Source organism: Shewanella sp. SP1S2-4 (genome assembly GCF_031932075.1).
GTDB lineage: Bacteria > Pseudomonadota > Gammaproteobacteria > Enterobacterales > Shewanellaceae > Shewanella > Shewanella baltica.
In genome coordinates this window covers 1-86,158 of record NZ_JAUOET010000018.1, presented here as the reverse complement: position 1 = coordinate 86,158, position 86,158 = coordinate 1, and the positions used below count along the sequence as shown (strand labels likewise).

The following is an 86,158-nucleotide window of genomic DNA, read 5'->3' as shown; positions in this document are numbered from 1 at the left end:
CCCTTGCTTCGCGGGGCAGACCCTGCCAACTCACCTCTAGCCTACGCCTCATATGATGTCCTTGTTCATCAGCTCGCAAATTTGCTAGCGGCTTCCTTCAGACCAATCCTCGCGGATAAGCCCTTGCCATTCGCTAGTAGTTAACGTTTAATAACAGCATGTTATTGAACGGTGACCTTCCTACAGAGGACTTTCACCTCATTAGTTCATGCCCATGCTGGGCGTACACAAGGCCAGTCACGGCGACGCCTTTTCCGCTGCGGCTTCGCCTTCACTACAAAGCCGCGCATGCTGGCGGCGTTATGCAAAAGCGAGAATGAAGTGAATCAGAAAATAGAAACATTGAATGAAAGTGATCTTGAGTTACTTTCAAAAAGCAGAGAGTGGCTCGCTGGACACTTTGATGATGTGCATGAGTATCAAAACTTATCTGCTAAGCTAAAGCTGGTTCAAACCATCCTTGACAACGAGTGGGTTTCAAATGAAGAAACCTTCAAATTACAAGCTTTGGGTATTTGCTTGGGTGACGCTCTTACCCAAGAAATTGAAGAACTAAGTTGGGTTGCAGTAGAAGACCAATACGGGCGTGATCCCGCATTGCGCTGGCTTAATACATCGGTTTTAGTTTTTCCTCGCACATCAGTATCAAAAAGAGTTGAGGCCGGAGTTAAAGTTGACATATATGAAATGTTTGGTGGTTTTCAAAAAGCAATTCATAGCGCATTAAAAAATCAAGCATAACAAGCCAATGCACGCGGAGCCTGCTACGTTGCGCAATTTGTTGTGGTGTCGCTGCGCTCCTTTATACCACAAAAATTGCTCCACTCCGCTGGCCCGGTGATTGGAGCGTTATACGAACCTAAGAATGAGTGTTATCGATGAGTAATAAAATAAAAATCTATCCGGTATCAATACTATTTATTATTTTTTTGTCTTTTTATACTGGAAATGGTTATGCTGCTTGGAGTGGGTTTGAGCGAATTACACCTGATAATGTAGATGCGCAAAGGTTTAAATTTAAATTCTCACAAATTGAATCCACCGAGAGTTTTCTATTAGAATTGGATGATAGCTACGTCAATAATGGCCAGCAAGATGACTTGCTCATTGATAAATCAGCATGGTTGGTTATTACAAAATTATCTTTAAATAAAAACGAACAAGAATTAAGCCATGTGTTAAATGATAAACTCTCAGATGATGGCGCAAAAGTTTTAGTTCTATCTAAGCTTGGCTACTCATTAGGAAGTTCAAATTTAAATATATTAGAGGTTCAATTGCATAAGTCACAACTGGAAAATGCCTATATATACGTGGGTTACTCTCCAGAAGTTAATGATGGTGGTTTAAGGTATACCATAGATGTAAATTCATTCTATCAGAACTTTTTAATTAACAATCAAGATGACTAAGTGTATATTCTGTATAACAAGGCCAGCCAGCAACGCTCCCGCTGGTCGCTGGACCTCGTTTCACTCGGCCGCTGCTGGCGGCGTTATGTGGCTAAGGAAGCCTAGTGCCTAAACTTAAATACATTAAGTCGTTTGTTCACAACCTTGCTGATTCATATATGAGTACGTTAGGTTGGGTGGAAGGTGACTATAAAAGCACTTGGGTATATCGCTCGGCGTTGGAATCGGGTGTTAATGAAATATATTTTGATATTCGAAATTATGAAATCAGCCCTAGCACTCTTATACACAGAACCGTACTTCAAAAGTCATTAGAAGGGCTTAACGAGCACTTTGACAAAATGCTTAAGACTCAAAATATTGAGCCAAGCTTTGTTCCAAGTATCACTTTTAAGTTTGAGATACCGAAGCTGAGCGAAAGTATGCTTCATATAGTCTGTATAGCAACAGCTGTTGATACAACTGGCAAAGAACATATTGCAGCGCCAATTAAAAATCATTATGAGTATGAAGTGTTGCCACATAACAAAACAATCAAGGCGGAAAAAACTAGCTGGCTGCGCCAAATCGCTAGATTTTTCCGCTTATCGTAAGCGTTATGCATCCACAAGGAAGAAGCATTGAAGTTAGCCATAGCCTTTATAACTATTTTTCTTTGTAGCTCTTTGTGGGCCAGCGAACTCACAACAGTAGAAGGCATTCAAAGCAGCATCGAGGATAATCTTTCCGTTGGTGCCAGCAAAGAAGATATTGAAGCGTATCTAACATCTGCTAACTTGTCGCATAGCTATGATCAGTATTCGTTTCGCTATCAGGCTATCGTAAGAGAAAATGAAGCACAGTGTAAATTTGAAGGGGTTTTTCTTTGGTTGTTTTATGACTGTGCCATTCAGATATTTATTAATCTAAATGAAAATGGCACCTATAAAAGTCATGAAGTTTCACATAGTTATACGGGGTTGTAGTCCAATGCTTAACAAGTTTGTCAACGAACGCCCTTCGGGCTGGACAGCTTTAAGCGCTGCTTCGCAGCAAAGCTGCCCGTTACAAAGGAGTTAGGTAACTATGGATAGTACTGCTTTGGAATTCAGAAATTCGTGCCTAGACATTTTGAGCTTTTTATCGTCTCCGCCAAGACAGAGAGAATTTTCATCGAAAGTTGAGTATATCGACTATAAAAGTGAATTTGTTTGTTGGTGGTTTGATGATTTAGTTATGGACTCCTTACCTCAAGGGCCTGGTTTAATATCAGAAAGTTTCACCGCTGATGAAAAGTTAATCCTCTGGGAGTTTACAAAGCTTTTTGAGCAAAATATTGATAATGAAAATCAATCTATTGATGAGCTATTAAAAGATCCTAAATGGAAAGTTGTTATGGTAGCTGCTCAAGAAGCACTAGCAAAAATTGGGTAAAAGCACCTAACAAGGCCATTAAAGCGCGGACACAAAACAGCTGGCTTGTGCTCCTTCGTCGCCAAGTATAGCCAGCTATTTTGTGCCGTTTATGGCGGCGTTATGCGTAATTCAAGGATTAGAAATGAAATCTAGTTTTGTCTTAATATCATTAATGTTTCTTTCAGGGTGTGCATCTGTCCCTAAGTCAGTAGATGAACTTAGAACCGCTGGTAAAGCTAAAAGCAGTTTTTGTTCAAATAAGTCATTTAATGAAACTGTTGAGTTAATGGAGAGACAATTAAAAAAATGCTTCGCGCATGGTAAGCAAGATATTTATGGTGGCACAAGCGATACGTTTATCGAAAAAAGTGGAGCTGATAGTAATTCAGTTACATTAGCTTCAGTTGCCCATGTAAATTGGAATAGATTTTACCAAATTATAGTTGATGTTAGTCCTCAGAATAAATGTCCAGTTTTTGTTGAAGCTTATGGTATGTCCAGTAACTGGTCTAAAACAACTGGTTTGGTTCAGGATTGGGTAAGTGGTAACAACCTTGATAAGTGTGATTAAGTTACGCATACAAGCGCCTCAAACATCGCGGCCTGCGGCCGCTGGACTCGCAACAAGTTGCTCGCCGTTTAGGCGAGCGTTATATTTTTTTGCAAGGGAGTGTTTATTTCAATGGTAAAAAAGTTACTGTTTAGCTCGATATTTTTTGTTAGCTGTGTTGATGCACAAGAACATGATTTTTCAGCAATGTTATCTTGCCATGCATCATTGGATAAGCCGGGACTTGCAGTAAGTATCGAACAAGCTGGAAAGCATGTTTTCAAAGGCGTGCTTGGTGTTGCAGACATAAGCACTCGCGAACCACTAAAAGTTGATGACACTTTTCAAATCGGATCAATTACAAAGCAGTTTACTGCTGCAGCCATCCTTCAACTTGCTGAAAATAAAAAGTTATCCTTAAAAAGTACCTTGGGTGATTTTATTAAAGATATTCCCGTCGAGTACACAAGGCTGACGATTGAAAGTGTGCTAAGCCATACTTCTGGGCTGCCAAATTACAACTTGGATGCAGGGATCAGGCAGCGGTGGGACAAATACGCCACCATTGATGAAGTGATCAATCAGGTGAGTAAAATGCCTGTGCTTAGAAAGCCTGGTGTTGATTATGCGTATTCAAATACCGGATATATTTTGTTGGGAAAGGTGATTGAAGTCGCTTCTGGTCTGACATATAGCGAGTATTTACAGCGAAATATCTTTTCTCCTTTAGGTATGCAGAATTCGTTTGTTGTGACTAATGGGGAAAGCTCAAAGCAAATCGTTAAAGGTTATACCACAAATAGAGACGCGCCTAATCTGTATTTGGCTCCCGAAACCGTTGACCGCAGTTGGATTTATGCGGCAGGTGCAATTGCATCTACTCTTGATGACATGAGCCTGTGGCATAGTGGTTTAAGTTCTGGGAAGGTAATTTCGGCTGAAAATTATCAGTTGATGGTAAGTAGAGCGAAATTAAACAACGGTGAATCAGTAAATTATGGTTTTGGTACCGATGTATATCCTATAAGTGGCCTACCGTCGTACAGTCATCAAGGGCAGGTGCCAGGTTTTATGGCATGGTCAATCTATTTTCCTTCATATGATTTACTTGGCACAGTATTCGGCAACAATGACTCTGTTCACCCTGGTCCAGCTTTGTTAAATATGATTGCAAGGCAACTTAACCTTTCACCAACGCCAATTGTTGATAAAAACATCACAGAGCAAGCTAAGATTCTGATTGGTCAATACAAAGGTGCAGACGATACGGTTATGACGGTTACATTCGATGATGGGCAACTCAGTGCAACAACCGGCAATGGCGTTATCCGAAAATTAGTGCTTCGGGAAAATAACACATTTTCGTATGAATGCACCGAAGATTATTATCAACTTCGAGAGCAGGATGATAAGCGTTTACTTGTTCCTGTCAGTATTTACATGGGTGAGCTAGCGCCTTTAGTCCGATCGGAAATATAACAATCGCCATCAAAAACGACTCGCAACAAGTTGCTCGCGTTTGTTGCGGGTTTTAGAGCTAAGGAAAGTCATGAGCATCACATTGGAAGAAATTACAAGTTCAAATTATGAAGCAGTATGTGACTTAGATGTCACTGATGAGCAACAGGAATATGTTGCGAGCAATATGTGGTCTTTGGTTGAGTCACATTACTGCCAAGGGCATACCTGTAAGGCAATCTATCAAAACGATATACCTGTTGGCTTTTTCATGTGGGTATCTGAAACACCTGAAAAAGTTTCTATCTGGCGCTTTATGGTGGATCAACGCTATCAACAATCTGGTATTGGCAGAGTTGCACTAAATTTGGCGCTCAATGAAATCAAATCCAGTGACAAAGTAAAAGAAATAGAAATTTGCTATGCCCCTCAAAACCCGGTGGCCAAAGATTTTTATTCACGTTTTGGCTTTCAGGAAGTGGGTTTGGATGAAGATGGTGAAGATATGTTGGCAGTCATCAAGCTGTGATCTCTAACATTAAACATCGCGGCCTGCGGCCGCTGGACTTGCAACAAGTTGCTCGCCGTTTAGGCGAGCGTTATGCGAAGTGAGCTTATGAGTACTCCTCCACACAGTAAAATTATCAACAGAGTAGCAAGGCAGGCTTTGAAGCCTGTTGGTGTTAATCGAAAAGGCCAATCGAGGGTTTGGCTTGATGACAATGGATGGTGGATTACAGTAATCGAATTTCAACCTTCTTCATGGTCAAAAGGAACTTACCTAAATGTGGGTATTAATTTTCAGTGGTACCCCAAAGAGCACCTATCTTTCGATATTGGTTATAGAGAAGCAGGTTTTGTCGAATATAAATCAGATGAGCAGTTTGAGCTTAAAGCTCAAGAGTTCGCCGAAATTGCCAAATCCAAAGTGTTAGAAATCAGAAAGCTGTTATCTAGCCCGAAATCAGTAAAACAGTACGTGATTTCTTCGTTGCAAAACCATCGGCCAACGTTATGGGCTGAGTTTCATCAAGGTATGTCATGTGTTCTGACCAAAGACAGAAACGAAGCCATCTCATATTTCAATCAGGTGCTAAGCAACCCTCACGATACAGAGTGGGCAATAGAGCTTAAAGAATTCACGTCCCGTATGGTTAAATTACTCGAATCAGGTGAGGATGCGCTCCGATTCATAGATGAAATAGTAAATAAATCTCGTGAACTGAAGAAGTTGGAGCCAACGGATGTTCAGCTTGCAGAAATCGCATAACAAGCAGCAACGGACTGTCAAACCTGTCACTCAAATTGCTGCTCAATTACGTGCCAGCCGTTGTGTTGGGCGTTATGTGGAATCGTTGAGTAACGGGCATGGATGAGAATTCCAAAATCGAAAAGTACATTGTGGCGAGTGATGTTGGCCTTGGTCGAGATGGGATCGGTATTGAGGTATATTCCGGCAACGACATGCTCATGGAAGTTTTTCGGGATGACACCAAAAAAACCAGAGAAGTGACCCTTTACAAAAAGGAACTCGATCTTGAGCTTGTAGAGCAAACAATTGCACTATTCAAGAAGGAAATCCCGTGGGAATTTCAAGAATAACATCGGCTTGCAAGTCGCCACATAACAAGGCGCTGTTGTCGCTACTATCGTGGCTGGGACGGCTTACGCTGCGCTCCAGTCGCCCCAAATATGCCGCTGCGCGGAGCTTAACTGCGATTTAGTGGAATGATTAAGCCAGCTTGAATCAGCTAGACTTAAAGAAGATGCGATGGAACACAACCATGACAAAGGATTTTCAATGAAATACGCAGAAACCACGCAATATTATTTGCTCAAAACAGCTCTGCAGCTCAGACCTTGCCTCAAAAAAAGCAAATTCCTATAGCATGAAGCATACCAAGTAATCTGGATGAGGCAGCGGCCAAGTCCAACAAGCGATTTATGCCCTGCAAACAGCGCAGCGCATAAATACTAAGACGTTAGGCATTTAAAAGGACTTTACGTGAACTGGGCACGAATTGCTAAATACACAGTGGTTTACTTTATCTGTTCGACTGCTTCGGGTGTGCCATTGGGGTATGTTATTGGGCGCTATGATTCAGCTGGTGAAATGATTCCGAGCTGGATTTACTGGAGCTTTATTTTCCTTTCTATGGTTGTTGAAGCAACGATCATTTATTTTCTAGTGAAAAATCAGGCAAAGTTTGCATTTATACATGCACTTATAGTTGTTTTGCTGAGTTCTTTAATTGCATCATGTATTCTGTTTTTGATGGCTGGCGAGGTTCTTTTGGGCGACTGGCAAATTGATTATGCCAGTATGTCTATTGCGCTTTTGTTTGGTGTTGCCTTGGGCAAGCAAGCAGCAAAAAGTTCAGGTGTTGTAAATGCCTAACAAGCGCCATCAAAAACGCGCCCGTTGGGCGCTCGACTCGCAACACGTTGCTCGCGTTTGTGGCGGGCGTTAGCTGGGATTGCCTTGCTCGCAAAGTGATACTATAGTGTCACTTTAAATTTAGAACAGGGTGAACCTATGAAAGTTGAGCTAGTTACGAATCTAAAGCGTCAAGCGACAAAGATTCTGGCAGATCTGCACTTGTCGAAAGAGCCCGTATTGATTACAGAGCATGGTCAGCCATCTGCATACCTTGTAGATGTTCAAGATTATGAATTCATGCAGCGTCGGCTTGCGCTGCTTGAGGGGCTCGCTCGTGGAGAGCGTGCTGTACTTGAGGGAAGAACGTATAGCCAAAGTGAAGCCAGAGATAAGATGACTAAATGGCTGAAGTGATCTGGACAGAGCCAGCCCTTCAAGAACTTGATGCCATTGCTGAGTATATTGCTTTGGACAACCCTGCTGCTGCGAGCTATCTCGTGAAGGCAGTTTTCGACAAGACAGAACGTTTGGAGAATTTCTCCAAATCCGGGCGGATTCCTCCTGAGCTCCCGGATTCGGTATACAGAGAGGTAGTGATTCCACCCTGTCGCATTTTTTATCGTGAGGATGAGCAGCGAGTTTTCGTCCTCTTTGTCATGCGAGAGGAGCGACAGCTTCGTGCGTTCATGCTTGGAAACTGATAACAATCCGCGTCATTCGGGGTATTCACCTCCTGTGACGTTCCTAAGTTCGCGCGCATGCGCGGGATGTTAGCATTCAATATGAAATATCGAGTAATCGTAAAAAGTATCACACCATGCAGTTGCGAAAATGAAGGTGAAGCTGAGGTTTACTTCCCTGATTTTGATCTAACTATTGTCTGCTATTTCATTGGTAGTATTGATTGGTTTAAAAGTTGTTTTCCTCTAAATAAATTGAAAGATGCCGACCTAAGATATTGGCACGCTAACTGGCAGTTAACGGATAAACAAACTAAATCTATAGCAACGAGTGTTGTTGGCACATACGGCGGCTTCAAACTAGACGAAGATAACGAAAAATTATTTATGGTTAATTCGTTGCTTCCTGTCATATCTGACAATGAATTAGGTAACTATCAATTAGATGTTCCAGAAGGAAGTTGGGTCGAATCAACAGGGCAATTTGTTATCGAGGAAGTTGAATTTTAAGCTGGTCCTGTCGCTTCGCTCCTTATTTTAGCCGGCTTAAAAGTTGCCCTGCTTGGGGCGTTAGTTAACACGGAGGTTCTGTCGCAGTATGAATGTATTCTTAATTATTGCAGGTGCATTAAGTGCCGTTGTAGCCATTCTTCATATAGGTTGTATTTATTTTGGCGCTCCTTGGTATCGTTTTTTTGGTGCAGGTGAACAAATGGCTTTGCTTGCTGAGCGCGGTAGTATTCAACCTACATTAATTACCAGTGGTATTGTTCTTGTTCTCTCTATTTGGTCGATTTACGCATTTTCTGCGGCAGGTGTAATTGTTCGTTTACCTTTACTTCGTTTAGCTCTTATTCTCATCACTTTTATTTATTTACTTCGCGGTGTTGCCGGTTTCTTTTTAGTCAGCTCTCCTATGGGGCGTTCTCCTGAGTTTTGGATGTGGAGTTCATTGATTTGTTTAAGTTTTGGTATTATTCACTTCATTGGTTTAAAACAGCAATGGTCAAATTTATGAGAAAAATGCAACCTAACTAGTCGTTAAAGCAGGACAACAACAGTTGGTTTTTGTCCTGTGTCGCTTATTTAAATCAACTATTTTTGCCTTTTATTGAGGCGCTATAGCGTAATTGAAATACAGCAAGATTCGGGTCGGCATTAGTCGTTCGGCCTCCTAAGATAGCTTCTGTTCGGGCAGATGCCCTTTTATAGCAAGCAGATCCTAGAGGAATTACGATGAACATACTTGCCCACAAAGTTGCTATTGTTACCGGTGCCAGTACCGGCATTGGCTACGCAGCCGCGAAGCTTTTTGCCAGAGAAGGTGCTGCCGTAGTGGTGGCTGCAAGGCGACAGAAGGAGCTTGATGAACTGGTGGACTTAATCAATACGGAAGGCGGGCAGGCACTGGCACTCGCCGGTGATGTTGGTGAAGAAGCGTTTGCCAAAGCTTTGGTAGATAAAGCAGTAAGCCACTTTGGTGGCTTGGATATCGCTTTTAACAATGCTGCCATTCTGGGTGCTATGGGCCCTGTCCCGGAGATGTCGCTCACGGACTGGAATCAAGTTATTGCGACCAACTTAACCAGCGCATTTTTGGGCGCAAAGTACCAGCTGCCTGCCATGGCTGCCCGAAAAGGAGGTTCGTTAATTTTCACCTCTACCTTCGTTGGTTACACCGCAGGTATGCCAGGCATGGCAGCCTACGCAGCCAGTAAAGCGGGATTGATTGGACTGACTCAAGTGCTGGCATCCGAGCACGGGCCTCAGAATATCCGGGTCAATGCCCTTTTGCCCGGTGGTACTGATACGCCAGCAGGACGTGAGTTTGCCAATACGCCAGAAGCATTGGCATTTGTGCATAATTTGCATGCTCTTAAGCGTATGGCGACACCAGATGAAATTGCCCAATCCGCATTGTACCTTGCCTCCGACGCCTCCAGCTTCACCACTGGATCTGCAATGCTGGTCGATGGCGGTGTATCTATAAATCGTGTTTGAGAGGCCGGGCCATGTCAGACTATGACCGAATCGCAAGCGCCATGGCCTATTTGGTTGAGCGGGCAATTGATCAGCCCAGCCTTGAAGAGATAGCCGCCCATGTGCATCTGAGTCCGTATCACTTTCAAAGGCTGTTTTGTCGTTGGGCAGGTACTACGCCGAAGCGCTTTTTACAGGTCCTGACATTGGAGCGGGGCAAAGGATTGCTTAATAATTCTCGCTCCTTGCTTGATGTCTCACATGAGCTTGGATTAAGCGGCAGTTCAAGGTTGCATGATCACTTTGTGCAGCTGGAAGCCGTCACACCTGGCGAGTATAAAAATCGAGGTAAGGACGTACAGATCGAGTATGGAGTCCATCCGACCCCATTGGGGCCCATGTTTGTGGCCGTAACCCTGCGTGGTGTTTGCCGGGCAGCATTCATGGACTTCAATAGCATGGAGGAGTTGCTGGATGACTTACATAACGATTGGCCTCTCAGTTCGATCAGAGAAAGCTTGGCATCTACGCGACACGCTATTGATGCATTTTTTAACAGTGACACAGCTTCCGGGCAAGGCCCGCTGTCGCTCCATGTGACAGGGACTAATTTTCAGATCGCCGTGTGGCGTGCTTTGTTGAAAATACCACCGGCCGCTGTGGTCAGCTATGCCGAAGTAGCCAGATCACTCGGTGCACCCAAGTCGGCAAGGGCTGTTGGTAACGCTATTGGAGCAAATCCAGTGGCTTTGCTGATCCCCTGTCACAGGGTTATACAGCAAAGTGGTGCGCTTGGGGGGTATCGCTGGGGACCAACTAAGAAGCTTATGGTACAAACATGGGAAAAAATGCGTGATGAACCGGTTGCGCTATAACAATGCCATGCAACCGACGCTTGTACCTCGCTCGGGTGATGGCGGGCGTTATAAGAGCACAGCGTTGCTTGTAATCTGACTAAGGAAAGTTGATAACTATGCATCTAATTCAATGTAAGTGCGGTGCTGTTAAAGGACAACTCAACAAAATTGGAACTACCAATCGTCTCATCTGCTATTGCACGGATTGCAGAGCGTTCGCACATTTTCTTGGTAAAGCCCCTTTTGTACTAGATGAACAAGGCGGAACTGAGATCGTTCAAGTGTCTCAACAACACCTGTTCTTCTACCAAGGGGAACATTTTATATCGGCAGTACGACTCAGTGAAAACGGTATGATCCGCTGGTATGCTGCATGTTGCGGAACGCCTATTGGTAACACTATGGCAAGCCGGAAAGCATCATTCATCGGCCTTATTCACAGCTGCCTAGACCGGCAGCAAATGGATAAAGACTTTGGAGCAGACGTTGCAATTTTAAACACTGATACTGCCTTAGGCCAAGCGAAGCCAAAGCAACGTGGACTTATGGGGGTTTTAGTCCGCTTTATATGGATCGTGGTCACGAACCGCATCAATGGAAGATATAAAAACTCTCCTCTTTTTAATTCTTCCGGTTTACCTCGTGTAACCCCAAAAATACTGAACACTGACGAATTGGATAAATTGAAGAGTGACGTGTAACAAGTAGCTTCATTTTCCAATCACAAACAGTGGAGCTGGACCTCGCTACAGCTCGGCCTGTTCTTGGACTACGACTTCACCTGCAGACGTGTTACCCAATCACAATGGCATCGTGGCCAGTTGCAGGCTTAGTGCGGCATGTTCTTGAACTGTACTCTTTTCGCCTGCAGGCGTGTTATCCAATCCCAAAGCGCATCATGAGTGCTGAACAGCAATACGTTAATGCCGGTGGTCGATGATGGCCGGTACCTAAGCTTGTTGTTCTGCTTGGTCCTATGATCCTGCCGTGTGTTTACCTGCAGGTGTGTCCGCTAATCTCACGCTGGCTTGGGATAAGGGGATGGATAGGGCATAGGTATTGATGCCTGGCATCAAGGTGCATGTTTGCGTTTTTGTCAGCGGCTTTACCTGCAGATGTATTAGTCGTTCAGGCATTCGCTAATGTCTGTGGGTGCAGCAGGCATAAATAGGGCAGATATAGACGTGCTGTGCGACGATGACAAGTGAGAATTCTACACGTTTTCTTAGTTGCAGTTGTTACTGATATGTTATGTGGCGATAGGGGGTGTTACACCATTAGGGTTCAACAGTTCTTCGGTGCGGCCTAGATAATCCCTAGATAGCCTCAAAAAGTTGGGAGCACTCAAACCCATGCAGCAGTAAGGCTACAGGCGAGTCGTTGCATCAACCCTAGAGGAGGATGCAACGACTCGCTTTTGTTGCTTTTGTGTTAACGCTTGCGGGGCGTAAAGGGTAGGGCAAAAGGTGAGTTTTTTGGTAGTTCTGGGTGAATTGATGGCGCCCAAATGGATCCTTCTATTCGGCTCACTGTTTCGGTAGCGGCCTCATCCTGCGAAGGCGTTATCCGCTCCCCGTTTTTAGTCATCGAAAGCAGGCGAACTGGGATGATCTGCACACTGTTTCTGGGTGATTGAACGCGTTTTTAGGCTCATGCGGCCTTAATCTTAATTGTTATTGATATGTTTCTATTCAATGGGTGTTGTTCAGTGTGTTGCACCAATATGGTTCAACCGTTTTTCTATGCGGCCTAGATAATCCCTAGATAGCCTCAAAAAGTTGGGAGCACTCTAGCCCATGCAGCAGTAGGGCCACAGACGAGTCATTGCATCAACCCTAAGGAAGGATGCAATAGCGTGTATTTGTTGCTTTGGTGTTAAATGTTGGCAATGGGGTGAAGAGGGTAAAAGCCAAGGTTTTAAACGGTTTTAGACGGTTTTAGGTGAATTGCTTCTGTCTAGGACTAGGCTCATTTTAACCGAGTGCCAGAGTCGTTATCTTTACCTATATTAGTCATCCTGCATGGATAGGAATAGAGCGATGATCATGTGCAATTATGAGGAATTTTGATTTTCAGATGGGCGGATTTTGTGTCTCGCCGATGCTCACGGTTTGATTGAAACCGAACGCGACACTTTATGATGATGAGAATCGCTCTCAACTTGCTGCAGATGCGAACCATTATCATCGCGGGTCCTTCCGGCGCGGTTGATTGCGGGGGCAGCGACACGCAGTGCTTCACTACATATGAGGATTTTAGAGGGCTTGGTTGTTGTTTTATTAGCGGGCTTTTAGGGGGCGTTCATAATTTTGAACGCTATATATAGTGTTGATTGTAATAGATTATTTTGCATGCTTTCTCAGAATCTCAAAAAATTGGTGTGCTCGGATATACCAACTTCACTAGATCGATTTTGTGATCCTTTGATCTTTGTTGAATGGGCCGATATTTTGCCTCTATGGGTAAGCGAGTCACTATAAAGCGGAGAACTGTGAGGGGAGAAACCTACCTTTAGTTTGAATACATCTGAGTGCCACCACCTAGGCATATCATCTCGTTCTAGCTTTATCCTAAAATCACTTAACTGATAACTAAATCATTCAGAATTTGCTAACCGGTTAGTGTTGTATGTCATGACTGAATGCTTGCCAGAGTAAAAAGCTCGCGCTAAACAAGTTGGTTAAGGAAGACTGTTCGTGGTCATGCCTGCAATGCCAGTTGGACAATCTGCAGTATTTTGGTCTGAAAGACCGCAGGGATTAGTGATGATTAACTACCTGGTTCAGCCAGTGCATGCAGCAAATTTTTTTGGACGATGGCTACAATGGCCTAAATCGATACCTAATTTGCATTATGTTTGCGGTGCTATTCAAAATTTCAGACGTCATTATCAGTGATTTTTTTACACAAAATGGAAAAGTCATCCTTAGGATTGAGTAGAAAATCTTTACCTACAATTGAAGTCATCTCAGCTTCGGAGATAAGAGGATTGTCAATTTTAAATATTAACCTTTGATTCATTTTGCTTTTTATCAAAAAATCACAATGACGTTTGTAAAATAATTTTTCAAACTCACCATTGTTGATTATTCTTCGAAGACCGACTTCTATTCTCTGGGCTAAGTGAGGCTTATTAGGTGAAACATAAAAATAGGTCGCAAGAGGGATATGCAGCAAAATGTTTTCATCAATCACTAGATTTGGATACTGTAGATTGAACTGCTTAAGTTCTTGATAAGCTTCATTCACTCCACGGCCAAATGTAACAAATCTTCCCTTTGATAGCATGTTAAATAAACTATCATATTGAACGCTTTCAATGACCTCAAATCCAGCCTGTTGCATGGCAACTTTAGTTGACCATTGACTACCTGAGCCTGTTTTAAGAGAAGTTAACTGCATAATAGAGGTGATTTGAGCCAACGATTTCACATTTTCCTTCTGAATAATGAAAACTCTAAATCCTTGAACTCCCTTACGTATGGGGATTTTTATTGGTATAAGCTTTGTATTCCACTCTAAGCTTGAGGCTTCAGCTATGACATTAATATTTTGACCATCTTGCAATTCTCTTAATATGCGATTTCTGCTCATAATGACATCGGAAACCTCCAATGATGCTTGGCCAAAATCGGCTTTGGTTGCATCAATAACAAGTTGTAAAAGGTCATACGTATATTTGTATCGATCATCATGATTAGATTCTGAACGATTGATTATGAACTGATCGTTAGCATAAGTGATGGGGATACTTGTTAAGCCCATCAAGAGAATAACACTCAAAAAAATTCTAAATATTTGTAAGTTATACATAAGAAACTCATGTCCATGTTCAGAAACCTATTTACTACATCCTCAAATAGACTATAGCTTAATTGGTCTGAACGGCGAAAAAACTAATGACTTGTATAAATTATACTCATTAAATATTTACGATATGTGAGCACTCCACCAACTAGGATAAGCAAATATTCTAGCTGCTATTTTGAGGCAACTGGGGGTATGGATTTAAAGAGACCGATCTAGCTGAGCTGCTATTTGTTAACTCGTAAATTTATAGATTTTTGAAATGGCATGCAGTTGACAAATCAAAAGGCAAAAGAGTAACACTTGCCGGATGACTCGACACTAAACTTGCTGAGTTCCAAATGCAGGACAGTGGAGTGGGGTATCGTATGACATTACAGACTCATGATCCATCACGTTGATTTTCGAGTAGTTATATTGTGCCGCCTCTGCAGAAGTTATGTCAGATTTGATAACAAAAGCTAAGGGCCACTAGTATGATATTGAGCGGGTAATATACGCTGCACTATATTTCTATGTATTGGAACTCTGGGTAGAATGCGGTCTGTTTATTCTCAGGTTTATATTGTCAATTACCCATTGTGCTCGGTTTGTGTTCTTGGTTAATAAAACATCGAAATAGCTGCATCTGAAATGACACATATCGACTGCAAATGAGAATCAAAAATGTTGGGAGAAAACAGATTTAACATGAAAGAATATTGAGGCTATACGTAATCTTGTTGTTTCAGAACAGTTAATTTGGAAGTTTATTAAACTAATTGTGTACATATGAGTGTACAGAACTGGAGTGTGTACATTGTTTTTTGTATTATTAATCAATGGTTAAGTGGTTTTAGTTTCGTAGTCGTGCCAAAATATGCTTGGCTGGGAATGGTTAGACATAATTAAATTCAAATGACAGTTTGTCGAATAATAACATCTTAACACCGAAACTCCCCGAATGAACATTTACACCATTAAGGTAATTAAGTCATTATCTTGAGAATATAAAGACTTCATTGGTGATCTTCATTCAGATTCAAAGGTACAATCGCGGCTGAACAGGGGAATAATGTCTTATGTATCATCAATTTTTAAATGAGCCTATGGTGCTTGATGCCGAAAAAGCGTCGATACTCACGTTGCGGTTACCCGACGATATCAGTGATTTTATTGTGTTACAGGCGTTCAGTGCGCCTTTACTAGAGGTTATCGTTATTGCTGAAGCTGGAACCCCACAAAATATTGCGATTCGTTTTCAACCGTTTATGGGTCTTAAAGTTGAATCGTTACCGCAAAGTGCACAGGCCTTTAATACACCGATCACTCGAAGTCTTGGGCAAGGTTTTCGGCTCTATACGCGAATGGGCACTGCTGCAAAATTTTGCGCGGCAGAATTGAGACGGGGCGTATCTTTTACCTTAGACATGACTAATGGTTTAGATGAAGGTAATTCAGTCATAGATAATTGCTTAACGTTTGCTTTACAAGCGGATTCAAAGTTTGAGTTAGTGCCTTTAGAAGCCGATTTACGCGTTTTGCATGAACCTAAAGCGCTAATGGTCGCTAAAGCTCTGTTAGCAAGGCAATACGATTATGCCGCATCATCTGAATCCCTCGCCATTTACATGACCGAAATTGAGCAAGTTAGGTTAGAATTACAAGCTTTTTTACGTGGGGAGCTTGGTCAATGTCAGGCTAGTCTTGCCGACGAGGTATTAAGGCTCGATCCCTTGTTACTTCAGAAACAACAGTGGTTATTTAGAACCTATACCCATATGTTTGAGCGTCCCAATTATAGTCGCGCCGCTAATGATGCTGATAACACAGACAAGTTATTAAGAAAATTAGAGTGTTATGAGTTACTTGCACCACCAGAACTGCTCCAGATGGTTGACCGATTAATGGAAGACGAAACGTAAACCTTTCTTGCCCAAAGTTAGTTAAAGATAAGAGTCCACTATGCACTATTTATGTCCCCTGTGTTCCGCGCCGCTGACGTTAACGGACCGCACTTGGGGTTGTCCACAGCAACATAAGTTTGACATGGCTAAAGAGGGTTATGTCAACTTATTGCCCGTACAGAAGAAAAACTCAAAAGATCCTGGTGATAACAAGCAGATGATGTTTGCTCGGCGTGAATTTTTAAACGAAGGGTATTATCAAGGCTTGAGTGATAAAGTGAATGAACTCGCGATCGAGTTTGGTGCTGATGCAAAACAGATCCTTGATATAGGCTGTGGGGAAGGGTACTACAGCCAGCGTTTATTCAATGTGTTGAGTCAGCACCATGATTGTGATTTACAAGGCATAGATATTTCTAAGTCAGCAATTAAATATGCGGCTAAACGCTACCCCAATTTAGCATTTTGTGTGGCAAGTGCCTATGAGATGCCCATCGCCTCTCAAAGTGTCGATCTTGTCATTCGCATTTATGCCCCTTCCAAAGTTGAAGAGTTACAACGCATTATGGCCGATGGTGGCGTTTTGATCACAGTCTCTCCCGGACCTTCGCATCACTTCGCTTTGAAGCAACAAATATATGCAGAACCTAGATTGCATCCTGTATCTGCTGCGTATATTGCTGGTTTTGTGTGCCTGCATCAGGAACGCTTAATTTCTCAGCTTGAACTGACAAAAAGTGATCATATTGCTCATTTTTTAGAAATGACGCCTTACGCTTGGAAGTTTACCGATGCGCAAAAGCAAGCATTTGCTCTGCAAGGACTAAGCTGTGAATTGGATTTCCAAATTGAAGTGCATCGCATTTCAAGATAAGTGAATAGATTAAGCTATTGAAATAAATTATTTAAAATGTTTAACTGTAAATGCTAAGCAGCATGAACTGAATGTTCTGCTAGCCGGTTGCAAAACCGCAAAGTAGATTTAGGCAAAATAAATAATCCAAAGTGTCGCAGTGTGTTGACTTATCTTTAGAATGGTTTATAGTCTTATCAGCTTGAAGGTTGGGCTTATATTTATGTGTTCAATACGACCAGTTCGTCCTGTAAACATAAGTAATACCGGCATTTTCCAGCTCCACCGCCGTTAAGGCTTTAATTTTTTATTTACAGGATTTATATCATGTCTCAAGTTACTGGTGTTGTTAAGTGGTTCAACTCTGACAAAGGTTTCGGATTCATTGAGCAAGAATCTGGTCCAGACGTATTCGTACATTTCCGTGCGATCAACTCTGACGGTTTCAAAACTCTTGATGAAGGCCAAAAAGTGTCTTTCACTGTGACTCAAGGTCAAAAAGGTCCACAAGCTGAAAACGTAACTATCATTGGTTAATTTTCAGTGCTGTTAGCCTAGAGCTGATAGCAATGGATTAAAGGGCTATGGTTTATTCCATGGCTCTTTTTATTTGTGTGAAATTTAACATTCTTTTGAAGGTTAGTTGGTCTTCTAGATTGTGTAGTCTTCTCCGTTAAAAGTTATACAAATAGCCGCTAGATTAATGAGCTTAGGTTGCTCAACTTGCTTCTTAGTCTATCGTAATAGTTGTTAGCACCTACTTTCAGATTTTCTCTTTATCTCTAAGACACATCATTTCTAGAGAGTTAAACTTCAATAAAGCTCTTTCGATTCATCCTCCATGTTTTGCATCAGTTGCATTAAACACTATTACACCTCTCGATACTGTATTCTCGATACTGTATTCAGTGTAAGCGTAACCTCAATTCTAGGCCGATAACGCATTTATCCCATCATATTCTCGTTGCATGGATCTGGAAAAGCAGACATTGCAGTGACATTATTATTGCTTTGGAGTCTGTTGGTGTAGGTGAATGCATAACTATAAATCTCGTCATGACTAAGTTTAGACGTGTTAGAACTGAGGGGATGAGGAGTTACTTATTGATATAAATCAGCTTTACCGTTAAATGATTAATGATAATAAAAAAGCCTGAACATTGCGATTCAGGCTTTGGTATTTCATATATAAGCTAGCACTTATTGTTGAAACTTAGGTTATGAATCCAGCTTATCATCGGCCACTTTATAGTGAGGATCATCGAGTTGATTCACTTCGACGAGATCACCCGCTTTATGCAGTAGGGCTTTACAGTCAGCGCTCAAGTGGATCAAGTGTAACTTCTTACCAGCATTGCCATAACGCTCAGCGAGCGTGTCTATTGCTTCTAATGCGGAGTGATCGGCAACTCGAGAGTTCTTAAAGTCGATAACCACATCTTGAGGATCTTTTGCTGGGTCAAATAATTCGAGGAAGTTTGCGATTGAGCCGAAAAACAATGGACCATTGAGTTTGTAGACTTTCCAGCCTTGATTGTTCTGCTCTTCAGTCACATTGATATGCTTGGCATGTTCCCAGGCAAAGACTAAGGCTGAAACGATGACACCGACAAATACCGCAAATGCTAGATCGGTAAATACGGTTACCGTTGTCACTAGCACGATAACGAAGGCATCGTGTTTCGGGACCTTGCCCATAAACTTAAAGCTTGCCCATTCAAAGGTGCCGAGCACAACGATAAACATCACTCCAACCAGCGCCGCAAGTGGAATAATCTCAATAAATGAAGCGCCAAATAAGATAAAGGCAAGCAGGGCGACTGCAGCTGTAATTCCTGATAATCGGCCGCGTCCACCCGAGTTAATGTTAATCATAGATTGACCTATCATGGCACAACCACCCATAGCGCCGAAGAAACCGCTGGTGATGTTTCCAAGGCCTTGGCCGACGCATTCTTTGTTGCTGCGGCCACGGGTATTGGTCATCTCATCTATCACAGTCAGCGTTAGCAGAGATTCGATAAGACCGACTGCCGCCAAGATGCAGGAATAGGGCAGGATGATATATAAGGTTTCAAGATTAAAAGGCACAGAGGGAATCGCAAAGCTAGGTAATGAACCTGCTATGGTCGCATTGTCGTTACCACTCATGGTTTTGAGGAAATCGAGTACGTTACGAGTATCCAGATCGAGTCCTACGACAAGTGCCGTCACAGTGAGGATTGCGGCTAATGATGAAGGGACTGCTGTGGTGATCTTAGGCAGAAAATAAATAATGGCCATCGTCAGAGCCACTAAACCTAACATCAACATTAATGGTTCTTGGGGCAGCCAGACTAGATTTCCGCTGGCATCCTTAACTTTAAACTGACCTAACTGGGCGAGGAAAATTACAATCGCTAGACCATTCACAAAGCCAATCATGACGGGATAGGGCACTATGCGAATGAATTTACCGAGTTTACACACGCCGGCAGAGATCTGGATAAGTCCCGCTAAGACCACGGCAGCAAATAAATATTGGACACCGTGCTCAACGACCAAAGACACCATGACAACGGCCATAGCGCCCGTCGCACCCGAAATCATTCCAGGACGGCCACCAATCAGTGCCGTTATTAGCCCCATAATAAAGGCGGCATAAAGTCCAACCATAGGCTCTACATGGGCGACAAAGGCAAATGCGACCGCTTCAGGAATAAGCGCAAGTGCAACTGTTAGCCCTGAAAGCACATCGGCTTTATGGCTACACGTTTTGTGGCGAATGAGATCAAACATTGAACCTCTGTTATTAAGTTGTTGTGTGGATAAAAATAAGGCGCGAATACTAACAAAAAAATGGATTGAGCTAAACCTTAAATATAGTGTGAGTTTTACGATAGAAATAAAAAAGCCATGCAATCGCATGGCTTTTCTGACTAACTAAAGTGGTTATGGACGAGCCATATCCGACTCAGCACCGTTAGTGAGTTTAATTTTGGCGGTAGGCTCTTCGGTTGTAGTATTCTCATACTCGCGTCCTTTAGGCACTGCCACTTGCTCTCTCACTTCAACTACAGGCTTGGTCATATCCGAAGACACCATAGAACCAAAACGGCTTGCGGCTTTCGGCTTGTTGACTACAAGGGCGTCAGTGATTTGCGGATTCACTGTCGTTGGAGCCGCTTGCACTGTTGTTTGAGGTTTAGCGATAGCAGCAGGTTTTGCCATTGGGGCAGAGGCTGTTGCTTTAACCGCTTCTTTAACTTCAACACTCGGTGCAACGCTTGGCTCTACAGCAGTCTCAGTCTTAGCCACTTCAACTTTTGGCGCAGCTGGTGTAACCGCTGGGCTTTCAACTACAGGGGCGTTAACCGCTTCGGTTTCTACTGCAACGCTGGCTACTGGAGCTTCAATGACTGGTGCAACGTCAATTTTCACTTCAACCGTTTTTGGCGCATCCGCTTCAGTGGCTTTAGTCTCAACTGGCTTAGTATCAACTTGCTGAGTTTCGACTGATGCAACGTCACTTGCTGGCGTTTCAACTTTCGCTTCAGGTTTAACGACTGCAGGAGCTTCAACAACAGGTGCTTCGCTAGCTTGTGCTGTTTCTACTTCAACGGACTTAGCAGTTACTTGAGTTTCAGTCACTGCATCTGTTTTAGTTGCAACAACTGGCGCTTCTACACGGACACTGGCGACTTCGCTTGGATACTCTTGGTCAGCACCCAATTCATCGTTAGGGATGAATTGCGCTGGCGTTGATGTACCTTGGTCATCTTCGTCGCGACGACGGCGTTGACCCGCTGCACGAAGGTGACGCGGGCTACGACGGCTACGACGTTGACCATCTCTTTGCTCGCGTTTTGTTTGATCATCAGCAGTTTCACTTTCAGTATCAATTGCGTCGTTATCTTGCGATATCGCATCCATAGGTGCTGTAACATCAGCTGTAACCACTTCAGTTTGTTCAGCTGTTTTCACTGGCTCAACTGCTGGGGCTTCAGTTTCTGTAGAAATTATCGCTTTTTCTTCTACTGCAATATTTTCTGCCGCTTCTTGAACAGGTGCCGTTTCTTTACGAGGCTGACGACGTGTTCTTGGTGCTTTTGTTTCAGTTGGTGCTTGGGCAACTTCAGTTTTAGTGTCAACACTGATAGTGCTCGCCGCCGCGGCGTTAACGGCAGCAATTTCAGCTAATACTTCAGCGGCATCTTCTGGTGCAATTGGAATAGCATTATCTGGCGTGTTATGGCCATTATCGATACGCACCTTACGGCGCATGTTACGACGTTGACGACGTTCACGGGCGACTTCTTGCTTAGGTGCATCGGCCTCTACGTCAGCAACCACGTCTTTTGGTGCTTGTACACGTGGCTTAGGTTCGGATCGCGCTGGACGTTTAGTTTCTTCTTTCTCACGAACAGGACGTTCTTGAGCGCTTGTATTTACCGCTGCATCGGCCGGTTTTTTCGAATTACGGCTGCGTGGCTCACGAGTGCCTTCTTTTGCTTTGTCGGCATCTTGGGCATTACGTGGGCGGCGAGTATCGTTGCGACGGTTACGGCGGTTAGCGTTAGCTGCACTGGTATCAGTTGTTTTAGTTTCAACAACTTTTACGGGTTCTGCTTTTTCGCTTGGTGCAAACATGGCACTGATTGCACTCATAAGCTTGCTGAAGAAGCCTGGTTGTGGCGCTTCAACTTTCACCGTTGGTGATGGGGCTTGTTCCACTTTCTGTGGCGCGGCAAACCCTTTTAATGCCGGAATAGGCGCTGCGGTACGTTCCAGTTTACGTGGCTCATACAATTTAGCTTCAGGCTGTTCGATACGCTTATAGCTCGATTCGCTGATTTCATCATCACTACGGTGACGGATCACGCGATAATCTGGCGTCATCATGTGCGCATCAGGTATCACATACACTTCGACATCGTGACGTTGCTCTGTGATGCGAATGGCTTTGCGTTTCTCGTTTAACAAGAATGCCGCTACATCGACAGGCACAATGGCTTCGATTTGCGAGGTGTTTTCTTTGATGGCTTCTTCTTCCATCAAACGTAAAATCGACAGTGCTAAAGACTCAGTACTGCGAATTGTGCCTTGGCCATGACAGCGAGGGCAGATGTGCGCCGCTGATTCTTCGAGTGATGGGCGTAGACGTTGACGCGACATTTCCATCAAACCGAAACGAGAAATACGGCCTAATTGCACGCGAGCGCGGTCGTGGTGTACAGCATCACGTAAACGGTTTTCAACTTCACGCTGATGGCGCACAGGCGTCATATCGATAAAGTCGATCACCACTAATCCACCTAAGTCACGTAGACGTAATTGACGGGCAATTTCATCGGCGGCTTCAAGGTTAGTGTTCAGCGCAGTCTCTTCAATATCGCCGCCTTTAGTGGCACGGGCAGAGTTGATATCGATTGAGGTTAAGGCTTCCGTTGGGTCGATAACAATCGACCCACCAGATGGCAGACGCACTTCGCGTTGGAAAGCGGATTCGATTTGCGATTCAATTTGGAAGTGAGTAAATAATGGCACTTCGGCTTCGTAAAGTTTTACGCGCTCGACGAAATCTGGGCGAACTAAGGCGATATGTTGCTTAGCTTCTTCGTAAATACGTGGGTGGTCGATGAGGATCTCGCCTACATCACGACGTAAATAGTCACGAATAGCGCGCACAATCACGTTGCTTTCTTGATGAATTAAGAAAGGAGCGCCTTTAACTTGTGAAGCTTCGGTGATAGCAGCCCAGTGGTGTTGCAGAACTTTTAAGTCCCACTTTAATTCGGCTGATTCTTTGCCTACACCGGCAGTACGAACGATAAGCCCCATGCCCGCTGGCACTTCTAAATCGGCCATTGCTTCTTTTAACTCAGTACGCTCATCACCTTCGATGCGACGAGAAATCCCGCCTGCACGTGGGTTGTTTGGCATTAATACTAAGTAAGAGCCTGCAAGGCTGATGAAGGTCGTTAAGGCTGCGCCTTTATTGCCGCGTTCTTCTTTGTCAATTTGGACAATAACTTCCTGTCCTTCACTGACCACTTCTTTGATATTTGGGCGACCTTGAAATGAATACCCTTTCGGGAAATATTCTCTGGCGATTTCTTTTAGCGGTAAAAAGCCGTGACGATCGGCACCGTAGTCAACGAAAGCGGCTTCTAAAGACGGTTCTACGCGGGTAATTTTACCTTTGTAAATGTTTGATTTTTTTTGCTCATGACCTGGACTTTCAATATCTAGATCATACAGTTGTTGCCCATCAACAAGGGCAACACGCAACTCTTCTGATTGAGTTGCATTGATTAACATACGTTTCATGATGACGTCATTCTTCTTTAAATAGAGGTCATCAAACATCGCGCTTCGCTGCATTACGGGCCTAGCAGTAGGTCAACTGAGCCTCACGGCTGGTGGCTAGGCAAGAGGTGCGCATTGCTGTTAGACGCAGTCGCTGCGTGTCGCATCCTATTTATGGCTTATTTTTTAATGATTACAAAAACAAGGAATTCGTTGTAAAACATCAACCAACCCCATAAATTCTTTAGTTTCTTTCCGGTAATGCCCAAGTCGAATCGGTTTGTCTGACGACAAGTTAAAATATCCTTCGAAATCGGGGAGGAAAATCTAGGGTAAACCTTATTAAAGTAAGGCGACTTTCTCGATTTAATCGTAAAAAACGCATTTGTGGTATTTTTACTTATTATACGATTTGCAAATCAATGACTTGCTATCAGGAAAGTGTTTTTTTATCCGTTAAATTTTCCGCTTGGGATCAGGGCGTTGTGAACACTTTATTCACGGCTTATCCCTAATCGCTGGTGAAATATAGCAATAATCAAAAAATTCAGCAATGGAAAGGCACAATTCTTCTCAGTTGTTGTACAATGGCGACCGTTATAATTAGATGGCGCATCATGAATATAGAATCCACCACACAACAGGTTCAGTTGATCACGATTGATGAAGATCACTTCGAACAGCGTATCGATAACTACTTAATGACCAAGCTGAAGGGCGTGCCGAAAAGCATGATCTATCGGATTGTCCGCAAGGGCGAGGTTCGAGTGAATAAGAAACGCATCAAACCCGAGTATAAATTGCAGATTGGTGACATAGTACGTATTCCGCCTGTCCGAGTGGCAGAGCCAGATAATCGTACTGCGCCATCGGCGAACTTAAGCAAAGTTTCGCAACTCGAAGACCGTATTCTGCACGAAGACAATCATTTGATCGTGTTGAATAAACCTGCAGGCATTGCTGTGCATGGCGGTAGTGGTGTCGATTACGGTGTGATTGAAGCCCTGCGTTCGCTGCGCCCTCAACAGAAGTTTTTAGAGTTAGTACATCGTCTCGATAAAGATACTTCGGGTGTGTTGTTGGTGGCGAAAAAACGTAGTGCGCTTAAACATCTGCATGATCAGCTTCGATATAAAAAGATGCAGAAAGACTATTTGGCTTTAGTGAAAGGTGAATGGTCTGCTCAAGATAAAGCCGTTAAACAGCCTTTATTAAAAATCACCCTTAAATCCGGTGAACGCATTGTACGTGTTAATGCGGAAGGGAAACCTTCAGAAACGCGCTTTAAAATTATGCAGCGTTACCAAGGTTGTACTCTCGTGAAGGCAAGCCCTGTCACTGGGCGGACTCACCAAATTCGGGTGCATTGCCAATTTGCGGGTCATCCTATCGCCTGTGATGATAAATACAGCGAGCAAAGGTTTGACGACAGCATGCGTGCATTAGGCTTAACTCGACTCTTTTTACATGCGGCTGAGTTGATGTTCATTCATCCAGAAAATGATGAAGTGATGCGGGTCTCTGCGCCTTTAGATGAAAATTTGTCGCAATTACTCGATAAGTTAAAGCGTGCGTAATTAACAGGGATAGGTTTCAAGGATGAAGATAAAGCAATACGATTTAGTGATTTTCGATTGGGATGGCACTCTGATGGACTCCATCGGTAAAATTATCACTTGTATTGAAAATATGGCTAGGGTATTGCAGTTACCTATCCCAAGCGAAAGCGATATTCGCGATATTATCGGTCTTTCTATGACAGAAGCGCTGCGAGTCCTGTTTCCTCAGGGACTCAATCTTAGCGCTTCTTCTGTATATTCTCAGCCTCAACATCCTAAAAATGCATTTGGTCAAGGCGAAGATGATCAATATCAGCAGATGCGCGCCGAGTTTAAAGCGCAATATTTGCATTTAGATGCCACGCCAACACCGCTCTTTGCACAAGCACCTATTTTAATCGATGAGTTACATGCTCAAGGTTATCAATTAGCCGTTGCAACCGGTAAGGCCCGTGCGGGACTTGACCGCGTTTTTGCGCAAACGGGCTTAGGTCGATACTTTGTTGCGTCACGCTGCGCTGATGAAGTGCACAGCAAGCCCCATCCTGAAATGATCTCAAGTTTACTGAAAGAATTGAATATTGCACCGAACAGAGCCTTAATGGTGGGTGATTCTCTGCTGGATTTAACCATGGCGGCCAATGCAGGGATTGATAGCGTTGGTGTGACCTATGGCGCTCATAGTGCCGAAAAGTTGCTGCGGGCGAAACCTATTGCCTTGATTGATTCACCTGCGCAATTGCTGCAATACCTCTAGCATTGCTATTTAGTGCTGAAGCGGCAATTCATGCCGCTAGGCATGAGTACTTCCTAGTTACCTTTATTTACGTCCTATCTTCTCGTCAATAAAACGAATCTGCTGCTCGGCATTTATTGGTGCGCTTAATCGATTTATTAAACAGAGCACGCTGAGCAAAACCTCAGTAAACGAATAAGCTAACGTGTAAGCAGGTTAAGCGAGAACGTCTACACCTTGGGCCAACAGCATTTCTGTCAGTAGTATCAGTGGTAAGCCAACTAAGGTATTCGGATCGCGACCTTCAAGCTCGGTAAATAAGGCTATGCCTAAGCCTTCACTCTTAAAACTGCCCGCGCAGTAGTAGGGCTCTTCTTTTTCTATGTAGGCGACAATCTGCGCATGGCTAAGATGCCTGAAATGAACCGTAAAGGGTTCAACCTCGGCGGCCATGGCGCCCGTTTCGGCGTTGTAGAGTGCAAGACCCGTATAAAAGGTGATGGCTTTACCAGAGGCTTGGGTGAGCTGCGCGACGGCATTGTCAAAATGATGTGGCTTACCAATAATCTTGCCATCAATGACGGCAACTTGATCGGAGCCAATAATCAGCCCCTCGGGGAATTGTTCTGCACCTGCGACGGCTTTTGCTTGGGCTAATCGAAGCACTAAGGCATGGGCCGATTCATCGATATACGCTGTTTCGTCAATATCAGAATTACAGCATTCGAAGGGAAGACCGAGTTTCTGCAGTAAAGATTGTCGGTATACAGAGGTCGAAGCTAATATCAATCGGGTTGGCATAATGGGGTATCCGCAAAAGAGTGACTCATATTGTGACCAATCTGCGCGAGAGAGTGCAAGAATTTTGTCTTTTACGGTTTCTTTTCAGCGAATGCGACTATTTTAGTCGGCTTATGCTTGTATGCGACCTCGTGCTTGGGTACTATTTCGCTTCCGTCAATTTCAATGTTGGGGCTGGAGAAAGGCTTAAGTCGCAAACTGGGACTTAAGTTAGTAATTTTTCTTTGACTCTAGCGTTTTCAAACTATAATATGCGCGCCTTATGCAAACAGTAAAGATACCGGTTTCAATTGATCCATTTCGCGCCGCCTCGAGTCGCCTAGTTTATCAGGGCGTTGTTCCTGGTGTGCAATTGAAAAGATTAAATGAGTTATGTGCCGGCGACTGTTCCGATGTGGCAGTGTCGCTTGAATGTGGCGTAGATTTACAGGGGATAGTCTACCTGAAAGGGAAGGCTGTGACGGAGCTCACTCTGATATGTCAACGTTGCATGACACTATTTACCACTGAGGTTACGGTCGAGTTTTGCTTCGGTCCATGCCGGACTAAGGCAGAAATCGATGAGCTCCCGGATGCGTATGACCCAATTGAGTGCAATGAAATTGGCGAAGTGCGTCTACATCAATTGATCGAAGATGAATTGATAGTCGCTATGCCGATAATCCCAATGCATCAAGAAATTGATTGCAGTGCGGGATCTAAAGACATGGTTGTAGGCGAGATCGAACCCGCTCAAGAGGAGCGTCCAAATCCGTTTGCAGTGTTAGAAAAACTGAAGAGCAAGTAATCTAGGAGACAGGCCAATGGCTGTACAACAGAACAAAAAATCACGTTCAAAGCGCGGAATGCGCCGTTCACATGACGCACTGAGCACTGCTCAGCTGTCTGTAGACGCTACCAGCGGTGAAATCCATATGCGTCACAATGTGACTGCAGATGGCTTCTATCGCGGTAAAAAGGTAATCAACAAGTAATTTGTTGGTTTCCTAATGACGAATCTGACGCTTGCGTTAGATGCAATGGGTGGTGATCATGGCCCCCACGTCACGGTGCCTGCAGCCTTGCGGGCACTAAAATTACATTCTTTTCTTAAAATCATTTTAGTCGGTGACAAGACTGAAATTGATGTCTATCTACGTCAAACCGAAGCAAATCTACTTTCACGCATAGAAATCATTCATACCGATGAAGTCGTTAGTATGTCCGATCGACCTGTGCATGCTTTGCGTACACGTAAAAACAGTTCCATGCGATTGGCGATTGAGTTAGTGCGTGACGACCGCGCGCAAGCGTGTGTGAGTGCCGGTAACACAGGTGCGTTAATGGCAATGGCGAAAGTATTGCTGAAGACTTTACCTGGCGTTGACCGTCCCGCCTTAGTGAGTTGTTTACCTGCCGTAACGCAGAAACCTGTTTATTTGTTGGATTTAGGCGCGAATATTTCCTGTGACTCGGAAACCTTATTTCAATTTGCTGTGATGGGCTCAGTCCTGTGCGAAGCGGTAGATAAGAAATCTCGGCCAAAAGTCGCTTTGCTCAATGTGGGCATTGAAGAGATTAAAGGTAACGATCAAGTTCAGCAAGCGGCGCAGTTACTGCAACACACAGAACAAATCAATTACACGGGTTTTATCGAAGGGGATGAAATCTACTCCGGTAATGTGGATGTCATTGTTTGTGATGGGTTTGTGGGTAACATCACGCTTAAAACCTCTGAAGGCATTGCCAAATTATTGGTACATCAGTTAAAACGGGGACTAACCCAAGGTTTATTTGTTCGTTTTCTGGCTAAACTTATCGCCCCACGTATTCAGGCGGTCCTTAGTCAGATGAACCCCGACCACTATAACGGTGCAAGTCTGATAGGATTGCGCGGAATAGTTGTAAAAAGCCATGGAAACGCGGATGAAACTGCCTATTTACAAGCAATTAGTTTGGCAGTAACGGAAGCTCAACGTCGACTCCCTGAAATGATAAAAGATCGTTTGGAGTCGATTCTTTTAGATATAAATAACTGATCCCTCCTTATGCATACAAAAATTCTCGGAACTGGTAGTTATCTGCCAGTGCAGGTGCGTAGCAATCAAGATTTGGAACAAATGGTGGAAACCAGTGACCAATGGATTGTTGAACGTACAGGTATATCAGAACGTCGCATCGCGGCCTTCGATGAAACCGTTTCAACTATGGGCTACCAAGCGGCACTCAAAGCGCTGGAAATGGCTGGCATAGAAGCATCAGATTTAGACATGATCGTTTGCGGTACCACCAGTGCCCCCAATGCTTTTCCAGCAGCGGCCTGTGAAATCCAAGCCATGCTTGGCGTGCATACCATTCCAGCATTTGACATCGCTGCGGCTTGCTCAGGCTTTGTTTATGCTTTATCTGTCGCCGACCAATTTGTAAAAACGGGCGCGGCAAAAAAAGTATTAGTGATTGGTGCCGATGTGCTGTCTCGACTATGTGAGCCAGAAGATCGTTCAACCATTATTTTATTTGGTGATGGTGCGGGCGCTGTTGTGATTGGCGCATCTGAAACGCCAGGGATCATTTCGACCCACATTTATGCCGATGGTCGCCAAGGCGACTTATTGAAATGCGCATTTCCACCACGTAAAGGCGAAACCTCAGAAGCGGTCGGCTTTATGACCATGAAAGGTAACGATGTCTTTAAAGTGGCTGTGACTCAATTGTCCCATGTTGTGACAGAGACTTTGCGCATCAACAATATCGATAAGTCAGAAATTGACTGGTTAGTCCCACACCAAGCTAATTTCCGTATTATTAATGCCACCGCGAAAAAGCTCGATATGAGTCTTGATAAAGTCGTATTGACCTTAGCTAAACACGGTAATACCTCGGCGGCCTCTGTGCCTATCGCATTAGATGAAGCCGTGCGTGATGGCCGTATTCAGCGTGGGCACCTACTGCTGCTCGAGGCCTTTGGTGCTGGTTTTGCGTGGGGCAGTGCGCTCATTCGCTTCTAAGTTCTACATGTGTTTTCCACATGATTTTTCAATAAATTAAGTTAGCCATAGGTAATTTGAATATGGAAAATGTTGCTTTTGTATTTCCGGGTCAAGGTTCACAAGCCCTCGGCATGTTAGCCGAGCTTGCCGAATCTCATGCTGTTGTTGGACAAACCTTTGCTGAGGCGAGTGACGTCTTAGGTTATGATCTGTGGGCATTGGTTCAGCAAGGTCCTGTTGAAAGCTTAAATGAAACCGATAAAACTCAACCAGCCCTATTAGCGGCGAGCGTGGCGATTTGGCGTACCTACGTGGCTTCAGGCAAACCTATGCCTGCTATACTCGCGGGTCACAGCTTAGGCGAGTATTCTGCTTTAGTTTGCGCCGGTGTGATGGATTTTAAAGACGCGATTAAGTTAGTGGAATTACGTGGTCAACTGATGCAGCAAGCGGTTCCAGCTGGCACGGGTGCTATGTATGCGATTATCGGTTTGGACAACGAGAGTATCGCTAATGCCTGCGCCGAAGTGGCTCAAGGTGACGTGGTGAGTCCAGTTAACTTTAACAGTCCTGGTCAAGTGGTCATTGCAGGCCAAAAAGACGCAGTTGAGCGCGCTGCAGCAGCTTGTAAAGCAGCGGGCGCTAAAATGGCGGTGGCTTTACCTGTCAGCGTGCCATCACACTGTGCATTAATGAAACCTGCGGCGGATAAACTGGCCGTGGCATTAAACGATGTACAGTTTAATACCCCAAAAATTACAGTGATTAATAACGTTGATGTGGCATCACCCACCTCTGCTGATGACATAAAAGATGCGTTAGTGCGTCAGTTATATTGTCCTGTCCGCTGGAGCGAAACTGTTGAGCTAATGGCCCAAAAAGGCATTACCCAACTGGTGGAATGTGGTCCTGGTAAAGTATTGACAGGATTAGCAAAACGAATTAATAAATCACTATCAGCCCAAGCGGTTAATGATGTTGCTTCATTAGCAGCATTAACTGAGTAAGGAGTTTATATGAGTTTCAACCTGAATTTAACAGGCAAAGTGGCTTTGGTGACAGGTGCGAGCCGCGGTATTGGCCGTGCGATCGCTGAGACACTGGTCGAAGCGGGTGCAGTGGTTATTGGAACCGCAACCAGTGAGAAGGGCGCTGCGGCGATCCAAGAATATCTGGGTGACAAAGGTTTTGGTTTAGTGCTTAATGTCACAGATAGTGAATCTGTTACACATTTATTCGCCTCGATCAAAGAAAAAGCGGGTGATGTTGATATTCTAGTCAACAACGCGGGTATAACCCGTGATAATCTGCTGATGCGGATGAAAGATGATGAATGGCAGGATATTATCGACACCAACCTGACATCGTTATTTAGACTATCAAAACCTGTGATGCGTACCATGATGAAAAAGCGCTTTGGCCGAATCATCAATATCGGTTCAGTGGTAGGCACCATGGGCAATGCAGGTCAAGTTAACTACTCGGCAGCAAAGGCGGGTTTGATTGGATTTACAAAATCTCTTGCAAGAGAGGTTGCATCTCGTCAAATTACAGTTAATGCTATCGCTCCTGGATTTATCCAGACCGATATGACAGATGAGCTGACCGAAGAGCAGCAAAAAGCTATCATGTCACAGGTTCCGATGGAACGATTAGGGCAAGCGCAAGAAATTGCCAATGCAGTGCTCTTTTTGGCCTCGGACTCAGCCGCTTACATCACAGGTGAAACTTTGCATGTGAATGGCGGCATGTACATGGTTTAAGGGCGAATGGCAGGGATTTCTGTCGCAACTGAGTAGTGATCTGTATCAATTGATAGTGAAATTTCGTGGTTAGACCACGAAAACTAAGCTTGCATTGTCAGCCAAATCTAATAAACTACTCGCAATCTTACGCAAGTGCGTAATTTGAATAGGAAAGAAAACTAATGAGCAACATCGAAGAACGTGTAAAGAAAATCATTGTAGAGCAACTGGGCGTTAAAGAAGAAGACGTTAAGCCAGCGGCATCTTTCGTTGACGATCTGGGTGCAGATTCTCTGGACACTGTTGAGTTGGTTATGGCTCTGGAAGAAGAGTTTGATACCGAGATCCCTGATGAAGAAGCTGAAAAGATCACTACTGTTCAAGCAGCGATCGATTACGTTTCTAAGAATCAGTAATTCTGAATTCTTGAAGACAGGCGGCATTTTTGCCGCCTGTTTTTGTTTTACCCCCGTCAAATTCTGCCTCCGTGCCATTCAATCGTCTCTGGATCGTGTTTTAAGTGTTATCCACGAGATGCTCGCCGCAGATTGGCGAATTGTTCTAAATAAAAGTTATTTAAGAAATTGTCTAATGATAGAAAACCTTGTGTCCTCTATCTGAATTAACAAATTAGCATTTAAAGGTGACTGCCGTGTCTAAACGTCGTGTAGTGGTAACCGGTTTGGGGTTAGTAACTCCAGTGGGCAATACTGTCGATACTACTTGGAAGGCTTTGCTTTCGGGTAAGAGTGGTATTGCACCGATAACCAAATTTGATGCCAGTGAATTTACCACTCGTTTCAGTGGTTCAGTAAAAGATTTCGATGTTGAGCAATTCGTAACGAAAAAAGACGCCCGTAAGATGGACCTCTTTATTCAATACGGTATGGCAGCTGGCATCCAAGCTATCCAAGACTCAGGTCTGGACATGAGCAAAGAAAACCCTGGTCGTGTCGGTACGGCTATTGGTGCCGGTATGGGCGGCATGTGGTTGATTGAACAAGGGCATAGCGCCTTGATGAATGGTGGTCCGCGTAAGGTTTCTCCTTTCTTTGTACCTAGCACTATCATCAATATGATTTCGGGCCACTTGTCGATCATGTTTGGCATGAAAGGCCCCAATTTTGCCGTGACGACCGCTTGTACTACAGGCGTGCACAATATCGGTTTTGCAGCGCGTACCATTGCCTATGGCGATGCCGACGTGATGGTGGCCGGCGGCGCTGAGGATGTCACTTCTCCTTTAGGCGTGGCAGGTTTTGGTGCTGCGAAAGCATTATCGACACGCAATAACGATCCGACTGCGGCGAGCCGTCCATGGGATAAAGACCGTGATGGTTTTGTGATCGGTGACGGTGCGGGCGTGATGGTGATGGAAGAGTACGAACACGCTAAAGCGCGCGGTGCGACCATTTACGGCGAGTTAGTCGGTTTTGGTATGAGCGGTGATGCTTTCCACATGACATCGCCTCCAAGCGACGGCGCTGGCGCTGCTGCGGCTATGGTCAATGCTATTAATGATGCTAAGTTATCACTGGAGCAAATTGGTTATATCAATGCCCATGGTACGTCGACGCCAGCAGGTGATAAAGCGGAAGCGGCAGCGGTTAAGTCTGTATTTGGCGACCACGCTTATAAAGTACTGGTTAGCTCGACTAAATCGATGACGGGTCACCTATTAGGTGCTGCTGGTGCAGTTGAAGCGATTTTCACTTTATTAGCACTGCGCGACCAAGCTGTACCGCCAACCATTAACTTGGATAATCCGGATGAAGGTTGTGATTTAGACTTTGTCGCTCATACTGCCCGTGACGTGAAGATGGATTACGCTCTGTGTAACTCCTTCGGTTTTGGTGGGACTAACGGTTCATTACTGTTTAAGAAAGTGTAAAACTTGCATTGTTAGTGAAAAAAAGACAGTGAAAAAATGCGCCTGAGGGCGCATTTTTTATGGATAAAATCCATTGAGATTGTGAATTGAGTAGCATTATTTCACGCTTTCATTGTGATAAAAATCACTTTCTAACTACCTGATATCCATGACGTTAACCTTTGTTCATCAAGCTTGTTTAATTCTATTGGCCACAGATAATGACAGATATATTTAATCTTGATGGAGTGTGTCATGTTAAACCCTGCGGTGATCCCGCTTGTCCCCCTCATCGGCGCATTAACGGCCAATCTGACCGAATTGATCCGCGGTGAATTTAAAGTCTGGCACCCTAACATGGACATAGGGATCAAGACTTTTACCTTAGCAATAGCCGCTTACGTGGTCGTCTGGTTTTCCTTATTGGTGACGGCGATTAATGTTGGTGGCGACAGCAATATGTCCTCGGGTCTTGAAGTGCTGGGTTTCTTCATGCTTGGCTTAGGTGTGTACACTTTTGCGAAGGGCACACGATTTGTTAGCAGCGCGCTACAGCTATGGCTTTACCGCTTAGCCCTGCCGAGTCTACTGCTTTGCTGCGTGCTTATTAGTCACTTTGGTTAAATCGAATTCTTTGGCGAGGCCAATCGTAATTATCTTTACGCTATTGGGGATTTCTATCGTAAACTCAGCTTATTGCACGAAGACATTGAGCCATAGTGGCTGAATAAGTTGAGGTTATATGGCTGGTATCGATAGACAAAGTACCCTGAGATTTTTGTCAGAGCCTGCGGATGTAAATTTTGGTGGTAAGGTCCACGGTGGCGCTGTGATGAAGTGGATCGATCTCGCGGCCTACGCCTGTGCAGCGGGTTGGAGCGGTAAATATTGTATTACAGCCTATGCGGGCGGGATTCGTTTTGTGCAACCCATTTTAGTGGGCAACATAGTCGAAGTCAGCGCTAAGGTGATTTATACGGGGAAAACTTCTATGCATATCGGTATCGATGTGCGGGCCGGCGATCCTAAAGTCTCTGAACGTCATCTCACTACCCACTGTATTGTGATCATGGTAGCTGTTGATGAACATGGTCAGCCTACGCCAGTGCCTGAATGGATACCACAGACTGAACATGATATTCATTTGCGCGATTCTGCGCTGCGCTTGATGGAAATGCGTAAAAAGATTGGCGCCGAAATGGAAGCCCACGTGGTGAAATAGCCCCATAAATTAAATCAACAAAGGCGCTTAAGGCGCCTTTGTTGTCTCTGCCGAAAAGTGCGTTTGCCTGTGGGGCCGATTTCAACCTGACGCTATGCGGGATGAATGCTAAACTGCCGCCATTATTTTTCACTGCCCATTTCCCTAAATAAACACCTCAATTGAACCTATAGATTGAAACACTTACTGGCACTTTTTTAGTATTTGTTGTTGAGGTTTTAGCGGTAACATATTGGGCAGACGAAACACAACTCGATTCAGCAATTTCTACTCGATTCACCTTGTTTACCTATTTGAGGATCACTTCATGGCAAAAGTCGCATTTATTGGTTTAGGCGTAATGGGATATCCCATGGCGAGGCATTTACTGAACAAAGGCCATGAGGTCACTGTTTATAATCGCACTTTTGCCAAGGCGCAAACTTGGGTCGACACCTATGGCGGACGTTGCTGCCCAACGCCAAAGGAAGCGGCAGAGGGTCAAGATATTGTGTTTACCTGTGTGGGCAATGATAACGATCTGCGTGAAGTGGTATTAGGCAGTGATGGCGTTATTCATGGGATGAAAAAGGGCGCAGTGCTGGTTGACCATACTACGGCTTCGGCCGATGTCGCTCGTGAGCTTCATCAAGTGTTAGCGGAAAAGGGCATTGATTTCCTCGATGCGCCTGTGTCGGGCGGTCAAGCGGGCGCCGAAAATGGCGCCTTGACTGTGATGGTTGGCGGCGATGAAGCTGTGTTTGCCCGTGTTAAACCTGTGATTGAAGCCTTTGCCCGCTGCGCCGAGCGTTTAGGTGAGGTTGGTGCAGGTCAGTTAACTAAGATGGTGAACCAAATCTGTATCGCGGGTGTGGTGCAAGGTTTAGCTGAAGCATTACAGTTTGCGCGCAAGGCAGGACTCGATGGCGAGAAAGTGATTGAAGTGATCAGTAAAGGCGCGGCGCAAAGCTGGCAAATGGAAAATCGCTACAAGACGATGTGGGGCCAAAGCTATGATTTTGGTTTTGCCGTCGATTGGATGCGTAAAGATTTAGGCATCGCCTTAGAAGAAGCTCGCCGCAATGGTTCACACTTGCCATTAACCGCGTTAGTCGATCAATTCTATTCAGAAGTACAGGGCATGGGCGGTAACCGTTGGGATACGTCTAGCCTGTTGGCACGTTTAGAAAAATCGGCGAAATAAGTTTTACCTTAAGTTTCATCGTTATAAAAACTGAGGTCTTGTAGTGATAGAAACTCTGGTTTCGAAGTGATAAAAACTTGGCTGTCGGAGTGATAAACACTCAGATTTCGCAGTGATAAAAATGCCCAGTCCCGATTGCGTTGGCAAATCGAACTGGGCATTTTTGTTTGTATCGTTTTTTGACTAGGATTAAGAACTAGATATTAAGCTCTCGATTTTAAGCTCTAGATTTTAAGCTCCAGATTTTAAGAAATAAGATATTAAATCGTTAGTCATTCCAGCGAATATGGGTCACTAAACTGTGGGTTTCACCTGGGGCAAGCACTACTTTATCTTCTAAAACATTGGCCGCTTCTAGACAGACCATAGTCAAATAATCCTCTGGATTAAACCGGCCAAGGCGTTGTGACTTTTCAATCCATGGATTCCATAATACCGCTGACTGGCTGTTTTCACGGCTGACTTCAATTATCCCCTGCGGCGTATGCAATAATTGCACAGGGCCGAGATCGGTATAGACACGATCTGTCTCGCGATCAAACAGCACTTCATCCGTGGTTTGCGGATAAGGTCCCTCGGCAAATTCGATGTATTTTGAGCCACTAAAACCGCTCGCTTTGAGTTGGTGGATATCCTCAATCGGGAAATAAGTGTGCAGCGCTTGGGTAAGCGTCACGGTTTCATCGCCTAAGTTGGTATTCACAAGACTGATACTCAGGGTGTCGCCTAGGGTGAATAACACGCTGACCTGAGTGTTATGCGGCCAATAAATTTTATCTTGCTCACTGATCTTTAAGCTAAAACGTAAATCAACTAACTGATTACGCATTTCTACCGATTCCAGCGCCCAAATGCGGGTGCGGGCGAAACCGTGTTGGGGGAAGTTTGCTTCACTACTCATGCCAAACCAAGGCCAGCATACGGGCACACCGCCACGGATCCCATTACCGGGTTGATAATCGTCAGCCGATGAAACCCACAGCAAAGGTGGTTTTCCTACGGGTTGAAAATAGTCTATTTGCGCGCCCTGCAAAAAAATTCTTGCCTGACATAACGCCGTATTCACTTCGACATAATCGAGCCCGTTGGCGTGCTTTTTAGTAGTGACAGAACCCATAGTAGCAATATCCTTAACTCTGCTGGCATATCAGAAAAACAGGCAGTTAGCTTACAAAGTTTTCCGCGATAACATAAGGCTTTGTTGCGATCAATTTACGGTTTCGCTGTTCGTTTGTGTAAACAAAAGTCTTTGCTGGCCGTTGGGGTGCTTTCTTTTTCGGCAAATTTAGCTAAAGTGGTCAGAGCACCAAAGTGGTCAGATCACTTAGTTGAGTTGCAGTCTAACAAGAAAAGGGAAGCGATTATGCCAGTCTATCAAGCGCCGCTGCGCGACTATCAATTTATCCTCAATGAAATGTTACATATTTATCAGCAAGATGCCCTCAAGGGGTTCGATGAAATCGATCCAGATCTTGTTGATGCGATCCTGCAAGGTATGGCCGACTTTAGTACTGAAGTCATGCTGCCGCTCAATAGTGTCGGCGATCTGCAAGGCTGTAAGTTGGTAGATGGCAAGGTGATTACCCCGGAAGGATTTGATAATGCCTATCGGCAATTTGTTGATAATGGCTGGCCGACGCTGACCTGCGATCCTGAATATGGCGGCCAAGGTCTACCCGAAGTCGTGGGGATTTTTGCCACTGAGATACAAACGGCAACCAACATGGCCTTTGCCATGTATCCTGGTTTGACCCATGGCGCCTATGCCGCCATCCATGCCCACGGTAGTGATGCGCTTAAGCAAAAATATTTGAGTAAATTAGTCAGCGGTGAATGGACTGGGACAATGAATTTGACCGAGTCCCACGCTGGTACTGACTTAGCCTTATTACGCACCAAAGCCGTGCCTGTATCCGAAGGCGTTTTTGCTATTACTGGTGAGAAGATTTTTATCTCCTCAGGCGATCACCAACTCACCGACAACATAGTGCATCTAGTATTAGCCCGCTTGCCGGATGCACCTGAAGGCGTGAAGGGCATATCTCTGTTTGCGGTACCTAAAGTATTAGTGAATGGCGATGGTAGCCTAGGCGCGCCGAACACTTTATATGCCAGCGGCCTTGAACATAAGATGGGCATTCACGGTAACTCCACCTGTGTGATGGTGTTTGAAGGCGCGCTTGGCGAGCTTGTTGGCGAGCCGCACCAAGGACTGCGCGCCATGTTTACTATGATGAACCAAGCGCGTTTAGGCGTGGGCGTGCAAGGGCTGGGTGTCTCTGAGATTGCCTATCAAAATGCGTTAGCCTATGCCAAAGACAGATTACAGAGCCGCGCTTTAAGCGGTGCCAAAGCCCCAGAAAAAGCCGCCGATCCGATTTTGGTTCACGGCGATGTGCGCCGTATGTTGCTGTCGCAAAAAGCCTTTAATGAAGGCGCAAGAGCCTTAGTTGGACAACAAGCTTTGTGGCTCGATGAAGCTGAGCGCCATACCGATCCTGCCAAAGCGAAAGCGGCATCCCAGTTAGCGGCCCTGTTTACGCCTGTTGTGAAAGGTTTTATCACTAACCGTGGTTTTAATGCCTGTGTCGATGCGCAGCAAGTATTTGGTGGACATGGTTATATCCATGAGTGGGGCATGGAGCAATTTGTGCGCGATAGCCGTATTGCGCTGATTTATGAAGGCACTAACGGCATTCAGGCGCTGGATTTAGTGGGGCGTAAGTTACTTAGCGACCGCGGCGCGGCGATGCAGAAATGGTCGGCATTAGTGACTGAGTTCATTAAGTCACATAGCACGAATGCGGGGATGCAACCCTATGTGAGTGGCTTAATGGATTGTGCGGGTGATTTGCAAAAGGCAAGTGGTTATTTAGCGACCCATGCGGCGACCAATCCAGACATTATTGGCGCAGCTTCAATGGCCTATTTGGAGTTATTTGGGGTGACGGCACTGGCGTGGATGTGGGCCAGAAGTGCCGCGGTGGCATTAGCGGCGCTGGAGCAGGGCATTGAAGAAACCGCATTTTACCAAGCTAAATTGAAAACTGCTGATTTCTACATGGCTTACTGGGCGGTGCAAGGTCGCAGTCTGCGTAAGCAAATCGAGCAGGCGAGTGAAATGCTCACACAATTGGATGAAGCAATCTTTTAAGCATTCACCATATAGGCTGAGTGAAGCCTTTGCTTAAGAACAGCTCAAAAACCAGCGCATTGTCGCTGGTTTTTATTTTTGTATAGTTTAAATCTTTAACTTGTTTTCATTCTTCGGTTCCACGCCAGTATTGAGCTCGATACTGTGAGTCTCTTGCTTGTCCCACATTAAAATTTCTATCTAAGGTCTGTGCGGCTGAACCTCTGTTTCGTTTAAGTCATAACCAAATATCACAAGGATAATGTGAGCTGACGCTAGCTATTTACCTAACAGATTTCACACTTATGTAAATCCGAATGATAATTATTGGCATTCACAAATCATTCTTTATAATGACGGCCAATTCGTTTGAATACATTTGTAAACCCTTTGGTTTATGCCATTTTTATGCGCTCGCGCTGGGGACATTCTGTGAAGACTCGTTTCGCCTACTCATTAATCGCACTTGCACTCGCTCAACATCAGTCGGCATTTGCCGCTGAAACCGTACTCGATAAAGAGGCTCCACAGCAGACCTTGTCTACGAGCTCCCCCGTTGCAACTCCTGCATCGACTCAATCCGCAGCCGATGGGGAGATAACACTCGCAGCACCTGAGCGTATTGCTGTCCATGGCCGTGCAATGCAAATGTACGTCGATAAAGAAACGACAGTTGGCACTAAGACGGCGATTAATGTGATGGAATTGCCGCAGTCGGTGCAAGTGCTGACCGAGCAGTTAATCGTTGACCAAGCCGCGCGCAATATTACCGATTTATACCGCTCTATTGCGGGCGTGAGTGAGTTTAGTTATTCGGGCGTGACCTTTCGCGGTTTCCGCGACGATGCCAACGTTTTTTATGATGGGGTAAGGGGCGATCCCTATTCGGGATTTTCTGTGCCGCAACTCTTTAATGTGCAGCGGGTTGAAGTGTTAAAAGGTCCTGCATCCGCACTTTATGGCGGCGGTGAACCTGGCGGCATGATTAACTATGTCACTAAAAAACCGACGTTTGTCGAGAGCAAAGAGCTGACCTTAAGCACGGGCAGCGAGGATATGATGGGCGGCTCGCTGGATTTCACCGGTGGCTTAACCCAAAATCTTGCCTATCGTTTTGGCGCCTATTATCAGCAGGAAGATAGCTTTCGCAATAATGCAGATAGCCAAAATGCCGAAGTGGCGGGTGGGTTACTCTACGAAATCAGTGATGATACTAAGCTCACCACCACTTTCGATATTATTAAGCAGGATTTAGGCGGCAATCGATTGCGCGGCGTGCCTGTCGATAATGACGGTAACTTCCTCGTTGCGCCATCCTATAATGCCAATGAGAAGAGTGACTTCCAGAAGATGGATGCGCTGGTGCTGCAATCGATTCTCGATCATCAATTTACCGATAATTTCTCGGTCAAGACGCAGATCCGCTATCTGAATAATGATTCCACGCAGCAATATCATGAATCGAGAGGTTGGGTCGATGTAAATGGTGATGGTAAAGCCAATAGTGCAGATGGCACCATTAAGCGTGAATACCGAGTGCAAGCACGGGCAAATGATGAAATCAGTTTAACCAATGATTTTGTTTATGCATTCGATGCCTTAGGTTTTGAACATGAGTTCCTGTTCGGTGGCGATTATCACTATGTGGAAACCGAGTACCATTACAAGCTCGCGACCAGCAAGGAAGGCGTGGGTAACCTAAATATTTTTGACCTTAACTATGGTGAGACGGATCCTAGTACTTATCAATTAAAAGACATGGATACCGACGGTACCCGTGCTAACCGTTTTGGCCTTTATGTGCAGGAACACTTGCACTTTAATGAACAGTGGTCATTGATTGCCGGTCTGCGTTTCAGCCAGTTTGACGATTATGATAAAAAGACCGGTTTCTCCTTCAGCGATAACGCGATAACGCCAAGGGCAGGGCTTAATTATCGCCCAATCGATTCAATGTCCTTTTATTTGAATTACTCAGAGAGCTTTAATCCAGCATCTTTAACCAATCAAGCGGAAGATATTGGTGATGGTTTCCTCGATCCAGAAACGGGCAATCAAATTGAGCTTGGGATGAAAAATGAATGGCTTGATGGCCAGTTTATGACCACGCTCGCTGTGTATCGCATTGAAAAACAAAATGTCGCTCAAGCTAACCCTTTAAATACTGGCGATGACGATGGCATTCCCGCTTTACTTAATTTGGGTGAAGTACACAGTCAAGGCCTTGAATGGACGCTGGTGGGGGATTTAACCGATAACCTGACCGACCGTCACAGCAAACTATGCCTATAACGAGACTGAAGTGGTTAAAGGGGTGACGAACGACAATTTAACCAATACCTTCGACAGTAAGCACTTTGCCAATGCGCCGCGTCATCAAGCGGGAATATGGACTCGTTACGATATCAATGCAATCGATTCGGCGATTGCCTTTGGTATGGATTACGTGGGTGAACAGTTCAGCCTCGATGGCCAAACGGTGAAGCCCCATACGATTTTTGATATGAGCTGGACGACCCAGTGGGATCAAACTCAAGTTCGCTTAAATCTTAAAAATATCTTCGATAAAGAATATGCCGTCAGTGGTTTTAGTGAGCGTAATGGCCATTTCCCCGGTGAGCCGCGTAATATCACCCTTGAACTGAGTCATAAGTTTTAATGCATTGATGTGAAAATAGCTTGTTCGTTAAGGATGACGAACAAGCTAACCTGCCTAACCTTGTTCATCATTGCCATTATTTTTGCCAGTATTTGCTGTCGTTATCATCACCGGCTAATGCTTGCACACTATCTTAATAGTATTTTCCTATTAAGATGATAGCTTCTATCCGTTATCCTTTCTCATTCGTCTTGTTTAGACTCGCCTTATATGAACTATTCGATAAGGTTTCCCTATGCACGCAGTCAGCCACTTAGCCTCCAAAGACGCTCAATCTAACGCTAGCCCACAGGTGGCCCTGATTGCAGAAGGTGGTGGTCAGCGCGGTATTTTCACCGCAGGCGTGCTTGATGCTTGGCTTGATGGCGGATTCGATCCCTTTGATTTATTTATTGGTACATCTGCAGGCTCACAGAATCTCAGCAGTTTTTTAGCCCGTCAAAAGGGTTATGCCAAACGTTTGATCCGCGGTTTATCGCGGCATAAACGTTTCTATCGACTCGGTCGGGGGTTAGTCGGCGGCAATGTAGTCGATTTAGATTGGTATTTTGAGCAGACGCGACAAGGGATGTTTAAATTAGATCTTAACGCGGCGACAGCCTCACTCGGTGATCGGCAGTTACTGATCACCACTATCAATGCCAGTGATCGCAAGGGTTATTTTTTAAGTCCAAGCAGTAAAAGCCAATGGCGCGAATTGCTTAAAGCCTCCAGCGCATTGCCATTTTTGTATAAACAAGGTGTGAAACTCACGCCTTGGCTAAATGATAATGCCTGTAATAGTGACAAGGCCTGTAATAACGGCGCGGCTAATCATAGCGGGTCGCATCACAGCGCAGCATTGAGCGAAGCTATCGACAGTGATTTTTATCTCGACGGCGGCTTAGCTGCGCCTTTACCTGTGCGGGAGGCCTATCGTCGTGGTGCCCGTAAAATTGTGGTGATCCGCACTGTGAGTGAGGATTTTCAGGCGCAATCGGCTTGGGTGCATAAACTTAAATCTTGGATTTGTGTTTCTGGTTTTTGCCCGAAAACCATAGATTATTTAGTGCAGCACGAACAAGCCTATCAGGATGAATTGGATTTTATGGCAAATCCGCCAGAGGATGTGGAGATAGTACAGATTTTTGCCGCTGAAAATTTGCAGAGTAAGTTACTGGGTAGCACCGATGCCGATTTACGCCATGATTACCATGCGGGCATGAGTGCCGGAAAGCAGTTTTTAAGCTTAGATCCGATGGCGTTGACGCAGATGAATGTTCATTTTCATACTCATACTCAGGCTCACTCTCAAATACACACTCAAGTTCATACTAATGCCCATACCCTGGCTCAGGCTCAAATCAAGCCATTCAGTGCGCTGTCGGCCTAGTTTAATTCTAGAGTTAAGACACAATTATGTGCACGAGTAAGCAATAAAAGTAAACAGCATCGAAATACAAAAGCCACCCTAGGGTGGCTTTTGTGGTTGGCTATCTTAACCAGTTTATCAATCCAGCTGATTCACTTAGCTTTTTAATTTAGCGTATTAACCTAGTTTATCAACTGAGCACTTTAACGTTAGGCTATTAATAACTTGAGGTGTGTACAGAGCGTACTGCTCGGCCCGATGGGTCGATAATGCCGCGTAAGCTTTCGTCCCAAGCTAATGCTTCTGGCGTTGAACAGGCGACGGATTTACCACCTGGAACCGTTTCAGCGGCGCCGCTCAATGGATAATGTTCCTCAAAGAAGCAGCGATAGAAATAGGCTTCTTTAGTTTCTGGCGTGTTGTATGGGAAACGGAATTTCGCGTTTGCCAATTGTAAATCATCCACCCGCGCTGCAGCTTGTTCTTTCAAACCGTCAATCCAAGAGTAGCCGACGCCGTCACTGAATTGTTCCTTTTGACGCCACGCCACTTCTTTTGGCAATTTATGCTCAAAGGCTTGGCGCAGAATGTGTTTCTCGATACGACCATCCTTAGACATTTTTGCTTCTGGGTTGATGCGCATCGCCACATCCATAAACTCTTTATCGAGGAAGGGCACACGGGCTTCTAATCCCCAAGCGGCCATGGCTTTGTTGGCACGCAGACAATCGAACAGATGCAGCTTATCGAGTTTGCGGACTAATTCCTCGTGGAATGCCTGTGCGTTTGGCGCTTTATGGAAGTATAAATAGCCGCCAAATAGCTCGTCAGCACCTTCACCCGATAACACCATTTTGATGCCCATGGCTTTGATTTTACGCGCCATTAAATACATAGGTGTCGCGGCACGTATGGTGGTGACATCGTAGGTTTCTAAGTGATAGATCACTTCTTTAATCGCATCTAAGCCTTCTTGGAAGGTGAAATGGATCTCATGGTGAATCGTACCAATGGCATCTGCGACTTTTTTGGCGGCGATTAAATCTGGCGCACCTTCAAGGCCGACAGCAAAAGAATGCAACTGTGGCCACCAAGCGTTGGTTTCGCCATCGTCTTCAATGCGGCGTTTAGCAAAGGTTTGCGTCACGGCGGAAATGATCGATGAATCTAAGCCGCCTGATAGCAACACACCATAGGGTACGTCTGACATTAATTGGCGTTTGACCGCCGCTTCTAATGCGTCACGTAATTCTTCTTGGCTGGCTGGGTTATCTTTAACCGCATCATAGTTTTGCCAATCGCGGCTATAGTATTTAACGGCTTCACCATCTTTTGAATACAGATACTGGCCCGGTAAGAACTCTTCTACCGTTTTACACACTGGCATCAGCGCTTTCATTTCAGAGGCAACATAGAAGTTACCCGCAGCGTCACGGCCTGTGTATAGCGGGATGATCCCCATGTGATCGCGGCCGATAAGGTATCTGTCTTGGGCTTTGTCATATAACACAAAGGCGAAGATACCGTTTAATTTATCAAGGAAGTCAGTGCCATATTCTTGATACAGCGCCAGAATGACTTCGCAGTCAGAGTTGGTTTGATAGCTGTACTTATCGCCTAGCTGGGCTTTCAATTCTTTGTGGTTATAGATTTCGCCGTTGACCGCAAGGATCAAACTGCCATCTTCGGTCAGTAGCGGCTGAGCACCGTGTTCAATGTCAACAATCGCTAAACGTTCGTGGGCAAGAATTGCCTTATCACTGGCATAAATACCTGACCAGTCAGGGCCACGGTGGCGCATTAGCTTAGACATTTCTAGCGCGACTTGGCGCAGTTCTTTGGCATCAGATTGGATATCTAAAATCGAAAAGATTGAACACATAGTACAACTCCCACACTGTCTGTCATTTGAGGATGTCTCAATTGAGGTTTAATGTGCCAGCAATTTAGGTATTTGCCAAACACTATTTTTGATGTTTTATCTGTTTATTGGTGTTTTTGTTGATTTAGGTGTTTATGTTTAATGCTTTTGTTTGAGAATAATTCATTTAATTTACGTTATTTTTGATGATTTGTTTTTATTGTCTGATTTGGCGTGAGGGGTTTTGGGGAATTCACAATGTGTTTTAAAAAAGTGTCGATGACAGAAAAACCGTTAAAAAAGACCATAAATAATGAGTTGGCTCGTTTAAGTGTTTTATTTTTAATCAATTAATGCGCCGAGTTTGACATCAACCAATGGCATAAGCCTATGCAGAATGGTGTCGCAGGATGGATATTTCGCGATAACGGCATTGTTTGTGAGCTGAAAACAAAAAAAGCACGTGAATGGTTCACGTGCTTTTCAATCTTGTCTGGTGCTTTGGCTTACAGGCAGAGATGGCGCTTTATTTCGCAGGTGCGACTAGCATGCGTCAATAAGAGACGACTAACCAAGTCGCCTCTCACAAGCTGTCACTGATAAAAGCTGCTATTTTGCATCTGTCACAAGCGTCGTTTTAGCTGGGCGCAGGCTATTAAACTCTGTGCCTTGATAGTATCCCGGCCAATCTTTGCTGCTACCCAATGTGCGCGTGACTTGGTAGTAGACTTGCAAATCTTGCAGCGCGCCGCTCAAATCCCAGTCTTCATGGTATTCATCGCAGACATTGTGATAACAGCCTTTCATTGTGGCTTGCATCTGAGTTTTATAAGCCGCCGTGGCATCATCAACGGGGTCGCTACCGCCGCCGGCAAAGACCGCTGGCACGCCCAGTTTGGCAAAGCTGAAATGATCTGAACGGAAGAAACCGCCCGAAGCGGGATTTTTCTCACCCATGGCGATGCGGTTTTGTTGTTTCGCCGCATTGATAAGGTAAGTTTCTAACTCAGATTTCCCTTTGCCGACAATCGTAAAGTCATTGGTTTTGCCGTAGATATTGGTGCTGTCGAGGTTTAATACTGCCACGGTTTTGTCGATAGGATAAAGTGGATTAGCGGCGTAATAGCGTGAACCGAGTAAGCCCTGTTCTTCACCTGTGGTGGCAATAAAGGTGACCGAGCGCGCTAAACCGTGGCCTTGTTTCGCATTGTCGGCTAATTGTCTGGCGATTTCGAGAATGCCGGCAGTGCCTGAGGCATTGTCCATGGCACCGTTGTAAATCTGATCGCCTGCTTTCGTCTCGTCTTTACCTATGTGATCCCAATGGGCGGTATAGAGGATATGCTCGTCGGCTTGTGTGCTGCCGGGGAGCGTGGCGACTACGTTGTAGCTATTCGCGTATTCGGCTTTATTTTTAAAGGCGATACTGGCCGTTTGCTCAAGGGGGACATTAATTGGGCTGTCGGCGGCACGCGCCATCAAGCTCGGCAGTGATAAACCAGATTTATCAAAAAGTTGGGTTGCTGCGTCTAATGTAAGCCAGCCTTCGACTTGAATGCGACTATCTTGTTCTGCTTTACTCAGCACTAGATCTTGTTGTGGCCCAGTCCAGCTATTTTCTACCACAGACCAAGGATAAGAGGCGGGCTCAGTATCATGGATGATCAGTGCACCAAGGGCGCCTTGACGGCTGGCCTCTTCAAACTTATAGCTCCAGCGGCCGTAATAGGTCATGGCTTTGCCATTGAATTTACCCGAGTCAGGGCGAGCAAAGCCGGGATCGTTCACCAAGATCACCGCGATTTTGCCTTTCATGTCGAGATCTTGGTAATCATTCCAACCATATTCGGGTGCGTTCACCCCATAGCCGACGAAGACTAATGGTGCGTTCTCAATACTAATACCACCGTTATCGTGGCGACTGCTGAGCACTAGATCTTTTCGGTATTTAAAGGGTAATCCTGCCAGCGTAACTTGCTGCGCTTCATCTGCGGTATAGCTCACCATAGGCACAGGTTGCAAAAAGCTGCCTTGGTACGCGCCCTTGAGTCCCATCTCTGTAAAGGCTTTAGTCAAATAGTCCAAGGTGAGTTTTTCACCGTGAGTGGTCGGCGCACGACCTTCAAATTCATCGGATGACAGGGCTTTAATATCATTTCTAAAGCGTGCTTCATTAAACTGCACTGGTTTGAGTTCAGCCAAGGTGCTGTTGCTATCAGGCTGTGATGCATTCGGACTACAGGCACTGAGCATAACCAGCGCACAGAGTGGATACAGACGTCGCATAGGTTAATCCTACTGTTGTTTTAATTAAGGAATTTTAGATTTCTGTTAATCAATCAGAAGCGAGACTTATCATGAAGCAAGCCGCAGCGAGCCACAAGGCTGAGCGGCAGGTGAATGTGTTACTTAATGTTGCTTTACCCTATGCAATACGCCTTTGGGTGAGGCGTGTTGCATAGGTAATGTTGGAATGACTCGCAGAATGAGTGGTTACGCAGGGGTGGCCAAAGGTTTAGATAATTGTTTAAACAACATCGATGTCGCCCGCGCAGGCAAACACATGGTTCGGGCGGAAAGGTTCTTTGTCGATATCTTCAAGCTTACTCACGCCGCTAGTGACCAGAATGGTCTCAAGCCCTGCTTAAAAATCCGCCAGAATATCGGTGAACACATGGCTCCACAGGCCGGACTGTAAGCTGGACCGTGGTTGTTGGGGGGAATATCGGTAATGATTGGCAACTGACTTAGGATGTAACCCTTACTGTAACAACAATACGCTGATGTGTTTAGTAAGGGCTTTCAATCAAAACTTAGAAAAGCTTGTTGAAGTCGATCTCGTAACCTGCTTTCTTCATTTCTTTAGCTATAGCTGTTTGCCAGTCATTTCTGACGTAAACCACACCACTAATGTCGTTTGGTATCTCAATGTTATCAGCAACTAATGGCACAACATTTTCTCGCCCAAGTAGACCAATCAATAAGCCATGTTCGAAGACAACATTTTGTCTTGCTCTTGGTTTTAGATCGCTCGGTTCTGTATTCTTTATTCCACCTACATCATCAGCGGTGTAGAGGACAATCGCGAAGTCAGTTGTCTTAGCATACTCCAAGATTTTTTCGATGATTGTAGTGCTGCCGCCACTAGCTTGTTCGTGAAGAATGATTGGTTCAAAACCTAACTTTTGGATGAAGCGGGCGGTTCGCTCTTTGACTTCGTTGTTGTGTCCATGCACGATAAACACGTTTTTTGATTTTTCTTTAGGTGTTGCTTCCACTTGTTTAACTTCCTTATTGATTGGGGTGAAATCATATTCATCATTTTGGATATCAAGAATTAACGAATCTAAATATGAATATGTTTTCTCTCCATCAGTTATCCAGAAATAGTCAGCATCGCTTTCTGTTCGGCGTAATAAAACAGCATAAACCACGAACAAAGCATTAAAGTGTTTAACTTCTCGAGGCATATTCTCTTCAAGAAAAGCCGTAGTAACATGTTTCCATTTTACAAATCTGCGTGCACCGTAGTTAGCACCTCGATCATTAAATGATGTATAAACGTCGCTTAGTAGTCGTTCTTTAAGTCTATCTAATCCATCAATAATCTCTTGCTTATCCATCCATGCCTCACAAAACAATGCTATTAGAAGCATTCTATCGCGTGATGTAGATATGGCAAGAAGTAGGGTGATAACTAGCTGTTTTAAAATGAGGTTTGTGATGCCGTTCTAGAGGTGTTACTAGTAACTCTATCCACAATTGGAATTTGACACTGTCACAGCTTTCAATCCATTTTAAGAGACGCTTAGAAAACCACATTGATTTGTGAAATTAACCTGACACAGAGTTATGAACAGCCTCTATTTAGTTTATGGTGCCCAGCGCTGTAAGCACAGGGCACACATTGGGAAATGAGTTTAATTAAAGTGCAGTTTTAAACAACATCGATGTCACCCGCGCAGGCAAACACATGGTTCGGGCGGAAAGGCTCTTTGTCGATATCTTCAAGTTTACTCACGCCACTGGTGACCAGAATGGTTTCAAGCCCCGCTTGGAAGCCCGCTAAAATATCGGTGCGCATATTGTCGCCTATGATGACAGTGTCTTCCGAGTGTCCATCAATATGATTTAGCGCCGAGCGAATGATCCATGCGCTCGGTTTGCCCACGTAGAAGGGTTTCTTACCAGTAATGCGTTCTATTGGCGAACATAGCGCGCCACAGGCTGGGCTGTAAGCTGGGCCGTGAGTGTCAGGGTTGGTTGCAATAAAGCGGGCGCCACCTGCCACAAAAGCTGCGGCTTTATGGATCATTTCCCAATTGTAGGAGCGGGTTTCACCGACAATCACAAAATCGGGGTTGATGTCGGTAATGGTAAAGCCTGCTTTATAGAGTTCGTGGGTTAGGGCGCCTTCGCCAATGACATAGGCTTTACTGCCTTCTTGGTGCTGTAAAAAGTCAGCGGTTGCCATGGCGGAGGTATAAAAGCATTCTTCAGGAATATCAATACCGGCGGCGCTTAAACGGTTTTGCAGATCCTTTCCCGTTTGTACGGGATAGTTCGTCAGGACGACTAACGGATTGCCTTGTTTTAAAATGCGCTGGATAAATTTGTCGCTGCCGGGGATCAGTTTATTGTCGTGCAGTAGTACACCATCGATATCGCAGATAATATTTTTCATCTAATAGTCTCTTGTCATGCCGAGCAAAAATCACTTTTCGTTAAGTTATCTAATGCCACATTGCCCCAGAAAACAATGCTTTTGTGGAAAATAGTTAAAAAAATAGAGACCTTAAGGTCTCCATTTGTGATCTCGCTACCATTGCTTTTAAGCGAAACTAATCAGGCGCGTAACCGCTTGGGCCGATGAGATTGCCATCAAGATAGGCTTGGCCGTTTTGCATGTTAAGACGTTGCTGACTAAACCATTTCACCACGAGTGGATAAATGGCATGTTCTTGCTCATGCACGCGGGCGGCGAGCATGTCAGCGGTATCTTCTTCATAAACAGGCACTTTTGCCTGTAAAATCACCGGACCTGCATCAAGCTCTGGCGTGACAAAATGCACGCTGGCACCATGTTCGCTGTCGTTAGCGTCAATAGCACGTTGATGGGTGTTTAAGCCAGTGTATTTCGGTAACAGTGACGGATGGATATTGATCATGCGACCTAGATAATGATTCACGAAATCATCGGTTAAGATCCGCATAAATCCTGCCAACACGATTAAATCGGGTTGGTACTGTTCGATGACTGTCATTAAACGCGCATCGTATTCAGAGCGAGATTCACCTTGGTGAGCTATCACGCAGCTGGTATCAATTTCGCCATGATGGGCGCGCACTAGGCCATAGGCATCGGGTTTATTACTGATGACTCCGACAACTTCGGCCTGTAGATTATCGTCGCAACCGTCGATAATCGCTTGCAGGTTACTGCCATTTCCGGAAATTAATACAACTACACGACAGCTCTGGGGCATTACAGGATCTCCACTTGCTCTTCATTGCCTTCACGATCTGCGATAGCACCGATCAGCCAAGCTTGTTCGCCTTCTGCAGCCAGTAATGCAAGTGCTGCATCCACTTTATCGGCTGGCAGCGCGACTAACATGCCGACGCCACAGTTGAAGGTGCGATACATTTCATATTCTGCAATGTTGCCATTTTTCATTAACCAACTGAAAACAGCAGGCCATTGCCATGAATCGCCTTGGATAACCGCTTTTAAATTATCTGGTAGTACGCGTGGGATGTTTTCCCAGAAGCCGCCGCCAGTAATGTGTGCCATTGCATGTACGTCTGATGCTGCGATCAGTTTCAGCAATGATTTCACGTAAATTTTAGTTGGCTCAAGTAGATGTTCAATTAGCGGTTTGCCATTGAGATCTTGTTGAGGGTCTGCTTGGCTCACTTCTAATACTTTACGTACTAAAGAGTAACCATTTGAATGAGGGCCGCTCGAGGCTAATGCGATAAGCGCATCACCCGCTGCAACTTTGCTACCGTCAATGATGTCGGCTTTTTCAACTACGCCTACGCAGAAACCTGCTAGGTCGTAATCTTCACCTTCGTACATGCCTGGCATTTCAGCGGTTTCACCGCCGATTAACGCACAACCAGATTGGAAACAACCTTCGCCGATACCGTTGACAACAGACGTCGCGGTTTCAACATCCAGCTTGCCCGTTGCATAGTAATCGAGGAAAAACAGTGGCTCAGCACCTTGAACGATTAAATCGTTCACACACATAGCAACTAAGTCTATGCCGACTGTGTCATGTTTTTTATAGTCGATAGCTAAACGTAATTTAGTCCCAACACCGTCGGTGCCAGACACTAAAACTGGTTGCTTGTATTTAGTGGGGATTTCACACAGGGCGCCAAAACCACCTAAGTTGCCCATAACTTCTGGACGACGGGTACGTTTAACGGCTGCTTTAATGTTACTTACCAGTGCATTACCTGCATCAATATCAACGCCGGCATCTTTATAGCTCAGTGGGGTAGGTGTGCTCACGGAGGGATCCTCTCGGGTACATCGTTATTGGATTTTATGCGGCGGTATTCTACCAGCTTGTGCTAGGGGTCGAAAGTCATGATTTGGATTTATGCCCCTCGGCGCAGTATTTTTGGCCGAGTAAAACTGTATTTCAGTTTCTGAGGTCTTGAGATTGGTCACAAAATAGTAAATTAAGGTACGTATCTTAGGCGATTGGGAATTATTCTTGGGAGATAGCTCACGATTAGGCCTAATGGCAAAACTTTATGTTTTACCTAGTAAACAAATCAACTAGAATCTGAAAAATTTGCCTAAAATAATACGCCGAAAAATAAAGTAGGAGAGAAAAATGAAAGTTGTCGAGGTTAAACATCCTTTAGTGCGTCACAAAATCGGTTTAATGCGTGAAGGTGACATTAGCACTAAACGTTTCCGTGAGCTAGCCGCCGAAGTGGGCAGTTTATTAACCTATGAAGCTACCGCAGATTTCGAAACTGAAACGGTGACGATTGAAGGCTGGAACGGTCCGGTTGAAGTCGACCAAATCAAAGGTAAAAAAGTCACTGTTGTGCCGATTTTACGTGCGGGTTTGGGCATGATGGACGGTGTGCTTGAGCATATTCCTAGTGCGCGTATTTCAGTTGTCGGCATTTACCGTGACGAAGAAACCCTTGAGCCTGTGCCTTACTTTGAAAAGCTCGCCAGCGACATGAACGAGCGTATCGCCTTAGTTGTCGACCCAATGCTCGCGACTGGTGGCTCTATGATTGCGACCGTCGACTTATTGAAGAAACGCGGTTGTACTTCAATCAAAGCCTTAGTGTTAGTGGCTGCACCTGAAGGGATCAAAGCGTTAGAAGCGGCGCATCCTGATATCGAGTTATATACCGCTGCTATCGACAAGTGCCTCAATGAGAAGGGCTATATCCTGCCAGGTCTTGGTGATGCGGGCGATAAAATCTTTGGTACTAAATAACCAAAGCTGTTAAAAATCAAAGTTGCTAAATAATTAGCGTAGCTGATGCTCAGTTGAGCGGATGTACTCAGTAAGGGAGCCTAGGCTCCCTTTTTGTTTTTTGTTTGCCACAGTTATAACAACTTTGTTTTAAGCTGCTAAAGTTTAGCATTAAGACAAATAGTTATTCGCAATTGCAGTTGTTTTTATTGGTTTATTTTGTGGTTTAATGGGACATTACTTAAGTTTTGGGCAAGGCATATTGTCGGTATAACAAGAATTAAGAGGGATTATGGGACATTCGGCACTCAACTGGTTGTTATTACGTCGGTCACTTGCACTTGCGACCCTCTTGTTTGTCATATTCTTGCTGATCCTATTGCCGTTTAAAATCGATAGAGAACACCAATCCTTTGTGTCTTTTGTAAAAACAAAGCAAATCACACCGAGCTATATTGAACTGCTCGGTAAAAGCTTATCCCTGCACGATATCATTGATTTCAATAAATCTTCTTTAGCGCCTTTTCAGCTCGATCCCACCCGATTAATGCTGCCCCAAGGGGTGGAGCTTTCTGCTGAAGAAGCGCAAGTCTTACGCTACTTTGATTATCTCTACTCCAGTAAAAAGACAAATGCAGAAGATATTTTCCTGTATGTGGGGCTTTATCGTAGTGATGCTGTGTATTTTGCAACCCCAATCCCAGAGGACGTAAAAGCGCGGCTGATTAATGACCGTACTTCGACAAATGAGTTTTGTCAGAGCCTGCACTATTGTGCGAAAGACGCGACGCCAGAGTCCTTGGCCGATGGCATAGTGTTATCCATTCCTTATCAAGATGAAGTGACTGGTAAAGTCATTTTATCTATGGCCTCGCCGATTACATCATCTAGCGATCCTAATCATTTTATTGGTGATGTGATTGCCGACACGGCCTTTATGACGTCGGGTTTTATGCGTAATAAACATGTGGAATGGCAGAATACAGATTATGGCACTGAGCTGGTGATCACGACAGATAGCCTTTGGGCTGAACTGACGCCGGAGTTCTTGTTTTATTCGATGACAAATCATTTAGATAACATGACTTCACTGACATACAAAATCAGTATATTTCGTTTTATTGTGTGGAATTTGCCCCTGTGGTTTTTGTTATCTATCGTGATCTTCTTCGTTCAAATTAATATCAATCGTCTTAGGAAACTTCGTACTGAGCGCCAACGGTTTAGTGAAGCGATGTTATTGGATGCTTTTACTCGCACCTACAATAAGAAAGTCTATGAGACCACGCTGTTTGATGTCGCAACTAAGGGGCATTACGCTGTGATCTGTGTGGATGGCGATAAAATCAAAACCATTAATGATACCTACGGGCATAAACTCGGGGACATGGCGATCATGCAAATTGTCGATGCAATGCGCGGCGTATTTCGAGAAAACGATTTGTTAATCAGAACCGGCGGTGATGAGTTTGTCGTCATCTTAGCTAATTGTACTTTTGAACGGGCTTTGGTATTGGCTGAACATTTACGTCAAGCGGTCGCAGAGCGGCAGTTTTTAAATGTGTTGACCGTTTCCTGCGGTGCCGCTGATTCCCAAGACTATGCAAACTTTGAGGCCGTGCTGCAAGCGGCGGATAAAGCGCTGTATGAGGATAAAAAGAATAAGCAGGGTAGCCGTAAGCTCGAAGCGACACGGTAACTATTGTTAGTTATCAGGCTATTTATTGCGTTAACTATTGATATTGAGTTAGCTATTGAGTTAATCATCGAGTGAATTCGTCACGTGACCGCAATAAAGTTGCAGCCGGCAATAAAAAACAGCGCGGAGAATGTCCGCGCTGTCGTTAATTTCTATTACTGCTATTCAATCCCTTCAATCGTGTTTACAACACCATGGCCGCAATCCAGCCAAACACTAACAGTGGAATATTGTAGTGGATGAAGGTGGGGATCACGCTGTCACGAATGTGGTCGTGTTGACCATCGGCATTCAAACCCGCAGTAGGACCTAAGGTGGAATCCGATGCTGGCGAGCCCGCATCACCCAGCGCTGCGGCGGTGCCGACTAAAGCGATTGTCGCCGCCACTGAAAAACCAAAACTTAACGCCAATGGCACATAAATGGTCGCGATAATCGGAATGGTGGAGAAAGACGAGCCGATCCCCATCGTGATCAGTAGACCTACTAGCAGCATCAAGAAGGCGGCGAGGGCTTTATTATCACCAATGATGTCGCTAAGCGAAGCCACAAGCGTGCCCACTTCACCGGTTTCTTTCACTACTGCGGCAAAACCTGCGGCAGAAATCATGATAAAGCCGATGTTGGCCATCATGCGCACGCCTTGATTGAAAATATCTTGGTCGGCGACATGCTTTAAGGCGCCCGAGAAACTGAAAATCATGAAGCCGACTAAGGCGCCGAAAATCATCGAATCGGTTTCAAGTTGCACCACTAAGGTGGCTAATATCGCCACTGCGGCAATGATAATATTGCGTTTATTGAGGGTTTCTTCTGGCTCTGCAACCAATACTTTGGCCTCATCGTAGATCCTAGGTTTACGGTAACTGATAAACACAGCTGTCAGTAACCCGACTATCATGCCCGCCGCTGGAATTAACATGGCTGGTGGAATTTGCTCACGTACAGCCGCTAAGCCATTACTGGTTAAGTTGGAAAGCAGAATGTCATTTAAGAAAATGCCACCAAATCCAATCGGTAAAATCATATAGGTTGTGACCAGACCGAAGGTCAAAACACAAGCAACTAAACGACGGTCGATATTCAGCTTGGTCATCGCATGTAACAGTGGTGGCACTAAAATCGGAATGAAGGCGATATGAATAGGTAAAATATTCTGCGAGGCCATCGACATGACAAGTAGCGATAACAGCAGTAACCAGCGAACCCAGTTAGTGTTGGTGGGATTAGGATCTTGCCCAAGACTACTGATGATGCTTCTTGAGATCAGCGTGGTTAAGCCAGAGTGCGATAGTGCGACAGCAAAGGCACCTAATAATGCATAACTGAGCGCAATTTGCGCGCCGCCACCTAAGCCCGTATTAAAGGCATCTATGGTTTGGTGCAGATCCATTCCGCCCACAAGTCCCGCCACAAGGGCGCTCACGGTGAGGGCGATAACTACATTCACCCTAGCTAAACTGAGTGCCAACATTAAGCACACTGCAATAACGACTGCATTCATAGTCAATTTTCTTAATTCTTTAAGCCAAAGACGCTATTTTTGACTGCAAAGGCCGTCGATGTCCAGTTTGCCGAGGGCTTATCTGAAAAATATCTGAAAATGTGATCATGCTGGGTTTTGTCTGTTAGCCGAATGTGGATTGCTGCGCACACAGGATACGCAGATTGCTCTATCCTTAGTCAGGCAAAACGGAAATGCCCTTGAAAAATGTGATATTGGTCTTAAATAGGTTGTAAGGCACTGCACACGACTTATAATGCCTAAAGATTTGATTGGTAAGAACACCTTTTAATCAGTAAGGATTTAACTCGACCTAGGTTGAGGAGAGCATACTGGCGAAAGGGCATCTTGCCTTACACTTAGTTCAACTCATAGATGGAGATATAAAATGAGCGTATTAGTAGGCCGTCAGGCTCCTGATTTTACTGCTGCAGCTGTATTAGGTTCTGGCGAAATCGTTGATAGCTTCAACTTAACTGCAGCCATCAAAGGCAAACCAGCAGTCGTATTCTTCTATCCACTTGACTTCACTTTCGTTTGTCCATCAGAGTTGATCGCATTTGATCACCGTATGGAAGAGTTCACTAAGCGTGGCGTAGAAGTGATTGGTGTGTCTATCGATTCTCAGTTCACTCACAACGCATGGCGCAACACCCCAGTTGAAAAAGGCGGTATTGGCCAAGTTAAGTACACGCTAGTGGCTGACGTTAAACATGAAATCTGTAAAGCATACGATGTTGAGCATCCAGAAGCGGGTGTGGCTTTCCGTGGTTCATTCCTGATTGACAAAGAAGGCATGGTTCGTCACCAAGTTGTTAACGATCTGCCATTAGGCCGTAACGTTGATGAAATGCTACGTATGATCGACGCACTGCAATTCCACGAAGAGCACGGCGATGTATGTCCTGCTGGCTGGGAAAAAGGCGATAAAGGTATGAATGCAAGCACTGAAGGTGTTGCTGCTTACCTGTCTGAAAACGCAAGCTCACTGTAATTAGTACTTGTTAATCACAGTTGTCTGTTAAATGAAAAAAGCTGCCAATGGCAGCTTTTTTGTTTTTAAATGACTTAAGGTCTAGCGTGAACCGCTAAACTTATTCCTCAGTATCGCTTTGTGCATCCAGCGCATCTACGGCCAGTAACGGCCAGCCGCCTAATGATTTCCAACGATTCACTATGTGACAAAAAAGCTCTGCGGTACGTTCGGTATCATATAGCGCAGAATGGGCTTCTTTATTATCGAAGGGAATGCCCGCCATGATGCATGCTTTGGCAAGTACCGTATGACCTATGGCAAGTCCGGCGAGTGTAGCAGTATCGAAAGTAGCAAAAGGATGAAACGGCGAGCGTTTTAAGTCGCAACGTTCAATCGCCTTACTCACAAAACCATGATCAAAGGCGGCATTATGCGCCACTATGATACTGCGATGGCAGTCAGAGGCTTTTTGGGCTTTTTTCACTGCTTTAAAGATTTCTAAAAAGGCTTCTTTCTCGCTCACAGCTCCGCGTAACGGATTAGTGGGATCAATGCCGTTGAATGCTAACGCTTCGGGTTCTAAATTTGCGCCTTCAAAGGGCTCAATGTGGAAGTGTAGGGTTTTGTCGATTCCTATCACGCCTTCATTGTCCATTTTCAGTAGGGTGACGGCAATTTCTAGCAACGCATCGGTTTGAGAGTTGAAGCCCGCAGTTTCGACATCAATGACTACGGGAAAGTAGCCTCGAAATCGGTATTTCAATTTGTTCGCGTCGCAAATGTCACTCATAAAGTACTCTAGAAAATTCACAAGGCGCTATTATGCTAAATGTGTTGGGGTGTGTCATGCTTGATTGATGGTTTTATGAGCTAAAGGAACTAAATAGTTTGCCGATAAAGCCATGTAACCGATTAAACATGAGTAAAGGCTATGTGGCGAAAACTGATATTAGTATCAATTTTATGCGTTCCAGCAACTGCAACGGCAGAGTTGCGCCATTATGTCGCCTCTTTAAGTGATTCCCAATGGCGAGTGAGCGAGAATTCTCCCATCGTTTGTCGCCTCGAGCATGATATCCCTTCTTACGGTAAAGCAATTTTTACCAGCGAAGCGGGTAAGCAGCAGAATATGAATTTTACCTTAGACATGTGGGTAAAACCGGACCAAGTCACGCAAGCTAAGTTAATTAGCCGCGCGCCGCAGTGGCGGCCGGGAGTGGTCTCAAAAGAAATCACTTCACTGCATTATCAAAAGTACTTTAATGGTGAGGTGCCTAAACGTGCCGCTTGGTCTATGTTGGCTGAGTTGAGTCGCGGTATGGAACCGACGTTTTACTATGCTGATTGGTATAACGAGTCAAATAAGATCGCTGTGGGTTTGTCATCGGTTAATTTTGGCCGTAAATATAGCGAGTTCAAAGCTTGTCTAGCACACCTGTTGCCCTATAGTTTTGAAGATATCGCATTTACTGTGCTGAACTATGATGAAGGCGGAACCGATTTAACTCGTTTCTCCCAGCAGCAACTGTCTCGGGTTCAAGAATACTTAGCCTATGATCCTTTGGTGGAGCTAGTGCTGGTGGATGCGTATACCGACAGTTACGGTGGCCGTTCAGTTAACCAAAAAGTCTCGGATAAACGGGCGGAGTCGGTAAAAGATTTCTTTGTTGCCAGCGGTATTCCGCAAGATCGTATCGTTACTGTAGGGCACGGTGAGCGCCGTCATGTGGCTTCGAACGATGATATGGATGAAAGGGCACGTAACCGCCGCGTTGTGATACGGATCAGTAAGCCTTTGTAGTGTATTTGTGCACTGTTTAACCTGTGCCACATCAATATAGTTAAGCCCAATCCAATGCCAAGTCACTGACTTGGCGTTGTTATTTATAGATGCGGAGGTGGTTATTTTTGGATAGCTTGGCAGTATTTCGCTCAACCTCAACCTCAACCTCAACCTCAACCTCAACCTCAACCTCAACCTCAACCTCAACCTCAACCTCAACCTCAACCTTTGCAGCATCAGCGAGCTTTGAATGGGATTATGAGTTTTTCTTATTTGTGATGTTCGCGAGCAGGTAATCGTTAAGCCGCAAATAAAACTAAAGTGAGGCTAGGGCATGAATAGTGATAGCGATTTAAAGCTTGATATCGTCGTAAGTAGGATGGTGTTTGAAATAGATAAAAAAAAGCCCGCTTAAACTAAGCGGGCCGCAAAAATAATGCATTTGCAATCAACAAATTGAAGGAAGGAAGTCAAGCATAAGAACCAGGGAAGAAACTGAAGTGTTGGGAACACACCAGTTTAAAAGTTCTTTGTTTTCGATATCTGCAAGCAGGTATCTCCTGAAAACAAGCACATTCTATGGCGAACTCGACGGTAAAACAAACGAGAAAAATTGCCCATAAACATTAGTAATTCTAATGAAAGCAAAGGTGATCTATGTCACTTAAGTCACTATTTACCTTGATTAATAACTTATAAATCACTATTAGTGCATAATAATACACTTCAATAAGCTTATCCTTGCTGCCATTTTGTTAAATCTGCGATACAACCTAAAAATCTTCTTATTAAGTTACGGCATTGCCATGATTTTTTTTGCTTGTATAGTACTTGCTGAAAAGGCCTTAAGCCCGAAACCACAAGAAGGACGATAACAAGATGGCATTACGATTTCGCCTTGCAAAGCAAGGTTTGTTAGTGGCCACATTGGGAATGGCACTCGGTGCCTGCCAAAGTGGCAATGCACCTGAACAAAATTCGACTGAGCAGGCAAGCGCAAATAAATTGGTTTATCCTGTGACTCAAAAAGATGATCTCGTCGAAACCATTCACGGTGTTGCCGTGGCGGACCCTTACCGCCATTTAGAGGCCAATACGCCAGAAACGGAAGCTTGGGTTAAAGAACAACAAGCCTTCGGTCAAGCCTATTTAGCCAAGATCCCCAATAAACAAGCTGTGGTCGATCGCATCACTGAGTTGTGGAATTACGAAAAAGTCTCCGCCCCATTTGAGAATGGCGACAATCAATTTTACTACCGTAATGATGGCCTGCAGGCGCAATCTGTTTTGTATGTAAAAGGGTTAGATGGCGTTGAAAAGCCAGTTCTCGATCCAAACAAACTGTCTGCGGATGGCACTGTGGCACTATCAGGTGTTGCAGTGAGTAATGACGGTAAAATTTTAGCCTATGGCGTGTCAAATTCGGGCTCAGATTGGCAGCAATGGCAATTTGTTGATATCGCAACCGGTAAGAAACTTGCCGATGAATTGAAATGGATTAAATTTTCTAGCGCAGTCTGGGATAAAGAAAACCAAGGTGTGTTTTATGCTCGCTATGATGCCCCTGCGGGTGGAGATGTCTTAGCCGACGTTAATTTCAACCAAAAAGTGTATTACCATAAATTAGGCACAGATCAGCGCCAAGATTTATTGATTTACGAGCGCCCACAGAATAAAGATTGGGGCTTTGGTATCGAGGTATCCGAGAAAGGCGAATACTTATTACTGTCGATTTCTCAAGGTACGGATAAGCGTAATCGTTTCTTCTATAAATCCTTATTTGAGCCTAAATCACAAGTGGTGGAATTGATCCTCAACTTAGAAGCTGAATATGAGTTTCTCGGTAATGATGGTTCAGTGTTTTATTTTAAAACCGACTTAGATGCGCCTAATGGGAAAGTGATTGCGATTGATACCCGCAATAGCGATAAATCCCAATGGCAAACCATTATTCCAGAGTCTACAGATCCGATAAATAACGTCGCCATAATTAATGACCATTTAGTGGTGAGTTATTTACATGATGTATTAGGTCAATTATCGATTTACAGCATGGGTGGGCAGAAACGCCAAGACGTGGCATTACCTGGTCAAGGCAATGTGGCTGGGCCTTTTGGTAAAGCAAGCAAAGACTATTTCTATTATGTGTTTAATAGCTATATTCAACCTGAAACCACCTATAAGTTTGACTTTAAAACCGCTGAATCAAGCGTAATTGCCAAACCTAAAGTATCGTTTAATCCCGATGACTATGTTTCTGAGCAAGTGTTTTATCGCAGTAAAGACGGCACGCGTGTGCCTATGATGCTGTCCTACAAAAAAGGCCTAGTGAAGAACGGTCAAAACCCAACATTACTGTATGCCTATGGTGGCTTTGCCATTTCGATGACACCACGCTTTAGTCCGGCCAACATTGCTTGGTTAGATATGGGCGGTATTTACGCTGTGCCGAGTTTACGTGGCGGCGCTGAATACGGTGAAAGCTGGCATCAAGCGGGTATGTTCGATAAAAAGCAAAATGTGTTTGATGACTATTTTGCCGCCGCGGAATATCTAGTGAGTGAAAAATACACTAATAGCACTAAGTTAGGTGCCTATGGCCGCAGTAACGGTGGTCTGTTGATGGGCGCTGCGGTAACTCAACGCCCTGAACTTTTCGCCGCGGTATTACCTGCGGTGGGCGTACTGGATATGCTGCGCTTCCACAAGTTCACTATCGGTTGGGCTTGGACGAGTGAATATGGCAGTGCCGATAAAGCCGATCAATTCCCAGCGCTATTGGCTTATTCGCCTTATCACAATGTGAAAGAGCAAGCTTACCCAGCGACTATGGTAATGACGGCCGATCATGATGATCGCGTCGTGCCATTGCACAGTTTCAAGTTTGCGGCCATGTTGCAAGATAAGCAACAAGGCACTGAACCTGTGATTATGCGTATCGAGTCTAATGCGGGTCACGGAGCGGGTAAACCAACGGCGATGAAGATTGACGAATTTGCCGATATCTACAGTTTCTTGTGGCAGAGTTTTGGCTTAACACTGCCACAAACTATCGCAAAATAACTAACTATGTTAATAAAATGGGGTCCTTTGACCCCATTGTTTTTTACAATTGCTCCTATTCATCTGAAACCCGCGCTATTCCTATCTATATCTTCGTCGGGTCATTCACAAGTCTTGTTTCCCTAGGTATAGTAAGCGTCAATTTTTCAACCAAAATTTGCTTATTTTCAAATGATGTTTCATTGGCCTATTTCAGTCTATTACGAAGACACCGATGCTGGCGGCGTTGTCTATCATTCGAACTATCTCAACTTTTTTGAGCGGGCGAGAACCGAGTGGCTAAAAGCCCTTGGCGTGAGTCAGACTGCGCTTTTAGCCGACGATACCGCCTTTGTGGTAAAGCGTGCGGAATTAGATTTTCGCAAAGCGGCACGTTTTGAACAGAACCTTATTGTTGAAACTAAGGTCATAGAGTTGAAAAAGGCCTCGTTGATCTTTCATCAACGCTTGGTCGATAAACAGGGAGACTGTTATTGTGAAGGCACAGTGCTGGTTGTTTGTGTTGCGCTGTCACGAATGCGTCCCCGAGCTATTCCCTTAAATATTGTGCAGGAGTTTGACAGTGCAAGCTGATATGTCGATTGTTGGGTTATTTTTACAAGCCAGTTTATTAGTGAAATTTGTTATGTTCACCTTACTTTGCTTGTCAGTGATGTCTTGGACGGTGATTTTACAACGCCGTAGCTTACTGACATCCGCAAAAAGTAAATCGGCGAAGTTTGAAGATAAATTTTGGTCTGGCGTTGATTTAAACCGTTTATATAAAGAATTATCAACTCGTCCAGATAATAGCGGTTTAGAGTCATTATTTGTCACTGGCTTTAAGGAATATTCACGCCTGAATAAATTAAATAGCAAAGTGCCTGATGCTGTGATGGACGGTACATCACGTGCGATGCGTGTGACACTTTCTCGCGAAATGGAAAAGTTAGAAGCAAACTTACCCTTATTAGCGACCATAGGTTCGACTAGCCCTTATATCGGTTTATTTGGTACGGTATGGGGGATTATGAATTCATTTATCGCCATTGGTTCGATGGAAAACGCGACCTTAGCTATGGTGGCCCCAGGTATTGCTGAAGCCTTGATTGCAACGGCTATGGGTCTATTTGCTGCGATCCCAGCGGTTATTGCGTACAACCGTTTTTCGACTCAAGTCGATAAATTAGAAATGGCCTACGCAAACTTTATGGAAGAGTTCTCCAGCATTTTGCATCGCCAAGCATACAGTGAGAAGGAAGGGGCATAATGCAACCAGCTTATCAGCGCAAACGTCGTCGCCCCGTTGCCGAAATCAACGTGGTGCCCTATATCGACGTGATGCTCGTGCTGTTAATTATTTTTATGGTAACAGCGCCCATAGTCACTCAAGGGGTAAAAGTGGAGCTGCCTCAAGGGGCTGCGGAAGTTTTACCCGCTGATAGTAAACCGCCAGTGGTGGCTTCGATTGACGGTGACGGTGATTATTATTTGAATAAAGGTGGTTCAACCAACGTTCCTATGGACTTGGAAGAGCTCGCGACGGAAGTTGCTGCGCTTATGGTGACAGAGCCTGAGCGTCCCGTGGTGGTTAAGGCCGATAGAAATATTCCTTACGATAAAGTGATTCAGTTGATGGTGACACTGCAGCAAGCTGGCGTGCCATCAGTCGGTTTGATGACGGATTCACCCAAGGAGAAATAGGTGGCAGATAAGTCAGATGTAACATTACCTCTGTCAATTTCAGCGGGTATTCATATTGGCGTGATAATTATTCTGGCGTTGGGGATAGATTTTTCTCATAAACCTGAGCCTATGCAACAAGTTAGTGCGCCAGCGGTTAAAGCTGTGATGGTTGATCAGCAAAAAGTCGCTAATCAAGTTGAGAAACTTAAGCAAGAAAAGCGTGATGCTGAACGCCGTGAGCAAGAACGCCAAGCCGAGCTTGAGCGCAAAGCGCAAGAAGCGAAGCAAGCGCGCGAACGTGAACAGGCTCAAATTAAAAAGCTAGAGCAAGAACGTAAGCAGCAGGAAATTGAAACCCAAAAGGCCAACGAAGCGGCCAAGCTCGCTCAAGTAAAACAGCAGCAGGAAAAGGAAAAAGCAGTTAAAGCCGAAGCCGACCGTAAGCTGAAAGAGCAGGAGCGTAAAGTCGCTGAAGATGCCGCGCAGAAAGCTGCGGAAAAACGCAAAGTGGAAGAAGCTGCAGCAGCAAAAGCCGAGACCGATCGTAAGCAGAAGGAGGCGGAAGCTAAGGCCAAAGCTGATAAAGCCAAGGCTGATGCAGAAGCGAAAGCCAAGGCCGAAGCTAAAGCTAAAGCAGATGCTAAGGCCAAAGCGGATGCTGAAGCCAAAGCCCGCGCCCAGCAGGAGCAGGAAATGGCCGATGCATTAGCGGCGGAGCAGGCGGCATTGTCGCAAACCATGAATAAGCAGATGCAGAGTGAAGTGGGTAAGTATCAGGCAATGATTAAATCGACTATCCAACGAAATTTGGTGGTGGATGAATCTATGCGTGGCAAGACTTGTACTGTCTCTGTACGATTAGCAAATGATGGTTTTGTGATCAGCAGTCAAACTAAAGGCGGTGATCCAAATGTTTGTCGTGCAGCAAAAGCAGCGATTTTGAAGGCGGGTAAATTGCCAGTGTCTCCGGACCCTGCGGTTTATAACTTGATGAAAGAAATTAACTTAATCGTTGAACCAACGTTTTAATTAAAGGAGTCCCATGAAAATATTGGCAAAATGGTTAGCATTGGCGGTTCTGCTTTGCACCACCCCCGCAAAAGCGGCATTGGATATTGTGATCACAGAAGGTGTTGATGCTGCGCGTCCTATCGCTGTGATGCCTTTTGTTTGGCAAGGTCCTGGCGCCGCGCCGCAAGCGATTGCGGATGTAGTGATGTCAGACTTAGTACGTAGCGGTACGTTTAAACCTTTAGACGAACTTGGACTGCCTCAGCGTAATATTGGCACTGTGGCACAGTTTCAAGCTAATTCTTGGTCAAGTGTTGGCGCCGAAGCGTTAGTGCTAGGCACCGTTAAACCTTATGGTACCGATCAATATTTGGTGAGCTTTGATTTAATTGATTTAGTCAAAGCTCAAAACCAAGCGTTGAAAGGCCCAGTTAGTGCAACAGAATTTTTGATGGACAGCCGTCAAACTGTGATTTCAGCGGCGCAATTTCGCCAATATGGACACAGGATCAGCGATATCGTCTATGAAAAGTTAACTGGTATTCGCGGCGCATTCTTAACGCGGATCTCCTATGTTGTGGTCAATCATACTCAAAAAGCCCCATATCAATTGATGGTTGCTGATTATGATGGCGTTAATGAACAAATGTTACTGCGCTCGCCAGAGCCGTTGATGTCACCGACTTGGTCACCCGATGGTCGTCGTTTAGCGTATGTTAGCTTTGAAAACAAAAAAGCTGAGATCTTCGTGCAAGACCTTTATACCCAAGTGCGCACTAAAGTGAGCTCTTTCCCTGGTATTAACGGTGCGCCGGCGTTCTCACCCGATGGTAAATCTTTGGCTGTGACTTTATCTAAAGACGGTCAGCCTGAAATTTACATCATAGATATTGCAACTAAAGCGATTAAGCGTATTACCAATCACTATGCTATCGATACTGAGCCATCATGGTATCCTGATGGAAAGTCGCTGATTTTTACATCAGAGCGCGGTGGTAGACCACAGATTTATCGCGTAGAGTTGAGCTCAGGTAAAGTCAGTCGCGAGACCTTTGAAGGTGAATGGAACCTCGGTGGTTCAATTACCCCTGATGGTCGCAGTATGATTTTTGTTAATCGCACGAACGGTAAATTTAATATTGCGCGTATGGATTTAAGTACGCGTTTTATGCAGGTGCTGACATCGACACGTTTGGATGAATCTCCAAGTGTGGCCCCTAATGGTACTATGGTGATCTATGGCACTACATACCAAGGCAAGCAAGTATTAGCAGCTGTTTCTACGGATGGACGTTTTAAAGCAAGATTACCGGCAGGTCAAGGTGAGGTGAAATCACCTTCTTGGTCACCGTTTCTCTAATGTTATACCTTGATTTAATCACATTTAATTTTATAAGGAACACGTAATGGATCTGAATAAGTTGTTAAAAGCTATGTTGGTAGCACTTCCAATTATGGCTCTTAGTGCATGTAGCTCAACTTCAGAATCAGAAACTGATGCAATGGGCTCAACAAACGGTTCAGGTAGTGAGCTGAATGGTGGTGGCATTCAAACTGGTGGTGTAGGCGCAATGTTGTCTGCTGAAGAGCAACAACGCCAGCAGTTAGAAGACTTAAGAAAGCAACACATCATTTACTTCGACTTTGACCGCAGTGAAGTTCAAACTGATTTCGCCGCAATATTAGAAGCCCATGGCACTTACTTAGTTGAGCACCCAAGTGTGCGCGTACTGATTGAAGGTCATGCGGATGAGCGTGGCACGCCTGAGTACAACATTGCTCTGGGCGAGCGTCGTGCTAAAGCCGTTGCTAAATACCTACAAGGTATGGGCGTACAGCCAAGCCAAATGAGCATAGTCAGCTATGGCGAAGAAAAACCACTTGATTTTTCTCGCACTGATGAAGGTTTTGGCAAAAACCGTCGTGCAGTTTTAGTTTACTAAGATTGAATCTCGGAGAGTAACACAATGAAACGTGCCGTCTTAATTACGGCAATGTTCCTTGGTGCAGGTGCTGCTGTTGCAGCACCTGCTCCTGTGGAAGATATTGCTGGTGGTTCGGGTGATGACAGACTTGCTCGCATAGAACGTATTGTAAAATCAAGACAACAAAGCGAGCTCGATATGCAGCGCCGTCTTGATACACTGCAGCAGGAAGTGCTCGATTTACGTGGTTTAACCGAACAACAGAATTATCAGATTGAGCAGATGCAACAGCGTCAGCGTCAGTTATATGATGAACTTGCTAATTTATCCTCAAAGGCATCTGCCGCTCCTGCAGCCGCAGCTGCGACATCCACACCTTCTGTAGCCTCGACGAATGCGGCTTCAAGTAGTTTAAGTGAAACTGCAAGCTATGAGAGTGCAGTTAACTTAGTCTTGAAAGAGCGTAAGTATGATGATGCGATTCCTGCCTTCCGTGCTTTTATCAAACAATACCCAGATTCTGTGTATGCTGCGAATGCTAACTATTGGTTAGGACAGCTGTTATTTAATAAGAGCGAGTTTGCAGAAGCCAAACAAGCCTTCAAAACTGTGGTTGACCGTTTTAGTGATTCTAATAAACGCGGTGACAGTTTAGTGAAGCTTGGCATGATCGCCGAGAAAACCGGTGACAAGGCTGGGGCGACGCAATACTACCAACAAGTCGTCAAAGATTACGCAAACAGCGCAGCAGCGCGCATTGCACAGCAGCAACTGGCTGCAATTAAAGCGTAATTAACTAAAAAACATACTCTTAGTCTGTTTTTCATGCAAACGACAAAAAATTGGGAATTTGCGCTTGCATGAGAAGATGAAAAAGGTATTATAGGCGCCCTCAGAGCGGCGAGGTCGTTCGGGGCGTAAAATACCAGTAAATGGGTCGTTAGCTCAGTCGGTAGAGCAGTTGGCTTTTAACCAATTGGTCGAAGGTTCGAATCCTTCACGACCCACCACTTACTCTAACAAATAGAATAAGTTAGTGGTATTTAACGAGATAGTAAGTAGTAAAATTGGTCGTTAGCTCAGTCGCTTTTTTATAAAGCTAGGGCAGTTGGCTTTTAACCAATCAGTTGAATGGTTCTAATCCTTGATGACACACCACTTTACTGAAAGTGAATAAATCAGCGCAACACCAGATGGGTCGTTAGCTCAGTCGGTAGAGCAGTTGGCTTTTAACCAATTGGTCGAAGGTTCGAATCCTTCACGACCCACCACTTTACTGAAAGTGCATAAATCAGCGCAAAACCTAGATGGGTCGTTAGCTCAGTCGCTTTTTTATAAAGCTAGGGCAGTTGGCTTTTAACCAATCAGTCGAATGGTTCTAATCCTCCACGACACTCCACTTTACTGAAAGTGCATAAATCAGCGTAATACCTAGATGGGTCGTTAGCTCAGTCGGTAGAGCAGTTGGCTTTTAACCAATTGGTCGAAGGTTCGAATCCTTCACGACCCACCACTTATTATTCGCATTATAAATGCCAAAAATAAGTGAATAGTTTTATCGCAATACCTAGATGGGTCGTTAGCTCAGTCGGTAGAGCAGTTGGCTTTTAACCAATTGGTCGAAGGTTCGAATCCTTCACGACCCACCACTTATTATCAGCATGATAAATGCCAAAAATAAGTGAACCGTATTATCGCAATATCTAGATGGATCGTTAGCTCAGTCGCTTTTTTATAAAGCTAGGGCAGTTGGCTTTTAACCAATCAGTCGAATGGTTTTAATCCTGCACGGCACTCCACTTTACTGAAAGTGCATAAATCAGCGCAACACCAGATGGGTCGTTAGCTCAGTCGGTAGAGCAGTTGGCTTTTAACCAATTGGTCGAAGGTTCGAATCCTTCACGACCCACCACTTTACTGAAAGTGCATAAATCAGCGCAACACCAGATGGGTCGTTAGCTCAGTCGCTTTTTTTAATAAAGCTAGGGCAGTTGGCTTTTAACCAATCAGTCGAATGGTTCTAATCCTTTACGAGACACCACTTTACTGAAAGTGCATAAATCAGCGCAATACCTAGATGGGTCGTTAGCTCAGTCGGTAGAGCAGTTGGCTTTTAACCAATTGGTCGAAGGTTCGAATCCTTCACGACCCACCACTTATTATCAGCATGATAAATGCAACAAATAAGTGAACAGTTATATCGCAATACCTAGATGGGTCGTTAGCTCAGTCGGTAGAGCAGTTGGCTTTTAACCAATTGGTCGAAGGTTCGAATCCTTCACGACCCACCACTTATTACCCCGCTTTATCTCTCTCAAGTTCCTCCATGAATTTCCCAAGTTAAATTCCAATTCTCAGTACTAGATTTAATACCTTCGTTTTACTTATTTCGTTTCAAATATTTTCCTAACATATTATTTATCCTGACATTTTCTACTTTTGTCTCATAGACCTATTGCCAATGTTTCTCACTTGTTAATTTGTCCATATTGGTTGCGGATAAATAATAACAATTGGGGAAAGACAAAAAATGAAACAAGCAAAACTAAGCTTGATGGGTAGTGCAATATTATTGGCATTAGCAAGTTCGGCCAATGCGGCATCACTAAAAGATACGGATGTTGAGTTTGGCGGTTATATCAAAGCTGACATTATGTTCAGTGATTATGGCAATGGCGCACCGGATTCGGGGGATATCTCTAGGCAGTTTTATGTTCCTGGCACTATTTATGGAAAAGAGGGTAATGGAAATCAAGTCGTGGATTTTCAAGCTCGCGAAACACGTTTTAATTTCAAAGCGACGACCGATGTTGATGGTCATAAACTTTCTGGCTTTATTGAACTCGATTTTATGACCCACACCGATGGCAATGAACGCACTTCCAACAGCTATTCGCCTCGTATTCGCCATGCATTTGTCTCCTATGACAATTGGACCGTAGGTCAAACGTGGACCACCTTCCAAAATGCTGCGGCATTGCCTGAGAATCTCGATTTTGTTGGTGCTGCCGACGGAACCCCGTTCGCCCGCCAAACGCTATTGCGCTATACCCAAGGTAATTTCCAATTCGCGATCGAAAATCCTGAAACCACAGTCACGCCAAATCAGGGCGGTGCCCGCATTACCAGTGGTAGCGGGGTAATCCCAGATGTTATCGCGCGGTATAACCTCAAAACGGATGGCGGCGCGGCGTTCTCTTTTGCGGGTATTGCCCGTCAGTTGAATTTAGAAACTAAGATAGGTGCGACGCAGATTGATAGCTCAGCCCTAGGATATGGCGCAAGTGTGGCGGGCATTATTCCGGTCGGCAAAGATGATCTTCGCTTCACGGCCACCTATGGTGAAGGCTTAGGTCGTTATATGGCACTCAATTACATTAATGCGGGTGTGCTGGATGCTAACGGTGATATCGAGTCGATTCGTACTTTAGGTGGATTTGTGTCTTACCGTCATTGGTGGAATGAGCAGTGGCGCAGCAGTATAACCTTGTCAGGCATGCAAGCGGATAACGATGTGGCTTTAACCGGTTCAGGCGTGAATAAGGATGCTTATTCTGGCTATATCAACTTACTTTACTCGCCAAGCAAACCGCTGACTTTTGGGGTCGAGTATATGTACGCCAAGAACAGTAAAGAAAATGGCGATGATGGTGATTTGAGCCACATCATGTTCTCGGCTAAGTATGTGCTCTAATCTTACTTGCTTGCGATAAAAACTAAAAAGGAGACCTTAGGTCTCCTTTTGCATTAAGCGGGTCACATATCAGCGGTGCTTAATCTAACAGATTGTTTTCGCGAACATATTGTTCGAAATCCGTGCAGCCACCGACGTGTTTCTCATCGACAAAAATCTGCGGTACTGTTTCAACTGGCTTACCAACAGTTTTCTCTAAATCTGCTTTAGAGATGCCTTCTGCGTGGATATCGACATATCTGAACTTAAAGTCATCACGTTTTTCAACGAGTTGCTCAGATAATTGCACAGCACGAACGCAATAAGGACAGCCTGGACGGCCAAAAATAACAACGAACATAATAGCTCCTTAGGATTACTTTAGTCGTTTTATACCATAGGCCTAAGTGAATTGATAATGTCAGCCGAGTTTATTTTCAGTTTGATAGCGGCCTTGATAATCAAAATAGCTTTCGAGCAGATCCCAGCCTTTTTTATGTTTCTTCAGTAGCAAGAGATTGGGCATGCGGAATTTATCCGCGTCGCTGATTAACTCTGTCACCTTAGTGTACTTTTTCGGTTTTAATCCCGGTGTACGGCTATGGGGAAAGATGAATAAGGCATATAGGGCTCGCCACTGGGCCGGAGTTTGCAATTTAAAGCGGCGATTGAATTCATTGCCGTCGATATCGAGGTATTGCACTTTCAGATTGCCGTCATCGTCGATTAGCGTCATATGTTGGCAGCGGAACAAATGATGGTGCTGCTGGCTGAGCACTTGGCGAAGGCGTTTATCGGGATCGATGAGAGTCGATTGGCAGTGCTGGCAAATGCGCGCGGCAATATCATTCTCTTCACCGCAATCAGGGCAAGATTTAGATCTAAATCGAAAGTCGCACTGCTGCTTTTTACCTTGCTGTTCGACTATGCCCTGACAACGGCGACCAAAGTGTTCAATGATGTCGCCACCGTCGTCCGTGAGTCCCCAGAAAATATTGGCAAAATCGCACACAGGGCAATGCACTTGCACGGGTACCGATTTACTGTTGGGTTTCGCTTGGCCGACCTCGGGGAAATACAAGTCATAACCATTGGCAGCATAGTCGATGATAAGACAATCTTTTTTACCTTCAGCGATTCGTAAACCACGGCCGATCATTTGTTGAAACAGACTGACTGAGGCGGTTGGGCGCAAAATCGCAATCAAATCCACATGAGGCGCGTCGAAGCCTGTCGTCAACACAGCCACGTTGACCAAAAACTTGAGCTCTTGGGCTTTAAAGCGTTCAATCGTCGCATCACGTTCATTGTCGTGCGTTTGTGCCGTGATTATGGCGCTCTGTGCAGCGTGAGCTTGGTTGAGTAGGCCAAAAATCTCATTGGCGTGGCGCACCGTTGCCGCAAAGATGATAATGCCTTTTCTATGTTGGCTCAGTTCAATGAGCTGTTTCACAATCGCGGTGGTCGCGCGGCCGTAATGCCCCAGTAAATCGTTAACCTCGGCTTCAGCATACTCGCCATTGTCGTTGGCTTTCAGTTGGCTGAAATCGTACTGGGCACTGAGGCCATCAAACAGCGTTGGTGCTGTGAGGTAACCTTGTTTAATGAGTGGCCTGATGGGCAGCTCGAACACACAATGTTCAAACATGGCATGTTCGGGCGAACCCACTTTGCCGTGATAGTGCTGCTGGTAAATCCAGCCCGTGCCAAGGCGATAGGGCGTGGCGGTGAGACCGAGCAATCTTAATTGGGGATTTTTCGTGCGTAAATGATTGAGCACTTGTTGATACTGGCTGGTTTTCTCAAGGCTGACTCTGTGGCATTCATCAATAATTACTAACGAGAACGGCTGATCGAACTGGGTTAACCCCCGCGCCGCCGATTGAATGCTGGCGACGACGGTTTTCCCCTCAGTGGCTTTTTGATTCAACCCCGCCGCATAGATACTGGCTTGTGCCGTGAGTAGGCCGACTTTCTCAGCATTTTGCGCGACTAATTCTTTCACGTGGGTGAGTACTAAGACTCTGCCTTTGGCGATGCGCGCCAGTTCGGCGATCACTATGCTTTTGCCGGCGCCTGTGGGCAATACGAGTACGGCGGAAGCTTGGCTTTGCCTAAAATGGGCGATGGCGGCATTAACCGCTTGCTGTTGATAGTCTCTGAGTTTGACTGACACGCTGATAAAAAATCTATGCTGAATAAAAGTGAGGTCGCAAGCTTAACATAACAGGCAAAAAAAATGCCCCTGGTTGGAGGGGCAAGCTAGAGAAAGGAGCAATCACACACTCTCTCAACAGGGTTCACTATTAACCTGAGGTTTAAAAAGGGAGGTTCAGGTTACGCTTAGCCTATTGGGCATAGACTAAGCGTTGTGGACGTTGTTCGTAACTCGGATATTACTCTGTACGATTCAAGCGTGATTCAATCAAGGTTTCGATCACAGCTGGATCGGCCAAGGTTGATGCATCCCCTAAATTGGTCACTTCGTTAGCGGCAATCTTACGCAGGAAGCGGCGCATGATCTTGCCCGAACGAGTCTTAGGTAAGCCTGTCGCCCATTGGATGAGATCTGGGGTTGCCAGCGCACCAATTTCTTTACGGACCCATTGACGCAGCTCTTGACGTAGCTCTTCGGTTTCTTCAGTACCGCGGGTTAGCGTGACATACGCATAAATACCTTGGCCTTTAATATCGTGTGGGTAGCCAACTACTGCCGCTTCTGCGACCAGTTCGTGTGATACCAGCGCACTTTCGACTTCTGCCGTACCTAATCTGTGGCCGGATACGTTGATTACGTCATCGACGCGGCCTGTGATCCAGTAGTAACCATCTTCATCGCGGCGGGCACCGTCACCGGTAAAATACATGCCGCGGAAAGTTTTAAAATAGGTCAGTACGAATCGTTCGTGGTCGCCATACACAGTCCGCATTTGGCCCGGCCAAGAGTCGAGTAACACTAAGTTACCTTCGTTCTCACCCTCTAAAATGTTACCCATGTTATCGACTAAGGCAGGTTGAACACCAAAGAATGGACGGGTTGCTGAACCAGGTTTAGTGTCGGTCGCCCCTGGCAGTGGCGTGATCAAAATACCGCCAGTTTCAGTTTGCCACCAAGTATCGACGATAGGGCAATGTTCATGACCTATGACCTCATGGTACCAACGCCATGCTTCTGGGTTGATGGGTTCGCCTACTGAGCCCATGATCCTCAAGCTGCTGCCATCGAACTTATCGAAGTGTTGTTTACCTTCGGCCATCAGCGCGCGAATTAAGGTTGGCGCTGTGTAAAGAATGCTCACTTTATGGCGGTCTATCATTTCGCCTAAACGGGCAGGGCTTGGATGATTCGGAACGCCTTCATGGATAAGCACAGTCGCACCATTGGCAAGTGGGCCGTAAACCATGTAAGAGTGGCCAGTGATCCAACCCACATCGGCGGTACACCAGTACACTTCTCCCGCTTTGTAGTCGAACACATACTCATGGGTCATAGACGCATAAACCATGTAGCCACCAGTGGTGTGCAATACGCCCTTGGGGTTACCGGTTGAACCTGAGGTATACAGCAGGAATAACGGCGCTTCGGCGTCCATTTCCTCTGGTTGGCAGTACTCAGATGCGGTTTCCATCAGTGAGTGCCACCACACATCTCGGCCTTCTACCCAATCCACTATGCCGCCCGTGCGCTTCAGCACTATGACTTTCTCAACCGTAGTAACATCAGGATTTTTTAAGGCATCATCGATGTTGCGTTTCAATGGGATAGCACGGCCACCGCGCATACCTTCATCTGAGGTAATAATGACTTTTGATTTGCCATCAATCACGCGAGAGGCGATAGAATCCGGTGAGAAACCACCGAAGACCACAGAGTGCACAGCGCCGATACGGGCACAGGCGAGCATAGCCACTGCGGCTTCTGGCACCATAGGCATGTAAATCGTGACTATGTCACCGCGGCGCACGCCTTGGCTGCGTAATGCGTTGGCGAATTTACACACATCTGCATGTAATTCACCGTAGGTGATTTTGCGTTGTTCGCTGGCGTTGTCGCCTTCCCAAATAATCGCCACGCGATCACTGTGCTCGGCTAAGTGACGATCTAAACAGTTGGCAGAAGCATTCAGGGTGCCGTCGTAAAACCAGTTGATCGATAAGTTATGATCATCAAAAGAGGTTTTTTTAATTTTGGTATAGGGTTTTATCCAATCAATACGCTTGCCGTGTTCTCTCCAGAAACCTTCGGGATTGACAATCGACTCTTGGTACATTGTTTTATATTTATCGTTGTTTACAAGTGCATTGGCAGCGATATTGCCGGAGACTTTGTAGAGAGACTGCGAGCTCATAGGGCTTCCCTTTTGAAAAATTGCGTGGACTGAGTATGGTATGCAAGGGGGCGGCAACTCCATTAGACCTTGGTCTAGTTTTAAATTTTCCTTTATATTTAGTCTGTTGCATTAAAAATCCGGCTAGATTTTAGACAGGTTTTATCGCACAATAATCAGAAAAAAGAGCAAAGTATGAATTTAACCTTAGTCGTCGCCGTTATTGCCGTCTGTTATGTCTCGCTTTTATTCCTATTAGCGTGGGGGGCGGAGCGTTGGTTTAGCCGGATCACCAAAAAGCTACAGGTCGGTATTTATGGCCTGAGCTTAGCGGTCTACTGCTCTTCGTGGAGTTTTTTAGGCACAGTCGGCCAATCGGCTAAGGATCTCTGGTCTTTTTTACCGATTTTTATCGGCCCCATTCTGATTTTCACCTTAGGTTTTGGCATGTTACGCAAGATGGTATTAGTGTCTAAGGCACAGAATATCACCTCAGTGGCCGACTTTATTGCCGCACGATACGGCAAATCTCAAACCTTAGCCGCCTTAGTCACCTTAATCGCCTTGTTTGGCATCATGCCCTATATCGCCCTGCAGCTTAAGGCGATGGTGTTCAGCCTTAACCTGTTTCAACCCGCAGACGATCCCCTCGATGGCGTGACAATTCCGTTACTGATCACGTCTTTATTAGCCATATTTGCCATTTTATTTGGTACCCGCAAACTCGATGCCACCGAGCACAATCCCGGCATGATGCTTGCGATTGCCTTTGAGTCTCTGGTGAAGCTCGCCGCATTTTTATTGGTCGGCGTCGTCATTAGTTTTGGGGTGTTCGATGGTTTTGGGGATATTTGGCAGCAGGCGAATGCGCAGTCGCTGATCAATTATCCCAATCCCCGTATCGAAGCTTTAATGCCTGAGTTACTTGTCGGAATGGCGGCGTTTTTGTGTATGCCAAGGCAGTTCCATGTGATGGTGGTGGAATGCGCCGATGAGTCTGTGCTGTCGAAAGGACGTTGGCTGTTTCCTATCTATTTAGCGCTTTTTGGTTTATTCGTTGGGCCGCTCGCCTTGGCGGGGAAGATCATCCTCGGCGATTCTGTGTCGGCCGATACCTATGTCATTAATTTGCCACTCGCTTTAGACCAACCTTTGCTGGCGGTTATTGCGCTGCTGGGCACACTTTCGGCGGCAACCGGCATGGTGATAGTGGCGGTGGTGACCATTAGTGTGATGGTGAGTAACGAATGGCTGGTGCCTGTGATGCTGCGCACGGGCCATATCCGTGAGAAAAACTTCAGTCAGTTCTCGCAGCTACTACTCAATGCCCGCCGTTTGGCGATCGTGATCATTCTTGGCTTAGGTTATGGCAGTTATCTGGCCTTAGCGGACAGTGATTCCTTATCCCATCTCGGCATGTTGTCCTTCGGGGCTTTTGCTCAGTTAGCGCCCGCCTTAGTGGGCGGACTCTATTGGAAACACGGCAATCGTGCTGGGGTATTTTTAGGGCTCGGCGTGGGCTTTACGCTGTGGTTCTACATCATGTTGCAGGGCATGACAGATGTGCAAAGTTCATCGGTGTTCTTGTCTGGCGTCGCGAGCGAGAAAGGCCTGCTAGATGCGATAACGCCCAATGTGCGTGATGCGCTGACTGCACTTTTTGCTAATATCGCCTGTTATATTTTGGGGTCGATTTGGTTTAGGGCGGGGGTGGCCGAGCGTATTCAGGCCAGTGCTTTTGTGAGCCCTGGCAAGTTGAAAAACAGCGCCAATAAGAAAAATGGCCCGATTTCACAGCAGGATTTGCTTATTCTTGCCAGTCGATTCGTCAGCCCAACACGCGCCTACGAGAGTTTTAGCCGTTTCTCTATTGATGCGGTAAAAAGTGATAGTTGGCATAAAGCGGCGCCGCCAGAGCTGATTTTCCACACGGAACGTTTATTAGCGGGCGTACTCGGCGCCTCAAGCGCAGCGCTGGTGATGGATTCTGTGCTGCAAGGGCGTGATTTGGCGCTGGATGAAGTGTTCAGTCTAGTGGATGAAGCATCATCCAAAATTATGCTCAGCCAAGACATGCTGCGCGGTGCGATTGAGCACGCCTATGAAGGCATGAGCGTGATAGATAACGATCTCAACCTAGTAGCTTGGAATTATAAATATGTGGAGCTGTATCAATATCCCGATGGATTCTTGCAGCAGGGTATGCCCATCAGCGAAGTGATCCGTTTTAATGCGGTGCGGGGTTATTGCGGTGAAGGGGAAATCGAACAGCAGGTTGAACAGCGGGTGCAGCACATGCGTAATGGCACGCCGCATACTTCTGAGCGTCATCGCAGGGACGGTAAAGTGATTAAAATTCAAGGTAATCCCATGCCAGACGGTGGCTTTGTGATGACCTTTACCGATATTACTCAGTATCGCGAGCAGGAGCGCGCGCTGCTCGAGGCCAATGAAACCTTAGAAAGCCGCGTTAACGAACGTACCTATGAATTAGCCATGTTGAACAGCGAGTTACTGGAAGCTAAAGCGCAGGAGGAAATAGCCAACGCCTCTAAGAGTCGCTTCTTAGCTGCCGTTGGTCATGATTTAATGCAACCGCTGAATGCTGCAAGGTTGTTTACCGCATCTTTATCTCAGTATCCCAATTTAGATCGCGAGGCCAGAACCACCTTATCCCATGTGAACAGCTCGCTTAAGATCGCCGGCGAGTTGCTCACCGATCTGCTGGATATTTCTAAACTCGATTCTGGCATGGTAGATGTTAATCGGCGTGATTTTGCGATTTCAGAACTGATCAACGGCTTATCCGTAGAGTTTGAGGCGATGGCAGCGGACAACCAAATTCGTTTTAAGATGATCCCATGCAGTGCGACCGTTAATTCCGATCCTTCACTGTTACGCCGAGTCCTACAAAACTTTTTAACCAATGCCTACCGCTACGCCCGTGGTGGCAGAGTCTTGTTTGGTTGTCGCCATCGGGGTCATTACCTTGAGATCCAAGTATTAGACACGGGCTGTGGTATCGATGAAAAAGAAACCCAAGAGATTTTCAAAGAATTCAAACGGCTGAATAATCCTAAGAGCAACAATGTCAGCGGATTAGGCTTAGGTTTAGCAATTGCTGATCGCATCAGTAAAGTGCTGGAACACGGTATTCAAGTGTCGTCCCATTTAGGGCGCGGCTCGGTATTCTCCATTTGTGTGCCGCTTGGGGAGACAGTGCGTCAGCCGCAAGTGAAGGCGTTGCCGTCGCTGCTGCAGCCGTTATCGGGTATCAAAGTGTTGTGTATCGACAACGAAGAGGCGATTCTGGCGGGTTTAGAAAGTCTATTGAGTCGTTGGCAATGTGAGGTTATTTGCGCCAAAGATTTATCCGATGCACGCATTAAGCTGGGACTGAAAGGCGTCGCGCCCGATATTGTCCTCGCCGATTACCACTTAGATGATGGCCAAAATGGCGTCGATGCGATGGACGGTATTCGTGCCCTGTATGGCAAAGACTTGCCCGGCATTTTGATCACCGCCAATACCCGTAAAGAGCTGGTGGAAGATGTGCAGCGCCGCGGCTATCACTATATGGCGAAAATGATAAAACCTGCGGCGCTGCGCGCCTTGATTTCGAGCTTAGTGAAATGAGCTGAGTCTAAGCAACTAAGTCTAATCAGCTTAGTTAAACCAGCTTAGTTAAATCAGATTAGAAACATAAGTTGAGTGGCATCGGTACATTAGCCTGAAACCCAGATAATCCGCGTAGTTGCGATGCGGATTATCTGGATTAAACACTTCGCTAGATACTGGTTTAGCACTTTGCAAGAGAAAATAGGCTAGAGGTTAGTTATCGTTGCTTCGTTCATCCCCAACCAAATGAATGATCAGAGTTTGAAAACAGCGAGTTTGCTGTTTAAATTCAGAGATAACTCCGCCAAACTTTCACTTTCTTGGGCGAGATAGGTTGCCGATTCGGAGACTTCGAGCGCTGAATTATTAATCCCGCACACGTTTCTGTTCATGTCTTCAGCGACCACACTTTGCTCTTCTGCGGCGGTAGCGATATGGGTTGCCATGTCACTCACATGTTTGATATGGGTAACGATAAGCGATAAATCACCTCCCGCTTTTGCCGATTGACTCACACTGTTTTCTGCTAAAGCTCGGCTTGCATCCATTGCTTTAGCGGCGCTTACGGCCCGTTGTTGCAATAATGAAATCGTGTTCTGAATTTCTTCGGTCGATTGCCTAGTGCGACTGGCAAGTTGCCTCACTTCATCGGCGACCACTGCAAACCCTCGTCCTTGCTCGCCAGCGCGGGCGGCTTCAATGGCGGCATTCAATGCGAGTAAGTTAGTTTGATCTGAAATCGCGCTGATAACAGAGGTGACCTCGCTGATCTGCATGACTTCCTCTTTGAGCATGTTCACTTGGTCTGTCGCTTGCTCCACTTCTTTGGCAAGAGCATGAATACCATCTACGCTGGCGTGAACATCTTGGTCGCCAAGGCCAGCTTCCCAGGTGGCTTCTTTGGTATCTTTGGCTGTGTTCTCCGCATTGTTTGCCACATCAGCGATAGTGGCACTCATTTCATTCATGGCGGTGGCAAGCTGGGCAAGTTGATCCCGCTGATTATTTACTGCTTGATTAGTTTCCTCTGCGGTTGAGGCGATGCGAGCCGAGGCCTGGGCAACATTATCAGCGCTATGACTCGCTTCCTGTAAGGTGCTACGAATCGAGCCAATGCTTTGGTTGATGTTGCGGGCTAAAGAGCCAAGCTCGTCTTTACCATAGACCTTTAATTGCGTAGTTAAATCCCCCTTAGTGATAGCGAGCATCGCCTGATTCACATCATCCAATGGCCGAGTAATAGAGCGGCTAATGGCATAACCTAGCCAAGCCATAAGCACAATAATGACAAATGTAATACCACCCATGGTGAGGTATTCATGCCAAATGGTGGCTTCAATATCTTGGAGTAACATACCTTAGCCTAAGATCCAGCCCCAAGGTTTAAATCCCATGACGAGTGAGATTTTTTGCGCCGATTTTCTATTAGCTGTCATCCAGCGGTATTCGACTAGGCCTTGTTTGCCATCACGGCCGAGTTCGACCATTTTGTACCAGTAGTTTTCTTCGCCTTGATTGCCCATTTGTTGGCCAACTAATTCTCTTTTGATGGGATGGACGATGACGCGCCTCGATTCATCAATTACAAATAAGTAGTTATCACCATCAAAGCGCATGTCGTTCAACATGTCCTTAGCGGCCTGCTGTGCTTGCTCTAAGGGCAGTGATTGGGATAACGCCTGAATGCGGCTGCTGGCGAGGGACAATACGGCATTAAGCCGTGCCTCACGCTCCGCCATCAGATTATGCTTTAAAGCGGTAACAGAAATAACGAGTAAAATTAAGGCTCCTGCGAGGGCGATGATGAGCTGTAATGCGAGTTTGCGATTGACGGCTATGTCAGCGAGTTTGAACATATGATCTCCATGTCTTGGTGTAGCTATTTAAGCCATTCCTCAGCTCAATTTGTTGGCGGATATTGGCGAAAGATGTGTGGGGTAAAGTTAGCGATATAAGCATTGCTGGCTTTGGTAAAATTTCCAGTTGATGGATTAAATTAATCGGCTAAATTGCGGAGTTTTAATGGAAATTGTGAGCAATGTTGCAATTGCAATCTTAGCGCTTTTAGCTATCGAGAGGATGCGAGGTTTGTATTCTGGGTAAGACTGCCGAGTGACTTAACATCGCTGCATAGTTTAAACCCCTGCGCACTTTTAACGATGCGCAGAGGGTTATCTATTTGAAGGATGATTACGTTGAAGACTTATGCTGTTGGTATTAACCGTGGCTGATAAGCTGTGGCTCGGCACAGGCGGATGATGCCCTAATGCTTGTTGCAACTAGCTTCATCGCACGGGTGAGTTGGCTTAATTGCGCCGGGCTAATTACATAGGGCGGCATGATATAGATAAGGTTAGCGAAGGGGCGAACCCACACGCCTAAATCAACAAATTGTTGCTGCAACTCTGCCGTGTTGACGGGTTCGTGCATCTCTAACACGCCCACTGCGCCGAGCACTCGCACATCTTTTACGCTGGGTAAGTTAATCGCATCTTTAAGTTCTAAGTGCATTTGCTGCTCGATAGCGGCTACTTGCGCTTGCCATTCATTGCGATTGATTAAGTCTACGCTTGCACACGCGGCCGCGCAGGCCAGCGGGTTACCCATAAACGTCGGCCCATGCATAAACACGCCGGCGGGAGATTGGCTGATTCCTTGGGCGACGTTATCGGTACATAGCGTTGCTGCTAGGCTGATGTAACCGCCCGTTAGCGCTTTACCTAAACATAAGATATCTGGGGTAATATTGGCATGTTCATAGGCAAACAGCTTACCGGTTCGGCCAAAACCCGTGGCGATTTCATCGAGGATAAGCAGCACATTATATTCATCACACAGGGCACGAAGACCCACTAAATAATCTGCGCTGTAAAAACGCATCCCGCCAGCGCCTTGCATGATCGGCTCTATGATCACAGCGGCAATCTCATGGTGATTAATGCTTAATATGTCGCGCATTGCGGTTAAATCATCGGCTTGTAAGGCTTCGCCAAAGGCGGTTTGTGGTGCAGGCACAAAGGATTGCTTAGTGACCGCATCGCCGAACATAGTGTGCATGCCACCTTCGGGATCGCACACGCTCATGGCGGCAAAGGTATCGCCGTGATATCCCTTCTTAACGGTAAGAATACGTTGTTTTAGCGGTAGATCTTGATGTGCGATTTGTTCCTGCGAGCTTTGATCTTGCCAACTCTTTCCTTGTAAGCTTTGACCTTGCCAATATTGCAGCGCCATTTTGATCGCCACTTCCACTGAGATAGAGCCAGAGTCGCATAAAAAGACTTTCGTCAGCGGCTCGCAGGTCATAGCGATAAGTTTTTTACACAGTTCAATGGCGGGCTCATGGGTGATGCCGCCAAACATTACATGGCTCAGCTGATGCAGTTGTTTTTCCATCGCGGTTAATATCTCGGGATGCGCATAACCGTGCACGCAGGCCCACCATGAGCTAGTGCCATCGACTAGCTTGCGGCCATCGACGAGTTCGAGCTCGCAGCCCTTTGCGCTATGTACACCAAAAACAGGAAGAGAACGGGTCATTGAGGTGTAAGGATGCCAAATATGGGCGCTATCAAAATCAAAATCGAGTAAATTGCGCATAAATGCTCACTAGGTTGGTGGTAAAGTAGCCAGTAGTAAACTGGGTTCACTGGTTGGCGTTGACAGTTTAAGGGCTGAGGTTATCCTAGCCAAGATAAAAGACAGAATAAAAAGGGTGTTCAATGTCGCAGTTGCAAGTTCGTCATGATTGGAAGCGGGAAGAAATCGAAGCCTTATTTGCGCTGCCGATGAATGATTTGTTATTTAAAGCCCACAGCATTCACCGTGAAGTGTACGATCCCAATGAAGTGCAAATTAGCCGCTTGTTATCGATTAAAACCGGTGCTTGCCCTGAGGATTGTAAATACTGCCCACAGAGCGCCCGTTATGACACAGGTCTAGAGAAAGAGCGTTTGCTGGCAATGGAAACTGTGCTGACCGAAGCGCGCAGTGCTAAAGCCGCGGGGGCATCTCGTTTCTGTATGGGCGCCGCTTGGCGTAACCCGAAAGAAAAAGACATGCCGTACCTTAAGCAAATGGTACAAGAAGTCAAAGCCTTAGGCATGGAAACCTGCATGACGCTTGGCATGCTTTCTGAAGAGCAGGCGAACGATTTAGCTGGCGCAGGCTTAGATTATTACAACCACAATTTAGATACTTCGCCTGAATACTACGGCGATGTGATCACCACTCGTACCTATCAAAATCGTTTAGATACCCTGACACATGTGCGTGCCTCTGGCATGAAAGTGTGTTCTGGCGGGATTGTCGGCATGGGTGAAAAGGCGACGGATCGTGCAGGCTTACTGCAACAGCTGGCCAATTTACCCCAGCATCCTGATTCAGTACCGATCAATATGTTAGTCAAAGTGGCGGGCACACCTTTTGAGAAGCTTGACGATCTCGATCCACTCGAGTTCGTGCGTACCATTGCCGTGGCACGTATTTTAATGCCACTTTCGCGCGTGCGGTTATCGGCGGGGCGCGAAAATATGAGTGATGAACTGCAGGCTATGTGTTTCTTTGCTGGCGCCAACTCGATTTTCTACGGTTGTAAATTGCTGACCACGCCAAACCCAGAAGAAAGCGATGATATGGGGCTATTCCGACGTTTAGGCTTACGCCCAGAACAGGGCGCTGCGGCAAAATTGGAAGAAGAAAGTGCTGTTCTAGCCAAAGCGGCGGCCTATCAAGATAAGTCATCGGCACAATTCTATGACGCGGCGGCTTTGTAAGCACACTGACTTCATGTTGTTTGACGTATATCTTGAATAACATATCAATCCTGTCGGCGCAGTCTGTATTGACTGCGGCCAACAGGTTTATTCAATGTGTTCTATTCCTAAGATAAATCTGCTTAAATCGCACACTCTTGAGGCTAAATTGATGAGTTCTCTGCTTGAGACTAAAATTGCCGCCCGTCAGCATGCTTTGCGTGAGCAAGGATTACTGCGCCAACGTAAAGTGCTGAGTGTCGATCATGCCATTAACACCAACGCATCCACTTCGAGCCCACGTTTTGTGTTCGAAGGTCGCACTTATGTCAATTTTAGTAGTAATGATTATTTAGGTTTATCCCGCGTACCTGAGCTCGCTGAGGCCTTGCACCTTGGCGCACAAATCTACGGTGTGGGCAGCGGCGCATCGCCCTTAGTGACAGGTTACTGTGACGCACATTTGGCGCTGGAGCGTGAACTTTGCGCCTTAACGGGGCATGAAGCTGCATTGTTATTTTGCTCGGGCTTTAGTGCCAATACGGCGTTGATGAAAACCTTGTTTGATCAGCACGATATTGTGGTTGCCGATAAGCTAGTGCACGCCTCCATTATCGATGGTTTGCAAGATAGCGGCGCGCAGCTGAAACGTTTTTTACACAATTCCTTAGAAAGCGCTGAGCGGTTACTCGCTCGAAATCAGACATCGGCGTTAATCACTGAAAGCGTGTTTAGCATGGACGGAGATTGTGCGCCGATTTTTGAGTTATCGGCGCTTTGTCGCCAACATCATACTTGGTTGATTGTCGATGATGCCCATGGTTTTGCGGTGCTCGATGGCTATAACAATGCAGATGCCGCCAAGCTTATCGATGTGCAAGTAGTGACCTTTGGTAAAGCCTTAGGTTGCCAAGGCGCGGCCGTGTTGGGGAGTCAGGCGCTGATCGATTTTTTGGTCAGTAACGCCCGCGAATATATTTACTCGACCGCTTTATCGCCCGCCAATGCTGCGCTAGCCTTAGCCGCGACTCAGTACAGCACAGCACATCCCGAGTTACAGCAAAAACTGCTTGAGATTATTGCGCTATTCAAACAGTTATGCCGTGAGGCTAATGTGCCTCTTTTAGGTTCAGATACCGCGATTCAGCCGCTGATCATTGGTGATGCACGGCAAACATTGCAAGTGGCCGAGGAGTTAAGGGCTGCAGGGATTTGGGTTGGCGCGATTCGCCCGCCTACCGTGCCTGTGGGCTCAGCACGTTTACGCATCACCTTAACGGCCGCTCACGCCGCCGAAGATATTGCGGCGTGTGTTGCGCAATTAGCTCAAGTGCTCAGTCGCGTCGGTGTGCCGCTTGTGACTGAACGACAAGCTGCGGATGATCACAGATAAATGTACGCTATAGAACGCGTTATTCTATTGAAATTTAAGTTTTTATGGTTGAGTGTTAACTGCAATGCCAAGCCCGATTAAATCCAGCAAGCCCAACGCGAGTGAACCAAGCTCTAACGCGCTCCAGTCTAGTGAGCCCAAGTCGAGTGAGTCCAAATCTTGCGAGTCAACATCGTGCGAGTTGAATGTGAGCCAATCTGCTGTAATACAAGCTTTTGAAAAACAAGCGATTGAAAAACTAGCTGTTGGAAAAAGAGCAATTGACAAAGAATCCAATGTTCACGGTGCTCAGATTGCTGAACGATTCTCAGCGGCGGCCCATAGTTATCAAGATCATAATCAGTTACAGCGTCTGAGCGCCGCCAGTTTACTCAGTGAGTTTACCGCCCAAGGTCATCTGCTGGATATTGGCGCAGGCCCTGGGACCGATTTTGCGGCGTATCACTGTGCGCATCAATCTGAACATCATTCTGATCATGAATCGGCACATCAATCAGGGTATCAATCAGAGCGTCACTCTGCGCATGGTTCGATACAAAATCCACCGACAGCTGTGTTTGCCGTGGATATCGCCCTTGGCATGTTACACAAGCTAAAACAATCTTATCCAGATTATCACGGCGTTTGTGCCGATGCCGAGTGTTTACCCTTTGTCGATGGCTGCATCGATGTGATTTATTCGAATCTGGCTTTGCAGTGGTGTGCGAATTTTCCCGCCGCGGTAGCTGAAATGGCGCGCGTATTGAAGCCGGATGGCGAGTGTCATTTGAGCTTAGTGGCGCAGGGGAGTTTGAATCAATTGGCCGAATTAGGCTTAAGAGTGAATGACTTTTCGACGCTGGAGGCGCTGAAAACCGCATTTAAACTCGATACATGGCAGTTCTTAGAGGTGCAGCTCATTCCTATGACAGTGCATTTTGATACTCTCAAAGCATTACTCTATTCCATCAAAGGGGTGGGCGCCTCGGTGCAATCGGCCAGTGCAACCCATTCAGCCAATTCAATCAGTTTAGCCAATTCAATCAGTTTAGATAGTTCAACGATTCAGTCAGTAGGAGAGGTTGCTGGCGCAATAGCCGCTTCAGAATTAGCCCCGCGGCTGCGTGGTCGCCAAGATTGGCAGGCATTGCAGGCCAAAGCCGAATCCTTACGTGTACCCCAAGGTTTGCCATTAACCTACTATATAGTGCAGATACGTGCTCGGCGCAGGATGTAACAGTTTCACACTATGTTTTAGCTACAACAATATTCATGCACACATACTTAGCATTGATTAGCGATAGGGACTTTGATTTGTGGACTTGTGGATTTAAAGGTCTACAGGTTTGCGTTTTAGCTTTATGGAGAGTGCACTTCACAAAAGTGGACTCAATAGCGACAGATAAGGATCTAATATGTTTTTTGTAACAGGTACAGATACCGATAGTGGTAAAACCTTAGTCTCATCGGCGCTGTTAACCGCGGTGAACCGTTTGGGCGCGATAGCCAGTGCTGACTCGGCTGTGAGTATTTTGGCTTCTAACACGCTGTCGACCTTAGGCGTTAAGCCTATCGCCTCGGGCTGCGCACAAACCTCCGAAGGCTTGCGTAATGCCGATGCACTGCAGTTGATGACTTCATCGTCGCTGAAACTTACTTATCCTGTCATTAATCCTTTTACCTTTGAACCTGCGATTGCGCCGCATATTGCTGCCGCCCAAGTGGGCGTGAGTTTAGCACCTGAAGCCATTATCGAAAGTTTGGATTTAGCGGCATTTGCTCAAGCGGATTTTTGTCTAATTGAGGGTGCGGGTGGCTGGCGTTTGCCCTTAGGCGAGGGCCGATATTTATCGGAAGTGGTACAGAGATTAGAACTGCCAGTGATACTGGTGGTGGGCATGAAGCTCGGCTGCTTAAATCACGCACTGCTCACTCAAGAGGCAATACTGGCCGATGGGCTTAAGATTGCAGGTTGGGTCGCTAACTGTGTCGACCCTAATATGAGTATGTTTGCGGAAAACTTGGCGAGTATTAAAGAGATGATGACAGCGTCTTTTCTTGGCTGTGTGCCTTTTCTTGATGATCCCAGTGCTGAAAATGCCGCCGATTACCTTGATACTTCGCCGCTTTTTCAAAGAGCAGAGGCCAATACATAGCCAGTGCCTAACTAATGCTTAGCCGCTTAATACTTTCAGCTAGGTGCTATCGTAATGTTTTCAGACCAAAAGCCTCACATTAGGTGAGGCTTATTTATATCAAGTGTCCCGTCCTGAAATATGTTGACATAAAGAGGACTTCTTTATGACAACATCAATTAACTCAAGCCGTAAGCGCACACAACGAGATTACACCTTAGCCTTTAAATTAGGCGTTGTAGAGCGTGTTGAAAAAGGCGAAATGACGTACAAACAAGCCCAAGCCCGTTTTGGTATTCAAGGCCGTTCAACTGTACTCGTTTGGCTTAGAAAACATGGTAGACTCGATTGGTCGAAACCTTTTCAGCATCCCCTTATGCCTAAGTCAAAAGAAACCCCTGCCGAAACGATCAAGCGCCTTGAACGTGAGTTAGCAGAAGAGAAACTACGTAACAAAATCCTCAATGGCATGGTTGATATCATGGACAATGAATATGGAGCAGGCCTCAGAAAAAAGTACTTATCCGGTACGTCTGGCAAGCAAAAGCTAAAAGCGA

General features: G+C 45.5%; 71 protein-coding genes, 8 tRNA genes and 4 pseudogenes. 64 read left to right on the top strand and 19 right to left on the bottom strand.

The genetic code is table 11. The features are described 5' to 3' along the window. The first annotated feature begins 321 nt into the window (after positions 1 to 321). The 18 genes from Q4Q52_RS15825 to Q4Q52_RS15740 all read left to right on the top strand — a co-directional run bounded on the left by Q4Q52_RS15825 (position 322) and on the right by Q4Q52_RS15740 (position 11,413). On the top strand, positions 322 to 741 hold the full coding sequence (locus Q4Q52_RS15825; RefSeq protein ID WP_311991056.1) for a DUF3806 domain-containing protein: 420 nt from the start codon (positions 322 to 324) through the stop codon (positions 739 to 741). Positions 742 to 878: 137 nt separating this feature from the next. Next, positions 879 to 1,412, top strand: a complete 534-nt coding sequence (locus Q4Q52_RS15820; RefSeq protein ID WP_311991055.1) for a hypothetical protein — start codon at positions 879 to 881, stop codon at positions 1,410 to 1,412. A gap of 104 nt (positions 1,413 to 1,516) precedes the next feature. Continuing rightward, positions 1,517 to 2,005 carry a hypothetical protein gene (locus Q4Q52_RS15815; RefSeq protein ID WP_311991054.1) on the top strand — a complete coding sequence of 163 codons (489 nt, stop codon included), beginning with the start codon at positions 1,517 to 1,519 and terminating at the stop codon, positions 2,003 to 2,005. A gap of 27 nt (positions 2,006 to 2,032) precedes the next feature. Next, positions 2,033 to 2,377, top strand: coding sequence for a hypothetical protein (locus Q4Q52_RS15810; RefSeq protein ID WP_310803711.1), 345 nt, complete (start codon positions 2,033 to 2,035; stop codon positions 2,375 to 2,377). A 100-nt stretch (positions 2,378 to 2,477) separates the two neighbouring features. Continuing rightward, on the top strand, positions 2,478 to 2,825 hold the full coding sequence (locus Q4Q52_RS15805; RefSeq protein WP_311991053.1) for a hypothetical protein: 348 nt from the start codon (positions 2,478 to 2,480) through the stop codon (positions 2,823 to 2,825). Positions 2,826 to 2,949: 124 nt separating this feature from the next. Further along, positions 2,950 to 3,378 carry a hypothetical protein gene (locus Q4Q52_RS15800; protein ID WP_311991052.1) on the top strand — a complete coding sequence of 143 codons (429 nt, stop codon included), beginning with the start codon at positions 2,950 to 2,952 and terminating at the stop codon, positions 3,376 to 3,378. 111 nt (positions 3,379 to 3,489) lie between these two features. Further along, positions 3,490 to 4,836 carry a serine hydrolase domain-containing protein gene (locus Q4Q52_RS15795; protein ID WP_311991051.1) on the top strand — a complete coding sequence of 449 codons (1,347 nt, stop codon included), beginning with the start codon at positions 3,490 to 3,492 and terminating at the stop codon, positions 4,834 to 4,836. A gap of 70 nt (positions 4,837 to 4,906) precedes the next feature. Then, a complete protein-coding gene (locus Q4Q52_RS15790) occupies positions 4,907 to 5,344 on the top strand; it encodes a GNAT family N-acetyltransferase (RefSeq protein WP_311991050.1) in 438 nt (145 codons plus the stop codon). Between the two features lie 87 nt (positions 5,345 to 5,431). After that, positions 5,432 to 6,085, top strand: coding sequence for a hypothetical protein (locus Q4Q52_RS15785; protein WP_311991049.1), 654 nt, complete (start codon positions 5,432 to 5,434; stop codon positions 6,083 to 6,085). Between the two features lie 98 nt (positions 6,086 to 6,183). Next, positions 6,184 to 6,417, top strand: coding sequence for a hypothetical protein (locus Q4Q52_RS15780; protein WP_283629533.1), 234 nt, complete (start codon positions 6,184 to 6,186; stop codon positions 6,415 to 6,417). Between the two features lie 403 nt (positions 6,418 to 6,820). Further along, on the top strand, positions 6,821 to 7,213 hold the full coding sequence (locus Q4Q52_RS15775) for a hypothetical protein (RefSeq protein ID WP_311991048.1): 393 nt from the start codon (positions 6,821 to 6,823) through the stop codon (positions 7,211 to 7,213). 138 nt (positions 7,214 to 7,351) lie between these two features. Beyond that, the gene (locus Q4Q52_RS15770) at positions 7,352 to 7,609 is read left to right on the top strand and encodes a type II toxin-antitoxin system Phd/YefM family antitoxin (RefSeq protein ID WP_220592666.1); all 258 of its coding nucleotides are present in this window, start codon (positions 7,352 to 7,354) and stop codon (positions 7,607 to 7,609) included. Next, positions 7,597 to 7,896, top strand: coding sequence for a type II toxin-antitoxin system RelE/ParE family toxin (locus Q4Q52_RS15765; protein ID WP_311991047.1), 300 nt, complete (start codon positions 7,597 to 7,599; stop codon positions 7,894 to 7,896). The genes Q4Q52_RS15770 and Q4Q52_RS15765 overlap by 13 nt, the downstream gene beginning before the upstream one ends. An 81-nt stretch (positions 7,897 to 7,977) precedes the next feature. Continuing rightward, entirely contained in the window at positions 7,978 to 8,385 is a 408-nt protein-coding gene (locus Q4Q52_RS15760) for a hypothetical protein (RefSeq protein ID WP_311891727.1), read from the top strand. Between the two features lie 88 nt (positions 8,386 to 8,473). Further along, positions 8,474 to 8,893 (top strand): hypothetical protein, encoded by a 420-nt coding sequence (locus tag Q4Q52_RS15755; protein WP_212600448.1) that lies wholly within the window; start codon positions 8,474 to 8,476, stop codon positions 8,891 to 8,893. Between the two features lie 218 nt (positions 8,894 to 9,111). After that, positions 9,112 to 9,876 carry an SDR family oxidoreductase gene (locus Q4Q52_RS15750; protein ID WP_311901145.1) on the top strand — a complete coding sequence of 255 codons (765 nt, stop codon included), beginning with the start codon at positions 9,112 to 9,114 and terminating at the stop codon, positions 9,874 to 9,876. Positions 9,877 to 9,887: 11 nt separating this feature from the next. After that, complete coding sequence (locus Q4Q52_RS15745; RefSeq protein WP_311991046.1) at positions 9,888 to 10,730, top strand: methylated-DNA--[protein]-cysteine S-methyltransferase; 843 nt, start codon at positions 9,888 to 9,890, stop codon at positions 10,728 to 10,730. A gap of 98 nt (positions 10,731 to 10,828) precedes the next feature. After that, positions 10,829 to 11,413 (top strand): DUF6151 family protein, encoded by a 585-nt coding sequence (locus Q4Q52_RS15740; protein ID WP_311901148.1) that lies wholly within the window; start codon positions 10,829 to 10,831, stop codon positions 11,411 to 11,413. 2,176 nt (positions 11,414 to 13,589) lie between these two features. Here the strand turns inward: Q4Q52_RS15740 and Q4Q52_RS15730 are convergent. Further along, positions 13,590 to 14,525, bottom strand: coding sequence for a hypothetical protein (locus tag Q4Q52_RS15730; RefSeq protein ID WP_311991045.1), 936 nt, complete (start codon positions 14,523 to 14,525; stop codon positions 13,590 to 13,592). Between the two features lie 1,055 nt (positions 14,526 to 15,580). Here Q4Q52_RS15730 and Q4Q52_RS15725 point away from each other — a divergent pair. The 3 genes from Q4Q52_RS15725 to Q4Q52_RS15715 all read left to right on the top strand — a co-directional run bounded on the left by Q4Q52_RS15725 (position 15,581) and on the right by Q4Q52_RS15715 (position 17,795). Next, the gene (locus tag Q4Q52_RS15725) at positions 15,581 to 16,423 is read left to right on the top strand and encodes a hypothetical protein (RefSeq protein ID WP_311991044.1); all 843 of its coding nucleotides are present in this window, start codon (positions 15,581 to 15,583) and stop codon (positions 16,421 to 16,423) included. A 40-nt stretch (positions 16,424 to 16,463) separates the two neighbouring features. Next, positions 16,464 to 17,279 carry a 23S rRNA (guanine(745)-N(1))-methyltransferase gene (rlmA, locus tag Q4Q52_RS15720; protein WP_311991043.1) on the top strand — a complete coding sequence of 272 codons (816 nt, stop codon included), beginning with the start codon at positions 16,464 to 16,466 and terminating at the stop codon, positions 17,277 to 17,279. 306 nt (positions 17,280 to 17,585) lie between these two features. Next, entirely contained in the window at positions 17,586 to 17,795 is a 210-nt protein-coding gene (locus tag Q4Q52_RS15715; protein WP_011789734.1) for a cold-shock protein, read from the top strand. Positions 17,796 to 18,476: 681 nt separating this feature from the next. Here the strand turns inward: Q4Q52_RS15715 and Q4Q52_RS15710 are convergent. Further along, a complete protein-coding gene (locus Q4Q52_RS15710) occupies positions 18,477 to 20,036 on the bottom strand; it encodes a SulP family inorganic anion transporter (protein WP_311991042.1) in 1,560 nt (519 codons plus the stop codon). A 153-nt stretch (positions 20,037 to 20,189) separates the two neighbouring features. Further along, complete coding sequence (rne, locus tag Q4Q52_RS15705; protein WP_311991041.1) at positions 20,190 to 23,621, bottom strand: ribonuclease E; 3,432 nt, start codon at positions 23,619 to 23,621, stop codon at positions 20,190 to 20,192. Positions 23,622 to 24,163: 542 nt separating this feature from the next. On the opposite strand from rne, the gene rluC reads away from it, so the two are divergent. Together rluC and Q4Q52_RS15695 are read left to right on the top strand one after the other, a co-directional pair. Further along, positions 24,164 to 25,123 (top strand): 23S rRNA pseudouridine(955/2504/2580) synthase RluC, encoded by a 960-nt coding sequence (rluC, locus tag Q4Q52_RS15700; protein ID WP_311991040.1) that lies wholly within the window; start codon positions 24,164 to 24,166, stop codon positions 25,121 to 25,123. 22 nt (positions 25,124 to 25,145) lie between these two features. Then, positions 25,146 to 25,862 (top strand): HAD-IA family hydrolase, encoded by a 717-nt coding sequence (locus Q4Q52_RS15695; RefSeq protein ID WP_311991039.1) that lies wholly within the window; start codon positions 25,146 to 25,148, stop codon positions 25,860 to 25,862. A 195-nt stretch (positions 25,863 to 26,057) separates the two neighbouring features. Here the strand turns inward: Q4Q52_RS15695 and Q4Q52_RS15690 are convergent, their stop codons facing one another. Next, on the bottom strand, positions 26,058 to 26,642 hold the full coding sequence (locus Q4Q52_RS15690; RefSeq protein WP_311991038.1) for a nucleoside triphosphate pyrophosphatase: 585 nt from the start codon (positions 26,640 to 26,642) through the stop codon (positions 26,058 to 26,060). Between the two features lie 262 nt (positions 26,643 to 26,904). Between Q4Q52_RS15690 and yceD the strand changes: the two genes are divergently transcribed. The 11 genes from yceD (at position 26,905) to Q4Q52_RS15635 (ending at position 35,631) form a co-directional block, all read left to right on the top strand. Further along, a complete protein-coding gene (yceD, locus tag Q4Q52_RS15685; protein WP_311991037.1) occupies positions 26,905 to 27,429 on the top strand; it encodes a 23S rRNA accumulation protein YceD in 525 nt (174 codons plus the stop codon). Between the two features lie 16 nt (positions 27,430 to 27,445). Further along, the gene (gene rpmF / locus Q4Q52_RS15680) at positions 27,446 to 27,616 is read left to right on the top strand and encodes a 50S ribosomal protein L32 (protein WP_006081226.1); all 171 of its coding nucleotides are present in this window, start codon (positions 27,446 to 27,448) and stop codon (positions 27,614 to 27,616) included. Positions 27,617 to 27,631: 15 nt separating this feature from the next. Then, positions 27,632 to 28,660: a phosphate acyltransferase PlsX gene (gene plsX / locus Q4Q52_RS15675; protein ID WP_220592683.1), complete on the top strand. Its 1,029-nt coding sequence runs from the start codon at positions 27,632 to 27,634 to the stop codon at positions 28,658 to 28,660. A gap of 9 nt (positions 28,661 to 28,669) precedes the next feature. Further along, positions 28,670 to 29,629 carry a beta-ketoacyl-ACP synthase III gene (locus Q4Q52_RS15670; RefSeq protein WP_106650217.1) on the top strand — a complete coding sequence of 320 codons (960 nt, stop codon included), beginning with the start codon at positions 28,670 to 28,672 and terminating at the stop codon, positions 29,627 to 29,629. A 62-nt stretch (positions 29,630 to 29,691) separates the two neighbouring features. Next, a complete protein-coding gene (gene fabD / locus Q4Q52_RS15665; protein WP_311991036.1) occupies positions 29,692 to 30,618 on the top strand; it encodes an ACP S-malonyltransferase in 927 nt (308 codons plus the stop codon). 9 nt (positions 30,619 to 30,627) lie between these two features. Beyond that, a complete protein-coding gene (fabG, locus tag Q4Q52_RS15660) occupies positions 30,628 to 31,374 on the top strand; it encodes a 3-oxoacyl-ACP reductase FabG (protein WP_006081230.1) in 747 nt (248 codons plus the stop codon). Between the two features lie 164 nt (positions 31,375 to 31,538). Beyond that, the gene (gene acpP, locus Q4Q52_RS15655) at positions 31,539 to 31,772 is read left to right on the top strand and encodes an acyl carrier protein (protein WP_006081231.1); all 234 of its coding nucleotides are present in this window, start codon (positions 31,539 to 31,541) and stop codon (positions 31,770 to 31,772) included. Positions 31,773 to 32,008: 236 nt separating this feature from the next. Beyond that, complete coding sequence (gene fabF, locus Q4Q52_RS15650) at positions 32,009 to 33,247, top strand: beta-ketoacyl-ACP synthase II (RefSeq protein WP_311991035.1); 1,239 nt, start codon at positions 32,009 to 32,011, stop codon at positions 33,245 to 33,247. Between the two features lie 234 nt (positions 33,248 to 33,481). Next, positions 33,482 to 33,850 carry a hypothetical protein gene (locus tag Q4Q52_RS15645; RefSeq protein WP_311991034.1) on the top strand — a complete coding sequence of 123 codons (369 nt, stop codon included), beginning with the start codon at positions 33,482 to 33,484 and terminating at the stop codon, positions 33,848 to 33,850. Positions 33,851 to 33,968: 118 nt separating this feature from the next. Further along, positions 33,969 to 34,448 (top strand): acyl-CoA thioesterase, encoded by a 480-nt coding sequence (locus Q4Q52_RS15640; RefSeq protein ID WP_006087464.1) that lies wholly within the window; start codon positions 33,969 to 33,971, stop codon positions 34,446 to 34,448. 307 nt (positions 34,449 to 34,755) lie between these two features. After that, on the top strand, positions 34,756 to 35,631 hold the full coding sequence (locus Q4Q52_RS15635; protein ID WP_012088891.1) for an NAD(P)-dependent oxidoreductase: 876 nt from the start codon (positions 34,756 to 34,758) through the stop codon (positions 35,629 to 35,631). 268 nt (positions 35,632 to 35,899) lie between these two features. Here Q4Q52_RS15635 and Q4Q52_RS15630 read toward each other — a convergent pair whose 3' ends face one another. Beyond that, positions 35,900 to 36,748: a D-hexose-6-phosphate mutarotase gene (locus Q4Q52_RS15630; protein WP_311991033.1), complete on the bottom strand. Its 849-nt coding sequence runs from the start codon at positions 36,746 to 36,748 to the stop codon at positions 35,900 to 35,902. Positions 36,749 to 36,994: 246 nt separating this feature from the next. On the opposite strand from Q4Q52_RS15630, the gene Q4Q52_RS15625 reads away from it, so the two are divergent. From Q4Q52_RS15625 to Q4Q52_RS15615, 3 genes and pseudogenes are all read left to right on the top strand, one after another. After that, positions 36,995 to 38,785: an acyl-CoA dehydrogenase C-terminal domain-containing protein gene (locus tag Q4Q52_RS15625; RefSeq protein ID WP_311991032.1), complete on the top strand. Its 1,791-nt coding sequence runs from the start codon at positions 36,995 to 36,997 to the stop codon at positions 38,783 to 38,785. Between the two features lie 387 nt (positions 38,786 to 39,172). Next, positions 39,173 to 41,423 (top strand): annotated as a pseudogene (locus Q4Q52_RS15620) (TonB-dependent siderophore receptor). 235 nt (positions 41,424 to 41,658) lie between these two features. After that, positions 41,659 to 42,795 (top strand): DUF6363 domain-containing protein, encoded by a 1,137-nt coding sequence (locus Q4Q52_RS15615; RefSeq protein WP_311991031.1) that lies wholly within the window; start codon positions 41,659 to 41,661, stop codon positions 42,793 to 42,795. 196 nt (positions 42,796 to 42,991) lie between these two features. On the opposite strand, the gene asnB is transcribed toward Q4Q52_RS15615, so the two are convergent. The 7 genes and pseudogenes from asnB to purM all read right to left on the bottom strand — a co-directional run bounded on the left by asnB (position 42,992) and on the right by purM (position 51,158). Beyond that, a complete protein-coding gene (asnB, locus tag Q4Q52_RS15610; protein ID WP_259589375.1) occupies positions 42,992 to 44,656 on the bottom strand; it encodes an asparagine synthase B in 1,665 nt (554 codons plus the stop codon). Positions 44,657 to 45,244: 588 nt separating this feature from the next. After that, a complete protein-coding gene (locus tag Q4Q52_RS15605; RefSeq protein WP_311991030.1) occupies positions 45,245 to 46,921 on the bottom strand; it encodes a M28 family metallopeptidase in 1,677 nt (558 codons plus the stop codon). A gap of 241 nt (positions 46,922 to 47,162) precedes the next feature. Then, positions 47,163 to 47,353: pseudogene (locus tag Q4Q52_RS15600) on the bottom strand (HAD hydrolase-like protein); the annotation flags it as partial. 95 nt (positions 47,354 to 47,448) lie between these two features. Further along, positions 47,449 to 48,258: a nucleotide-binding protein gene (locus tag Q4Q52_RS15595; protein ID WP_311991029.1), complete on the bottom strand. Its 810-nt coding sequence runs from the start codon at positions 48,256 to 48,258 to the stop codon at positions 47,449 to 47,451. A 314-nt stretch (positions 48,259 to 48,572) separates the two neighbouring features. Then, entirely contained in the window at positions 48,573 to 49,319 is a 747-nt protein-coding gene (locus Q4Q52_RS15590; protein ID WP_311991028.1) for an HAD-IIA family hydrolase, read from the bottom strand. A 157-nt stretch (positions 49,320 to 49,476) separates the two neighbouring features. Continuing rightward, complete coding sequence (gene purN / locus Q4Q52_RS15585; protein ID WP_006087455.1) at positions 49,477 to 50,121, bottom strand: phosphoribosylglycinamide formyltransferase; 645 nt, start codon at positions 50,119 to 50,121, stop codon at positions 49,477 to 49,479. Then, the gene (gene purM, locus Q4Q52_RS15580) at positions 50,121 to 51,158 is read right to left on the bottom strand and encodes a phosphoribosylformylglycinamidine cyclo-ligase (RefSeq protein WP_311991027.1); all 1,038 of its coding nucleotides are present in this window, start codon (positions 51,156 to 51,158) and stop codon (positions 50,121 to 50,123) included. Before purM ends, purN begins: the two co-directional genes overlap by 1 nt. Before the next feature lie 331 nt (positions 51,159 to 51,489). On the opposite strand from purM, the gene upp reads away from it, so the two are divergent. Further along, on the top strand, positions 51,490 to 52,116 hold the full coding sequence (gene upp / locus Q4Q52_RS15575; RefSeq protein ID WP_006081245.1) for a uracil phosphoribosyltransferase: 627 nt from the start codon (positions 51,490 to 51,492) through the stop codon (positions 52,114 to 52,116). Between the two features lie 271 nt (positions 52,117 to 52,387). Further along, a complete protein-coding gene (locus Q4Q52_RS15570; protein WP_012196903.1) occupies positions 52,388 to 53,794 on the top strand; it encodes a GGDEF domain-containing protein in 1,407 nt (468 codons plus the stop codon). 184 nt (positions 53,795 to 53,978) lie between these two features. Here the strand turns inward: Q4Q52_RS15570 and Q4Q52_RS15565 are convergent, their stop codons facing one another. Then, positions 53,979 to 55,298: a Na+/H+ antiporter family protein gene (locus tag Q4Q52_RS15565; protein WP_311991026.1), complete on the bottom strand. Its 1,320-nt coding sequence runs from the start codon at positions 55,296 to 55,298 to the stop codon at positions 53,979 to 53,981. 388 nt (positions 55,299 to 55,686) lie between these two features. On the opposite strand from Q4Q52_RS15565, the gene Q4Q52_RS15560 reads away from it, so the two are divergent. Beyond that, positions 55,687 to 56,292 carry a peroxiredoxin C gene (locus tag Q4Q52_RS15560; protein WP_006081247.1) on the top strand — a complete coding sequence of 202 codons (606 nt, stop codon included), beginning with the start codon at positions 55,687 to 55,689 and terminating at the stop codon, positions 56,290 to 56,292. Positions 56,293 to 56,392: 100 nt separating this feature from the next. Here Q4Q52_RS15560 and rnt read toward each other — a convergent pair whose 3' ends face one another. Further along, positions 56,393 to 57,064 carry a ribonuclease T gene (gene rnt / locus Q4Q52_RS15555; RefSeq protein ID WP_311898924.1) on the bottom strand — a complete coding sequence of 224 codons (672 nt, stop codon included), beginning with the start codon at positions 57,062 to 57,064 and terminating at the stop codon, positions 56,393 to 56,395. A 141-nt stretch (positions 57,065 to 57,205) separates the two neighbouring features. On the opposite strand from rnt, the gene motY reads away from it, so the two are divergent. The 18 genes from motY (at position 57,206) to Q4Q52_RS15465 (ending at position 69,415) form a co-directional block, all read left to right on the top strand. Beyond that, positions 57,206 to 58,075, top strand: coding sequence for a flagellar protein MotY (gene motY / locus Q4Q52_RS15550; protein WP_063883092.1), 870 nt, complete (start codon positions 57,206 to 57,208; stop codon positions 58,073 to 58,075). 861 nt (positions 58,076 to 58,936) lie between these two features. Beyond that, positions 58,937 to 61,120, top strand: a complete 2,184-nt coding sequence (locus Q4Q52_RS15545) for a prolyl oligopeptidase family serine peptidase (protein ID WP_311991025.1) — start codon at positions 58,937 to 58,939, stop codon at positions 61,118 to 61,120. A gap of 171 nt (positions 61,121 to 61,291) precedes the next feature. Beyond that, entirely contained in the window at positions 61,292 to 61,693 is a 402-nt protein-coding gene (gene ybgC / locus Q4Q52_RS15540; RefSeq protein WP_006081251.1) for a tol-pal system-associated acyl-CoA thioesterase, read from the top strand. Then, a complete protein-coding gene (gene tolQ, locus Q4Q52_RS15535) occupies positions 61,683 to 62,369 on the top strand; it encodes a protein TolQ (protein ID WP_006081252.1) in 687 nt (228 codons plus the stop codon). Before ybgC ends, tolQ begins: the two co-directional genes overlap by 11 nt. Continuing rightward, entirely contained in the window at positions 62,369 to 62,803 is a 435-nt protein-coding gene (tolR, locus tag Q4Q52_RS15530) for a protein TolR (RefSeq protein ID WP_106650233.1), read from the top strand. The genes tolQ and tolR overlap by 1 nt, the downstream gene beginning before the upstream one ends. Continuing rightward, positions 62,804 to 63,814 (top strand): cell envelope integrity protein TolA, encoded by a 1,011-nt coding sequence (tolA, locus tag Q4Q52_RS15525; RefSeq protein WP_106650234.1) that lies wholly within the window; start codon positions 62,804 to 62,806, stop codon positions 63,812 to 63,814. 13 nt (positions 63,815 to 63,827) lie between these two features. Beyond that, positions 63,828 to 65,156 carry a Tol-Pal system beta propeller repeat protein TolB gene (gene tolB / locus Q4Q52_RS15520; RefSeq protein WP_006081255.1) on the top strand — a complete coding sequence of 443 codons (1,329 nt, stop codon included), beginning with the start codon at positions 63,828 to 63,830 and terminating at the stop codon, positions 65,154 to 65,156. Between the two features lie 46 nt (positions 65,157 to 65,202). Continuing rightward, entirely contained in the window at positions 65,203 to 65,739 is a 537-nt protein-coding gene (pal, locus tag Q4Q52_RS15515; RefSeq protein ID WP_220592695.1) for a peptidoglycan-associated lipoprotein Pal, read from the top strand. A gap of 24 nt (positions 65,740 to 65,763) precedes the next feature. Then, entirely contained in the window at positions 65,764 to 66,513 is a 750-nt protein-coding gene (gene ybgF / locus Q4Q52_RS15510; protein ID WP_011846551.1) for a tol-pal system protein YbgF, read from the top strand. Between the two features lie 142 nt (positions 66,514 to 66,655). Beyond that, a tRNA-Lys gene (locus tag Q4Q52_RS15505) sits at positions 66,656 to 66,731 on the top strand. Positions 66,732 to 66,916: 185 nt separating this feature from the next. Further along, positions 66,917 to 66,992: transfer RNA gene (locus tag Q4Q52_RS15500), tRNA-Lys, on the top strand. 38 nt (positions 66,993 to 67,030) lie between these two features. Continuing rightward, a tRNA-Lys gene (locus Q4Q52_RS15495) sits at positions 67,031 to 67,120 on the top strand. A gap of 38 nt (positions 67,121 to 67,158) precedes the next feature. Further along, positions 67,159 to 67,234, top strand: a tRNA-Lys gene (locus tag Q4Q52_RS15490). Between the two features lie 60 nt (positions 67,235 to 67,294). Then, a tRNA-Lys gene (locus Q4Q52_RS15485) sits at positions 67,295 to 67,370 on the top strand. 187 nt (positions 67,371 to 67,557) lie between these two features. Then, a tRNA-Lys gene (locus tag Q4Q52_RS15480) sits at positions 67,558 to 67,633 on the top strand. A 167-nt stretch (positions 67,634 to 67,800) separates the two neighbouring features. Then, a tRNA-Lys gene (locus tag Q4Q52_RS15475) sits at positions 67,801 to 67,876 on the top strand. Between the two features lie 60 nt (positions 67,877 to 67,936). After that, positions 67,937 to 68,012, top strand: a tRNA-Lys gene (locus Q4Q52_RS15470). A gap of 239 nt (positions 68,013 to 68,251) precedes the next feature. Further along, positions 68,252 to 69,415: a DcaP family trimeric outer membrane transporter gene (locus tag Q4Q52_RS15465; RefSeq protein ID WP_311991024.1), complete on the top strand. Its 1,164-nt coding sequence runs from the start codon at positions 68,252 to 68,254 to the stop codon at positions 69,413 to 69,415. Between the two features lie 79 nt (positions 69,416 to 69,494). Here Q4Q52_RS15465 and Q4Q52_RS15460 read toward each other — a convergent pair whose 3' ends face one another. The 3 genes from Q4Q52_RS15460 to acs form a co-directional block, all read right to left on the bottom strand. Then, positions 69,495 to 69,755 (bottom strand): GrxA family glutaredoxin, encoded by a 261-nt coding sequence (locus Q4Q52_RS15460; RefSeq protein ID WP_006081259.1) that lies wholly within the window; start codon positions 69,753 to 69,755, stop codon positions 69,495 to 69,497. Between the two features lie 60 nt (positions 69,756 to 69,815). Beyond that, on the bottom strand, positions 69,816 to 71,570 hold the full coding sequence (locus Q4Q52_RS15455) for a DEAD/DEAH box helicase (protein ID WP_311991023.1): 1,755 nt from the start codon (positions 71,568 to 71,570) through the stop codon (positions 69,816 to 69,818). A gap of 220 nt (positions 71,571 to 71,790) precedes the next feature. After that, positions 71,791 to 73,743, bottom strand: coding sequence for an acetate--CoA ligase (gene acs / locus Q4Q52_RS15450; RefSeq protein ID WP_311991022.1), 1,953 nt, complete (start codon positions 73,741 to 73,743; stop codon positions 71,791 to 71,793). Positions 73,744 to 73,917: 174 nt separating this feature from the next. Here acs and Q4Q52_RS15445 point away from each other — a divergent pair, with 174 nt between their 5' ends. Further along, positions 73,918 to 77,358: a PAS domain-containing hybrid sensor histidine kinase/response regulator gene (locus Q4Q52_RS15445; protein ID WP_311891160.1), complete on the top strand. Its 3,441-nt coding sequence runs from the start codon at positions 73,918 to 73,920 to the stop codon at positions 77,356 to 77,358. 236 nt (positions 77,359 to 77,594) lie between these two features. Here the strand turns inward: Q4Q52_RS15445 and Q4Q52_RS15440 are convergent. Beyond that, a pseudogene (locus tag Q4Q52_RS15440) lies at positions 77,595 to 79,196 on the bottom strand (methyl-accepting chemotaxis protein). Between the two features lie 361 nt (positions 79,197 to 79,557). Next, positions 79,558 to 80,940, bottom strand: coding sequence for an adenosylmethionine--8-amino-7-oxononanoate transaminase (gene bioA, locus Q4Q52_RS15435; protein WP_311991021.1), 1,383 nt, complete (start codon positions 80,938 to 80,940; stop codon positions 79,558 to 79,560). A 122-nt stretch (positions 80,941 to 81,062) separates the two neighbouring features. Between bioA and bioB the strand changes: the two genes are divergently transcribed. The 5 genes and pseudogenes from bioB to Q4Q52_RS15410 all read left to right on the top strand — a co-directional run. Continuing rightward, positions 81,063 to 82,115, top strand: coding sequence for a biotin synthase BioB (gene bioB / locus Q4Q52_RS15430; protein WP_220592702.1), 1,053 nt, complete (start codon positions 81,063 to 81,065; stop codon positions 82,113 to 82,115). 151 nt (positions 82,116 to 82,266) lie between these two features. Further along, positions 82,267 to 83,487 carry an 8-amino-7-oxononanoate synthase gene (locus Q4Q52_RS15425; RefSeq protein ID WP_311991020.1) on the top strand — a complete coding sequence of 407 codons (1,221 nt, stop codon included), beginning with the start codon at positions 82,267 to 82,269 and terminating at the stop codon, positions 83,485 to 83,487. A 64-nt stretch (positions 83,488 to 83,551) separates the two neighbouring features. Beyond that, positions 83,552 to 84,703 (top strand): methyltransferase domain-containing protein, encoded by a 1,152-nt coding sequence (locus Q4Q52_RS15420; RefSeq protein WP_311991019.1) that lies wholly within the window; start codon positions 83,552 to 83,554, stop codon positions 84,701 to 84,703. Positions 84,704 to 84,881: 178 nt separating this feature from the next. Continuing rightward, on the top strand, positions 84,882 to 85,622 hold the full coding sequence (gene bioD / locus Q4Q52_RS15415) for a dethiobiotin synthase (RefSeq protein ID WP_311991018.1): 741 nt from the start codon (positions 84,882 to 84,884) through the stop codon (positions 85,620 to 85,622). 145 nt (positions 85,623 to 85,767) lie between these two features. Beyond that, positions 85,768 to 86,158: pseudogene (locus Q4Q52_RS15410) on the top strand (IS3 family transposase); the annotation flags it as partial.

Coding starts and splice junctions, on each gene's coding strand:
- Q4Q52_RS15820 (WP_311991055.1), top strand. CDS start 879: ATGAGTAATAAAATAAAAATCTATCCGGTATCAATACTATTTATTATT.
- Q4Q52_RS15805 (WP_311991053.1), top strand. CDS start 2,478: ATGGATAGTACTGCTTTGGAATTCAGAAATTCGTGCCTAGACATTTTG.
- Q4Q52_RS15800 (WP_311991052.1), top strand. CDS start 2,950: ATGAAATCTAGTTTTGTCTTAATATCATTAATGTTTCTTTCAGGGTGT.
- Q4Q52_RS15795 (WP_311991051.1), top strand. CDS start 3,490: ATGGTAAAAAAGTTACTGTTTAGCTCGATATTTTTTGTTAGCTGTGTT.
- Q4Q52_RS15790 (WP_311991050.1), top strand. CDS start 4,907: ATGAGCATCACATTGGAAGAAATTACAAGTTCAAATTATGAAGCAGTA.
- Q4Q52_RS15785 (WP_311991049.1), top strand. CDS start 5,432: ATGAGTACTCCTCCACACAGTAAAATTATCAACAGAGTAGCAAGGCAG.
- Q4Q52_RS15780 (WP_283629533.1), top strand. CDS start 6,184: ATGGATGAGAATTCCAAAATCGAAAAGTACATTGTGGCGAGTGATGTT.
- Q4Q52_RS15770 (WP_220592666.1), top strand. CDS start 7,352: ATGAAAGTTGAGCTAGTTACGAATCTAAAGCGTCAAGCGACAAAGATT.
- Q4Q52_RS15765 (WP_311991047.1), top strand. CDS start 7,597: ATGGCTGAAGTGATCTGGACAGAGCCAGCCCTTCAAGAACTTGATGCC.
- Q4Q52_RS15760 (WP_311891727.1), top strand. CDS start 7,978: ATGAAATATCGAGTAATCGTAAAAAGTATCACACCATGCAGTTGCGAA.
- Q4Q52_RS15755 (WP_212600448.1), top strand. CDS start 8,474: ATGAATGTATTCTTAATTATTGCAGGTGCATTAAGTGCCGTTGTAGCC.
- Q4Q52_RS15750 (WP_311901145.1), top strand. CDS start 9,112: ATGAACATACTTGCCCACAAAGTTGCTATTGTTACCGGTGCCAGTACC.
- Q4Q52_RS15745 (WP_311991046.1), top strand. CDS start 9,888: ATGTCAGACTATGACCGAATCGCAAGCGCCATGGCCTATTTGGTTGAG.
- Q4Q52_RS15740 (WP_311901148.1), top strand. CDS start 10,829: ATGCATCTAATTCAATGTAAGTGCGGTGCTGTTAAAGGACAACTCAAC.
- Q4Q52_RS15730 (WP_311991045.1), bottom strand. CDS start 14,525: ATGTATAACTTACAAATATTTAGAATTTTTTTGAGTGTTATTCTCTTG.
- Q4Q52_RS15725 (WP_311991044.1), top strand. CDS start 15,581: ATGTATCATCAATTTTTAAATGAGCCTATGGTGCTTGATGCCGAAAAA.
- rlmA (WP_311991043.1), top strand. CDS start 16,464: ATGCACTATTTATGTCCCCTGTGTTCCGCGCCGCTGACGTTAACGGAC.
- Q4Q52_RS15715 (WP_011789734.1), top strand. CDS start 17,586: ATGTCTCAAGTTACTGGTGTTGTTAAGTGGTTCAACTCTGACAAAGGT.
- Q4Q52_RS15710 (WP_311991042.1), bottom strand. CDS start 20,036: ATGTTTGATCTCATTCGCCACAAAACGTGTAGCCATAAAGCCGATGTG.
- rne (WP_311991041.1), bottom strand. CDS start 23,621: ATGCAGCGAAGCGCGATGTTTGATGACCTCTATTTAAAGAAGAATGAC.
- rluC (WP_311991040.1), top strand. CDS start 24,164: ATGAATATAGAATCCACCACACAACAGGTTCAGTTGATCACGATTGAT.
- Q4Q52_RS15695 (WP_311991039.1), top strand. CDS start 25,146: ATGAAGATAAAGCAATACGATTTAGTGATTTTCGATTGGGATGGCACT.
- Q4Q52_RS15690 (WP_311991038.1), bottom strand. CDS start 26,642: ATGCCAACCCGATTGATATTAGCTTCGACCTCTGTATACCGACAATCT.
- yceD (WP_311991037.1), top strand. CDS start 26,905: ATGCAAACAGTAAAGATACCGGTTTCAATTGATCCATTTCGCGCCGCC.
- rpmF (WP_006081226.1), top strand. CDS start 27,446: ATGGCTGTACAACAGAACAAAAAATCACGTTCAAAGCGCGGAATGCGC.
- plsX (WP_220592683.1), top strand. CDS start 27,632: ATGACGAATCTGACGCTTGCGTTAGATGCAATGGGTGGTGATCATGGC.
- Q4Q52_RS15670 (WP_106650217.1), top strand. CDS start 28,670: ATGCATACAAAAATTCTCGGAACTGGTAGTTATCTGCCAGTGCAGGTG.
- fabD (WP_311991036.1), top strand. CDS start 29,692: ATGGAAAATGTTGCTTTTGTATTTCCGGGTCAAGGTTCACAAGCCCTC.
- fabG (WP_006081230.1), top strand. CDS start 30,628: ATGAGTTTCAACCTGAATTTAACAGGCAAAGTGGCTTTGGTGACAGGT.
- acpP (WP_006081231.1), top strand. CDS start 31,539: ATGAGCAACATCGAAGAACGTGTAAAGAAAATCATTGTAGAGCAACTG.
- Q4Q52_RS15645 (WP_311991034.1), top strand. CDS start 33,482: ATGTTAAACCCTGCGGTGATCCCGCTTGTCCCCCTCATCGGCGCATTA.
- Q4Q52_RS15640 (WP_006087464.1), top strand. CDS start 33,969: ATGGCTGGTATCGATAGACAAAGTACCCTGAGATTTTTGTCAGAGCCT.
- Q4Q52_RS15635 (WP_012088891.1), top strand. CDS start 34,756: ATGGCAAAAGTCGCATTTATTGGTTTAGGCGTAATGGGATATCCCATG.
- Q4Q52_RS15630 (WP_311991033.1), bottom strand. CDS start 36,748: ATGGGTTCTGTCACTACTAAAAAGCACGCCAACGGGCTCGATTATGTC.
- Q4Q52_RS15625 (WP_311991032.1), top strand. CDS start 36,995: ATGCCAGTCTATCAAGCGCCGCTGCGCGACTATCAATTTATCCTCAAT.
- Q4Q52_RS15615 (WP_311991031.1), top strand. CDS start 41,659: ATGCACGCAGTCAGCCACTTAGCCTCCAAAGACGCTCAATCTAACGCT.
- asnB (WP_259589375.1), bottom strand. CDS start 44,656: ATGTGTTCAATCTTTTCGATTTTAGATATCCAATCTGATGCCAAAGAA.
- Q4Q52_RS15605 (WP_311991030.1), bottom strand. CDS start 46,921: ATGCGACGTCTGTATCCACTCTGTGCGCTGGTTATGCTCAGTGCCTGT.
- Q4Q52_RS15595 (WP_311991029.1), bottom strand. CDS start 48,258: ATGGATAAGCAAGAGATTATTGATGGATTAGATAGACTTAAAGAACGA.
- Q4Q52_RS15590 (WP_311991028.1), bottom strand. CDS start 49,319: ATGAAAAATATTATCTGCGATATCGATGGTGTACTACTGCACGACAAT.
- purN (WP_006087455.1), bottom strand. CDS start 50,121: ATGCCCCAGAGCTGTCGTGTAGTTGTATTAATTTCCGGAAATGGCAGT.
- upp (WP_006081245.1), top strand. CDS start 51,490: ATGAAAGTTGTCGAGGTTAAACATCCTTTAGTGCGTCACAAAATCGGT.
- Q4Q52_RS15570 (WP_012196903.1), top strand. CDS start 52,388: ATGGGACATTCGGCACTCAACTGGTTGTTATTACGTCGGTCACTTGCA.
- Q4Q52_RS15565 (WP_311991026.1), bottom strand. CDS start 55,298: ATGAATGCAGTCGTTATTGCAGTGTGCTTAATGTTGGCACTCAGTTTA.
- Q4Q52_RS15560 (WP_006081247.1), top strand. CDS start 55,687: ATGAGCGTATTAGTAGGCCGTCAGGCTCCTGATTTTACTGCTGCAGCT.
- rnt (WP_311898924.1), bottom strand. CDS start 57,064: ATGAGTGACATTTGCGACGCGAACAAATTGAAATACCGATTTCGAGGC.
- motY (WP_063883092.1), top strand. CDS start 57,206: ATGTGGCGAAAACTGATATTAGTATCAATTTTATGCGTTCCAGCAACT.
- Q4Q52_RS15545 (WP_311991025.1), top strand. CDS start 58,937: ATGGCATTACGATTTCGCCTTGCAAAGCAAGGTTTGTTAGTGGCCACA.
- ybgC (WP_006081251.1), top strand. CDS start 61,292: ATGATGTTTCATTGGCCTATTTCAGTCTATTACGAAGACACCGATGCT.
- tolR (WP_106650233.1), top strand. CDS start 62,369: ATGCAACCAGCTTATCAGCGCAAACGTCGTCGCCCCGTTGCCGAAATC.
- tolB (WP_006081255.1), top strand. CDS start 63,828: ATGAAAATATTGGCAAAATGGTTAGCATTGGCGGTTCTGCTTTGCACC.
- pal (WP_220592695.1), top strand. CDS start 65,203: ATGGATCTGAATAAGTTGTTAAAAGCTATGTTGGTAGCACTTCCAATT.
- ybgF (WP_011846551.1), top strand. CDS start 65,764: ATGAAACGTGCCGTCTTAATTACGGCAATGTTCCTTGGTGCAGGTGCT.
- Q4Q52_RS15465 (WP_311991024.1), top strand. CDS start 68,252: ATGAAACAAGCAAAACTAAGCTTGATGGGTAGTGCAATATTATTGGCA.
- Q4Q52_RS15460 (WP_006081259.1), bottom strand. CDS start 69,755: ATGTTCGTTGTTATTTTTGGCCGTCCAGGCTGTCCTTATTGCGTTCGT.
- acs (WP_311991022.1), bottom strand. CDS start 73,743: ATGAGCTCGCAGTCTCTCTACAAAGTCTCCGGCAATATCGCTGCCAAT.
- Q4Q52_RS15445 (WP_311891160.1), top strand. CDS start 73,918: ATGAATTTAACCTTAGTCGTCGCCGTTATTGCCGTCTGTTATGTCTCG.
- bioA (WP_311991021.1), bottom strand. CDS start 80,940: ATGCGCAATTTACTCGATTTTGATTTTGATAGCGCCCATATTTGGCAT.
- bioB (WP_220592702.1), top strand. CDS start 81,063: ATGTCGCAGTTGCAAGTTCGTCATGATTGGAAGCGGGAAGAAATCGAA.
- Q4Q52_RS15425 (WP_311991020.1), top strand. CDS start 82,267: ATGAGTTCTCTGCTTGAGACTAAAATTGCCGCCCGTCAGCATGCTTTG.
- Q4Q52_RS15420 (WP_311991019.1), top strand. CDS start 83,552: ATGCCAAGCCCGATTAAATCCAGCAAGCCCAACGCGAGTGAACCAAGC.
- bioD (WP_311991018.1), top strand. CDS start 84,882: ATGTTTTTTGTAACAGGTACAGATACCGATAGTGGTAAAACCTTAGTC.